The organism is Marinobacterium sp. BA1, assembly GCF_041155135.1.
Lineage (GTDB): Bacteria > Pseudomonadota > Gammaproteobacteria > Pseudomonadales > Balneatricaceae > Marinobacterium > Marinobacterium iners.
The window spans coordinates 1,262,755-1,376,505 of the sequence record NZ_BAAFHC010000001.1 but is presented as its reverse complement, the minus strand read 5'-3'; the positions used below and the strand labels follow the sequence as shown (position 1 = coordinate 1,376,505).

Here is a 113,751-nt window from a genome sequence, read left to right as displayed (position 1 = left end):
CCGGGTACAGGGTGTATGGTTCCGTCATTTTACCCGCGAACAGGCGGAGGCAAACGGTCTGACCGGTTGGGTCCGAAATCTGCCGGACGGGTGTGTTGAGGCACTGCTGTGCGGTGAGGAAAAGGCAGTACGCCACGTAGAGGCCTGGCTCAACACTGGGCCGGAATTGGCCAATGTGGCGGATGTCAGCTCTGATGATCAGTTTTTCGATGACAGCCTGCAGGCGTTCGAGATTATCGACTGAGCGCTTTCTTGAGCCATTGTGCCAGCTGGAGAGCCCGTGGCGATGCGGTCTCTCCGGGCAGCCAGAGGCTGAGTCTGGCATCGGTCTCAATAAAGCCCCATGGGGCTGCCAGCCGGCCGGTTCGCAGATCCTCTTCCACCAGATATTCAGGTGCAATCGCAACGCCCAACCCCACCAATGCGGCCTCTAGCATGTAGTTGAGATGCTCGAATGATTGCCCAATGGTCAATTCAGATACGGCCAGATTTTGCGCATGGCACCACAGCGGCCACGCCTGTGGCCGCGACAGGGTTTGCAGCAGTGGCAGCTGCAGCAGGGCAGCTGGGTCCGGCTGTGAGGTTGATGGTACCAGTTTGGGGTGCATCACCGGACCGATTCGTTCCGGAGCCAGATCAATCACCAACTGATCGGATGGCCAGGGCGGGCTGGCAAATCTCAGCGCTGCATCTATCCCGGGCCTCAGAGTCTGCTCTTCTTCACTGGCGGTCAGATGCAGCTCAAGCTCAGGGCAGTCCTGTTTGAGCTGATCAAGGCGTGGGATGAACCAGCGGGCGAGAAAACTGCCGCTGCAGCTGAGTACCAGTGGAGCGCCGGCGGCCTCACGTTGCAGCGCATTGCAGGCGCGTTCAAGCTGTGAGAATGACTCCTGCGTTGTACGGTAGAGGCGGTGTCCGCTGTCGGTCAGTTCAATGCCGCGGCCAACGCGCCGAAACAGCTGTACACCGAGTTGCTCTTCAAGTTGCCGGATTTGACGGCTGACCGCACCATGGGTGACGTGCAGACACTCAGCGGCGCGTGTGATACTCAACTCGCGTGCAGCCGCATCGAAGGCACGCAAGGCGTTGAGCGAAGGCAGGGAATGCAGGGATCGTGTCATTTTATCTGTTACTTTTTCTCACAAATATGTGTGATCTTATCGTTTTTTAATCGTCATTGCATGTACTAGACTTGCCGTCAAATCCAGGCTTTTTGGAGTAACACACATGAGCACAGACAACACTCTCAGGCAGGGTCCCGACGCCAGCGGCTTTTTTGGCCGTTTTGGTGGTCGTTTTGTAGCCGAAACCCTGATGCCGCTGATACTCGAATTGCAGGCGGAGTATGAGCGTGCCAAGCAGGACCCGGCCTTTCACGCCGAGCTGGAAAATTTGCAGAAGGATTATGTCGGTCGCGAAAGCCCGCTTTACCTTGCCGAGCGCCTGACCGAGGAGTTGGGCGGCGCCAAAATCTATCTCAAGCGTGAAGACCTGAACCATACCGGTGCACACAAGATCAACAACTGCCTGGGGCAGATTCTGCTCGCCCGCCGCATGGGCAAAAAACGCATCATTGCCGAGACCGGTGCAGGCATGCACGGTGTGGCCACCGCAACCGTTGCGGCGCGTTTCGGCATGGAGTGCGTCATCTACATGGGCAGCACCGACATTCATCGTCAGCAGCCCAATGTGCAGCGAATGAAACTGTTGGGTGCCAAGGTCATTCCCGTGACCAGTGGCACCGGTACGTTGAAAGATGCGATGAACGAAGCCCTGCGTGACTGGGTGACCAATGTCGACAGCACTTTTTATATCATCGGCACGGTAGCGGGTCCGCACCCCTATCCGGCTATGGTACGCGATTTCCAGGCTGTCATCGGTGAGGAAACCCGGCGCCAGATCATGGATAAGGAAGGTCGCCTGCCGGATACCTTGATCGCCTGTATCGGTGGCGGTTCCAACGCCATGGGACTGTTTCACCCGTTCCTTGATGACAAGTCGGTCAAAATGATTGGCGTGGAAGCCGGAGGCGAAGGGCTCGACAAGCGTCATGCGGCCAGCCTCAAGGGCGGTGAGCCGGGTGTGCTGCACGGCAACCGTACCTTCCTCTTGCAGTCCGAAGACGGCCAGATTCAGGATGCACACTCGATCTCGGCCGGTCTGGATTATCCGGGCATCGGTCCCGAGCACGCCTGGTTGCATGACATCAAGCGTGTTGAATATGTGGCCATCACCGACCAGGAAGCGCTGGAAGGGTTCAAGGCACTGTGCAAGTACGAGGGCATCATCCCGGCGCTGGAGTCATCCCATGCCATCGCCTATGTCACCAAACTGGCACCGACGCTGCCGAAGGACCATATCATCGTTATCAATCTCAGTGGACGTGGTGACAAGGACATGGCAACCGTAACCGAACATCTGGCAGCCGAGCTGGCACAGTAAGGGGTACAGAATGACAGCAAATAACATCGCCAGTCGCATGGAGCGCCGCTTTGCCGCGCTGCAACAGGAAAACCGTGCTGCACTGGTCACCTTTGTTACCGGTGGTGACCCGGACTATGGCAATAGCCTCAAAACGCTGCTCGGACTGCCGGGCGCCGGTGCGGACATTATTGAGCTGGGCATGCCGTTTACCGATCCAATGGCAGACGGTGCGGCCATTCAGTTGGGCAGCCAGCGTGCGCTGGCCGGTGGCCAGAACATGGTCAAGACCCTGCAGATGGTACGCGAACTGCGCAAGCAGGATCAGGATACGCCGGTGGTGTTGATGGGGTATTACAACCCGGTCTACCGCTACGGCGTTGAAAAATTCCTGCAGGAGGCGGCTGAAGCCGGTGTGGATGGACTGATTGTGGTCGATTTGCCGCCGGAGCATGATGATGAGCTTTGTATTCCTGCCCGTGAAGTGGGTATCCACTTCATTCGTCTGGCAACACCGACCACCGATGCCAAGCGCCTGCCGGGTGTGCTGAACAATACCTCCGGCTTCCTGTATTACGTTTCCAGTACCGGTGTAACCGGTGCCGCCGCTCCTACACCCGAGAAGGTGCAGAAAGAGGTGGAAGCAATCAAGGCACATACCGAAATTCCTGTGGCTGTGGGGTTCGGTATCCGTACACCGGAGCAGGCTGCGCGGATCGCGGGTTTCGCTGATGGTGTAGTGGTGGGCTCGGCACTGGTTGACTGCATCGCGCAGGCCGAAACGCCGGAAGCGGGTACTCAGGCCGTGCTTGCGCTGACACGTGAGCTGTCTACCGCCGTGCGCACAGCTCGACAGTAAAACGGTTTAACGGATCTTCAATCCCGGATCTGCAGTCAAGAGCTGCCGGTCCGGGATTTTTGTGTTTGGCTCACGCCATATTCAACACCTTCTGCCCCGAGGAGCGCTGACGCATCCGTTCCAGATATTCCTTTACTGCTCCGCTCCCGATCAGTTCGTCACCCAGCGGCAGCCTGGCGACATAGTCCAGAATCGGTGTCAGCAGTGCATCAGCCATGCTGTAGTCCCGGCCGCAGATAAACGGGTTGTCTGCCAGCAGCTCGCGCACACGTTTAAGCACGGAGCGGGCAGCCGGCAACCTTTCCTGTACCTTGTCCAGACGAACCTGGCCGTTTGCCCCCTTGGGAAATGCAAATTCCAGCACGATATCGCGTAACAGCGCCTGGTCAATATAAAGTGCAATTTCGGCACTGTGTTCATCTACACGTGCGCGCTCAAGAGGATCGGCAGGCTGCAGGGCAGGGCCATCAAAGCGTGCATCCAGGTATCGACAGATGGTACTGGTTTCTATCAGTATCTGACCGTCATGCAGCAAAGCCGGCAGCTTGCCGTAGGGATGGATTGCGAAATGCTCGGGGCTTTTGGAATGGATCTCCGTGCCGGCGGGAGCCATGCCGCAGGTATAGTGGATACCTTTTTCCTCGCAGCAAAGCATGACCGAACGGGCAAAGCTGCTGAATGTTGGGGCAAAGATGTAGACGCTGCTTTCCATTGGGTGTCTCCTTCGTGTTGTGAAAGACTGCAGTCTGGTACGAACTCAAAATATGTTAAAGAACATATTGTTGTCCTGTGGCATGCTGTATCGGAGTCCAGCAGGAGAATTGACATGCCATGGCCTAGCACGCGCCGTGCCGAGAGTCGTGATCGGATATTATTCAGTGCCGAAAGGTTGTTCACCAAGTCTGGCTTTGACCAAGTCAGCATCGACCAGGTGATGCAGGATGCAGGTATGACCCGAGGTGCCTTTTATGCCCACTTTCGTTCCAAACAGGAGCTGTATTCCGAAGCGATTCTATCGGCTGCATGGCGTATGGGCGCTCAGCATCCGACCGATGTCGAGACGCTGATTCGGGCTTATCTGAGCCCCGAGCACCTTGGGCAGAAGAAAGGAAGCTGTCCGCTGGCGTTTCTGGTATCGGATATTGGTCAGCGCGATCAGCCGGTACGGGACAGCTACACAAAAGTATTCAGTGCATTGGCTACCAAGGTTTCTGGCGTACCTGATGCGGAGCCCGATGCAGCTGCGTTGAGGGCTTTGGTGCTGATGGTGGGTGGTGTGGCGGTTGCGCGGGCGCTGAATGATCCGATACTGGTGGAGAGGGTGCTGGCAGCCTGTCGTGAGGGTGCCTTGTCGGAGACGGCGTCCGTGCCGCTCTAAAATGGTGTCCCCGGCTGGCTCCCGAAGGGCTCCGACCCGGGCGAATGTGGGGTCAGTCTACTGCGTGGGCACAGTTCCGGCAGTAGTTGACCTCGATAATGGGGTGGTACAGGTCTTCAATCGCGCACAAGTCGGCACGGTATTCTTCCGGCGTCGTATTGCCATGGGTCACCACGGCGGCAACCAGTGTCCATGCTCCCTGTCCGACCGACCAGACATGCAAGTCGACGATGGTGGTATCGTCGTGTTTGCGCAGTTGTTCGAGTGCTGCATGGCGGATCGTATCGGGACCTTCCCGATCCAGCAACACGCCGGAAGTCTGGCGCAGCAGCCCCCATGACCAACGCAGAATAATCAACGACGCGACCAGTGCAATTGCCGGGTCCAGCCAGGTCCACCCCCATAGCCAGGCAGCGGCCAAGCCCGCAATGGCGGCAACGGAGGTGAGGACATCGGCCATGATGTGTACCAGAGCCGCACGCAGATTCGAGTCCTCATGGTGTTCGTGTGCATGTTCACTGTGGCTGTGATGGTGCTCGTGCTGGCCGGACAGCAGCCAGATAGAGAGCAGGTTTACTGCCAGACCAATAATCGCCACGATCATCGCTTCCTGGGGCATGAGTTCGGTTGGTGTCAGCAGTCGATGAATCGACTCGTAAATCAGCCAGAGTGTTGAGACACCCAGTAGCAAAGCACTGGTATAGGCGGCCAGGTCGGCAATCTTGCCGCTGCCCAGACTCAGACGGCGATCGTGAGCGTGGCGGCGCGATAGATAGTAGGCGAGTGCAGCCAGGCCTAATGCCATTGCATGCCCAGCCATGTGAATACCGTCAGCAAGCAGTGCCATGGAGCCGGTAACAAGACCGGCGATCACTTCTGCCAGCATGGTGACCAGTGTTAGCAGAGTGACCAGAGTGGCGCGCTGTTCGGCCTTGCGCTTGTGTCCTTGACCGAAGTCGTGCGGATACTGAAGTTGATCTGCCGTCTGACATTCCAGGGAGGAGGGGGGCTGTTTGGACATGACAACTCCGAAAGTCAATTACACAGGTGAAGCTCACGAGTGTATCAAGGATTCGGGTAAAGCGAGAGGCGGTAGCAGGAGGGGAAATCGGATGCCCGAACGCAATTCGGGCACCCAAGGAATCAGCTCATGCGGCTGAGCAGGAATTCCAGCGCGGTATCGGCCGCAATATCCTGAGACTCGGCATCACGGCGACCCTTGTATTCCAGTGTGCCGTTTTTCAGGCCACGATCGGAGATTACCAGTCGGTGAGGCAGTCCCATCAGCTCCATATCGGCAAACTTGACGCCTGGGCGCTCCTTGCGGTCATCCAGTAGTACATCAACACCCGCCTTGCGCAGCGCATCGTAGAGCTCATCCGACTTGGCGCGCACCTCTTCCGACTTGTCGTAGTTCAGCGGAACCAGTGCCACACTAAAGGGCGCTAATGCCTCTGGCCAGATAATGCCGTTATCGTCATGATTCTGCTCGATAGCAGCAGCCACCACGCGCGTTACGCCGATGCCGTAGCAGCCCATGCTCATCACCGTGGCCTTGCCGTTTTCATCCAGCACGGTTGCGCTCATCGCTTCGGAGTATTTGCGCCCCAGCTGGAAAATGTGTCCAACTTCGATACCGCGACGGATCTGGATGCGGCCCTGGCCACATGGGCTTGGGTCACCTTCGACCACGTTACGGATGTCAGCCACCTGCGGGGTGGGCAGGTCACGTTCCCAGTTGATGCCGAAGTAATGTTTGTCGTCAACATTGGCGCCGGCGCCAAAGTCAGACAGTGTTTCAACGCTGCGGTCGATGATGCAGGGAATCGGCAGGTTGACCGGTCCAAGTGAGCCGGGCCCGGCACCAATGACGCCACAAATCTCGTCATCTGTGGCGAAACGCAGGGGAGCCTCAACGCCGTGCAGTTTTTCGGCTTTCACTTCGTTCAGCTCGTGATCGCCTCGCACCAGAAGTGCGACAAAGTCATCATCAATCTCATCGCTTGCCGCCACGATCAGTGTCTTGACCGTCTTCTCAATCGGCAGGTTGAACTGCTCTACCAGCTGAGCAATGGTTTTGGCGTTGGGTGTATCGACCAGCTGCATCTCTTGCGTCGGGGCCTGACGCTGGCCCAGTGCCAGTGCTTCAGCCATTTCGATGTTGGCGGCATAATCACTGCTGTCGGAGAAGGCAATGTCGTCTTCTCCGGATTGAGCCAGAACATGGAATTCGTGTGACGAATCACCGCCAATAGAGCCGTTGTCGGCCAACACGGGGCGGAAGTCCAGACCCAGGCGGGTGAAAATGTTGGTGTACGCCTGATGCATGATTTTGTAGGTATCGACCAATGAATCCATATCGGCGTGGAAGGAGTAGGCATCCTTCATGATGAACTCACGCGAGCGCATGACACCGAAGCGAGGACGGATTTCATCACGGAATTTGGTCTGGATCTGATAGAAGTTCGCCGGCAGCTGTTTGTAGCTTTTGATTTCGCGGCGAATCAGGTCGGTAATCACCTCTTCGTGTGTCGGGCCGACACAGAACTCGCGGTCATGACGGTCACGCAGACGCAGTAGTTCGGGGCCATACTGTTCCCAACGGCCTGACTCCTGCCATAGCTCAGCAGGTTGAATGGCGGGCATCAGCACTTCCTGAGCACCGGCAGCGTCCATCTCTTCACGCACAATGCGCTCCACCTTGCGCAGGGTGCGCAGGCCCAGCGGCAGCCAGCTGTAAAGGCCGGAGGCGACTTTGCGAATCAGCCCGGCACGCAGCATCAGCTGGTGGCTGATCACCTCGGCGTCAGAGGGAGTCTCTTTCAGGGTTGCAATCAGGTATTGGCTAGCTCGCATCGATATGCAGTCCGTTTCAGAATGAAAATGGCCCCCATTTTAGGGGGCCGGACGCAGGCTAACAAGTGTTCTGGTGTCAGGCGGCCTGACAGTGTTGTTCGACAAACTGGATAAGAGCGTCAAGCTGGTGTTCGTTAAACACCGGCAAGCCGTTGCGAATCAGCTCATCGGCCGCCACACCGGGGGCGTTTGTGAGCGTGCCCGTGAAGCTGCCATCGTAAATTTCCTGGTTGCCGCAGGAAGGGCTGCGGGCTTTCATCAAGGCGCAGCAACAGTCATGTTTGTGTGCAAGTTCAAGCGTTTTCTCGGCCCCGCTGAGAAACTCGGGAGTTACATCGTCCCCGGTGCTGGTTGTGATCAGGATGGGAAAGCGGGTCTGGGTCTCAGCCGGGGGTCGGGGAGTTGGCAGGCCACCAAGGGTTTCTGGGCAGACGGTTACCAGTTTTCCCTGCTGTTGCCAGCGCTTGAGGATCGGGTGGTCAAGCAGATTGTCGCGGCCGTCATAGCGCACCTTGGCCCCGAGCAGGCAGGCGCTGATCAAAACTTTACTCATAAATACTCTGCACAATCGTGTTTATTGTTATTTTAGCGCGCGTATTTTACCGCTCTGTTGCAGTCAGGGCCAATACCACCAAAGTCAGGACTGCATGATGCAGTCCACCAGGTAGCGCTGTCGCTCCGCAAGTCTGACCGCATCGTTGTTCAGTTTCAGTGTTAGCGCGGCGTCAGCCACCGTACGCTGAGCGCCTTCACTGATAAGCTCGATCTGTTGGCTAACCTCACGCACGACACTGCTTTGCTCTTCGCTGGCACCGGCAATGCGAGTGGCCATGTCACTGATCAGCTCTATCGCCCCAAGAATTTTTGCCAATACAGCACCGGTCCCCTCGATCTGTTCAACACTCTGTTCCGATAGGGTGCGCTTTGCATCCATGGCGGAGACAATGGCGCCTGTTTGTTGTTGCAAAGCGCCTATCATTTTTTGAATTTCCCCGGTTGCCTGCTGGGTACGCTGTGCCAGCTGGCGAACTTCATCGGCTACAACGGCAAAACCACGGCCGTTCTCACCAGCGCGTGCGGCTTCAATCGCGGCATTCAGGGCCAGAAGGTTGGTCTGTTCGGCAATATCACGAATCACATTGATGATGGAGCCGATCCCTTGGCTCTGCTGCTGCAGGTCCGCTACAGAATGGGTTGTGTCCGCAATCGAGTCAGCCAGGCTGCGGATGCCGGAGACCGCTGCATCTACGACCTGTTGCCCCTGGCGGGCGCTGGACTGTGCAGCCTGGGTCTGATCGGCGGTGTTGGCGGTGCTGGTGGTCATCTCCTGAATCGTGGAGCTGATCTGATTCATGGCGGTTGCCAGTTGAATAAGTGAAGATTGCTGCTCCTCGATTTCATTGCAGGTGCGGCTCATCACATCGATGCTTTGATGCGCCCCACTGAGGACTTCTCCCGAAGCGTTTTGCATCCGCATCAAAACCGAATCCAGCTGAGACTGCAGCATCTGCAGGCTCAGACCCAGCTGACCAATATCGTCATGGGTGCCGGTATAGATCATCTGCTTGATGGGGTGGTTGACCAGTGTGCGACTCTGTTGCACCAGGGAGCGCAGCGGCTTGCATAGCCAGGTTGTGCTGATAAAGAGCAGCAGCAGGGTAGTGGCGACTGCAGCCCAGTAGAGAGGCTCGGACATATACTGCCAAAGCCCAAGCAGTAACATGGGCAACAGGCAGAGACTTTGTGCCATCCAAAGCCGTGCGCGCAGATCCGGCAGGGGCCAGCGCAGTGCAAGCGGCATTTTGCCCTGGCGGCGCAGGCGATAGATGGTGGCAGCCCGTTCGGTCGCGATTCTGGGTGGAATACGGAAAATGCATTGGCACTCGATAATGCGCCCCTGCTCTATGACCGGGATGACATAGGCGTCGAGCCAGAGAGGGGAGCCATCACGGCGGGCCAGTTGCAGCATTCCCATCCAGGGCTTGCCTTTGCCAACGGTACTCCAAAGGTCCTTGATCGGTCCTTCGGGCATTTCATTGTGGCGCAGGGATTGGAGCATCTGCCCTGTTAATGACGGGCGCTCATGGCCACTGTATTCGATAAAGGCGTGGCTGGCTTCACGAATTTCACCCTCGGGGCCGGTGACGAGAATCAGGTTGCTGTCCTGGTGCTGGGTCTTATTATTCTGTTCCATATTGATCCGCTGTTGGCTGGTCGATTGGGATACGGACCCTGCAAATTACAGGCCATCCTGAAGTTCGATTTTGACCCTTGATTGCAACGAAAAATAGCCATTCAGTGCAGCATTTGGTCACTTCATGCAGTTGCATAGTGATGATTTGATCAATTTGGTCAGGAAGGTTTACGTCAACGACAAGCAGTTATATATTCGGGATATCCCTTAAGGGAAACTGCTGCTTCCCGGCTCCGATAATAAAGATAAAAAGAGGGGAATACCCATGAGTAACCAGGCTTACAAGCCATTCTATGACCAGTTTGATGCCCAACAGCTGGCCGCCCGGATTCTTCAGGGCGACCTGACCCAGGGGATCAATGTCTGTGTCGAAATCTGCGACAAATGGGCGTCTGATCCCGACCGAATTGCGCTGAACTACCAGGGTGTAGAGCGCTCCCCCGAAAGCTGGAGCTTTGCCAGGCTGAAGGCTGAATCGGCCCGTTTTGCCAACCTGTTGTCGCAACAGGGTGTTGGCAAGGGAGACCGAGTGGCCGCGCTGTTACCGCGTACGCCGGAGCTGCTGGTGGTGATTCTGGGCACGCTCAAGGCAGGAGCGGTATATCAGCCGTTGTTTACAGCCTTTGGCCCCGGTGCCATCGAATACCGTCTGGACAAGGCCTCAACCCGTCTGGTCGTAACCGATGACCAGAACCGTTTCAAGCTTGATGACGTTAAAAACTGCCCGCCCATTGTGCGCGTAACAGCTACCGGGCCAGACAGTCATCAGGATATTGACTATCATGGCAGCCTGGCGGCCCAGTCGGAGCAGTTTGAGCCTGTGCTGGTGGGCGCCGACGATCCGATGCTGCAGATGTTTACCTCCGGTACGGTTGGCAAGTCCAAGGGGGTTGCTGTGCCGGCGCGTGCGCTGCTTTCATTTCATGTCTATATGACCTGGGCGATTGATCTGAAACCTGAGGATCAGTACTGGAATGTTGCTGACCCGGGTTGGGCCTATGGGCTCTATTACGCGGTAATCGGCCCACTACTGTTGGGCGCGACCACGCACTTCAATGAGAATGGTTTCACCCCCGAGACCACCTATCGCATGATCCGTGAGTACGGCATCACCAATCTCGCGGCCGCTCCAACGGCCTATCGTATGTTAATGGCGAACGATCATGTCCTGGCCAAAGATGAGCAGCTGGGACTCAGGGTAGCCAGCAGTGCAGGCGAGCCACTTAACCCCGAAGTGATTAGTTGGGTGGGGCGCCGTCTGGGTTGCCCGGTAATGGATCATTATGGCCAGACTGAAACCGGGATGACCTGTTGTAACCATCATGCCTTGGAGCACCCGGTACGCGTAGGGTCCATGGGCTATTCATTGGCAGGCCATCGCGTGGTTGCACTCAACGGTGAGTATGAAGAGGTGGGGCAGGATGAAACCGGTCAGCTGGCCGTTGATGTTGAGCACTCCCCGCTGTTTTTCTTCCAGGGCTACACCTGGGGCGAGAAGGATCCTTTCCATGGTCGTTACTATCTGACCGGTGATGTGGTGATCAGCCACGGCGATGGCAGTTACTCCTTTACCGGGCGTGACGATGACATCATCACTACGGCTGGCTACCGTGTGGGGCCGGCGGATGTGGAGAGTACCTTGCTGGAACACCCAGCGGTGGCGGAGTCCGGCGTGGTAGGCAAGCCAGACAGTTCTCGCGGGTCCGTGATCAAGGCCTATGTGGTGATTAAGCCGCAGTACGACCCCGATGAGACACTGGCCGATGAGCTCAAGGAGCTGGTACGAAATCGGCTGTCGACCCATGCCTTCCCGCGTGAAATAGAGTTTGTGCAGGAGCTGCCGAAAACGCCCAGTGGCAAAATACAGCGCTTTATTCTGCGTAACCAGGCGCGGGAAGAGGCTGATCAATAAGAATATGATAAGGAGTGACCCGATGCAGGTCATGGATTTTGATGAGATGCAGCTGTTCCTGCGTGACCATTTTCCGCAGGGGGAGCAGTATGGTCGGTTGGATTCTCTGGGCGATGGTTGGGCCGAAATGAGACTGGCAGTGGGTGATGATCATTTGCGACCCGGTGGTACGGTTTCAGGCCCGACCATGATGGGATTGGCGGATGTGGCGTTGTATGCGGCACTGCTCAGCCGAATTGGCCCGGTCGCCCTGGCTGTGACCATCAATCTCAATATCAATTTTCTGCGCAAGCCCAAAGCCAATGTGGATCTGTTGGCCCGTGCCGAAATGCTGAAGGTGGGCAAGCGGCTGGGGGTGGGTGAAGTTTATATCCGCTCCGCCGGTGAAGATGACCCGGTGGCCCACGCGACCATTACCTACTCGATTCCGGAGGGGGCATGAGTTCAATTCAATGGCACGATGAGCAGGTCGAGCTGAGTGAAGGTGTGAAGCTGCAGCTGCGTTGGGGACGCCAGCCATCCGGTAAAGGAAGGCCTGTACTTGTGCTGCTGCATGAGGCGCTGGGTTGTATCGACATGTGGAAACGGTTTCCACAGCAGTTGGCTGAAGCGACGGGGCTGGATCTGCTGGTGTTTGAGCGTCGGGGGTATGGCCGCTCAACACCCATTACGTTGCCGCGCCCGGATGATTATCTGCTGCAGGAAGGACAAATATGGCTGCCGCAACTATTGGACCGGCTTGGGCTTGATCAGGTGATTCTGTTTGGTCACAGTGATGGCGGCTCCATTGCCATGATTGGTGCTGCCAGCTGTCCCGAACAGGTAAAGGCAGTAGTTACGCTGGCGGCTCATATCTATGTGGATCACCTGACGCTGGCCGGAATAAAAGAAGCGGTGAAACGTTACCATGGCACCGATCTGCCGGAGCGCCTGGCGCGCTATCATGGTGATCGGACAGATCTTATTTTCCGCGCATGGTGCGAAACCTGGCAGCGCCCGTCCTGTTATCAGGCCTTGAATCTGCGACCGCAGCTGGCCGAGATCCGCTGCCCGTCACTGATCATGCAGGGCGATCGGGATGAGTATGGTGTCCCAGAGCAGGTGACTGACAGCTGTGCGGCCATTGGCCCGCAGGCCGAAGCTGCGTTCATAGCTGACTGCGGCCATGTGCCCCACCTGGAGCACCCTCAGGCGGTGATCGATCGCACGCGCGTCTTTCTGGCTGAAGCTGGATTGGTCTGAGCCCTAGAGCGCCAGTCGGCTGTGCATCTGCACCAGCTGTGCCAGACTTTCTGCCCTCATCTTGCTCATTACACGGGAGCGGTGAACTTCCACCGTTTTCGGGCTGATTCCGAGGGTTTCGGCAATCTCACGGTTGGAGTTACCGGTCACCACCAGCTCCATCACCTCACGCTCGCGCCGGCTCAGCGTTTCATACAGCTCCTGCAGCTCTCGCTGTTCGTTCTGTTCGCTGAAACGCTTGCCGGCTTCGGCCATCGCCTTGTCGACCAGGCGTAGCAGCACCTCGTCATCGAATGGTTTCTCAAGAAAGTCGAGAGCGCCGTTTTTCATGGCGTTGACGGCCATGGGTACATCACCGTGGCCGGTAATGATGATGACCGGCAGACGAATGTCACGCTCCAGCATCAGTTGCTGCAATGCCAGACCGTTGATTTCCGGCATGCGAACATCCAGCAGCATGCAGCCGGAGCGGCCGTCGTACTGGTCAAGAAAGAGTTGCGCCGACGCGAAGCTCTCGACGTTGTATGGGGTGGACTCCAGCAGCCACTGCATGGAATCTCTGAAGTCCGCATCGTCATCGATGATAAAAACGGTAGCCTGTGAGTTGGTCATGCCTGCCCCTTGAGCGGGAGTTGAAAGTGAAACCGGGTGCCACTTTGACCATCGCTCTCAACCCAGAGCCGGCCACAGTGGCTTTCGATAATGGTATGTGAAATGGACAGCCCCATGCCAAGCCCGTTTTCCTTCGAGGTGATAAACGGCTCAAACAGGTTGTCCAACTGGGCCGGGTCGATGCCTGGCCCCTGGTCGATGACGCTGACCGTAATACGTTTGCCTTCGACTCGGGTCCGAATGGTAACCGGCTTGGGGCTGATGTCAGAGTCGCTGTAGGCTTCGATCGCGTTGCGAACCAGATTGAGCAAAACCTGCTCGATCTGAAGGCGGTCGGCTTCAAGTATGGGGTTGTCGGGGTCGAGGTCGAAGTCGAAGCGGATGCTGTTGTCGAGCGCTTCCTGATTGAGGAATCGAGTTACCTCGATGCAGGTCTCATTGACTGGGAAGCTGACACGCTGGAACTCGGTGCGACGAACAAATCGACGCATGCGCTTGATGATTTCGGAAGCGCGCCTGGCTTGGGCCGATATCAGTTCCATGGAGCGAGTAACCTGAGTCAGCTCTGTGATCTGGCCTTCTTCGAGCCTGCGGAAGGTGCCGTTGCAGTAATTGATAATGGTCGCCAGCGGCTGGTTGATCTCGTGAGCCAGCTCGGTGGCCATTTCACCGACCGACAGCAGGCGTGACATGTGAGCCATTTCCAGCTGCTGGCGCTTTGCCTTTTCTTCCGCCTTGCGCTTGAGCGTAATGTCGCGGGCAATGATGGAATAGTACTCCACCTGCATGTTTTCGGCACGGTTGCGGTGGGCAATGATTTCACGAATTTCAGCGATGCGACCGGGGTTGCCGGCCGGGTAAAGCGGGATGCTACCGTACCAGGTCCCGTACAGGGCAGCATGTTGCAGCGCAGGCTCTACCAGTGTGTGCAGCACATCCTGCGGGAACAGCTGGTTAAGGTAGAACACCGCCAGATTTTCGCGTTCGGCACCGAAGGTGCGGTAGGCCGTTTCATTCATGTAGGTAAGCTGCAGCGTGCGGTGGTTGCAGAACAGGATCATGTCCGAGGATGCTTCCACGACTCGCGCCAGTCGTCGGGTCGCTTGCTGTGCCAACTCACGCTCGGTGACATCGCGGGATACGCAGATAATCTCGACAGGGTGTCCAAGCTCATCACGAATGGTGCGACTGGTGGTTTCCAGCCAGATGTAGTGGCCGTCCCGGTGCTGAAAGCGGTATACATTGGTATACATGCCGCGGCGATAGCGAACTGAATCGGCTCGTTTCTTCAGGTTGTCGGCATCGTCCGGGTGAAACAGGTCATAACCCGAGGTGCCGATGATTTCGTCCGCACGATAGCCCAGCATGCGTTCGATGGCAGGATTAACATCGATGAAGGTCCACTCGGGCGTGGGTGTATGGCGCGAAATCATGTCGGTGGACTGTTCGGCCAGCAGACGATAACGGTCCGCTTCCTGCAGACAACGCTGCAGTTCCTGCTCAAGTGGTTGCATGCATTTTCCTTATCATTTTGCGCATCTTGGCCGGCACAATCTTATGATTTTAGGTCCTATTGTGTAATAAGGGAAAATACGTATCATGAGATGACTGGATGGAATCAAATCAACCGAGGATGGCTCCCCAAAGCACTGGTGGAGAGGAACCTATAATGACAATGAATAACCATAATCCTTACGCGCTGGGACTGGATCAAAACCCGGCCAACTACGCCACACTCAGCCCGCTGAGCTTCATTGCTCGCACTGCTGCAGTTTATCCAAACCGAACCGCTGTGGTGCATCATAAAGTGCGCCGCAACTGGGCTGAGACTTACAGCCGCTGTCGCCGTCTCGCCAGCGCACTGAGCCAGCGCGGCATCAGCAAGGGTGATACGGTTGCCGTCATGGCACCCAATCTCCCGGAGGTGTTTGAAGCTCACTTCGGAGTGCCCATGTGTGGCGCAGTGCTGAACGCACTGAATGTTCGTCTTGATGCTGAAGCGATCGCGTTCATTTTGCAGCACGGTGAAGCCAAGGTGATCATCGTGGACCGTGAGTTCTCGGACGTCATTGCCAAAGCCATCAAAATCGCACGCATCAATCCGATCCTGATCGATATCGATGATCCTTCCTACGAGGGTGGCGAGTTGATCGGCGAATGCGATTATGAGGCTTTCATTGGCACAGGTGACGCCGAGTATGAATGGCAATTGCCCGCCGATGAGTGGGATGCCATCACGCTGAACTATACCTCTGGCACCACCGGCGATCCCAAGGGCGTGGTCTATCACCACCGTGGCGCCTACCTCAATGCGATCAGCAACGTGGTGTCATGGAACATGGGCGACCAGCCCATCTATCTCTGGACCCTGCCGATGTTTCACTGCAATGGCTGGTGTTTCCCCTGGTCCATTGCCGCGGCTGCCGGTGTCAGTGTCTGCCTGCGTCATGTACGGGCAGATGATATCTACCACCTTCTCAAGACAGAAAAGGTGGACCACTTCTGCGGCGCCCCCATCATATTGAACATGCTGAACAATGCCTCTGATGAGCTCAAATCCGGTATTGAGCATCAGGTGAAAGTGATGACGGCAGGTGCAGCGCCGCCTGCCTCGGTTATCGAAGGTATGGAAAACATGGGTTTCAGTGTGACTCATGTGTACGGTTTGACCGAAACCTATGGCCCCTGTGTGGTATGTGCCTGGCATGATGAGTGGAATGAAAAAACGGTTAACGAACGTGCCCGATTGAAATCCCGTCAGGGCGTGAAGGCACCGATGCTTGAAGGGTTAATGGTCGCCAACCCCGATACCCTTGAGCCTGTGCCGCAGGATGGTGAAACCATCGGCGAAATTTTCATGCGCGGCAACCTGGTGATGAAGGGCTATCTGAAAAATCCGACAACCACTGATAAGGCGTTCGAAGGTGGCTGGTTCCACTCCGGGGACCTGGCTGTCTGGCATGCCGACGGCTATGTCGAGATCAAGGACCGCTCCAAGGACATTATCATTTCGGGCGGGGAAAACATCTCCAGCATTGAGATCGAGGATGTACTCTACCGTCATCCTGCAGTGATGGAGGCGGCTGTCGTGGCGCAGCAAGACGAGAAATGGGGTGAAATTCCCTGTGCCTTCGTCACTCTTAAAGCAAATGCTGGTGAGCTTTCTGAAGCAGAACTCATTCAGTTCTGCCGTGACAATATGGCGCACTTCAAGGCACCCAAACGCGTGGTGTTCTGCGAACTGCCAAAAACCTCAACCGGCAAGATCCAGAAATTTGTTTTGCGTTCACAAGCAAATCAAAAATAATGAGCAGGATCAAAAAGCTGTAGCAGATTGAAGCCGCCTTTTGGCGGCTTTTCTGATAATGTTGGCCCTTCCCTGAACCCGCCGTGCTCGGTAAGGTCCAATATGGCGATTAGAAAAGGGATTTTGGGAGTGCCAGATGAAGGAAAGAACCCGAGCTAAGGTTGCGGCAACCGTTGCCGCCGCCACTCTCAATACCCAAGTACTCAAGGTGACTGACTTGGATGAGGGGACTGTTTATCGCATTCGTGCCCTGATGCGCCACGGGCGTGTTGATGGGTTTGATTGCCACTCGGAGCACCATTTCAAGGGCATGAGCAGCCATTCGATGAATTTTTATGACTATGAAACGAAGGCTCATGTGCATTTGAAATTGGTCGGAAGCAAGATACTCGGTTATGACCTCGCAACCGAAACCGCATTTAATGGCCAAGTGCACGGCCGTCTGATCAATCTGTATGACTATGAAACCGAGCAAACCTACCGTTTCACTGTTTAGTAAGGGCGCCTGACTCTGATCAAGCGCCCTCATGTTTTCAGCTTTCCCTGCGATCGACCATGAAGGTGCCTTCGCCCGTGGCAACCAGTGTTTCGCCTACATGCACGTCAGTTCTGCACTTGACACGACGACGACGTTCATCAATTTCGGTTACAGTCAGGCTCGCACGTGCCGTGTCACCGATATGGACCGGCGCCTTAAACTTCAACTGTTGATCCACGTAGATCGCTCCTGGCCCTGGCAGTCGTGTGCCTGCTACGGTGGAGATCAGTGCTGCACTGAACATGCCGTGTACGATACGCTGCTTGAACGGTGTGGTTTTAGCGTATTCATCATTGATGTGAATCGGGTTGTTATCACCGGAAATACCGGCAAACAAAATCACATCCGCATCGGTGATGGTCTTGGCATAGGAGGCGCTCATACCCACTTCGAGGTCTTCCAGATAGTAACCGTGCAATTCCTGCATCTCATGATTCTCTTGTTGGCTTTTGGAGTGAGGCTGATTGTAAACCCGGGTTGACAGTATAAAAGGACCATATGAAAGTTTTCCTGCTTATCAAACCCGTGCTACATGCTAGAATAAGTGTATTCCCTTATAGGGACCGGTGCCACTGCCTGTGAGGCACAAACCGGTATGGCTGCTTCAAACGATTAACGAGAAGGTATCCAATGGCTGATTACAACGCACCACTGAAAGATATGAAGCTGACGCTTGACCATGTTGCGCGTATGCCTGAGCTGGCGCAGAAACCGGGCTTTGAAGATGCATCGGCCGATATGGTCGATGCAATTCTGGATGAGGCTGCTCGTGTGGCACGGGATGTTGTGGCTCCGAGTAACTGGGAAGGAGACCAACAGGGTGTGCAGCTGAAGGATGGAAGTGTCGTCTGCCCGGAATCGTTCAAGGAGGCCTATCAGCAATATGCCGAGGGGGGCTGGGGATCACTCCAGTTTGACCCGGAATACGGCGGTCAGGGCTTGCCGTTTCTTCTGTCTATTCCGGTGATGGAAATGTGGCACTCTGCCAACATGGCGTGGGGCCTGTGTCCGATGCTGAGTCAGGGGGCGGTTGAGTGTCTGGACCTGAACGGCAGTGATGAACTCAAGGAAAAGTACCTGCCCAAACTGGTTAGCGGTGAATGGACAGGTACCATGAACCTGACCGAGTCCAATGCGGGCTCAGACCTGTCAGTTGTTCGTGCCAAGGCGGAACCCGAGGGTGATCACTATCGCGTCAGCGGGGAGAAGATTTTCATCACTTGGGGCGACCACCAGATGGCTGAAAACATCATCCACCTGGTGCTGGCGCGATTGCCTGATGCTCCCGCTGGCGTGCGCGGTATTTCGCTGTTTTTGGTGCCCAAGTATCTGGTCAATGAAGATGGCTCCCTCGGGGAATTGAATACGGCTGGCCCTCTGTCTCTCGAGCACAAGTTGGGCATTCATGCCTCGCCGACTTGTGTCATGGGTTTTGATAATGCCGTTGGCTATCTGGTTGGTGAGCCGAACCGAGGTCTGGCCTGCATGTTTACCATGATGAACAACGCGCGTTTGAGCGTGGGGTTGCAGGGTGTTTCCATCTCGGAGCGCGCCTACCAACAGGCATTGCAGTATGCATTTGAGCGCATACAGGGACCGGCCGTCGGGACGAAAGAACCTGGCCCGATCATTCGGCATGCTGATGTGCGACGCATGCTCCTGACCATGAAGACCCTGACCGAAGCGGGTCGAGCCATTGCCTACGATGCCTGCGGCAGTCTTGATTTCGCGCTCAAGGCGGATACCGAAGAGCAGAAGGTGCTTGAAAAGGCTCGTGCCGCTCTGCTCACGCCCATCGTCAAAGGCTGGTGTACCGAAGTGGCTCAGGAGGTGACCTCGCTGGGTGTACAGGTACATGGTGGGATGGGATATGTGGAAGAAACCGGCGCCGCACAGCACTTCCGCGATGCCCGTATCCTGCCGATCTATGAGGGAACCAACGGTATCCAGGCACTGGACTTGGTGGGTCGAAAAACCTTGATGGACAAGGGCGAGGCACTGTCAGCACTGGTACAGGAGATGCGCAGTAGCGTGGCCGCATGCGACCCGTCTCTGACACCTCAGGCAAAACAGCTTGAAGAAGCGATCGCGGGGCTTGATCGTGCCCGTGAACAACTGCTCAAGGGTTCGGTGGATGACGAGCAGTGGGCCGGTGCCGTGGCGTACAACTTCATGATGCTGGCAGGCTACGTCTGCGGTGGTTGGCAGCTTCTGCGTCAAGGGAACGCTGTGGTTCGCCTGATGGCTGAAGGTGAAGATGACCCCTATCTGCAGGCAAAACTGGAGAGTGTCCGTTTCTACATGGCACAGGTGTTGCCACGCTGGAAAGGGCATGCCGACATGGTGGCTGACGGCAGTCGTTCCATCATGGCACTGTCTGAGGAGCTGTTCGCCAGCGCCTGGGAATAAATTTCATCCTGCAGGCAGATCCGGCTGGATCTGCCTCTTGCTGCAGGGCACAATCTGACACTTGTGGATATAACGATAAGGAACCACGATGTCGCATCAGGCCCAACGTCTGAAGGTTCTGTTTGCCGGAATTTTCAGTCAGATCCTCTGTATCGGGATTGCCCGATTCTCCTATACCCCACTGTTGCCCGTGATGCAGGAGCAGACCTGGATCGGCGATGCCGAAGGTGGCTGGATGGCTGCCATCAACTACGCCGGCTACATGTGCGGTGCCTTGATTGCGGCTTCATTGAGCGACCTTCAGCTCAAGGACAGACTTTACCGCATTGGCCTTGTCATGGCCGTTGTGACTACGGCAGCCATGGCATTGACAGAAAACATGCTGCTCTGGTCCTTGCTGCGTTTTCTTTCCGGTCTCAGCAGTGCCGGCTCCATGCTGATCGCATCCGGCCTGATTCTGAACTGGCTGATTCGCAATAACCATCGCAGCGAGCTGGGTATTCACTTTGCCGGTATTGGTCTGGGTATCATGTTCGCTGCCATAGTAGTGGAGATCATGCTCAGGCTGTCTCTGGGATGGGATGAACAGTGGCTCTGGTTTGCAGTGCTTGGGGTAGTGCTGGCTGCTCCGGCCTGGCACTGGATGCCAAGACCTGAACCCCTTGGCCTGGGCGGCAGTGGCCCATCAATGCTGGATCAGCCGCCGGGTAAACGCTTCATGTGGCTGATGATGATGGCCTACTTCTGTGCCGGTTACGGTTATGTGATCAGTGCGACCTTTATCGTCACCATTGTTGAGCGAGAGCCCGCACTGGCCGGCATGGGGCAGCTGGTATTTCTGGTGGTGGGACTGGCTGCGGCCCCTGCCGTAATGGTGTGGGACCTGATTGCGCGCCGAATGGGCTATCTGGGGGCGCTGTTGCTGGCCTACCTGATTCAGGTTGTGGGCATTGTCATACCGGCTCTGAGTGAGAGTCTGGCTGCTATTTTGCTGAGCGCAGTGCTTTATGGAGGAACCTTCATCGGTTGTGTCAGCCTGGTATTGACCATGGCGGGCCGGTTATACCCATCGAAGCCGGCCAAGTTAATGGGCAAAATGACCCTGTCCTACGGCGCAGCCCAGATTATCGCTCCGGCGCTGACCGGTATGCTGGCCGCGCAGAGCGGGGATTACAACACCGGCCTTTGGTTGGCCGGTGGGTTCGTAACACTGGGTGCTGTGCTGATACTGCTGTTGCGTTTCACCGACCGTACTGCCGCTGAGCTGGATCAGAGCAACCGCTTGGTCCGTGGCTGATTCAGGCGCTTGTGCTGTCGCAGGCTGACTGCCGCGGCAGCAGCCAGCGGCCGAGCACAAAGCCGCTGACGGCGCCGGCAAACATGATGGACACCATGGGCAGGGGAGTGCCGTCCCCCAGCAACCCGGTCAGAATCCCGCCAACCGCGCCGGTCGCGAAACCGCAGGCCCCGATCAGAGCCGTAGCGGTTGCAGCCGTGTGGGGGAAAAACTCACTGGTACCCGCCATCGCATTCGACATCACAAATCCCTGCATGCCGATAAAGAGCATCACCAGGACCAACACCATCCAGACGGGGGCGGGTGTCAACAGATACCCCAGCAACAGAGCGGTCGCTGCCAACAGTTGAACCTTTTGTGCACCTTGCAGCAACTGTTGAGGGCTAAAGCGGTGCAGCAAGCGAATATTGATGCGATTGCACAGCAGCAGAGTGACGATATTCGCTCCAAACAGAATTGGATACACGCTGGGTGATATGCCGTAGTAGCCGATATACATCCCGGGTGAGGCCGTGATAAAGGCAAACATGCCAGCGTAACTGGCCGCAACCGAACACAGGTAGCCCAGTGCATTTCGGTTTTGCAGCACACTCAGATAGTTGCGCAACGGGTTTGACAATGGGCCTTCGCGGGGTGCCAATGTTTCAGGCAGGCGCATGAACAGTGCCACGGAGAGAATCAGTCCATAACCAAACAAAAACATGAAAATACTGCGCCAGTCGCTGATCTTGAGAATCAGCGCCCCTATCACGGGCGCCAGCAATGGTGCCGCCATGATGATGCTGGCCATGCGGCTCATCGCCTGAGCGCTTTCGCGGCCGGAATGGCGATCCCGAATGATTGCCATTGAGTTGACCACGCTGATGCCGCCGCCAAAGCCCTGAAGAACCCTGGCCAGCCAGAGTGCATGCGCGGAATCTGCCAGCATGGCCCAGAAGGCGCCCAGCATAAAAATACTCAGGCCGGTAAAGACCGCTGTGCGTCTGCCGAAACGGTCAGAGTAGGGGCCGCCGAAGAGCTGACCAACGGCAAATCCTGCCAGGAAAAGACCGACGGTCAGTTCGATATCATGAACAATGACGCCAAGATCACTTGCAATCGCAGGAATGGCGGGCAGATAGGCATCCGTTGACAGCGGGGCGAGCGCAGTCAGTCCAGCAAGCATCAATATCAAACCCGGAATATGGGTGGTCTTGGGTGTCATTGAAGATCCTCATAACTGCAATAGCGGCGTGTTTGCACATGGGTCTTAGTGAGATGTGAAACCGTGCAAGGGAAGCAATCCGTGTGTACTCGGAAAGTGTAGTGTAATATACATTACATAATATTGACCTGTCCATTGCGTTCGGTCGTGCTGACAGGGCAGCAGGCCTGATATAATGGCCCCACATTCAGACGCAGAATTTGCCATGAACAAAATGCAGCAGGATGAAAAAACAACGGCGTGCGGGCTGACCCCAAAAGGGCTGGAGCGACAGAAGCGCATTCTCGACGCCGCTCGGGAAGTGTTTCTGGAGCAGGGATACGACAATGCCAGCATCAACGACATCATGTGTCGGGCCGGTGGTTCGTTGAGTACGCTCTACAGGCTGTTTGGCAGCAAACTGGGGTTGTTTGAAGCGATGATGGAACAGACTTCAAACCAGGTGTTTGCTGCCTTTCAGGCATTTGAATGCTCAATCAAACGGCAGGAAACTCCCGAGCAGGCACTCAAGCGTTATGCGCGACTGCTGCTGGAGCGTGTTCTCTCACCTGAGGCTGTCGGCCTATACCGTCTGATCACCACCGACTGCAGTAGCGAGCGAGAGCAGATACAGCAGCTTTTCTATGCCCAGGGCCCCAAGCGTATCAACGAGAAGCTCGCCGGCTACCTGCGTGTTCAGGTTGAGCAGGGTGTGCTGCAGATTAATAATCCGGAACTGGCGGCCTTTCAGTTTGTAGACATGGTGAAGGGCCAGTTCCAGTTGAGAGCGATGCTGGGCATGACGATAACCGATGGCGAACTCGATGCAGCTGTAGAGCAGGCAGTGGATATATTTCTGCGCGGAACTACTCCGCGCTGATCCTTTCGCACAGGCCCGCCCTGATGCTGTTGCCAAAACCTCGAATAGGGTATCTTAGGCGCAATTTGTACCCGAACACAGATGGACACTGAATCCGCATATGATTATCAAACCGAAAATCCGTGGCTTTATCTGCACTACTACCCATCCTGTCGGCTGTGAAGCCAATGTACGTGAACAGATCGCATACACTCAGGCACAGGGCAAGATTGAGAGCGGCCCCAAGCGTGCGCTGATCATCGGCTCTTCCAGTGGCTACGGCCTGTCATCTCGCATCGCAGCGGCCTTTGGCAGTGACGCCGCGACCATCGGGGTGTTTTTTGAAAAGCCGGGCAGCGAACGCAAGACTGGCACGGCCGGCTGGTATAACGCAGCCGCTTTCGACAAGCTGGCCAAGGAAGCCGGACTCTATGCCAAGAGCCTCAACGGTGATGCCTTCTCACACGAAGCCAAACAGAAAGTGATCGACCTGATTAAACAGGATCTGGGTCAGATTGATCTGGTGGTGTACTCGCTGGCGTCACCGGTGCGTAAATTGCCGGATACCGGTGAGGTGATTCGCTCTGCGCTGAAGCCGATCGGTGAGCCTTACCGCTCGACCGCCATCGATACCAACAAGGACGTGATTACCGAAGCCGAGATTGAGCCGGCTACCCAGGAAGAAGTCGATAACACCGTTAAGGTGATGGGCGGCGAAGACTGGGAACTCTGGATCAAAGCTCTGGAAGAGGCCGGTGTGTTGGCCGAAGGCTGCAAGACCGTTGCCTACAGTTACATCGGCACCGATATTACCTGGCCGATTTACTGGCACGGCGCCCTTGGCAAAGCCAAGCAGGATCTGGACCGCGCCGCTACCGAACTGAACAGCCAGCTTTCTTCGGCGCATCAGGGGCAGGCCAACGTGGCTGTGTTGAAGTCGGTGGTTACTCAGGCCAGTTCTGCAATCCCGGTCATGCCGCTTTATCTGTCCATGGTGTTCAAAGTGATGCGTGAGCAGGGTGTGCATGAAGGCTGCATGGAGCAGGTGCATCGCCTGTTCAATACCGGCTTGTACGGTGACACTGCCCAGATTGATGAAGGCAACCGTTTCCGCATGGATGATTGGGAGCTGCGTGAAGACGTGCAGCAGGCGTGCCGTGATCTTTGGCCGCAGGTCACCTCCGAGAACCTGTTTGATGTGACCGACTATCAGCTGTACAAGGATGAATTCCTGAAGCTGTTTGGTTTTGGCATTGATGGCATAGACTACGATGCTGATGTGAACCCGGATGTACAGTTCGACGTGGACGATATCTAGCCTGTACAGGTATATGCGAGAAGACATCGACCCCCGTTACGCGTGATCGTAACGGGGGTACTTCACCATAACATCCCCCTGATCTTGGGCGAATGAAAGTCCGGGATGTGAAACGGGGCGAAGTTGGTACAGTGCCTTGATAGAGGCCTTTTTAGGTATAGTCCTCGTCGTCAAGGAGCATATCTTCGTAAAAGGCACCGAAACGCTGCTGCGGATCTCGTAGATGTATTTCCAAAATCCAACGCATCGCCGATGGAGTGATTTCTAGATCGGCTAATGATCCTGAATATTTTGTGGCATGCGGAAAATCCGAAATCCTATGCCCGGGCAGCTCAAAATTGAGCTCCCACCCCATTTTTTTCGCAGTTAATTCTGCATACTCATAAAGTGCTTGTCCGGTTAAGTGCTGAGTACTCCAGATTTTACGGACATCGTGAAAAAGGCTCTCCGCATCCTTTGTGCAACGAAGATAATCGGCGTTTTCACCAACTACGAAACTTGCCCCCCCGTCGCCTTCCCAAGTATTTACACGAGGCGCAATATCAATGAAAAATATATCATTGTTCTGAAGGATAACTCCGGGTTCTGATTTGATTTTCATCGGTTTGATCGTGTTTCGGCCAAAACGGACGCGTGTCGGATGCCAGCTTAGCGCCATGCCCGCATCGATTTGCACTTGTTTTGCCATCGCGACAGCGTCTTCCTCCAACATTCCAGGCGTAATCCGATTTGCGATGTTTGTAATGGCTTGCCGAGTTTTCTGACGTGCCAATAGCATGCCATCTACTGAGAAAGTGGGTCCTACACATTCTGCAGCGTGTGTGGTGGATGAGCTCATAGAAGTCTCCTTGTTGGTACAGTAGGTGAGCATTCATTATTCGCGTTTGGCCTAGATACGCCTAGCGATGCATGGGCGTGATTCAGGACAATGTGCGCGTGATCTGCGCCAAGATCTTCGGATTTCGCCGGATAAGGTAGGATTCGCTCTATCCTAGAGAAAGAAGAACCCATATCGTTGAGACGGGACTGTTAACCATGATTCAGCACGTAGGCATCGTCGTTCCACCGAGCGCACAAGCGCTGGACATATTTGGGCCGCTTGATGTTTTTGCTGAGGCAAACAGATTTCTTCCGCCGAGCTCGCATTACCAATCGACGGTTATTGGTATTGAGCCGTCATCCATTCGCTGCTCCAATGGCGCGCTGTTGCAACCTCATAGGCATTACTCCGAAGCAAACGAGGTGTTTGATCTTCTGTTGGTAGCGGGTGGGCCCTTGGTTCCGAATCAGGAATTGTCGGCGGACTTTAATAACTGGTTACGCCAAGCGTCGAGTCGGGCTACACGATTTGGGTCCATTTGCAACGGAACATTTATTCTTGCTAGAGCAGGTTTGCTGGCTGGAAAAACGGTGACCACTCATTGGAATGATGCTCAGGCGCTTGCAGAGCTGTGCCCGGATGTGAATGTTCAGCCGGATCGCCTCTATGTGTGTGATAAGAAACTGTACACCAGTGCTGGAATCACTGCGGGCATTGACCTTGCGCTCTTCCTGGTAGCCATTGACCAGGGGCAGGATATCTCCCTCAATACAGCAAAAAGACTGATTGTTTTTACCCAAAGAGCTGGAGGGCAGTCACAGTTCAGTCCTTATCTAATGCCATTTCTCGATACAAACTCACCTATGGGAGCAGTTCAGCAACATGTTTTAGCCAATCTTAACGGAGATCTTAGAGTCCAGACTCTCGCACGGGTGGCTAGTATGAGCCCACGGAACTTTACTCGCGTATTTTCACGGGAAACTAGGGTAACGCCTGCGGAGTTCGTCGAGCTCGCCAGAGTGGATGCTGCACGTAGACTCTTGGAACAAAAAAGCAAACCCATTAAGACCATTGCCGTTGACTGCGGATTTCGCGATGGGCAGCACATGCGCGACGTATTTCGGCGTTGTCTAGGTGTATCACCTCAGCAATACAGAGCGAGCTTCAGAGTGGTGGATGCAACTCATGCGGATATCGTGCGTTGATTTACCTTAGGTTTTAAATACAAAGGTTACTATAGGTGTCGGCTATTGAAAGCATAAAGATAATTAACCTTACAGGCTGGGCAGGTACTGCTAAATTTTAAGAACAGATCCAACAGGCAGCAACACTCAACATCAAATCCAAAGGGAAGACTGATATGAGCCAGAATAATAATTCCACCGGCAAATGTCCGGTGATGCATGGTGCCAACACGGGAGCGTCTGACAGCGTCATGGAGTGGTGGCCCAAATCACTGAATCTCGACATCCTGCACCAGCATGACCGCAAGACCAACCCTCTTGGTGAAGAATTCAATTACCGCGAAGAATTCAAAAAGCTGGACCTGGAAGCGGTTAAAAACGATCTCAAGGTTTTGATGACTGACAGTCAGGACTGGTGGCCGGCTGACTGGGGCCACTACGGCGGCTTGATGATCCGTATGGCCTGGCATTCGGCCGGTACTTACCGTATCGCCGATGGCCGTGGTGGTGCAGGTACCGGCAACCAGCGTTTTGCACCGATCAACTCCTGGCCGGACAACGGCAACCTGGACAAGGCGCGTCGTCTGCTTTGGCCAATCAAGAAAAAATACGGCAACAAGCTCTCCTGGGCCGACCTGATGATCCTGGCCGGTAACATGGCCTACGAGTCCATGGGATTCAAGACCTTCGGTTTTGCCGGTGGTCGTGAGGATATCTGGCATCCTGAGAAGGACACCTACTGGGGCTCTGAGAAAGAGTGGCTGGCACCCTCCGGCAGTGAGGGCAGCCGTTACTCCGGTCAGCGTGATCTGGAAAACCCGCTGGCAGCGGTCATGATGGGTCTGATCTACGTTAACCCGGAAGGCGTTGATGGCAAGCCTGATCCGCTGAAAACTGCACATGACGTACGGGTTACCTTCGAGCGCATGGCGATGAACGACGAGGAAACCGTTGCCCTGACCGCCGGTGGTCACACCGTGGGCAAGGCACACGGTAACGGCGATGCGGCCAACCTGGGTCCCGAGCCAGAAGCAGCCGGCATCGAGGAACAGGGTTTTGGCTGGATGAACCACAAGACCCGCGGTGTTGGACGTGATTCAGTCACCAGCGGCATCGAGGGCGCCTGGACCAGTGAGCCGACCAAGTGGGATTACGGCTACTTCGACATGCTGCTTAACCATGAGTGGGAACTGACCAAGAGCCCGGCGGGTGCCTGGCAGTGGAAGCCGGTGGACATCAAGGAAGAGGACATGCCGGTGGATGTAGAAGATTCTTCCATCCGCTGCATGCCGATGATGACCGATGCCGATATGGCGATGAAGATGGACCCGGAATACCGCAAGATCTCCGAGCGATTCCAGAAGGACCCGGAATACTTCGACGAGGTTTTTGCTCGTGCCTGGTTCAAGCTGACCCATCGTGATCTGGGGCCGAAGAGCCGTTACCTGGGGCCGGATGTACCGGCCGAGGATTTGATCTGGCAGGACCCGGTCCCAAGCGTGGATTACACCCTGGACGATGCCGAAGTTGCCGATCTGAAAGCGAAAATTCTGGCCAGCGGCCTGAGTGTATCCGAACTGGTTGCCACCGCATGGGACAGCGCTCGTACCTTCCGTGGTTCCGACTACCGCGGCGGTGCCAACGGTGCACGCATTCGTCTGGCACCGCAAAAGGACTGGGAGGGCAATGAGCCGGAGCGGCTGCAGAAGGTGCTCAAGGTGCTGGAGGGCATTCAGTCAGATCTTGGCAAGCCGGTCAGCATGGCTGACCTGATTGTTCTTGGCGGTACCGCAGCGGTTGAAAAGGCAGCCCGGGATGCCGGTGTAAATGTAACAGTGCCGTTCGCGCCGGGCCGTGGTGACGCCACGCCGGAGATGACTGACGGGGATGCGTTTGACGTGCTTGAGCCCCTGCATGATGCCTATCGCAACTGGCTGAAGAAGGATTATGTGGTTTCTCCCGAGGAGATGATGCTGGATCGTACCCAGTTGATGGGGCTCACAGCTCCTGAGATGACCGTACTGGTCGGTGGCATGCGTGTACTGGGTACCAACCACGGTGGCAGCAAGCATGGCGTGTTCACGGATCGTGAGGGTGTACTGACGAACGATTTCTTCGTCAACCTGACCGACATGAGCAACAGTTGGAAACCGACCGGCAAGAACAGTTATGACATCGTTGACCGCAACACCGGTCAGACGAAATGGACAGCGACCCGAGTGGATCTGGTGTTCGGTTCAAACTCCATTTTGCGCGCCTACGCCGAGGTGTACGCTCAGGATGACAACAAGGAGAAGTTCGTCAAGGACTTCGTCAATGCCTGGACCAAAGTGATGAACGCGGATCGCTTTGATCTGAAATAATTGTCTGGCCCGCCAGGGCCGGATCAAGTGCCAAAGCCACGGCCAGTCATACTGCCCGTGGTTTTTTTGTGGCGGCACTCAACTGCGCGCCGCAACCAGCTCAATCACCCGAATGGCACCCGCTTCAAGATTCAATACCAGGTTTTTGCCCATATCTGCGAACCGTGAACCCAATATCAATGCAGGCGAAAGCGCCGCTCGGCCCACATGCCCCGCATCCTCTTTTTGCAACTGACGTTGTCGCCATGCCAACGCTTCATCGCTCCAGTCATCAAGCTGGATATTGGCAAAACCAGCCTGCTGCAGTTGCTGCTGCAGTGTCTGTGCAGTCACCAGATGTGAATGTACCGCATCCTCGGCCCAGGGGACCGGGTAGCGCATCTGCTCGGGCTGTGGGCCGCAGACCACTTCGTGCATCAGCAGTGTCCCGCCGGGCTTCAATACACGCCAACATTCGCTCAGAACCCTGGAGTTGTCCGGCATGTTGAGAAAGCTGTGCTGAAACAGAATTAGATCCAGACTTTGGTCGGCAAAAGGCAGGTGGTGAGCATCCCCGGTGATAATCGGATTGCTGACCGGAACGGAGAAACAGTCATTCAGGCCAAGATTCAGTTGGTTGAAGCGGTGGGTGATATCCAGCCCGATCATGCTGAAACCCATGGCAGACGCCTGACGCATCAGCCCACCGGCGCCGGAACCGATATCAAGAATGTGATGGTGTCTGGCCAGGTCAAGATGACGCAGCAGGCGTTCTGAGGCCTTGATGCCACCGATGTGCAATTGATCCAGTGGTGCCAGTTGAAACAGATCCGCTCCCGCGGGGTACGCTGAATGAACCTGCCCCAGTATCCATGAAGGATCAAGTGACTGATCGTAGTGCTTGTCGATACTCATAACTGAAAACGCCGGCCAGTGGCCGGCGTTGGGTCTCCTTCAGGTAGCTGAATCAGTCATCCAGACCCAGCTCGGCAATGGACATTTCGCGCATTTTGAACTTCTGTATCTTGCCGGTGACCGTCATCGGGAAGGCATCGACAAACTTGAAGTAACGCGGAATCTTGAAGTGAGTGATTTTGCCTTTGCAGAACTCACGCAGCTCCTCGGCTGTGACGTCATCGGCATGCGGGTGAAGCTTGACCCATGCGATCAGCTCCTCACCGTACTTCTTATCCGGTACGCCCGTAACCTGGACTTCCGACACGGCCGGGTGGGTGTAGAGGAACTCTTCGATCTCTTTCGGATAAACGTTCTCACCGCCGCGAATCACCATATCCTTGATACGGCCAACGATTTGAATATAGCCCTCGTCATCCATGGTGGCCAGGTCACCGGTGTGCATCCAGCCGGCTTCATCAATGGCTTCGGCAGTGGCCTTTTCGTTGTTCCAGTATTTCAGCATGACGCTGTAGCCACGGGTGCAAAGCTCACCGATTTCGCCGCGAGGTACGATCTGTCCGTTACCCGGGTCTACAATCTTGCTCTCCAGATGCGGCTGAGTCCGCCCTACAGTTGATACGCGCTTTTCAATGCTATCTTTGGCACCGGTCTGGGTTGATACCGGGCTGGTTTCGGTCATGCCGTAGGCGATCTGAACTTCCTTCATGTTCATTTTGCTGATCACCTGCTTCATCACCTCGGTGGGACAGATGGAACCCGCCATGATGCCGGTACGCAGTGTCGACAGGTCAAAGCTGTCGAATTCGGGGTGATCCAGCTCGGCAATGAACATGGTTGGCACGCCGTAAAGAGCGGTGGCCTTTTGTGAGTGGACTGCCTTGAGCACCGAAGTCGGATCGAACCCTTCGTCTGGATAGATCATGGTCGCACCGTGGGTGATGCAACCCAGGTTACCCATCACCATGCCAAAACAGTGGTACAGCGGCACGGGAATCACCAGTCGGTCTTCGCTGGTGAAGCCCATGCTCTCGGCAACGAAAAAGCCATTGTTCAGAATATTGTGGTGAGACAGGGTGGCACCCTTGGGGAAACCGGTAGTGCCTGATGTGTACTGAATGTTGATCGGATCATCAAACTGCAGTGTGGCCTGAAGGTCGGCCAGCTCGTCTTCACTGACATGATCCGCCAGTTCCAGCATGTCGGCCCAGCGCCACATGCCAGGGTGTTTCTCGTCTGACAGGTTGATGATGCACTCCAGATCAGGCAGTTTCTGTGACTTCAGTTTGCCATCGGCACAGGCTTTAAGCTCAGGTGCCAGCTCGTACAGCATGCCGCGATAGTCAGAAGTTTTGAAGCTGTCAGCGGTGATCAGGAAGCGAGCGCCTGACTGGTTGAGGGCATATTCCAGCTCATGGGTACGGTAGGCCGGGTTGACGTTGACGAGGATCGCACCGATTTTGGCCGTGGCGATCTGGCTGACCGTCCACTCGGAGCAGTTCGGCGACCAGACGCCGACTCGATCCCCCTTGCGGACTCCCATGGACAGGAGTGCACGGGCGCACTGATTGGCGCGCTGCTGCAACTCGCGGTAGCTCCAGTGCACATTTTGGTGCAGCACAATCAGCGCGTCGTTATCCGGGTAAGTATTGGCAATCTCATCGAACTTGTCACCGATGGTCATGCCGATCAGCGGTTTTTCAGCGGTGCTGCTGGTATAGCTTGGTAGTGGTTTGCTCATCGCTATGACTCCGATTTTTGTTGTTATCCGGACAGATGAATAGGTGTAACCGCTTAGCGGAATCGTCCGTGGTATTCAGGGTTTGGCTGCATGTCCACCGCGCTCGCAACGCGGTTGGTCATGTTGTAGAAACCGGCAATATTGGCAATATCCCAAATGCCACGCTCGCTGAAACCCACATCACGCAGTGCTTGCCGATCCGATTCCAGGATCTCGGCAGGGGTTACGGTCAGTTTATGGGCAAAGTCGAGCATGGCACGCTGACGTGGCTCAAGGTCGGCAACGCGATAGTTCATCACCATCAATTCACCCAGGGTCGGGTTACCTGAGTATTCACGTACTGCGGCACCGTGGGCTGTCATGCAGTAAAAGCAGCCATTATGTGATGAGACGACGACGGCGATCATTTCTCGTTCCAGTGGGCTGAGCTCACTTTCACCAAACATCAACTCGTTATAAAAGCGAGTGAAAACATCAAACTGAGCCATGTTTTGGCTGTAGGCCTGTAAAACATTAGGTATCAATCCCAGTTTTTCATCACACTTGCCAAAGTATTTCTGTACGTCTTCCGGCAGTTGGTGTCGCTCGGGGATCGGCAGTTCGAGCGCGGTAATATGATCGGGCTGAGACATCCTGTTTATCCTCTTGTTATTGTGATGCGGCTGACCTTGGGGTGCAGTCGCCCATCGCTTGTGCAACCTTGGAACCGTTGTGACGTCCCAACTGCTGTGTAATCCAATGACCAGTATTGACCACAGCCTGAAGGTCTACGCCGGTATCAATGCCCAACCCCTGCAGCAGATAGAGCACATCTTCGGTTGCCACATTGCCGGATGCGCCTCTGGCGTAGGGGCATCCTCCGAGGCCTGCAGTGGAGCTGTCGATCACGGCGATGCCTTCTTCCAGCACCGCATACAGATTGGCCAGTGCCTGACCGTAGGTATCGTGGAAATGCGCGGCCAACTGGCTGATCGGGACAACTTTTGTGACCGCTTCCAGCATCCGCTTGGCCTTGAGTGGCGTGCCTGTACCGATGGTGTCACCCAGCGAAATCTCGTAGCAGCCCATGTCGATCAGGTCACGGCTGACCCGGGCCACCTGGACCGGGTCAATATCGCCCTGATAGGGGCAGCCCAGTACGGTTGAAACATAGCCACGCACGCGAATTCCTTCGCTCCGCGCCTGTTCAATCAACGGGGCAAAGCGCTCAAGACTTTCGGCGATGGAGCAGTTGATGTTCTTCTGCGTAAAGGCCTCGGAGGCTGCGCTGAATACCGCAACCTCCTCAACGCCGGCAGCGATGGCGCCTTCCAGCCCCTTCAGGTTGGGGGCCAGGGCCGAATAGGTGACACCGGGCTTGCGCTGAATGCCCGCCATGACCGCGCTGGCATCACCCATCTGCGGTACCCACTTGGGAGAGACAAAACTGGCGGCTTCGATATGGATCAGGCCGGTGGCACTGAGCCGGTTGATCAATTCAACCTTGATCTCGGTGGCGATCACCGGTCCCGGCTCATTCTGCAGGCCGTCCCGTGGTGCCATCTCGACGATGCGGACCTGTTGCGGGAATGCCATCAGGCAGCCTCCTCTGAGTCGAGTTCAAGTGCGATCAGCTCTGCACCTTCCGAAACCAGATCACCCTCGGCAAAGAACACCTCACTGACGCTGCCATCAGCCGGCGCCTTGATTGCGTGTTCCATCTTCATTGCCTCCATGATCACCAGTGTCTGGCCCGATTTGACGCGATCACCGGCCTTCACCATCACCGCAACCACCGAGCCGTTCATGGGTGCCTGAAGTCCGCCTTCACTGGCCTGATCTTCGAGACCGAACTGCTCACGGTGCAACGCACAGTGGAAGGTTTCACCTTCATGGAACAGCACCAGCTGATCCTGATGCAGATCGCCACAGATGCTGAAGCGATGACCGTTTACGGTCGCCTGCAGGCGATCATCGTCAAGGCTGGCGCGGACGTCGTAGCAGCTGTCACCAATGCGGATTTCGTAATGATCGTCCTGTTCCAGAATGCTCAGACTGTGCTGAACATCATCGCTGAGCAGGGTCATTGGTCGTGCATAGCGTGAATTCAAACGCCAGCTGTTCTGACGCGCAAAGGGTGAGAAGGGGTCCGCGGGCAGGGTCTGTTCGGCCTTGTTGCGCAACAGGAAGAAGCAGGCACTTAGTACCAGTCCCAGGTTCTCGTCCAGACGTGCAGGCGGGAACAGCAGGGCTTCATGCTTGCCGATAAAGCCGGTATCCAGCTCTTCGTTGCGGAAGGGCGCCGAGTCAGCCAGTGCATGCAGGAAGCGGATGTTGGTCTTGACGCCGCCGATCCGATACTCCTCCAGCGCCTGCACCATACGGTTGATGGCGCGTTCGCGACTGTCATCCCATACGATCAGTTTGGCAATCATCGGGTCGTAGTGGATGCTGACCTCGTCACCCTCGACCACACCGGTATCCACACGCACGTGGGCATTTTCATCCGGAGTGCGCAAGTAACGCAGGGTGCCGGTGGCCGGCAGGAAGTCATGGTCCGGGTCTTCGGCGTAGATACGGGCTTCCAGGGCATGACCCCGCAGCTTTATCTGATCCTGCTGCAACGGCAGCGGCTCGCCATTGGCAACACGCAGCTGCCATTCCACCAGGTCCTGAGCGGTTATCATCTCGGTGACAGGATGTTCGACCTGCAGACGCGTATTCATCTCCATAAAGTAGAAGGAGCCATCCACGTCATACAGGAACTCGACAGTACCGGCACCCACGTAATCGATGGCCTGAGCGGCGCGTACGGCTGCCTCACCCATTGCCTTGCGGGTCTCGGGGCTGAGTCCCGGAGCGGGTGCCTCTTCCAGTACCTTCTGGTGACGGCGCTGAACAGAGCAGTCACGTTCGGCAAGGTACACACCGTTGCCTTTACTGTCACAGAAAACCTGAATCTCGACGTGGCGGGGCTGGGTCAGGTATTTCTCGATCAACATGTCCGGGTTGCCAAACGCGTTTTTCGCTTCGCGCTGGGCAGCGGCCAAGGCATCGTCGAATTCGCTCATTGCCTCAACCACGCGCATGCCTTTGCCGCCACCACCGGCGACCGCTTTCAACAGCAGCGGGAAGCCGCATTTCTCGGCTTCGACACGCAGAAGCTCCGGAGACTGGTCGTCGCCGTGGTAACCCGGTACCAGAGGAACACCGGCATCCTGCATTATCGCCTTGGCGGCAGACTTGGAGCCCATGGCAGCGATGGCAGAGGCGGGCGGACCGATAAAGACGATATCATTGGCTTCACAGGCCTTGGCGAAGTCGGTGTTCTCGGACAGAAAACCGTAACCCGGATGAATGGCCTGAGCACCGCTGGATTTGGCGATCTCGATGATTTTGTCGGCACGCAGATAGCTTTCACTGCTCGCGGCCGGGCCCAGGAGGAAGGCTTCGTCCGCCATGGCAACATGGCGCGCATGACGGTCCGCTTCCGAATAGACGGCAACACAACGGATGCCGAGGCGGTGGGCGGTCTGAATCACTCGGCAGGCGATCTCGCCGCGATTGGCAATCAGAATCTTGTTAAACATGGCAAATTAATCCTCGATCCAGTTCGGTGTGCGTTTGTCGAGGAAGGCGCTAAGCCCCTCCTGACCCTCTGCGCTGACACGGATATCGGCAATGCGGCAGGCCGTGTCATCGATGACCGACTGGTCAATGGTTTTCTGGCTGACGGCAAAAATCAGTTCTTTTGCGGCATGCATCGCCTGAGGGCTGTTGCGGCGCAGCTGGGCAATGAAGCGGCTGCAGGCTTCATCGAGCAGATCGGCGTGGGGCACAACCTGATGCACCAGTCCGGCGTCAGCCGCGATTTTGGCGCTGAAGGGTTCAGCGGTGAGGAAGTAGCGGCGTGACAGCCGCTCGCCCAAAGCCCGCACCACATAGGGGCTAATCACGGCCGGGATCAGGCCGATCTTGACTTCGCTGAGGCAAAACGAGCTCTGCTCAGTGGCGATGACGATATCGCAGCAGGCGGCAAGCCCAACGGCACCGCCGTAAGCGGCGCCCTGAACCAGCCCGATGGTGGGTTTACTGTGATTATTCAGCACTTCCATCAGTCGGGCCAGCTGGCCAGCATCCTCAAGATTTTCCTGATGGCTGTTCTGCGCCATCCGTTTCATCCAGCCCAGATCAGCTCCAGCAGAAAAATTGCGGCCATTGGATCGCAGTACCAGTACCCGTACCTCGGGACTCCGGTCAGTGGATTCCAGTGCCTCGATCAGGGCCGCAATGATGCTGTCGTCAAAGGCGTTGTGTACCTCTGGCCGGTTCAGCGTCAGGGTTGCAACCCCCTGGTCTGAGATCTGCAGCAATACGGCGTTATTGTTATTGTCCATAGCGCTTTCCTTATTATGTCTCGACCGGTTACATGCGGAAGACGCCGAAACGGGTGTCGTCAATCGGCTTGTTCAATGCTGCTGAAAGTCCCATGCCGATCACGTCACGCGTCTGGGCCGGATCGATGACGCCGTCATCCCAGAGGCGGGCACTGGCGTAATAGGGATGGCCCTGGTGCTCGTAGGTGTCGATGATCGGTTTCTTGAATGCCTTCTCTTCATCCGCTGACCAGGTTTCGCCGCTGCGTTCCATGCCGTCACGCTTAACGGTTGCCAGCACACCGGCGGCCTGCTCGCCGCCCATGACCGAGATACGGGCGTTGGGCCACATCCAGAGGAAGTTAGGGCTGTAGGCGCGTCCGCACATGCCGTAGTTGCCGGCACCGAAACTACCACCGATCAGTACGGTGAGCTTGGGCACGTTGGCACAGGCAACGGCTGTTACCATCTTGGCACCGTGTTTGGCGATACCTTCGGACTCAGCCTTCTGCCCTACCATGAAGCCGGTAATGTTCTGCAGGAACAGCAGAGGAATTTTGCGCTGGCAGCAGAGCTCGATGAAGTGGGCGCCTTTCTGCGCTGAGTCACCGAACAGAATGCCGTTGTTGGCGACGATGCCGACCGGGTAGCCATGGATATGAGCAAAACCGGTCACCAGCGTGGTGCCATAGTATTTCTTGAACTCATCAAATTCGGAGCCGTCCACGATGCGGGCAATGACTTCACGCACATCGTAGGGTTTGCGCAGGTCGGTGCCGACAACGCCATAGAGCTCGTCTGCGGAGTAGAGTGGGGCGACGGGCTTGCGCAGGCTGAGATCACTCAGCTGCTTGCGGTGGTTGAGGTTTTTTACACAATCGCGGGCGATCTGCAGCGCGTGTTGATCATTTTCAGCGTAATGGTCGGCAACACCGGAGACCTTGCAGTGCACATCAGCGCCACCCAGGTCCTCGGCACTGACCACCTCACCGGTTGCGGCTTTCACCAGAGGAGGGCCGGCCAGAAAGATGGTGCCCTGGTTGCGCACGATGATCGATTCATCCGCCATGGCAGGAACGTAGGCGCCACCGGCGGTACACAGGCCCATTACTACCGCGATTTGCGGAATGCCCTTGGAGGACATGCGGGCCTGATTGAAGAAGATGCGACCGAAGTGATCACGATCCGGAAACACGTCATCCTGACGGGGCAGGTTGGCACCACCGGAGTCAACCAGATAGATGCAGGGCAGGTGGTTCTGTTCGGCGATTTCCTGAGCGCGCAGGTGTTTTTTCACCGTGACCGGGTAATAGGTGCCGCCCTTTACCGTGGCGTCGTTGGCGATGATCATGCATTCCACACCGCTGACGCGACCGATACCGGTAATGATACCGGCGGCCGGTACCTCTTCCTCATACACGTTGTAACCGGCCAGCTGAGACAGCTCAAGGAAGGGTGAGCCTTCGTCGATCAGGGTGTTGATACGCTCGCGGGGCAGCAGCTTGCCGCGTGACAGGTGGCGTTCCTGGTTTTTAGGGCCGCCTCCCTGTTCAATCATGGATACCTTGTCGCGCAGGTCGGTGACGGCTGCCGCCATGGAGTCGTGATTGGCACGGAACTCGTCCGAGCGTGGGTTAACTTTACTGTGCAATTGGGTCATCAGGTCGCTCCCCGTTCTGCCGGGCAGACGGGCTGCCCGGACGGTGTCGATTATTCTTGTTGGTTGAGGAAAGCTTATTTGTTGAGGAACAGCTCACGGCCAATCAGCATGCGGCGAATCTCGGAGGTGCCGGCACCAATCTCGTACAGCTTGGCATCGCGCAGCAGACGACCAGTCGGGAATTCATTGATGTAGCCGTTGCCGCCCAGCAGCTGGATGGCATCCAGTGCCACCTTGGTAGCCATTTCGGCTGAGTAGAGAATGGCTCCGGCGGCATCCTTGCGGGTGGTTTCGCCGCGGTCGGCAGACTGGGCCACCATATAAACGTAGGATTTGGCTGCGTTCATTTGGGTGTACATGTCGGCCACTTTGCCCTGTACCAGCTCGAACTCGCCGATAGCCTGGCCGAACTGCTTGCGATCGCGGATGTAAGGTACCACGATGTCCATCGCTGCCTGCATGATGCCCAGCGGGCCACCAGAAAGTACCAGCCGCTCGTAGTCCAGCCCGCTCATCAGCACCTTAACACCGCCGTTGAGTTCGCCGAGGATATTTTCCTTCGGTACCTTGGCATCCTGGAATACCAGCTCACAGGTGTTGGAGCCGCGCATGCCCAGCTTGTCCAGCTTCTGTGCCTGGGTGAAACCTTCGGTATCACGCTCAACAATAAAGGCGGTGATACCCTTGGGGCCGGCAGCCGGGTCGGTCTTGGCGTAGATCACATAGACGTTGGCATCGGGGCCGTTGGTGATCCACATTTTGTTGCCGTTAAGCACATAATGGTCACCGGCATCGCGCGCGGTGAGTTTCATCGACACCACATCGGAACCCGCGTTGGGCTCGGACATCGCCAGGGCGCCGATATGTTCACCGCTGATGAGTTTGGGCAGATATTTGGCGCGCTGCTCATCGTTACCGTTGCGGTGAATCTGGTTGACGCACAGGTTGGAATGAGCACCGTAAGACAGGCCAACGGAGGCGGAGGCACGGCTGATCTCTTCCATGGCAATAACATGGGCCAGGTAGCCCATCTCAACGCCACCCCATTCTTCCTTTACCGTAATCCCAAGCAGACCCATGTCGCCAAACTTGCGCCAGAGATCGTTCGGGAACAGGTTTTCGTGGTCAATCGCTTCGGCACGGGGAGCAATTTCCTGAGCGGCGAAACTGTTGATCTGTTCGCGCAGCATGTCGATGGTTTCGCCCAGTCCAAAGTTCAGTTCAGAATATGCAGAGATCATTATGTCCACCTTTGATTATGATGCCGTGATCCAGTCACTCGGTCGTCATCTTTTTTTGTTGTAGTTCGGTTAGTGCTTCTCGGCAGCGGGTTTCTGCGCTGTCCAGTTCAAGCTGTACCATTGCAATGTCATTCAGCTGTTGCTCCAGTTCCGCACGTTTGGTCGTGATGGTCCTGAGCATCAAGTTGAGCTGTTTCTCGCTGCCGCTGAGTGTTTCATCCCACAGATCAAACAGCTCCCTGGTCTCGGCAAGAGAGAACCCAAGGCGCTTGCCGCGCAGAATCAGTTTCAGTCTTACCCGATCCTTACTGCTGTAAATGCGCGTCTGTCCACGACGTGTTGGGTGCAGCAATCCCTGGTCTTCATAGAAGCGGATGCTGCGAGTTGTTACATCAAACTCGCTGGCCAGTTCGCTGATGGAGTAGGTTCTACTCATGTGGCTCTGAATCCTGTTGCTTATCGTGTATATGCAGGCTAAATGAAGTTTACGTTAACGTAAAGTGTCGAGAAATTAATTTTGTTGCGCAATGCGCACGGAGTTTTCGAATTAACCTGTTGAAAATATTGAGATATATTGTGTTTTTATCTGTATTTGGACTGCTTGTTTAGACTAAAGTAGTAATTGTATTCCCCTAAGGTAAATTGCTAGTTTGCGTCCATACCTTACGTTCAGGTAAGAATCCGACGCCTAGTGCGAAAGCCAGCATAAAAACAACAAAGAGGCTTGGTTTACACATGAGTGCAGACTACGTTCTCGAAACTCGTAACCTTGTAAAAGAGTTTAAGGGTTTCACCGCGGTAGATGACGTCAACCTTCAGGTGACACGCGGAAACATACACGCCCTTATCGGCCCCAACGGAGCCGGTAAGACCACAGTTTTCAACCTGCTGACCAAGTTTTTGATTCCCACAACGGGTCAGATTCTATTCAATGGCCGTGACATCACGCCCATGAAACCAGCTGCCATTGCTCGTGCGGGTGTGGTGCGCTCATTTCAGATATCCGCGGTGTTTCCACACCTTACGGTACTGGAGAATGTGCGTATTGCGCTGCAGCGCAAGGAAGGCAATAGCTTTCACTTCTGGCGCCCCCAAAACGTGCTGAACAAACTCAATGATCGAGCAGTTGAGCTGCTTGATTCTGTCGGGTTGGCGGAGTTTGCGGACGCACAAACGGTTGATCTTTCCTATGGTCGCAAGCGCGCCCTGGAAATTGCTACCACGCTGGCGCTTGAGCCTGAGTTGATGCTGCTTGATGAGCCGACTCAGGGTATGGGCCATGAAGATGTGGGGCTGGTCGCCGACCTCATCAAGAAAGTATCTGAAGGTCGAACCATTCTGATGGTTGAGCATAACCTTCATGTTGTCTCCAAACTTGCGGACAGAATCACGGTGCTTCAGCGCGGTGCCATTCTTACGGAAGGTGATTACGCGACTGTTTCGGCTGATCCGCGTGTTCGAGAGGCCTATATGGGTACGGCTGCCAGTGAGGAACAGGATCGAGCCAACGAACAGGCAGCCAGAGATGCAGCAGCGGCAGAGGAGACTCAGGCATGAGCACTTATGGCGAGAAATTGCGCATCGATGACCTGCACGCCTTTTATGGTGAGTCCCATATCCTGCATGGCATCGACATGAATATCATGCAGGGCGAGTTGGTTACGCTGCTGGGCCGAAACGGTGCCGGACGCAGTACCACCTTGCGCGCCATCATGAATATGGTGGGACGCCGTACCGGTTCGATCAATATCAATGGCAATGAAACCATCAATATGCCCGCGCACAAGATCGCTCACCTTGGGCTGGGTTATTGCCCTGAAGAGCGAGGCATCTTTTCCAGCCTTAACGTGGAAGAGAATCTTTTGCTGCCGCCGGCAGTGCGCTCCGATGGCATGAGTGTTGAAGAGTTGTACGAAATGTTCCCCAATCTGTACGAACGTCGATACAGTCAGGGGACCCGCCTTTCTGGCGGGGAGCAGCAGATGCTGGCCCTGGCGCGTATTTTGCGCTCGGGTGCCAATATTCTGTTGCTGGATGAGATTACCGAAGGCCTTGCCCCGGTAATCGTGCAGAAGCTGGGTGAGGTACTGGTCAAGCTTAAGGAGCGAGGCTTGACCATCCTGCTGGTGGAGCAAAACTTCCGTTTTGCTGCCCCCATCGCCGACCGTCACTACGTTATGGAACACGGTCATATCGTTGAGGAAATTCAAGCCAATGAGCTTGAAGCCAAAACAGAGCTCCTGAACACCTATCTTGGGGTTTGATCCCTTAACTGAGAAATAAAAATAACAATGCTCGACAGGAGAGTAACGATGAAAATGATGAAAAAGACCCTTCTCGCTGCGTCCGTTGCCGCTTTTGCGTCCTCAGCTGCCATGGCCAATGTCTCTGATGGCAAGGTCAAGATCGGTGTGCTGGCTGACATGGGCGGTGTGTATGCGGATATCTGTGGTAAAGGCTGTGTAACCGCGATTGAAATGGCGGTTGAAGACTTCGGTGGTACTGTTCTGGGTGCGCCGATCGAAATCGTCAGTGCTGACGATCAGCTCAAGCCGGACGTTGGTTCTGCCATCGTGCGCAAGTGGGTGGAAAACGAGCAGGTTGACGCGGTAGGCGGCCTGGTATCATCGGCTGTGGTGGGTGCTGCGACCAAGGTAACCACCGAGGCCAAGAAGATCGCTCTGATCTCGACAGCCGCTTCCAACGCGTTCACCACCAAGCAGTGTTCACCCTATAACGTTCACTGGACTTACAACGTAGTGGCACTGGCCAACGGCACCGTGAAGCCGATGGTCGATGCCGGCAAGAAAAAATGGTTCTTCATTACCGCTGACTATGCGTTTGGTCACGCCCTTGAAGGTGTTGCCACCAAGGTTATTCAGGAGAACGGTGGTGAGGTCGTGGGTGCAGCGCGTGCGCCGCTGGGAACTACTGACTTTTCGTCCTACATCCTGCAGGCGCAGTCTTCAGGTGCCGACGTAGTGGCCTTGGCCAACGCCGGTGGTGATACCGTCAACTCGCTCAAGGCGGCTTCAGAGTTTGGTCTGACTCAGATGATGGACGTGGCCGGTCTGCTGGTGTTCACTCCGAATGCCCAGGCAATGGATGCCAATACCGCGGGTGGAATGCGTACCACAACAGGTTTCTACTGGGATTATGATGATCAGACTCGTGCGTGGAGCAAGCGCTTCATGGAACGTCACGGCGCCATCCCGGCGATGGGACATGCCGGTGCCTACTCCATGACCATGCACTACCTGAAGGCGATTGAAGCTGCCGGTACGGATGAATCCGATGCCGTTATCAAGAAAATGAAAGAGATGAAGCCAGATGACTTCTTCTCCCGCAATGCAACGCTGCGCAGCGATGGCCGCATGGTTCACGACATGTACTATGTCGAAATCAAGAAGCCTGAGGAACGCCGTGATAACAATGACATCTTCAAGGTCGTCAGTGTGATCCCGGGTGATCAGGCTTTTGCTCCGGTACTGCCTGAGTGCGACTTCAAATAACAATAAGAGTTAAACCCTGCAACAACTCTGTCCTGCTGCCCTGAATCGGGCGGCAGGGCAGCCTGACGGCTGCTTCTGGCCGCAGGATCAGGCAGGTGAGAACGGGACAAGGCTATGGCGACATTTCTCGGTATCAATCTCTTTGGTCTTTTCGGCCAGCTGCTGGTCGGTCTGATCAACGGGTCATTCTATGCTCTGCTCAGCCTGGGGCTGGCAATCATCTTTGGTCTGCTCAAGATCATCAACTTTGCTCAGGGTGCCATGTACATGCTGGGTGCCTTTGCTGCCTGGATGGCGCTGAACTACTTCGGCATCAACTATTGGGCTGCACTGGTGATAGTGCCGCTGGTGGTTGGCTTTGTCGGTATCCTGATGGAGCGGTTTTTGATCCGTCCCATTGCCAATGAGGATCATCTTTACAGTCTGCTGCTGACCTTCGGGGTTGCGCTGATTCTGCAGGGGCTGTTTACCCATCTGTATGGCTCTTCAGGTATGTCATACACCATTCCTGATGCATTGCGTGGCGGTACCAAGCTGCCGTTCATGTATTTGCCGGACTATCGTCTCTGGATCATCTGTGCCTCGGTCGTGGTCTGTGGCCTGACCTGGTGGATGATTGAGAAAACCAAACTGGGCGCCTATCTGCGTGCCGGTACCGAGAACCCGCAGTTGATGCAGGCATTTGGTATTAACGTTCCCTTGATTGTGACACTGACCTTTGGCTTCGGTGTGGGTCTGGCCGGCCTTGCCGGTGTCATGGCAGCCCCGATCTACTCCGTGTCACCGGATATGGGTTCCAACATTCTGATTGTGGTTTTCGCCATTGTGGTGATCGGAGGTATGGGCTCCATTGGTGGCGCAATACTGACGGGTCTCGGCATGGGCGTCATCGAAGGCTTGACCAAGTATTTTTACCCGGAAGCGTCCAATACCGTCATCTTTCTGGTCATGGTGATTGTATTGCTGGTGAAACCGGCCGGTCTGTTCGGTAAGGAAGCCTGAGGGGGTTATGATGAAAGTAAACAAACTCTATGTAGCACTTCTGGTGCTGGCGGTAGTGGCTCCCTTTTTCCTCTACCCGGTATTTCTGGCCAAGCTGCTCTGTTTTGCGCTCTTTGCCTGTGCGTTCAACCTGATGCTGGGGTATGTAGGGCTGCTGTCATTCGGTCATGCTGCCTTTCTGGGTACGGGTGGTTATATCACCGGCTGGCTGATGATGAACTCCGGTATGACGCCCGAGCTGGCGATCATCCTGGGAACTGTTGCGGCAGGTGCCTTGGGGGCGGTATTCGGCAAATTGTCGGTGAAGCGTGAGGGGATCTACTTCGCCATGGTGACACTGGCATTGGCACAGCTGGTCTTCTTTATCTACCTCCAGGCGCCGTTCACCGGTGGCGAGGATGGCATGCAGGGGGTACCGCGTGGAAATCTGTTCGGATTCATTGATCTGTCCGACAACATGAACATGTACTATTTCGTACTGGCCGTGTTTCTGATTGGTTTCTGGGTGATTCATCGTACTATCCATTCGCCTTTTGGCCAGGTGCTGAAAGCGATTCGTGAGAATGAAGCGCGTGCTGTTTCCCTGGGCTACAACGTCAATGACTACAAATGGGTTGCCTTTACCATTTCAGCCGCACTGGCCGGTCTGGCCGGTTCGACCAAGACTCTGGTATTCCAGCTGGCGTCACTGACCGATGTGCACTGGCACATGTCCGGTGAGGTGGTGCTGATGACGCTGGTAGGTGGTGTCGGCACCATTCTGGGTCCGGTTGTCGGTGCCGGTGTGATCGTGACCATGCAGAACTACCTGTCCGGTGGTGAGTTGGGCAACTATGTACATATCATCATGGGCTTCATTTTCGTGATCTGTGTGCTGGCGTTCCGCAGCGGTATCGTTGGCGAGTTGCAGAAAATGTGGAAACGCAATTTCGGCTAAGTCGAGAGTGTCGAGCGATTCGCCCGTCGGAGATGCCCCCGGCGGGCGTTTTTTGTTGCCACTCTTCAGCGGTGATCCACTTGGCGTGAGGCAACGTATCGACTAGGATCACGTGACATCAAGTCTCGTCTATTTGCCCTGATCGCAAAGTATCAGGGCTTTTGTTATTCAGGGAGCTGTAATGGGCTATCGCGGAGTAAAGGGCTTCAGTCACGACCAGAAAGAATTGACCGGGGTGCTGGTCACCAACCTGGGGACACCGGATGAGCCTGCGCCCAAGGCCCTGAGGCGATATCTGAAAGAGTTTCTCTGGGACCCGCGTGTGGTTGAAGTGCCGCGACCGATCTGGTGGTGTATTCTCAATGGCGTCATTCTGAACATTAGACCGCGTCGTTCGGCCGCAGCCTATAAAGAGGTCTGGACCGATCAAGGGTCTCCGCTGCTGCTGCATACACAGGCACAGACGGCAGCACTGCAGGAGCGACTGCACCATCGTTTTGGCGAAAATATTATGATTGAATTCGCGATGCGGTATGGAAATCCTTCCATTACCAGCGTGATAGAGCGCATGCAACAGGCCGGTGTGAGGCGTCTGCTGGTGTTACCTCTGTACCCGCAGTACTCCGGTGCCACTACAGCTTCAACCTTTGATGCTGTTGCCGAGGATTTTCGTACCCGTCGATGGTTACCGGAATTGAGGATGGTGAATCACTATCATGATGAACCAGACTATATTGATGCGTTGGCGGCTTCGGTTGAGGCACACTGGAAGCGTCATGGTCGGGCTGACCGTCTGTTAATGTCTTACCACGGTATACCCAAGCGCTATCTTCTGCAGGGCGATCCCTATTTTTGCGAGTGCCACAAGACCAGTCGTTTGCTTGCCGAGCGGCTTGGGCTGGAGCCCGGCAGTTGGATGACCACGTTTCAGTCACGTTTTGGTCGAGAAGAGTGGCTCAAACCCTATACGGATGAAACGTTGAAGGGCTTTCCACAACAGGGCGTCAAATCGGTACAGGTGATCTGTCCTGGCTTCTCGGCCGATTGTCTGGAAACCATCGAAGAGATCGGACAGGAGAACCGGGAGTACTTCATGGAGTCTGGTGGCGAGCGCTATGAATACATCCCTGCGTTGAATGCAGAACCGACTCACATCGATGCATTGGAAAAACTGATCCTGAAGCATCTGCAGGGCTGGGATTTGTCACCTGCCGATGAAGGCAAAAAGTGTCAGAAACTTGCGCAGGATCAGGGGGCGGAGCGATAGGCACAGGCAATGCTTCACAACAGGAATGGTCTCAATATTATGGATTGATTGACCGCTCCGGTATGACAGGATGACCCGGAGCCAGGAGCCTTTTATGGATTTGGCACAACTGTACGAACACCTTCCCGACGCCGTCTATATTGTCGATTCCGAAACCTCGGAGATCATCGGCTGCAACCGTGCGGCCTGTACTGATCTGGGTTATAGCCGGGAGCAGGTGCTGGGCCATTCGGTACTGACCCTGCAGCGAGATGTGACAGGTATGGATCACTGGCACAAGATTGTTGCAAGTGCACGGGAGCATGGCTCGTTTGTGTTTATAGGCCATCATATCTGTTCTGATGGCTATGAATTGCCGGTTGAAATTCGTGTTTCGATTGATCAGGTCGATGGACGTGAAGTGTTTATTTCTGTTGCGCGCGATATCAGCAAGCGGATGCAACAGTTCTGTCTGGTACAACAGGCGCCGCAAAATGTGTGGCAGGGCCTGCATGATGTGGCAGATGGCGTGTGGGACTGGCAGGTGGACAGTGGGCAGCTGTATTTCAGCCCCAACCTGAAGCGTTTGCTGGGCTATGGCCCGGATGAGATGCAGCCGCGGCTGGAAAGCTGGAAAAGTAACATCCACCCGGAAGATGCCCCCCTTGTGCTGAGCATTCTTGAAGAACACCTGCAGGGACGGCGTCATCTGTTTGAGGCGGAATACAGGCTCAAGAACCGCAACGGACACTACTTGTGGGTGCGAGACTGTGGCCAGGTACGCGAGCGTGACGAGCAGGGCAAACCTGTCCGTGTGATCGGAATGGTGTTCAACCTGACCGATCTCAAAATGCAGGAACTGGAGCTGCAGAAGCAGGCCGACTACGATGTCTTGACGGGGCTGTTCAATCGGCGTCGTGGTGAAGGTTTGGCCGAGCAGCAGATAGCACTAATGCGGCGTCAGCGTCGGCCACTGGGATTGGCACTGGTCGATCTGGATGACTTCAAACAGATCAATGATCTGCATGGGCATTTGGCCGGTGATCAAGTGCTCCAGCATGTTGCTGCCTATATCGATGAGTTTACCCGACGCTCGGATGTTCTGTTCCGCTGGGGCGGGGAGGAATTTGTGCTGGTGTGTCCTGATACTGATGCCGATGGCATGAAAAGCCTGATGCAGAAGCTTTGTCACGGCATTGCTCGCGTAAGTTTGCCCGACGCGCTGAAAACACTGGATCTGACAGCCAGTATTGGTGTCTCCCTCTATCCGCGAGATGCGACCAGTCTTGTGGACCTGGTCGCTCGTGCTGACTCGGCCCTCTACGCGGCAAAGCATGGAGGCAAGAATCAGGTTGTGCTTTATGACGACCCCCGATGCTGTGAAGGCTGTTCAGCCAACGTACGATGAACGCCCCAGTCGTATCGCACGGTACTGACTGGGAGAAATCCCCATCATTTTTCTGAAAATGCGTGAGAAATAATAGGCATCTTCATACCCTACCGCCCATGCAATCTCTTTGATGCCCTTGTTGGTTACATCCAGCAAGTGGCAGGCTCGTTCAATCTTGAGCTGAATGAAATGGTTAATCGGAGTCGTACCGGTCAATGCCTTGTACTTCTTGATGAAGTGATATTTGGACAAGCTGACGGCGGCTGCCAGGGTATCTACATCGATCTGTTCATGCAGCCGCGCCTGCATCAAGCTGTGAATTTTCTCCAGATCAAGCGACTCCTCCTGCTGTTGCCGCGCCAGAGGGCGTAACAGCGCAATATGTGTCATTAGCTGACGCATTTGATTGGCGCTGTGCAGGTAAGACGCCAGATGGTGACGTGCCTGGCGTGTGTCCAGCAAGGCTTCAAAATCCGATACCAATCGTGAATGGATCCCCAGTGGCAGCAAGGGGGAGCCGGGGTCCAGCGCCAGTTGATCAATGAACGCCTGGGAGAGCGCGCCATCGAAATGGATCCAGTAGATACTCCAGGGGTCGCGCTGGTCGGTCCAGTAATGATGAGGCGTGCCACGTGGCAGCACCAGCAGGTCCCCGGCACGAATGATTCGGCGTTTGCGGTCGGTGCCGTACTCGACGCGTCCGCTGCCCTCAAGACAGTAGATCAGCAGAAAGTCATCATGCTGTTCACGGCGCATTTCGTGTCCCCGTGCGAGCTGGTAATAACCGATCCCAAGCGGATACAACTGCTCGCTGAGTGGGTGTGTCGCTAGTTTCGAAACCATCTGCCGGGGCAGGACGAAACGGATGCTTTCCGGGGGCAGGGGCCAGCTGGATGGGGTGCTCATGAAATCCTTAGTCTTTGGTTTTATATGCTTTAGTGAAAACCCTTACTTGGCAACAATATAGTCCATCATGTGAGCAACATTATCAATCCTGAGGACCTTCGGGCTGTGTTACAAAATGGACAAGGAATTAACGTTAACGTAAACAGAAGGTGGTTTGGCTGCTTTCTGAACAGATAACAACAATAAATCTGACAGTGAAGGTGAAACGAATGACTCAGCATGTACCACTCCTGATCGGTGGCGAATTTGTCCAGAGTGAAACCAGCCAGTGGCTGCCGGTCACCAATCCCGCGACTCAGGAAGTGCTGGCGCAGGTTCCCTGTGCGACTCCCGAAGAGGTTGAGCGCGCCATCGAAGCCGCCAAGACTGCATTCGAGACCTGGAAGGAAACCTCCGTTGGTGACCGTGCCCGTCTTATGCTGCGCTACCAGCATCTGCTGAAAGAGCATCACGATGAGCTGGCTGAACTGCTGGCTCAAGAAACCGGCAAGACCTTTGAAGACGCCAAAGGTGATGTGTGGCGCGGTATCGAGGTAGTTGAGCACGCGTGCAACATCGCGTCTCTGAGCATGGGTGAGACTGTCGAAAACGTTGCTCGCAAGATCGATTGCTACAGCATCACCCAGCCGCTGGGCGTATGTGTCGGCATTACGCCGTTCAACTTCCCGGCGATGATTCCGCTGTGGATGTTCCCGATGGCAATCGCCTGCGGCAACACGTTCGTGCTCAAACCTTCCGAGCAAGACCCGCTGACTCCGATGCGCCTTGCTGAGTTGTTCCAACAGGCGGGTGCCCCTGAAGGCCTGCTGCAGATCGTACACGGTACCAAGGATGTGGTGAATCAACTTCTCACCCACAAGGATACCCCGGCGATCTCCTTTGTTGGCTCCGTGACCGTGGGTGAGCACATCTACCGCACCGGTACCGACCACATGAAGCGTGTACAGGCCTTCGCCGGTGCCAAGAACCACATGGTAGTAATGCCCGACGCCTCCAAGAACCAGGTGATCAATAACATCGCGGGCGCGTCAGTCGGTGCCGGTGGTCAGCGTTGCATGGCCATCTCCGTAGCGGTATTCGTGGGTGAAGCTCGTGAATGGATTCCGGAAGTGCGTGATGCGCTGGCAAAAGTGCGCCCGGGTGCCTGGAATGATCCCGAAGCCGGTTATGGCCCATTGATCAATCCGCAGGCGCGTGAGCGTGTGTTGCGACTGATTCAGGAAGGCAAGGATGCTGGCGCGGACTGCATTCTGGATGGCAGCGAGTGTGTGGTGGAAGGCTATCCTGATGGCAACTGGGTTGGCCCGACCATGTTCCGCAACGTGAGCCGTGACATGTCGATCTACCAGGAAGAGATCTTTGGTCCGGTACTGATCGCCCTGGAAGTGGATACGATTGAAGAGGCGATCGCACTGATCAACGAAAACCCGTACGGCAACGGCACCTCTATCTTTACGTCGTCCGGCGCGGCGGCTCGCAAGTACCAGCACGAGATCAAGGTGGGTCAGGTGGGCATCAACGTACCGGTACCCGTGCCTCTGCCGATGTTCTCCTTCACCGGCTGGCGTAAGTCGTTCTACGGTGATCAGCATGCTTACGGCAAGCAGGCAGTGAAGTTCTACACCGAAACCAAGACAGTGACCGCTCGCTGGTTCGAGGATGACATCGCGTCAGGCCCGAACATGACGATCCAGTTGAAATAATGCGAGGCTAACAGAACACGCTGTTGCAATAACCGAGTCATGGCGGCGCAGGCTTCATTGATCCGGTCGCCGTGACCATAACAATAAACAGAGTGCGTCCGAGGTATGGAATGGATTTTGAACTGAACGAAGACCAGATCGCCTTTGCCGACATGGCGCGGGCGTTCGCACAGAATGAACTGGAACCCAACGCAGCCGAGTGGGATCAGGAGGCGATTTTTCCGATCGAGGTGCTGCAAAAGGCTGGCGAGTTGGGTTTCTGCTCTCTCTATACCCCCGAAGAGGTGGGTGGCCTGGGCCTTAGCCGGCTGGATGCCAGTATCATTTTCGAACAGCTGGCCATGGGGTGCACCTCCACCACCGCTTACATCACGATCCATAACATGGTGAGCTGGATGGTCGCCAGTTTCGGTAGTCCTGCCGTGATCGAACAGTGGGGCGAGGGGCTGGCGACTGGCCAGATGTTGGGTTCCTATTGTTTGACCGAACCCAATGCCGGCTCCGATGCGGCGTCCCTGAAAACCACGGCCCGCCTTGACGGCGATCACTATGTACTCAATGGCAGCAAAATTTTCATCTCCGGTGCCGGCAGCACGGATGTGCTGGTGGTGATGGCGCGTACCGGAGGCGAGGGTGCCTCCGGCATTTCCGCTTTCGCGGTTGATGCCAAAAGCGACGGCATCAGCTACGGCCGCAAGGAAGACAAGATGGGCTGGAATTGCCAGCCAACCCGCATGATCACCTTCGAAGACGTGCGTGTTCCGGCCGAGAACCTGCTCAGCAAGGAAGGTGACGGCTTCAAGATCGCCATGAAGGGACTGGACGGTGGTCGTATCAACATCGCGACCTGCTCCGTCGGTACCGCTCAGCAGGCGCTGAACAAGGCCACCGAATACATGCTGGAGCGCAAGCAGTTTGGCAAGCGTTTGGCTGACTTTCAAGCGCTGCAGTTCCGCATTGCCGATATGCAGACCGAGCTGATCGCCGCACGTCAAATGGTACGTCTGGCGGCCAGTAAGCTGGATAAGGGGCATCCTGATGCTACGACCTATTGTGCCATGGCCAAGCGTTTCGCCACGGATGTGTGTTACAACATCTGTGATGAAGCGCTGCAGTTGTATGGCGGCAACGGTTACATCAAGGAGTATCCGCTGGAGCGTTATCTGCGTGATACCCGTGTGCACCGTATCCTGGAAGGTACTAACGAAGTGATGCGTCTGATCATCTCCCGCCGCGTACTGGCGGAAGGTGCTGCCGAGCTCTAAGCCCTACTGACAAGTCCAGCATAAGGAGAACAGGGTAATGTCTGAACTGATTCGAGTTGAAAAGCGTGGCCATGTTGCGCTGCTGACCATGAACAATCCGCCGGCCAATACCTGGACCGCCGATAGTCTGCAGGCGCTGGTGCGCATTGTTGGCGAGCTGAATGAAGACCGTGATATCTGGAGTCTGGTGTTGACCGGAGAGGGTGAAAAATTCTTCTCAGCTGGCGCCGATCTTAAGCTGTTCGCCGATGGCGATCGCAGCGTGGCTCGTGATATGGCGCGACTGTTTGGTGAGGCCTTTGAAACCCTGAGCCGTTTCCGTGGCGTATCTATCGCAGCGATCAACGGCTTTGCCATGGGCGGTGGTCTGGAAGTGGCGCTGGCCTGTGATATTCGCATTGCCGAAACTCAAGCCCAGATGGCTCTTCCCGAAGCAAAAGTCGGTCTGCTGCCCTGTGCTGGCGGTACCCAAAACCTGACCTGGCTGGTGGGTGAAGGCTGGGCCAAGCGCATGATCCTCTGCGGCGAGCGACTGAAGGCTGACAAGGCGCTTGAGATCGGACTGGTCGAAGAGGTGGTCGAGCAGGGGCAGGCACTGGAGCGTGCCTTGCATCTGGCCGAGCAGGTAGGCGAGCAGAGCCCATCCGCAGTAGCGGCCTGTAAGACGCTGATTCAGTCCGGTCGCAGTCGTCCGCTGGATCAGGGCTACATCATCGAGCGTGAACTCTTCGTGGACCTGTTCCATACCGAAGATCAACGTGAAGGGGTCAACGCGTTTCTTGAAAAACGCAAGGCCGAATGGAAAAACCGCTGAGTCGGTGCCAAGGGAGCCCAAGTATGAGCTGTGTACTCTTTACTGAACACGCGACAAAAGATGGCCAGATCATCGGAGAGATTCGCCTCAATGCGGAGAAATCACTGAACGCACTGACGCTGGACATGATCGATCTGATCCAGCCGAAACTTGACGAGTGGCGTGATGATGCCAATGTGGTCGCGGTGCTGCTGGACAGTGCTGGCGACAAGGCGTTCTGTGCCGGCGGTGATATCGTCAATCTCTACAAGGCAATGGTGGCCGAGGATACCGACTTCCCGGAGCAGTTCTTTACCCGTGAGTATCGCCTTGACTATACCCTGCACACTTACCCGAAGCCTGTGATTTGCTGGGGCAGCGGCATTGTCATGGGGGGGGGCATGGGCCTGATGAACGGCTGCAGTCACCGCGTCGTGACCGAAACCTCACACCTGGCAATGCCGGAAGTGACCATCGGTCTCTATCCGGATGTCGGTGGCAGCTGGTTTCTCAACCGCATGCCCGGGAGGACTGGCCTCTTCCTCGGCCTCACTGGCAACCCGATCAACGCGGCCGATGCGCTGTTTCTGGGATTGGCCGACCGTGCCCTGAGTGCAGATATGCGTGACGGCATGCTTGAGCGGTTGCAGAGCGAGCACTGGGGTGAAGATGCCGGAGGCGTTGTCAGCCGAGTGCTGCGTGAACTGGAAGAGGAATGCAGTGAAATCTTTGAAGCGATGCCAGCGCCGATACGTGCCCATGAAGGCCTGATCCGTGAAGTGACCGACCATGACTCCGTTGAGGAGATGGTTGAATCACTGCTGGCGCTTGAGTCCGACGACAAGTGGATCAAGCGGGCACAGAAGGCGATCAGTCACGGCAGTCCACTGTCCATCAAGATGATCCACGAGCAGCTGCACCGCTGTCGCCACCTGTCACTCAAGGAAGTGTTCCAGCATGAGCTGATCCTGTCAGTACAGTGCTGCCGTCATCGTGAGCTGCAGGAGGGCGTGCGTGCGCTACTGATCGACAAGGACGGACAGCCGAACTGGACTTTTGCCTCCATTGAAGAGGTTGAGTCACGGTTTCTGGAGGGTATGTTTCAGTCGCCCTGGCAGCAGCATCCACTGGCAGACCTGTAATTACCGATCATCCACATCTTTGACTTTTTAGAATAAAAACAAGGAATAGCATTATGGCAACAATCGCATTTATTGGTCTGGGTAACATGGGCGGCCCAATGGCTGCCAATCTCGCCAAGGCGGGTCACAGCGTCAAGGCGTTTGACCTGTCCACTCAGGCACTGGCACAGGCTGCGGAAGCGGGCTGTCAGACTGCCGGGTCTGCTCAGGACGCAGTAAAAGGCGTGGATTTTGTCGTTTCCATGCTGCCTGCCGGCAAGCATGTTGAAGGGCTTTTTGTAACAGGCGACCAACCTCTGTTTGATCTGATCGACAGCAATACGCTGGTGATCGATAGCTCAACCATCGATGCCGATACGGCACGTCGTGTGGCCGCGGCCGGTGCCGCCAAGGGTATTGGCTTTATCGATGCACCGGTTTCCGGTGGGGTGGGCGGTGCCCAGGCCGGTACGCTGACCTTTATCGTTGGTGGGTCCGAAGCCCAGTTTGCACAGGCAAAACCGGTGCTTGAGTGCATGGGCAAAAACATCTTCCATGCCGGCGATCATGGCGCAGGCCAGGTGGCCAAGGTATGTAACAACATGCTGTTGGGCATTCTGATGGCCGGCACGTGTGAAGCCTTGAACATGGGCATGAAAAACGGCCTGGATCCGAAGGTGCTGTCTGACATCATGAAACAGAGCTCCGGCAACAACTGGGCGCTTCAGGTGTACAACCCGGTTCCGGGTGTGATGGATGGCGTGCCTGCTTCGCGTGATTACCAGGGTGGCTTTATGGTGGACCTGATGTTCAAGGACCTGGGGCTTGCCATGGAAGTGAGTCAGCAGAGCGCTTCCGCCACCCCAATGGGCTCCGCGGCCCGTGCACTGTTTAACCTTCACAAGTCAGCCGGTAACGGTGCGCTGGATTTCTCCAGCCTGATTCGACTGTATCAGGACGCCGAATAAGCCGGACCAGTTCCGGTCTGCGGCGCGGCTCTTGACTCGGTTCTGAAGTTAAGGGCCGCGCACGATAACAAGAATAAAATGAGGTGGAGCATGGATTACAACGAACAATACCGCGCGTCTATCGCCAACCCCGAGGCCTACTGGGCAGAGCAGGCCAAAAATATTGCCTGGTACAAGGCACCGCAAACCACTTTGACCACCACCGACTGGGGTACGCACAGCTGGTACGCCGATGGCGAGCTGAACACCTGCTATCTGGCGGTTGACCATCAAGTGGAGCAGGGGCGTGGGGATCAGGTGGCGCTTTACTACGACTCTCCTGTCACCGATACCAAGGAAGCGATCACCTTCAACGACCTGAAGGGACGTGTCAGTCGTTTTGCTGGCACCCTGCGAAACTTGGGTGTTGAAAAGGGTGATACCGTCGTCATCTACATGCCGATGATCCCTGAAGCCGCTGTTGCCATGCTGGCATGTGCTCGTCTGGGAGCGGTTCACTCAGTGGTGTTTGGCGGCTTTGCGCCGCATGAACTGGCAATTCGCATTGACGATGCCAAACCCAAGGTGATTCTGACCGCCTCCTGCGGTGTTGAATTCGATAAAAAAATCGCATACAAGCCGTTAGTCGATAAGGCAATTGAACTGGCCAGCCATAGGCCTCCGCACACGCTGGTCTGCCAGCGTCCAATGCTGAAGGCCGAGATGGATCCCAGTCGTGATCTGGACTGGTATCAGGCGCAGGAAGGTGTAGAACCGGCCGAATGCGTTCCGGTCAAGGGTTCCGATCCGCTCTATATTCTCTATACATCCGGTACTACCGGTCAGCCCAAGGGGATCGTTCGCGACAATGGTGGCTATGCCGTTGCATTGCGCTACGCGTTGAACAACGTCTATGGCATGGAAGCCGGTGATGTCTGGTGGGGTGCTTCGGACATTGGCTGGGTGGTGGGACACTCGTTCATCGTCTACGGCCCGCTGATGGGTGGCTGCAGTGCGATTTTCTATGAAGGCAAGCCGATCAAGACACCGGATGCCGGTGCCTTTTGGCGCATCATTGAAGAGTACAAGGTCAACTCCATGTTTTGTGCGCCAACGGCTTTCCGTGCGGTGCGCAAGGAAGATGCGCAAGGTGATCTGGCCAAAAAATACGATCTGAGCAGTCTGCGCTGGATCTTTGTGGCCGGCGAAAAACTGGACTCCTCAACCTACTACTGGCTGGATGATCTGTTAAAAGTGCCGGTCGTTGACCACTGGTGGCAGACTGAAACCGGTTGGCCGGTGACCGCGCCAATGATGGGTTGGGATTCCCCCTCAGAGCCCCGTCTAGGATCTACCAACAAACCGATTCCCGGCTACGATATTCAGGTACTGGATGGCGACGGTGAGCCGGTCGGAGCGATGGAAGCCGGTAACATCTGCATTAAGCTGCCGCTGCCGCCGGGCGTTGCCTGGAGCATCTGGAACAACAATGATCGATTTGTCAGCTCGTACCTGACTGCATTTCCGGGTTACTACCATACCGGTGATGGTGGCTATAAGGATGAAGATAACTACGTTTATATCACCGGCCGGACAGATGATGTGATCAACGTGTCAGGTCATCGCCTGTCAACCGGTGAGATGGAAGAGGTGGTCTCCGCTCATGCCGCGGTTGCTGAGTGTGCCGTTATTGGCATGGCGGATGAACTCAAAGGGCAGGTTCCAGTGGGGCTGATTGTGCTCAAGGCTGGCGTCGAAATCGATGAAGACCAGCTAGAAAGTGAGTTGGTTGCGATGGTGCGCGAACAGGTGGGTGCACTGGCCTGTTTCCGCCGTGCGGTCGTGGTGCAGCGACTGCCGAAAACACGCTCAGGCAAGATCCTGCGTGCCATTTTGCGCAAGATTGCGGCCAGCGAAGAGTACAAAATGCCATCGACGATCGATGACGAAAGCATCCTGCCGGAGATCGAAGAAAAGATCAAAGCGGTAGGTATTGCCTGACCTCCGGGCCCCCGTCGTGGGGCCCATCACTCTGTTTCTCCGACCCCATGCTTGCATACCCAAGCCATGGATGGTCTCTCGGGCTTGAGGGAAGTGATTCCCTCTTTTTTGTTGCCTGTTCAATTTCGGGATTGCCTGATTCCGCCTGATTCACTTGCCATGTTGTGTGCCGATTCGTTGAATGGTACGACTTTAGTCGTATTCGTTTCGCTTCGCAGACCAACTTGAGGGAGTCATCATGCGCAGACCTGTCCGAATAGCCGTTACCGGCGCTGCCGGTGCTATCAGTAACAACTTGTTATTCAAAATCGCCAGCGGCGAGATGTTCGGTAAGGACCAGCCGGTGATTCTCCAGCTGATTGAAATGCCTGATCGTATGGAAGCCTTGCGTGGTCTTGCCATGGAGCTGGAGGACTGTGCCTACCCGTTGCTGCATACCATCACTCTGCATGACAACGTGGAAGACGGTTTCGATAATGTGCACTACGCACTGCTGATCGGCGCCCGTCCAAGGGGACCAGGCATGGAGCGCAGTGACTTGCTGGAGTCCAATGCAGAAATTTTCACGCGGCAGGGTCAGGCGTTGAATAATCATGCCAACCGCGACGTCAAGGTCCTGGTTGTGGGCAATCCGGCCAATACCAATGCATTGATCGCCAGTCGCAATGCGCCCAAGCTGAGTCCATCCCAGTTCACGGCGCTGACGCGACTGGACCACAATCGTGCCAAGGGAATACTGGCCAACCATACCGGTGCCAACCCGCGCAACATCAGCCGTGTAGTGATCTGGGGCAACCATTCCACCACCCAGTTTCCCGATCTGCATCAGGCTACAGTACTGGATGAGCCGGTGATGGAGCAGATTGACGAGCGGTGGTATCGCGAAGTGTTCATCCCCAAGATCCAGACACGGGGTGGCGAGATTATTGCGGCCCGTGGCGTGTCCAGTGCCGCCTCTGCTGCTCAGGCGGTGGTGGATCACATGCATGACTGGATGCTGGGAACACAACCGGGTGAAATCGTCAGTATGGGGATTCTGAGCGATGGCAGTTACGGCATCGAAAAGGGCATTTTCTACTCTTTCCCGGTGCGTTGTGACTACGGGCGGTATCAGATTGTACGTGGTCTGGACATATCAGACTGGAGCCGCGAGATGATGAAGGTTACGGAAGCAGAGCTGCTTGAAGAGAAGGCTGCAGTCAACCATCTGTTGCCGCCTGAAACCGATGCATCACATCAAAACCTGTCGATCTGCCTGCGCTCGGGCGTTACCCTCTATGCCGATGGTACAGGACCGGACGCTGCTTCCAAGTACCTGACCACCAATCGGGTGATGTAGCCTGAGACTTGGCCCGCAAGGTTTTTAGCGCCCTGCGGGCTGGTTCTGATGCGCCTTGACGGGCACAATAGGCGTGCAGAGCACTTGATCTCTGCCCCAACAGCGCGGAGGAGCATCCCATGAGTCAGAACACTCCACACCCCAAATTCATTGAAGCCATGAAGCAGCTCTCGGCCATGAGCGAGGAAGAGCGCCTTTCGGAAGAGAACAAGGAGCTGTTTGAGCAGGCGATGAACTATGCGCCTCTGGATATTCAGCCTGCTTTAATGGCGATCCGTAAAAAATACGAGGAACCTCTGCACTGATAACCTTCCACCTCAGGAGACCCGGGCCAAACGATGTGAGTTTGGCCTCAATCTGAACAATGTCGATATCTCTGCCTCCCTCCAGTTCCGACGCACGTTTTCCCGTTTTGGTTGGCCCCATTCTGCGCCGAATCACGCCTGATGAACTGACAATCTGGTGCCTGACCACTGAGGTGCTGGACTTTTCCCTGCGGCTGAAAACCACTCAGGGGGGAGTGCTTGACAGGGTTCTTACGAAAGACGAGTGCTGGTCACTTCAAGTTGGCGAGCATGCCTGGATCTGCCTGCTGAATCTGCAGCCGGAAAATCCACTGCCTACCGGGGAGCGCATTGATTACGATCTGCTGATTCGTGCTCAGGGCGATACTCGTTGGTGCTCCATACAGGAGTGGGGTCCGGACCTTCTCTATCCAGGTGAGCTTTTGCCCGGGTTTGTGATCCAGCCTCAGCTGCGCTCAATGCTGCATGGCTCTTGCCGCAAGCCGCATTATCCATCAAGGGATGGGCTGGCGCGTGCCGACGCCTGGCTGGAGCAGCATCTTGCTGCACCGGCTGACTGGCCGGCCGTGTTGATGCTCAGTGGTGACCAGCTCTACGCGGATGATGTGGCAGGGCCAATGCTAAGGGCGGCTCATCAGCTCAGTGATCGTCTGGGGCTGTGGGATGAAACACTCGAGGGAGGGGGGGCTGACAGTGGCATTGAGCTGAGGCAAAGCCCGTATTGCTACTATCAACGTGAACAGCTTTTGCCCAAGGATCAGCTGAGTGAAAATGTTCGGGAACGTTTTTTTGCCGGGGTACGCAAGCCCATTTTCACCAGTGACTCCGCACATAATCACCTGATTACCTTTGCTGAGGTGATCGCCAGCTATTGTCTGATCTGGTCGCCAAAGGCCTGGCAAGGGATTGATCTGAACCCGCCAGCGCTTTCCCCCCGTCATGCCGAGCTGTATGACCACGAATTGGATGCCATTCTTGGGTTTCGTGCACAGTTGCCTCAGGTTCGCCGGGTGATGGCACATTTACCCACGTACATGATCTTTGATGACCATGATGTTACGGATGACTGGAATTTGTCGGCTGCATGGGAGTTGTCCGCCTATGGTCATCCCTTCTCACGACAGATCATTGGTAATGCGATGATCGGTTATCTGCTTTGTCAGGGCAGTGGCAACGCGCCACGCAAGATCCGCAAACATTTGAGTGAGCATGTGGAGCGTTGGCTTAAAACACACGATGAAGAAGATCACCACAGCCTGATCGATGAGCTGATAGCGTTTCAGCGCTGGGACTACCTTATCCCCATTGATCCCGGTGTGCTGGTGCTGGATACGCGTACCCGCCGCTGGCGCGCCGAGCGCAACCTGAACAGCCCTTCAGGGTTGATGGACTGGGAGGCACTCACCGAGTTACAGCAGCACCTGCTGGACCGAAAAGCCGTAATTCTGGTCTCCCCGGCCCCTGTGTTTGGTGTCAAACTGATCGAAGCGGTACAAAAGATTTTCACCACTTTCGGCCAGCCCTTGATGGTGGATGCAGAAAACTGGATGGCACATCCAGGTGCCGCCAACGTGATCCTGAACATTTTCCGCCATACGCGTACACCTGAGCATTTTGTCGTGCTCTCGGGGGACGTGCATTACTCATTTGTATACGACATCGAGATCCGTTTCCGCAAGGGTGGACCAAAGATCTGGCAGATCACCAGCAGCGGTCTGAAAAACGAGTTCCCGCCTCGTTTGCTGACTTTATTCGACCGGCTCAATCGTTGGCTCTACGCCCCTTCATCGCCGTTAAACTGGTTTACGCGACGTCGCCTGATGAAAGTATCCCCCCGGCGCCCGGAAGGTGCAGCAGAGGGCTGTCGGTTGGTCAATAAGGCAGGTATAGGGCTGGTTCGCTTTGCCGAGGATGGTGCTCCGGAAGAGGTCTGGCAGCTGGGGGCTGATGGCCGAGATGTACGTTTTGATCTGACCGACGAAGAGGAGCATTGGGGCTGAGGGGGCGCTAACGTATAATCCGCGCGCCTAACTACCATTTTGCTGCGGAGAGTACGTCGCATGAGGATTTACTGGACTCGACTTCAGGACAGGCTTGAGCGGCTGCGTGCCAATAAGCTGTTCGAGACCTTTGTCATTCTGGTCATTGTTACCTCGGCGCTGCTGATCGGCGCCAAAACTTACGAAGAAGCGTCAAGGTTTGACCAGCTGATCAACTGGCTTGATCTGGGGGTGACGCTGTTTTTCCTGTTTGAAATCATCGTCAGGATGGCGGCGGAAAAGCGGTTCTTCGACTTTTTCAAGAAAGGCTGGAACATCTTTGATTTCGTGATTGTTGTGGCCAGTCTAGTACCGATCAATGACTCCGAAATGGTCCTGATTGCACGTCTGCTCAGGGTCTTCCGTGTTCTGCGACTGGTCTCCATGATCCCTGAATTGCGTATGCTGCTGGCGGCGCTGGTGAAATCCATTCCGCGCATGGGTTATGTGGCTTTGCTGATGTTCATTATATTCTACATATATGCGGCCATTGGCAGTTTTCTGTTTGGAAACATCGACCCCTTCCTGTGGGGTAATATCACCATTTCGATGCTGACGCTGTTCCGTGTGGCGACCTTCGAGGACTGGACCGATGTCATGTACGCCACCATGGAAGAGTATCCGCTGAGTTGGATCTTCTATCTAAGCTTCATTTTCCTCACGGCGTTCATATTCCTGAACATGATGATTGGTATTGTGCTGGATGTGATGCAGAAGGAGAGCGCCGCGGAGCAGTTGGAGTCCGGGGAGGGGGAGGCCGCCGAAATTCACTGGATGCGTGAGCATATGGTTGCCATGAGCGAGCAACTACAGCGCATTGAGACAGCACTTGAACAGGAGCGGACGCGTAACCGGTGAGTTAACTGTAGTCACTGCTTTGCTGCTGGATCGTGCTTGTCAAAGCTGCTGACCATATTCTGATTCTGAAGTAACAAGGCCGGCTTAAAGCCGGCCTTGTTACTTCACCTACATATTGGGATAGTTCGGCCCGCCGGCACCTTCAGGTACCACCCAGTTGATGTTTTGGGCTGGATCCTTGATATCACAGGTCTTGCAGTGGACGCAGTTCTGCGCATTGATCTGGAACTGCGGACCACTATCGCCTTCCACCACTTCATACACACCGGCAGGGCAGTATCGCTGAGCCGGTTCGGCATATTTGGGCAGGTTCTGGTTGATGGGGATGCTCGGGTCTTTCAGCTGCAGATGGCAGGGCTGATCCTCTTCGTGGTTGGTGTTGGAAAGAAACACGGATGAGAGTTTGTCGAACGACAGGACGCCATCCGGTTTCGGGTACTGAATTTCCGTACTCTCACTGGCCAGCTTAAGCTGCTCATGATCCTTATGCAGGTCATGCAGGGTCACCGGGATTTTGCCGCCGAACCAGTTCTGGTCGATATAGTTGAACGCACCGCCCAGATAAGGGCCGAATTTGTGCATCGCCGGGCCGAAGTTGCGTCCACGATACAACTCGTCATACAGCCATGAGGCCTGGTAAGCATCGGTAAAGCTGGTCAGGTCCTTGCCGCCTGCATCGCCATTAACCAGTGCCGCTGCAATCGACTCTGCCGCCAGCATGCCGGATTTCATGGCGGTATGAATGCCTTTAATCTTGGAAAAGTTCAGCGTGCCGGCATCACAGCCGATCAGCAGGGCACCTGGCATGGTCATCTTCGGCAGGGTGTTGAAGCCTCCCTTGGTGATGGCTCGGGCGCCGTAGGCCACGCGCTTGCCACCTTCGAGATACTGCTTGATCTCGGGGTGATGTTTCATGCGCTGGAACTCGTCGAACGGGCTTAGATATGGGTTGGAATAGTTCAGGTCGATAATCAGACCCACAACGACCTGGTTGTCTTCGGCATGGTAGAGGAAAAAACCGCCACTGGCGCCGTCGCTCAGCGGCCAGCCGGAGCCGTGTACGACCAGGCCGGGCTTGTGTTTGGCAGGGTCAATATCCCACAGCTCCTTGATACCGATGCCGTAGTGTTGAGGGTCAGCATCCTTGTCGAGCGCGTACTTCTCGATCAATTGTTTGCCCAAGTGGCCACGACAGCCCTCGGAGAAAATCGTGTATTTGGCATGCAGTTCCATGCCGGGCATGTAGTTGGGGCCCTGTTCACCGCTGGCGGTCACACCCATATCACCGGTTGCGATCCCTTTAACACTGCCGTCCTCGTTGTACAGTACTTCGGCGGCGGCAAAGCCCGGGAACACTTCTACACCCAGCTGTTCTGCCTGTTCACCCAGCCAGCGGGTGACATTGGCGAGGCTGACAACATAGTTGCCGTCGTTGTGCATGGTCTTGGGCACAAAGGCGTTGGGCAGTTTGATGGCACCGGTTTCATTCTTGAGCAGAAACACCTGATCTTCTGTCACAGGCGTTTTCAGCGGGGCACCATTCTCTTTCCAGTCGGGGAAGAGCTCATCCAGTGCGCGGGTTTCCATCACGGCACCGGAAAGAATATGGGCGCCGACCTCAGATCCTTTTTCAACTACACAAACGGTCAGTTCCTGCTCGGCTGACTTGGCCTGTTGCATCAGACGGCACGCTGCCGAGAGCCCGGCAGGCCCGGCGCCTACGATTACTACATCAAATTCCATCGATTCGCGATTCACGGTTGCTCCTCCATCGGTGCAGATGGTTTATTCTTCTATTTATTGTAAGTCATTATGACTGACTCTATTGTATGTAAATTAGTATAAGTGAAAACCCTTATTTCTGAAATTATCGATATTGATCCGGTCTGGCGAGGCTTTTGGATAGGGGTTATTGCTTATTCTGTGTGGCTGGTTATCATGCGTGACAATGCCCAAAAGAGGTGAAGTCGCCTCCGGTGACCCATAACAACAAGCAAAGGATATGACAATGAAGGTGCTGGTAACGGTTAAGCGAGTTATCGACTACAACGTCAAGGTCCGGGTTAAATCCGACCAGTCCGACGTTGATCTGAATAATGTAAAAATGGCAATTAACCCCTTCTGCGAAATCGCAGTCGAGGAGGCAGTTCGCCTGAAAGAGTCCGGTCAAGCCAGCGAGGTAGTCGTGGTCTCTTTGGGGCCTCAGGCCGCTCAGGAACAGCTGCGCACGGCGCTGGCTCTTGGTGCCGATCGGGCCATTCTGGTTCAGAGCGATGATCCGCTGGAGTCTCTCTCGGTGGCAAAACTGCTGGCCAAGGTAGTCGAAAATGAGAAGCCTGATCTGATATTGATGGGCAAGCAGGCAATCGACTCCGACAATAATCAGACCGGTCAGATGCTGGCGGCACTGACGGGTATGGGACAGGGAACCTTTGCGTCCGAAGTAAAAATTGATGGCAACAAGGTCACTGTCACACGCGAAGTGGATGGTGGTCTGCAGACCGTTGCAGTTAATACACCTGCAGTGGTGACGGTAGACCTACGGTTGAATGAACCGCGTTATGCTTCGTTGCCAAACATCATGAAAGCCAAGCGCAAGCCGCTGGAAACGCTTACGCCAGCAGATCTGGGGGTCACGATCAAGGCTCACACGAAACTGCTTAAGGTAGAGCCGCCAGCTGAACGTTCAGCCGGTATCAAAGTGGCTGATGTGGCCGAGCTGATCGATAAACTCAAGAACGAGGCGAAGGTGATCTGATGAGTATTCTGGTAATTGCTGAACATGACAATCAGGTGCTGAAGCCTTCCACTTTAAGCACTTTGGCTGCTGCCGCACAGATTGGTGGTGACGTTACCCTGCTGGTCGCTGGCAACGGTTGTAGCGCTGCCGCTGATGCCGCAGCCCAGGCATCAGGCGTCAGTAAGGTGCTGCTGGCGGACAATCCGGCGTATGACCATGAAATTGCTGAAAACATGGCAGCCCTGATCGTATCCATGGCTGAAGGATTCACGCATATTCTGGCACCGGCGACTGCCAACGGTAAAAACTTTATGCCGCGGGTTGCGGCATTGCTGGATGTGGGTCAGATCTCGGATATCATCAAGGTGGAGTCCGCCGATACTTTTGCCCGTCCAATTTATGCCGGTAACGCCATTGCAACCGTTCAGTCATTGGATGCGGTCAAGGTGATCACCGTTCGTGGTACCGCATTTGACGCGGTGGCGGCAGAAGGTGGCAGTGCAGCCGTTGAAACTCTGAGCCAGGTTGAAGATACCGGACTTAGCCAGTTTATCGGTGATGAAATGGCGAAGTCTGATCGTCCTGAACTGACGTCGGCGCGTGTCGTTATTGCCGGGGGACGCGGCATGGCAGACAGCGAGCATTTCCACCTGCTGGAAAAGGTTGCCGACAAGTTGGGTGCCGCTGTTGGCGCTTCTCGTGCGGCTGTCGATGCTGGCTTTGCACCCAACGATATGCAGGTAGGGCAGACTGGCAAGATCGTTGCGCCAGAGCTCTACATAGCTGTAGGTATCTCCGGCGCAATCCAGCACCTTGCAGGCATGAAAGATTCCAAAGTAATTGTCGCTATTAACAAGGATGAAGAGGCACCGATTTTCCAGGTAGCTGATTATGGTCTGGTGGCTGATCTGTTCACCGCGTTACCTGAATTGGACAGTGCACTTTAATCCACGAAAAGCGTAGTCCAGAATGCCCAAACCGGAGCCCAGCTGCTAAGCTGGCTCCGGTTTTCTGCTTTCAGGGGGTCGATTTTGTCGCCCGTTACGCTACACCTCAAACGACTTTCAAATGAACTGATTCAGCCGTTCGATCTTTCGATCGGGCCCGGAGAAATATGTTGTATCAGTGGGCAGTCCGGCAGCGGCAAAAGCCGCCTGCTGCGTGCCGTTGCTGATTTGGAGCCACACTCAGGCGAGGTGTCGCTGGATGGCTTGGAACAGCAGCAGCTGCCGGCACATCTGTGGCGGCAACGGGTACGCCTCGTCCCGGCCGAAAGCCAGTGGTGGAGTGAGCGCGTGGGGGACCACTTTCCTGCAGAGTTCAATGGCGAGGGTCTTGAAACCTTGGGCCTGCCGGTTGAAGCCCAGGAATGGGATGTAATGCGACTATAATCCGGTGAGAAACAGCGATTGGGCTTGCTGCGCGCACTGGCTTTTCCCTTGCAGGTACTATTGTTGGATGAGCCCTGCGCCAACTTGGATCCTGAAACCACCCTGCGAGTGGAGGCAATGCTGCTGGATCGCATTCAAACCGAGGGCTGGCCAGTACTTTGGGTCGCACACGATGCCGCCCAGATGCAACGCGTGGCGGATTACCGGTTCCAAATCAGGCATGAGCAGTTGGTTGAGGTAACTGATGAGCGTGATTGATATCAGCTGGTGGCAACTGTCACTGGCCGCAGGGCTGGTACTGGTGCTGGCATTACTGGCCTGGCAGGCCCGCTTGGGGATCAGTCGCAGTTTGCTGGTCGCAAGCGCACGTACTGTAGCGCAACTGTTTTTGATAGGCCTTGTGCTGGAGTTGCTTTTTTCTGTTGGGACACTGTTGTGGGTGAGTTTGATGGCGTTGGTGATGCTGTTGTTGGCCGGGCGCGAAGTAATGGCGAGGCAGCAGCGCCGCTTCAGCGGCGGCTGGGCTTATTGCATCGGCACCGCGTCAATGTTTGTATCATCCTTCAGTGTTGCGGTGATCACACTTCTGGTGCTGGTGGGGCCAGATCCCTGGTATCGGCCACAATATGCCATCCCGCTGCTGGGTATGCTGCTGGGCAATACCATGACCGGTGTGGCGCTCAGTCTGGATCGGCTCACTGAAACAGCGTGGCAGCAACGTGCGCAGATTGAAAACCGCCTGATGCTGGGGCAAAACTGGAAGCAGGCCTTGGGTCCCATTCAGCGTGATGCAATGCGTGCAGGCATGATGCCCAGCATCAATGCGATGGCGGCAGCGGGCGTCATAAGCTTGCCGGGCATGATGACGGGGCAGATTCTCGCAGGTACGGCACCGGCACTGGCGGTCAAATACCAGATTTTGATCATGCTGATTATAACGCTGGGCAGTGGCTTCGGGGTGATGTTGGCCGTGGTGGCAGGCAGCTGGCGCCTGTTTGATCAGCGCCAGCGCTTGCGAATGGATCGACTGGTGAAGCGGGCCGAGTAACCCTTCGTGGGTAAGTGGCCCTGCACAGCAGGAAATACTTAGGCTCTGGCATCACCTGATCAGGAAGCCAGCATCTGCTCTTGTGCCTTTTTTACCGGGTGACTGGCGATGAAGTGACGCAAAGCGCCCGCCAGAAGTGCCTGCTTTTGGTGGTCACCACAGCGGCGTGCACGTTCAATATCATCCAGAATGAAACTCTGAATACGCTTTTCGCCATCATGTGTTACGAGATAATGCCCAAGGGCAACAGCTATCATCGGGTCCATATGTTCATGTTCGGCGATGGCGGCGATTTCGTCAGCCGAGAGGTCACTCATCTCCAGGCATTCTTCGTACGTCAGCATACCAATCCTCCTCGCATTTGAGGTTTTATGAAGGGGTCACCCGATAGCGGGAGTTTCAGTTTAGGCTTTTGGCACAGGTTTACGAGGGTGTCTGGCTGCAAGATTTTCATCCTTCAAGCCAATTTCTGCACTGTTGTTCATGTTGCACCTGCGCATCAAAATGGGTGCCAATGGCGCTGAATGGTATGCTGTGGCCCTTTAACGGCTTGAGCAGGAGCAATAATGATCATCGAAGCAAATCAGGTGAGTTCGACCGAGATCTATCACACCTTGACCCAAGTCATTATTCCGCGCCCTATCGCCTGGGTGCTGAGCCCTAATGATGAGGCAGGCAGCAGTCATAATCTTGCGCCGTTTTCGTTTTTCAATGTGGTGTGCAGTGATCCACCCATCCTGATGCTTTCCATCGGCAGCAAAAGTGACGGCAGCATGAAAGATACCTGTCATAACCTGTTGGAATACAAACGTTGTGTGATTCATATCGCAGCCAATCATCAGGCGCAGATGGTCAGCGACAGCGCGGCTGAACTGGCCCGGGGTGAGTCGGAATTGACGTTGACGGGGCAGACGCTAATGCCTTTCGATGACACCGGATTGATGCGATTGCCGGATGCGCCGGTTGCACTTGCCTGTCGGCTGCATCAACACATTGAGGTGGGCAATAGACCCCAGAGTCTGTTGCTGGTGGAAGTGGAGCGAATCTGGATCGATGACGCGGTATGCGGACGGGATGCGAAAGGACGGATGAGGTTTGAGGCAGACAGAATCAAGCCGCTGGCACGATTGGGCGGTTCCGAGTACGCAACACTGGGTGAGCTGTTCAGCATCCGCCGCAGCTGAGGTTTGACATCAATCCGTCACTGCTGCAGAGTGCGCGCTTTTTTCGTCTACCTTGAGCAGTAAACGCTGCAGGAGAAACTGACTGATGAATGCCGTAGTGGCCGCAGTGCTGGTGATGCTGGTGCTGAGTCTGGTGCGTACACCCGTGGTGGTGGCGCTGATTCTGGGGGCTCTGAGTGCGGGCCTGTTGGCGGGGATGGGGCTGGAGCAGACACTGGCAGCGTTCAGCGGAGGTATTGGTGGTGGCGCCGAAGTGGCCCTGAGCTATGCCATGCTGGGTGGTTTTGCCGTTGCCATTGCCCAGTCGGGCTTGCCTCATGCCATGGCTGATCTGGTGCAGAGCAAACTGGGGCAGGGTAATGGCAATACGCGTGTTATAAAATATGCACTGGTACTGGTGATTCTGGCGATTGCCATCTCCTCTCAGAACCTGATACCGATTCATATCGCATTTATTCCCCTGTTGATTCCACCGTTGTTGCTGGTGATGAGCAAAATGCAGCTGGACCGCCGTCTGATTGCCTGCGTGCTGACTTTCGGCCTTGTGACACCTTACATGTTCCTGCCGGTGGGGTTTGGCGGCATTTTTCTCAACAATATTCTGCTGAAAAACATTGCCGATAATGGCCTCACAATGGAAGGCATCAATGTGATGTCCGCCATGTGGATCCCGGCAGCCGGTATGGTAGCGGGGCTGCTGCTGGCGATGGTCAGTTATGGTCGCAAGCGTCATTATGACCTGGCACCACTGGAGCAGGTGGAGCGAGTAAAGGTTGAATACAGTTCCACTCGCTTGGTAGCGGTCATTGTCGCGATGCTGGCGGCATTCGGTATTCAACTTTGGACAGGCTCAATGGTATTGGGCGCGCTGGCCGGCTATATGATCTGTACCGTCACCGGTATCGTGCGCTGGAAACAAGCCGATGGAGTACTGATCGACGGCATGAAAATGATGGCGATGATCGGCTTTATCATGATCACGGCGGCGGGTTTTGCCGAAGTACTGCGCCAAACCGGTGAAATTACCACGCTGGTGAGCAGCAGCGCCGAGCTGATTGGCCAGAATAAAGCGCTGGCTGCGCTGTTGATGCTGGTGGTGGGGCTGCTGATCACGCTGGGCATTGGTTCGTCTTTTTCGACCATTCCGATCATTGCGGCGATCTATGTGCCGCTGGCGTTGTCGTTGGGTTTCAGTCCGCTTGCCATTGTGGCGCTGGTCGGTACTGCTGCGGCATTGGGTGATGCAGGTTCACCGGCTTCAGACTCCACGCTGGGACCTACTGCGGGGCTGAATGTGGACGGTCAGCATCACCATATCTGGGATACGGTGGTGCCCACCTTCTTGCATTACAACCTTCCGCTGCTGGCGGCGGGCTGGGCCGCAGCAATGATTCTCTGAGCCTTACTGAGCTTGCACGTCAGGCTGTTTGAATGGCAGCCAGCCGTGCAATGCCTCCATCTGTTCCTGCATGGCGGGAGACTCCTGCTGCAGGAAGTCACGAATCGCCGCTTCAAACCCCGGGTGTGCGATCCAGTGCAATGACCCGGTCGCAATCGGCTCAAAGCCGCGCTGGATTTTGTGCTCCCCCTGGGCGCCCGGGTCAAAGCGAGCAAGGCCCTGCTCAATGCAAAATTCGATACCCTGATAGTAGCAGGCCTCGAAATGCAGGCAGTCATATTCCTCCATGCAGCCCCAGTAACGGCCATAAAGCGTATCTTCACCAATGAAGCAGAGTGCAGCGGCGATGGCATTGCCTTCAAGCTCGGCCAGTATCAACAGCAGTTGTTCGGGCATGCTCTGATGCAAGCGGTGAAAAAAGTCCGGTGCCAGATACCCCTGTCGACCACGCTTGAGGTAGGTCATCTGATAAAAGCGGTAAAACAGATCCAGTTGCTCGCGAGTGATCGCCTTGCCCCGGATTCGCCGCAGACTGATGCCCTGTTGTTCGACTTTCTTGCGTTCACGTCGAACCGCCTTGCGCTTGCGTGAGCTGAAACGATCGAGAAAATCATCAAAATTACGATAATCCCGGTTGAACCAGTGGTACTGCACACCCAGACGGTGAAGTAATGGTTGCGGTGCGCACCGCAGCTCCGGTTGTGGCAAGAACAGGCCATGCCATGAAGAGGCGTGTGTCTGGCTGCACACCGACTGTACCAGCGCAGGTAATTGCTGCATTACTTCAGCGGGGCTGAGGTGGGTGCCAAAACGTGGTCCGGTGGCGGGCGTGAAGGGTACTGCAGTCAGCAGCTTCGGGTAGTAGTTGAGTCCGTGGTGTTCATAGGCGTCGGCCCATGCCCAATCGAACACATATTCGCCCCAGGAGTGGGTTTTCAGATACAGCGGCATCAGCATCAGCGGATTACCATCGTCATCGAGTAGTTCTGCATGCATGGGCTGCCAGCCGGTAGCTGTGCTGACGCTGCCGGAGGCTTCCAGTGCATGCAGGAACTCGTAACGCAGAAACGGATATTGGATGCCGCAGAGTGCATTCCAGCGCGGCTGACCGATCGACTCTATACTTTGATGCAGATTGACTTTAGCCATGTCGACCTATACTAATCAGTGTAACTGTTGGATTAAAAAGCATATTTAACGATTCAAGGAGCAGGGCAATGGATGAACTGGAGCTGGAGTTTGAGCTTGATCCCCGTCTGATCACCGATACGATTGCCATTGGTGACTATCCTCTCTGTCGCTTGCTGCTGATGAATGACAGCCAGTACCCCTGGTTCATTCTGGTGCCCCGCCGGGCCGGTGTCACGGAACTGTACCATCTGCCGGCCAATGAGCAGCAACAGCTCATGCATGAGGCCAGCGACCTGGCTGAAACACTGGCGGATATGTTTCAGGCACGCAAGATGAATGTCGCCTGCCTGGGCAATATGGTGCCACAGCTGCACATGCATGTGATTGTCCGAAAGGAGAGCGATGCAGCCTGGCCCGGCCCCGTCTGGGGTAAGGTCCCTGCTGTTGCCTATACGCAGGAACAGCTTGACCGGGTCCGAGGCAAGCTGGAAGCTTTGCTTGACGGAGAAATGGCATTCGAACCACATAACTGAGCTTTTACCGGTCTTATCCCTGCCGCCGGGCCTGTCAGGCCCGGCTAAATCGGTTATAATTCCCGCCTTTCATTTTCCTTGATGCACCCGGATACAGGAACAGGACAGTATGCGTAGCCATTATTGCGGCGATCTCAGATCAGAACATATCGGTGAAGATGTCACACTCTGCGGCTGGGTACACCGTCGCCGTGACCATGGTGGAGTGATTTTTCTCGACCTGCGTGACCGTGAAGGCATCACTCAGGTGGTGTTTGACCCGGATCGTGAAGAAAGCTTCAATCTGGCTGACAGCGTCCGCAACGAATACGTGGTTGAAGTGCGCGGTACCGTGCGTGGGCGTCCGGAAGGCACCATCAACAAGGAGATGGGCACCGGCGAAATCGAAGTGCTGGGCAAGGAACTGGTCATTCTGAACAAGTCTGAAACCCCGCCGTTCCAGCTGGACGAACACCAGCAAGTGGGTGAGGATGTGCGCCTGCGTCACCGCTATATCGACCTGCGTCGTCCGGAAATTCAGCGCAAGCTGCGGTTTCGCTCCAAAATCACGCATAACATCCGCAACTATCTGGAAGACAACGGTTTTCTCGATATCGAGACCCCGATTCTGACCCGCGCAACCCCTGAAGGTGCGCGTGACTATCTGGTGCCAAGCCGTACTCACGAAGGCAGCTTTTTTGCCCTGCCGCAGTCGCCTCAGTTGTTCAAGCAGCTGTTGATGGTGTCCGGTTTCGATCGCTACTATCAGATCGCCAAGTGCTTCCGTGATGAAGACCTGCGTGCTGACCGTCAGCCTGAATTCACCCAGATCGATATCGAAACCTCGTTCATGGACGAGGAAGGGATCATGGGCCTGACCGAAGGCATGATCCGCAGGCTGTTTATCGAACTGCTGGACGTGGATCTGGGCGACTTTCCGCGCATGCCATACTCAGAAGCGATGCACCGCTACGGCTCCGACAAGCCGGATCTGCGTATTCCGCTGGAGCTGGTGGACGTTGCTGACCTGCTTCAGGATATTGAATTCAAGGTATTTGCCGGTCCTGCCAAGGACCCGAAAGGTCGCGTAGCGGCACTGAAGGTACCGGGTGGTGCCGAACTGACCCGCAAGATCATCGACGAGTACACCAGTTTTGTCGGTATCTACGGTGCCAAGGGCCTGGCCTGGATCAAGGTCAACGAGCTGGAGAAGGGTGCCGAAGGCCTGCAATCTCCGATTGTGAAATTCCTGGGTGAAGACGTGGCCATGAAGGTCATGGAGCGCCTGGAAGCCAAAAACGGCGACATCGTGTTCTTCGGTGCCGACAAGGCGACGGTTGTCAACGAAGCCCTGGGTGCGCTGCGCATCAAGGTCGGCGAAGATATGAACCTGATCGAACGCGAGTGGGCGCCGCTGTGGGTGGTCGACTTCCCGATGTTCGAAGAGAACAGCGATGGCTCCATGACCGCGCTGCATCACCCGTTCACTTCGCCGAGCTGCAGCCCGGAAGAACTGATCGCCGAGCCCGAAGGCAAGCTTTCCCGTGCCTACGACATGGTACTGAACGGCACCGAATTGGGTGGCGGTTCCATCCGTATCCATGATCAGACCATGCAGAAAGCCGTATTCAAGGTGCTGGGTATCTCCGATGAGGAAGCGGACGAGAAATTCGGCTTCCTGTTGAATGCACTCAAGCACGGCGCACCGCCTCATGGTGGTCTAGCGTTTGGTCTTGATCGTCTGGTGATGCTGATGACCGGTTCCACTTCAATTCGTGAAGTGATCGCCTTCCCGAAAACCCAGAGTGCTGCCTGTCTGCTGACCGATGCACCGGGTGAGGTGAGTGCCGCGCAGCTGCGCGAACTGAATATCAAGCTGCGCAAAACTCCCTGATTGCGCACCCGGGGCGACCATCAGTGTCGCCCCATTTGTTTACACGACCGATATTTGAGGATGTTGTATGGCAGGTCATTCCAAGTGGGCTAACATCAAGCACCGCAAGGCGGCTCAGGACGCCAAGCGCGGCAAGATCTTCACCAAGCTGATTCGTGAGTTGACCGTCGCCGCCAAAGAGGGTGGTGGCACTCCGGAAGACAACCCGCGTCTGCGTGCGGCAATGGACAAGGCGCTGGGCGCCAACATGAAGAAGGACACCATCGAAAAGGCGATTCAGCGTGGCGCAGGCGGTGGCGAGGGTGACAACTACGATGAGCTGACCTACGAAGGCTACGGCCCCAACGGCGTGGCCATTCTGGTCGAGTGCATGACCGACAACGTCAACCGTACCGTGTCTCAGGTGCGGGCTGCCTTCAACAAGGCGGGTGGCAACCTGGGTACCAACGGTTCGGTTGCCTATCTGTTTGAGAAAAAAGGTCAGATCAGCTTCGGTGAAGGCGCTGATGAAGACGCGATCATGGAAGCGGCGCTGGAAGCGGGGGCTGATGACGTCATCACCAACGAAGACGGCTCCATCGACGTGTTTGCGCCTTGGCAGGAGTTCATGGACGTGAAACAGTCGCTGGTAGATGCTGGGTTCGAGCCGGTTTATGCCGAGGTTGGCATGATTCCGTCCACTACGGTTGAGCTGGATGTGGAAAGCGGTCAGAAAGCGCTGAAGTTGATCGACGCGCTGGAGGATCTCGATGATACCCAGAATGTGTATCACAATGCCGAAATCCCCGAAGAAGCGATGGAATAAACGCGCAGCATGATGGCTGATGGAAACCGGGGGCAACCCCGGTTTTTTTTGAGCAAAACGCCTTGATTTAGTGTATAAATATACAGATATAGTCCGCTTAAACATTTACTGGAGTTTCGAGACAGGTCCATGCTGATATTGGGGATCGATCCCGGCTCAAGAATTACCGGCTATGGTGTCATTCGCGTGGCGGGTCCTCGTACCGAGTACGTTGCCAGTGGCTGCATCCGCATCAGTGGTGACGTTCTTGCAGATCGACTGCAGCAGGTGTATGCCGGCGTGACTGAAGTCATTGAGCGCTATCAGCCTCAGGAAATGGCCATTGAGCAGGTGTTCATGTCGCGCAATGCGGATTCGGCGCTTAAGCTGGGCCAGGCGAGGGGGGTGGCGATCGTGGCCGGTGCCAACCGCCTGCTGCCGGTATCCGAGTATGCGGCCCGTCGCGTCAAACAATCGGTGGTAGGCAATGGTGGTGCCGACAAGGCGCAGGTGCAGCACATGGTGATGCATCTGCTGAAGTTGCCGGGGCTGCCCCAGGCGGATGCGGCAGATGCGCTGGCCATCGCGCTCTGCCATGCTCATACCTGTGCGGGGCAAATTCAGCAAGCGCGCGGCAAAACGGCCGGGCGCTGGCGTTACTGATTTATCTTGGAGATGCAAAGCGCGTGATCGGACACCTCAGAGGTCGAATTCTGGAAAAGCAGCCGCCCTGGATGCTGCTGGATGTTAACGGTGTGGGCTACGAGGTCGAAGCCTCGATGAACACCTTTTACAAATTGCCGGAAGTGGGAGCCGAAGTGTCACTGCACACCCACTTTGTGGTGCGCGAAGACGCCCAGCTGTTGTACGGCTTTGCCGATCAGCAGGAGAAACTTCTGTTCCGCTCATTAATCAAGGTGAACGGTGTCGGCCCCAAACTGGCTCTTTCTATACTGTCCGGCATCAGTGCCAATGACTTTATCCGCAGTGTGCACAACGAAGACACAACGGCGCTGGTGCGGGTGCCGGGAGTGGGCAAAAAGACGGCGGAACGTTTGATTGTTGAAATGAAAGACCGCCTCAGTCAGCTGCAGCTACCGACCTTGACCGAGCTGGAACTGAGCAGTGGCAGCCAGTCCGAGACGGTTTTGGTTCCGGAAGCGGACCACCGTGCGGAAGCCGAAAGCGCGCTGATCGCACTGGGTTACAAGCCGCAGCAAGCCACGCGCGCGATTGAACAGGCAGTACAGGCACTGGGAGAAGATGCGGTCACCGAAACGCTGATACGCCATGCCCTGCGTACCATGGTGGGTTGAGACAAATGCTATGAGAATTGAAGCCGACCGTTTTATTACGCCCATGGCGGCGCCTGCCGAAGAGGTTCAGGATCGTGCCATACGCCCCAAGCTGCTCAAGGATTATGAAGGGCAGCCTGTGGTACGTGAACAGATGGAGATCTTTATCCATGCGGCACGCAACCGAAACGAAGCGCTGGATCATACGCTGATTTTCGGCCCGCCCGGGCTTGGTAAAACTACACTGGCCAATATCATCGCTCATGAGATGGGCGCGCAGATCCGCACCACTTCCGGTCCGGTGCTGGAGAAGGCCGGTGATCTGGCAGCCTTGTTGACCAACCTTGAAGCTGGTGACGTGCTGTTTATTGACGAAATACACCGACTAAGCCCCAATGTTGAAGAAGTACTCTATCCGGCGATGGAAGACTACCAACTGGATATCATGATCGGTGAAGGGCCGGCGGCGCGTTCAATCAAGCTGGATCTGCCGCCTTTCACCCTAGTGGGTGCCACCACTCGGGCGGGTTTGCTCACTTCTCCCTTGCGGGACCGTTTTGGGATAGTACAACGGCTTGAGTACTACTCGATTCAGGATCTGACCGGTATCGTAATGCGCTCGGGGCAGTTGTCGGGGACCCATATCGATGAAGACGGAGCTCGAGAGGTGGCAAGACGATCACGCGGCACGCCGCGTATCGCCAACCGACTGTTGCGCCGGGCACGCGACTTTGCCGAGGTGAAGGGTGATGGCCGCATTACCAAGGATATTGCCGATCTGGCGCTGAACATGCTGAATGTGGATGAGCGTGGCTTTGACCATATGGACCGTCGTCTTTTACTGGCGATGATCGAAAAATTCGGTGGTGGTCCGGTGGGGATCGACAGTCTTGCAGCCGCAATCAGTGAAGAACGCGATACTATCGAGGATGTGCTGGAGCCCTATCTGATCCAGCAGGGGTTCATGATGCGCACCCCGCGTGGGCGCGTAGTCACTGACCATGCCTATGTCCACTTCGGGATTGAAAGGCCTGACTGATATCAATAGTTTATTGATGTGTTAGGTCTCTCAAACAACTGACTGATAAAGATCAAGTCGGCAATGTGCCTGTCCGTCTACGATGATGACAGTCCACTAGCGGAGATCATCATCATGTCGGCCGTACTGAATCATCATGAGCTGGAAAGCTTCTCTGAGGAGTTGCATGATATCGAGCATGTGCGTCAGCTTCTTAGATCGATCCCTCCCGGGCAGACCGAGCTGCAGGCTACACTTGAAGTCGCCAGGCGATTGGACTTGGAGCATCTGCGCCATCATCTCGATGTCATTGGGCGCTGCAACGAAGCACTGGAGCGTATCAATCGAGGTCGCTACGGCAGCTGCTGTCGCTGTGGCGAAACAATCGAGCTGAACCGTCTCAGGGCTGATCCACTCACGGAGTGCTGCCTGACTTGTCAGGAGTAGCGCCTCCCCCCTTGTATTAAAATCTGCGGCTGCTATTGTTGTGTGCCATCTGCAACCTGATCAGGTCGACGGCATGCCGTTTCAGTGGCCGCTACGTGTCTACATCGAAGATACCGATCTCGGTGGTATTGTCTACTACGTTAATTACCTGAAGTTCATGGAGCGTGCGCGCACTGAGCTGCTGCGGCAATGTGGTGGCTCTCAGCAGGCGCTGATGGCTGACGATATCATTTTTGTCGTAACACGAACCGAGTGCCGTTACTTGGCCCCTGCACGTCTGGATGATGAACTTCTGGTCGAAGTGAGTATCGAACGGGCGAGCAGGGTGAGGGTATCCTTTCAGCAGCGTATTGTCTGCCAGGCGGATAATCGTCTGCTGTGTGAGGCTGATGTGGATGTTGCCTGTGTGCGCGCTTCAGACATGAAGCCGACACGATGGCCTGATAACCTGCTTCAATCCATGAAAACTGTTACCAAGTCACTGCCTGCTGTCGAGGAGAAATAATGGAAGGCAAACTGCCAATCTGGAGTCTCGTTGAAAATGCGAGCCTCACCGTTCAATTCATTATGGTGCTGCTGTTCCTGGCCTCGTTTATTTCATGGGTGATGATTTTTCAGCGCCACCAGGTACTGCGCAAGGCACGCCGTTCCATGCGTCAGTTTGAGGATCGCTTCTGGTCGGGAGTGGATCTGGCTCAGCTGTTCCGTGATGTGAACCAGTCTCCCAATACGATCTGTGGGGCGGAGAATATCTTTCGTGCGGGGCTGCAGGAGTTTACTCGGCTGACTCAGAAGGCCAACCGTGAGCCGGATGTAGTGATGAACGGTGTTCAGCGCGCCATGCGTGTTGCCATGGCGCGTGAAGAAGAAAAGCTGGAGCGTCATTTGCCGTTTTTGGCCACCGTGGGTTCAACCGCTCCGTATATGGGGCTGTTCGGTACCGTTTGGGGGGTTATGAACGCCTTCCGTGGACTGGCAACCGTTCAACATGCCGCCATCTCGGTAGTGGCGCCGGGTATTGCTGAGGCTCTTATCACTACTGCGATCGGTCTGTTTGCCGCAATACCGGCGGTGGTGGCCTATAACCGTTTTGCCTCCCAAGCCGAGTCTCTGTTGAGTAACTATGAAACCTTTGCCGATGAGTTTTCCAGCATTCTCTACCGGCGTGTGCACTCCGTCTGAGGTTTTAATCTATGGATTGGCGTCCACGCAAGCAACGCAAAATCAACGCGGAAATCAATGTTGTCCCTTATATTGAGGTGATGACCGTACTACTGGTCATTTTCATGCTGACTTCGCCAATGTTGACTCAAGGGGTAGATGTGAATCTGCCTCAGGCCGGTGCCGAGCCAGTGGAAACGGAAGACGAAGAGCCTCTGGTGCTGACGGTTGATCGTGAAGGACAGTATTACATCAATGTGGGAGGTGATGACCGGGTCCCAATTAGCCGTGAGGAGGTGGCCAGCCGTGTCGGAAAAGTGCTGGCCAGCGCACCACGAAAACTGTTGCTGGTAAGAGGTGATCGGGACGCAAGCTATGATCAGGTAGTGCAACTGATGGTATTGCTGCAGCAGGAAGGTGCAACCAGTGTTGGCCTGGTGACGGAATAGCGCGGTGGAGATGCGAAGCTATATTTTGCCCTTTATGCTGGCTTTTGTTGTGCATGCGGCAGCATTTTCACTGATCAGCATGAACTGGGATCGGCCGGCTGAGTCGGTACGTTCAGCTCCCCGTCATATCCAGGCGGAGATGATAAACCTCAAGGCTCTGGCTCAGCAGCAGGCGGCACAGGAGCAGATTGCTCGCCAGCAGGCTGAGCAAAAGCGCAAGGCGGAAGAGGCCCGTCAGCGTCGCGAACGTGAAGCGGTTGAACAGCGCCAGCAAGAACTTGCACGTAAGCAGGCAGAAGCCGACGCACGTAAGCGTGCGGAGCAGCAGGCCGAACAGAAACGACAGCAAGAGCAGGCGCGACAAAAAGCGGAAGAACAAAAGCGTCAGGCTGAGCTGGCTGCTCGCAAGAAAGCGGAGGCAGAAGCGGCGAAACGCAAGGCGCAGGAACAGGCTAAGCGTGAAGCCGAAGAGGCCAAGCGCAAGGCCGAAGCAACTGCCAGAGCTGAAGCAGAGCGCCGCAAGCAGCAGCAACAGGCGGAGGCAGATCTGCAGCGCAAGCTGGCAGCCGAGCGCGCGGAAGCACAGGCTCGCGCTGAGCAGGCTTCTCAGGCAGTAATTGGAGATATACAGTCCTACATTCAGGCTGTATTGCAGGACAGCTGGCGTATTCCGTCAACCGCTCGCAACGGAATGGAAGCAGTAGTGGCGATACACTTTCTGCCAAGCGGTGAGGTGGATCAGGCCTATATTCATACCAGCAGTGGCAATGCACAGTTCGACAGCTCTGCGGTGCAGGCCGTGCTGAGAGCACACAGCTTTCCGAGGGTTGCGGATGTCGATCCACTGCTGTTTGAGCGTCGATTACGTAAACTTTTAGTCAAATTCAGGCCGGAGGGGCTGAGGTGGTAAGGATCAAGCAACTGTTTGCAGCGTTTACATTGCTGCTCGTCGCGCAGCTGGTGCAGGCTGAGCTCATGGTAGAGGTAACTCAGGGGGTTGAGGCGCCGACCTCCATTGCTGTTGTGCCGTTTGGGAATAATACTGGCTCAGCGCTGGCGGAAGATGTGGCACAAGTGGTCGGTCAAAATCTGGAGCGCAGTGGCTTCTTCAGTGCCATGCCGCGTGACAATATGCTGAGCTTTCCGACTCGCCGTGATGATGTGTACTTCAGAGATTGGCGCGTGTCCAAAATGGATTATGTGGTGATTGGGCGTATTGACTCAGTGGGTGACCAGCTCAGCTTGCGTTTTGAGTTGTACGATGTGCTGCGTGAGCGGCAGGTGCTGGCTGAACAGGTCAGTGCAACCGCCTCAAGCTTGCGGGATGCCGCCCACTATATGGCAGACAGGATTTTTGAGCAGCTTACAGGCCTTAAAGGCGCCTTTGCGACTAAGGTGGTGTACGTCACGGCGGAGCAGTTGGGTGATCAGAAGCAGCGTTATCGCCTGCAGCTGGCGGACTGGGATGGCGCTCGAGCGCAAACCATACTGGAGTCTGCCCAGCCAATCATGTCACCGGCATGGTCAATGGATGGCAGCAAGCTGGCATATGTGTCCTTTGAAACAGGGCGTCCTGCCATTTACGTACAATATCTTGCAACCGGCAAACGCGAGCGCATTCAGTCCTTCCCGGGTCTGAATGGTGCACCCGCCTGGTCGCCGGATGGCAACCGTTTGGCGCTGGTGTTGTCGCGTGATGGCAACCCGGAAATCTATCTTCTGGATCTGCGCAGTCGCCAGCTGCAGCGTCTGACTCAGCATTACGGTATTGATACCGAACCGGCATGGTCACCAGATGGGCGCTCGTTGATTTTCACCTCTGATCGGGGCGGTCAGCCACAGATCTACCGCCTGGGGCTTGAGGATCGCAAGCTGGAAAGACTCACATTTGACGGTAACTACAATGCCAGGGGGCGCCTGACTCAGGATGGGCGATTCCTGACCATGGTTCATCGCAGCAGTGGCGGTGGCAATGGCTTTAATATAGCGGTACAGGATTTGAAAACGGGGCGACTGGATATACTCACTCGCTCCGGCATGGCCGAATCACCCAGTATCGCGCCGAACGGCAGTGTGGTCATTTATGCCACACAGGAAGGTACGCGCGGAGTGCTGGCGGCCGCATCACTGGATGGTCGGGTTCAGTTCAGAATGCCGGTTGACAGGGGTGATGTACGAGAACCTGCCTGGTCACCCTACTTGCAGTAGGTCGGCGCGGCAGCAAACTGCAACACAATGGCAATACACTCATTTAAACAGTCAAATCGAGGATTTATCATGCGGGTAGTCAATCTGAGCAAAGCGGTTGCCCTGACGGCAGCCATGGTGTGGGCTGCAGGCTGTAGCACCACCAGTACTTCTACTGACGCGGGTGGTGCGGCAGGTGATGGTACTTCTGCTTCTGGTGCCAATACTTATGGCACCTCAGGTAGTCGTGTCAGCGGTGCCATTGTGACAGCCGAAGATCTGCAGCAGCTGCGCACCGTGTTCTATTTCGACTTCGACCAGGCCGTAGTGCGTCAGGAAGGATTCTCTGATCTTGAAGCTCATGCCCGCTATCTGTCCCAGAACCCTTCGGCATCCGTACGCCTGGAAGGTCATGCTGATGAGCGCGGTACCCGTGAATACAACATGGCATTGGGTGAGCGTCGTGCGAAGGCCGTTGAGCGTCTGCTGGTTGTGAATGGTGCAGGCAATTCACAGGTAGAAAGCATCAGCTTTGGTGAAGAAAAACCGGCTGTTGTCGGTCACTCCGCTGACGCTTGGGGCAAAAACCGTCGTGTTGAACTGATTTACCAGAGCAAGTGATGAAAAGTGCCGCAACAGCCAAGGCTACCGTCCTGCTGGTGCTGGCGTCATCCTGGTCGTATGCGGCCCCGGTGCCGGTGATAGAAATCACCGAGACACCGGTGGTTCCACGTACAGGAGGAACGCAGCCATTACAGGTGCAGAGTGCGGCTGGCTATTCGGTCCAGAATGAGCTGCTGTTCAGTCTGCAGCAACTTCAGGATGAAGTCAGGATGCTGCGCGGAGCGCTGGAAGAGCAGCAGCATAAGGTCGAACGGCTTGAGCAGCAGCAGCGTGAGCGTTACAGAGATATGGATCGTCGTATCAGCTTGCTGATGTCAGCGGTGTCGGATGACGCGCTGTTGGCAGCCCAAGGTAATCCAGAACAGCCTAAACAGACAGCGGGTCTGCCCAATGTGACTGATAATGCTGAATTGAATGCCTCTGTAGAAGGTGTTGCTGCTGGTGATGCGGCAGCCTACGACAAGGCCTACAGTCATGTGCGTCAGCGTGAGTTTGATCAGGCGGAAAAGTCGTTTGAGCTGTTTTTGAACGACTATCCGAACAGTTCGCTTGTGCCCAATGCCTGGTACTGGCTCGGCGAAGTAAAGCTGGCTCAGGGTAAGGTTGAAGCGGCAACGAGCGCCTTCAATCAGGTGGTTACGGGCTATCCGGGTCACGCCAAGGCTGCCGATGCGCTCTATAAGCTGGGTGTGTTGTCTGAGCGTGGTGGTGATGGTGCTGCGGCCAGAGCGTTGATGAAGCGGGTGCAGGATGAGTATCCGCAAACGTCTGCGGCTGGTCTGGCTCGAAGTTTCCTCTCCAATCAACAGTGACTGGCTCAATCGAAATGAAACAAAGTGAAAAACGTGCAGTAGTACTGCTTTCGGGTGGTCTTGATTCGGCAACTGCATTGGCGATGGCCATGGAACAGGGCTATAGCTGTCATGTGCTCAGCTTCGACTATGGTCAGCGTTCGGTGACCGAGTTGAATGCGGCACGCGCGATTGCAGCCCAGGCTGGTGTCAGTGAACACAGAGTGTTGCGATTGCATCTGGAGGATTTTGGCGGCTCGGCACTGACCGATACCAGTATCGATGTACCCGAAGATCAGGCTGAAGGCGTTCCGGTTACTTATGTGCCTGCACGCAACACGGTTTTTTTGTCTCTGGCGCTTGGGTGGGCAGAGGTGCTGGATGCCGATGCCATCTTTATCGGTGTAAATGCAGTCGACTATTCCGGCTACCCTGATTGTCGCCCGGAGTTTATAGAAGCGTTTGAGCGCATGGCCAACCTGGCGACGCGACGTGGCATCAATGGCGACCCCGTACATATCGAAACACCACTGATGCATCTCACCAAGGCGGACATTATCCGCCGCGGCACTGCGTTGGGTATTGATTATGCGCTCACAGTTTCATGCTATCAGGCCGATATGGAAGGGCGTGCCTGTGGTCGGTGTGATAGCTGCCGTCTGCGTGCCAAGGGGTTTGAGGATGCAGGTGTTGTGGATCCGACCCGTTATGTTTGAATAAAATTCCGCTCAAGGGTTGCCTTTCACGCCTCGGCAGGTAAAATGCGCAGCCCATCGGGAGGGTCGTTAGCTCAGTTGGTAGAGCAGTTGGCTTTTAACCAATTGGTCATAGGTTCGAGTCCTATACGACCCACCATCCCTTCTTCACTGTATGCTTTTGGGCATCAGTCTTTGGGTCGTTAGCTCAGTTGGTAGAGCAGTTGGCTTTTAACCAATTGGTCATAGGTTCGAGTCCTATACGACCCACCATTTTATCCGGCCTTTTTCATTTGATACAGCTGATACTCAAGTCTGATGCTTTTGTGCCTAGTCGTTGTGTCAGTGCTTCACTTACTGCAGTGCAACTATGGTATAATCGGCGCCCCAAGATTTTGCCGTCCAAGGCATCCAACCAGCGTGATGATAAGAATCTGACTATGTTGAGCAAGCAGGACATCGACGATCGCATTCTGGTGCAGGAGCATTTTGCTCAGGAGCACCTGCCGCAGCAGATGGGATCTGCCGAGATTGAGCAGTACAAGAGCAGGATCCGTCAGCTCCTGAAAGAAAAGGATGCCTGTCTGGTGGCACATTATTATACCGATGACCTGATTCAGCAGCTTGCAGATGAAACCGGTGGCTGTGTTTCCGACTCTCTGGAGATGGCGCGCTTCGGCTCACGCCACCCGGCCTCAACTCTGATTGTGGCTGGTGTGCGCTTCATGGGTGAAACGGCCAAAATCCTGAACCCGGAAAAACGCATTTTGATGCCGACGCTTGAAGCAACCTGCTCTCTGGATATAGGCTGTCCTGCCGATGAGTTTTCGGCGTTCTGTGATCAGTATCCCGATCATGAAGTGGTCGTCTATGCCAACACCTCTGCAGCCGTTAAGGCGCGCGCTGACTGGGTGGTGACCTCGAGTATTGCGCTTAAGGTAGTGGAATATCTGGCCGATCAGGGCAAGAAAATCATTTGGGCGCCGGATAAGCATCTGGGTGGATACGTCCGTAAGGAAACCGGTGCCGAGATGATTCTTTGGGATGGCAGCTGCATTGTCCATGAAGAGTTCAAGGCAAAGGGGATTCTGGATCTGAAGCGGGTCTACCCGGATGCGGCGGTGCTGGTTCATCCCGAGTCACCGGACACTGTGGTCCAGATTGCTGATGCCGTTGGCTCTACCAGTCAGTTGATCAAGGCGGCGCACGACCTGCCAAATGAAACTTTCATCGTTGCAACTGATCGAGGCATTTTCTACAAGATGCAACAGGCTGCTCCCGGCAAGCGCTTCCTTGAAGCTCCTACAGGTGGCTCAGGCGCAACCTGCCGCAGCTGTGCGCACTGCCCCTGGATGGCGATGAACGGACTGGATAATATCGTTGCCGCTCTGGAGCATGGTGTCGATGAAATCCACGTTGATGCGGAGCTCGCGCGCCGAGCGCTAAAGCCGCTGCAGCGGATGCTGGATTTTTCAGCCAGCTGATATCACGTTTCAGGAGGCGCTGCTTATCAAATGAGCAGCGCCTCCTGATCTCAAGTCTGCTTTTAAAACTGTTCCTTCATTTCCTGCCGCAGCGCTTTTGCTTCCTGCTCGCGTTGCTCCAATCTGGCCCTGTCTGAGTCGGTCAGATCCTTTTCCCGAGCGGCGTACTCAAGCTGTTTCAGTGCCAGATCAAACTGTGCCGTCAGCAGGAAATACTCTATTCGTGCTTCATGTACGGCAAGAATATTACCGGCAAGCCCTTCCGCTTCAGCCAGTTCAAACCAGATCAGCGTGTCGGTTGGGTAGTCACGAGTCAGTTGCTTGTAGATGCGTATGGCCTGCTGTAATTGGCCTGTCTCACGAAGTGCTCGTGCATGCAGGGTACGTACCGGGCGGCTGTCGGGGTAAAGTGCAATCAACTCCCTGGAAATCTCCAACGCACTGGCTGAATCGGCCGCTGCCAAAAAACGCTCAACTCGACTCAACAGCAGCCATGGGTGTCGACGTGCAGAGGCGTCCAGTGTGTTCCAGGTTTTATCGGCAAGAGCAAAGTCGGCAGCCGCAATGGCGGCCAACATCAGACCATAACGATTATGCAGCTGGTCAGAATCTTGAGTTGCAGCGCGGAAAGTGGCAAGTGCCTTCTGCGGGGATTCGCTGTGATGAACCTGCATGCGGGCACGAATTAAATTGAAGTCGCTGTTGTCGGCATGTGACTGTACTTCCGGTAACTGGCTTGCACGGTTGAGCGAGTCGGCTATGCGTGACTCAGTCACGGGGTGTGTCAGCAAAAATTCGGGCGGACGCTGCCCATAGAAGCGATAGTTGCGCTGCAGGCGCGAAAACATCTGTGGCATGGTGTGTGGGTCGATGCCGGCCTCGACCAGTGTCTGCATGCCAACACGGTCCGCTTCCTGCTCATTGCGACGACTGAATGCCAACTGCCCCTGTGCATTGGCGCCCATGGTTGAAGACAGGACGGCCATGCCGCCTTGGGTATCGGCTGCCGCTACCAGAATACTGGCAAGCAGGCCTGCCAGCATCAGCGGGCGGTTGCGTCGCTCCTCCTCAAGCCTCTGAGCATAATGGCGCTGACTCAGGTGGGCCAACTCGTGTGCAATCACCGAAGCCAGTTCGCCTTCGGTTTCAGCAGCCAGCAGCAGTCCGCTGTGGATGCCAATGATGCCGCCGGGAACGGCAAAGGCGTTAAAGGTTGGGTTATCAAGCAAAAACAGTTCAAGCCGGCGATCCTGCACCTGACTTTTCGGTAGCAAGCGCCACAACAGGTCTTCAAGGTACTGATAGCTGATCGGGTCGTCCAGCAGTGGAGCCTGAGCACGAAGAATGCGCGCCCAGTTGCGGCCCAAGCGGTATTCGGCGTCCAGGCTGACGGTTGCGGAGCTGGCATCATTCAATACCGGCAAATCGGTACTGGCAGTGCCGGTAGCGGGCAGGAGGGCGGTGGAAAAGCAGGTTGCTGCCACCAATAGTGTTTGCATCAGTCTTCGCATCATTCTACCGCTGTCAGAATTATCTTGCCGGGTATTATGGTATATAGTGCTTGCCACCCAAGGCCAGTGATTTACGGGAGTTTTCTGCATGTCATCGCCGCCATTTGATCACGAACTGGATACCAGTGGCCTCAGTTGCCCCATGCCGCTGCTCAAGGCCAAGCTTGCCTTGCATCAGCTTGAGCCGGGGCAGGTTTTGAAAGTGATTGCCACTGATGCTGGTTCGCTGCGGGATTTTCCTGCCTATGCTCGGGTTTCTGACCATGAGTTACTGCAGACGTTCAGCGATGAGCAGTGTTATATCTATTGGATCCGGCGTGGAGCCGGCACCTGAGGAGTATCAATGCGCAAGATTTTCAGTAAATGGATAGATCGATACTTTTCCGATGAAGAGGCTTTGTTCCTGTTCCTGCTTCTCGCAGGCGGGCTGCTTGTTATTTTGTTTCTGGGACAGCCACTGGCCCCGGTGATTGCGAGTGTTATCCTGGCGTTTCTGATGCAGGGGGTGGTTGACTGGCTGCAACGGCGTGGAGTTGCTCACCTGCTTGCCGTCAGCGCGGTATTTGTGCTGTTTATCGGGTTTCTCAGTGCTTTTCTGGTTTTCGTGCTGCCGATCATCTGGCAGCAGATGGTTAACCTGTTCAATGAAGCCCCACGTATGGTCAGCGAGGTGCAGAACCTGCTTCTGGTCTTGCCAGAACGCTATCCAGAACTGATTTCCGAAACCCAGGTCAGGGAAATTATTTCGGCTGCCGCCACTGAGCTGAGCCGGCTGGGCCAATGGGTACTGACCTTTTCGCTTAATTCGATCACCAGTATCATAACCCTTTTGATCTATCTGATTCTGGTGCCGATACTGGTATTTTTCTTTTTGAAGGATGGTCGAAAGTTGATTTCTGGCTGGACCGCTTTTCTGCCTGAAAAGCGTCAAATGATGACCAGTGTATGGCATGAGATGGATGTGCAGATTGCCAATTATGTGCGGGGCAAATCGATCGAGATATTGATTGTGGGTGGGGTGAGCTACATTACCTTTGCGCTGTTCGGCCTCAACTACGCGGCTCTTCTGGCTCTGCTGGTCGGCTTCTCGGTTGTGATTCCCTATATAGGGGCAACGCTGGCAACGCTGCCGGTATTTCTGATTGGCCTTTTCCAGTGGGGCTGGGGCAATGATTTGATGTATCTGATGATTGCCTATGCCGTCATTCAGGCGTTGGATGGCAATGTGTTGGTGCCGTTGCTTTTCTCGGAGGCGGTTAACCTGCATCCCATCTCGATTATTGTGGCGGTGCTGATTTTTGGCAGCCTGTGGGGGTTTTGGGGTATTTTCTTTGCTATCCCGTTGGCAACGCTGGTCAAGGCGATTGTAAACGCTTGGCCAAGAGTGGCAGAAGAGCTTGATGCCCCTGCCGAAGAGGGCAGAGGCTGAGTCGATTCAGAGTGCCTGCACAGCCTGCATTACTTCTGCTGCATGCCCTTTGACCTTAACCTTGCGCCATTCCTGGCGCAGTATCCCTTCCTTGTCGATCAGAAAGGTGCTGCGTTCAACCCCCAGTGATTCACGGCCATACATTTTCTTCAGCTTTATGACATCAAACAACTGACACAGGGTTTCGTCCTTGTCGCTGATCAGCTCGAAGGGGAAGGACTGCTTAGCCTTGAAATTCTCGTGGCTTTTAATGCCATCACGGGATACGCCAAAGATTTCTGTATCCAGCGCCTGAAACGCTTCATACAGGTCACGAAAATCCTGACCTTCAGTGGTGCAACCCGGTGTACTGTCTTTTGGATAGAAATAGAGTACGACGTTTTTACCGCGCAGTGTGCTCAGTTTGACTTCGGTGTCACTGGTTGCGTTGGCGGTAAAATCGGGTACGGCTTGGTCGATAACCGGTGTTGTCATGTTGTTCTGTCCTCGAAAATGAAAAAGTCACCCTCACTACTACGCTAGCCGGGCATAATTCGTTTAGAATGATCGGTCTATTACGATAGCAAAAAAGTGCTGGCTGGTTGAGGCTGTTTGTCTGGACCGGTAGCATGAAGCGGCAACCTGAGAGTTCTCAAATTCAAGATGGAGACAGAGATGATTCGCGGCAGTATTGTAGCGCTCGTGACCCCTATGACAGCCAATGGTGATATCGACTGGCCAGCGCTGGACAAAATCGTGGATTTTCATCTCGACAAGGGTACCGATGCCATCGTGGCAGTCGGTACCACAGGCGAGTCTCCTACGCTGGACTACGATGAGCACCTGGATGTGATCCGTGCGATCATCAATCGGGTCGGAGGCCGTATTCCGGTCATCGCTGGCACTGGTGCCAACTCCACTCAGGAAGCGATTGAGTTGACCGAGCGAGCTGCCAAAGCGGGTGCTGACGCCTGCTTGCTGGTAACCCCTTACTATAACAAGCCAACCCAGGAAGGCCTGTACCAGCACTTCAAGGCGATAGCCGAGGCCGTTGATATTCCCCAGATCCTTTATAATGTTCCGGGCCGCACAGCCTGCGACATGCTGCCGGATACCGTGCTGCGGTTGAGCCAGATCGATAATATCGTGGGTATAAAGGAAGCAACCGGTGATCTGGATCGCGCACGTGAATTGATCAACAAGGTGCCGACCGACTTTGCTGTCTACTCCGGTGACGATGCGACTGCAATCGAGCTGATCCTGATGGGTGGTCAGGGCAATATCTCCGTTACAGCCAACGTGGCGCCTACCGAAATGGCAGAGTTGTGTCGTTTCGGTCTGCAGGGTGATACGAAAGCGGCTCGTGAGCTGCAGGCGAAATTGATGCCGCTGCACAAGAATCTGTTCGTTGAGGCCAACCCGATTCCCGTCAAATGGGCCATGACTGAAATGAAACTGATCGACTCCGGTATCCGTTTGCCTTTGACGATTCTGTCTGAGCAGTATCACGAACTGGTCCGCAATTCCCTGCGTGAATCCGGCATCATTTGACAGGAATCGTCATGCATAATTTCCGAACCATTTGTTTTCCGGCAGGCCTGATTGCGCTGTTAGCGCTCTCAGGCTGCGGCATGGTCAAGAACAACCCTGTATATGGTGAAAACGGTGTGATCCGTGACCGCAGCCAGGATTACGAACTTGCCAGTGGCAATGAGCGTTTGCAGTTGCCGCCTCACCTGCGCGCCAAACAGTTGCAGGAACAACTGGTAGTGCCGGACGTGGGTGTAACCGCAACCCGCAGTGACAGCGACTTCAGGGTGCCGCGCCCGGAATTCTTTTACGCGGAATCCGGCAGCGATTCGGTCAACTTCCGACGAGAAGACGGTGAGAAGTTGATTGTTGTGGATGAGCCGATTGCGGATGTATGGTTAAAGGCGCAGGACTTCTGGGCGTTCAACAACATTGACATCAGTCGTGCCGATCCTCGCCAGGGGGTAATGGAGACCGACTGGATTCGCTTGGATGGTCGCGAATACAACTTTGTTGACCGTTGGGTCAAACGGCTAACGTTGCAGAATATTGAAGGCCCAACCCAGAATAAGCTGCGCATGAGTCTGCGCCCCGATCCGGATGATTACGGTCGTACGGCTGTGCGGCTGAAGCATGTACAGTATCCGGATGGAGCCGATGTTGCCAATATCAACTGGGAACAGCAGGCACGTGATGTAGAGTACAAGTCGGACATGATGTTCGAGCTTCTGCGTTACCTGAGCAAGTCTACTGGACAGCAGACAGCCAACACCTACACGGCAATGCAACAGCAGCGTGCGCAGCGACCACTGCTCGGACGTGATTCCCGTGGCAACCCCGTATTGCGGATCAACTCTGACATTGACCAGGCATGGCAGCAAGTCAGTGATGCCCTGGATGAGGCCGAAGTGGATGTGGGTACTCGTGATCAGTCTGCAGGTCTGTTCTATCTTACCTACACCACGACTACCCCCTTTGATGATACCGAGAAGATGGGCTTTTTCGAATGGTTGCACTCTGACCGAGGCGATATCAAGCTAGACACCAGTGCGATCAGTGCAGCTTTGGGGGGCAGTGAGGAAGAAGGTGAGGACGGTATCAGTTACAGTTCGACGGGTGCGAGCCCCAGCAGTGATTCTGAAGACGAAGCACCTATGGACAATGACCTCTCCGATCCGAACAACCCCGCTAACCAGCAAGGTTATAAAATCTGGTTTGCCGGTAAGGTTGTCTATGTGTTCGGTAACGGTGACAGTGGAAACTACAATGCTGAAACCGGCAACTACGAGCATACCGGACGTTACCAGTTGCGACTCAACCGTACCCGGACCGGTGTATTCTTGTCGGTACTGAACGACCAGGGCCTGGAAGCTGCTCCGGTTGTGGCTGAAGAGATTCTCTGGACAGTGAAGGATCAGCTGCCACAGAACTGAGTAAGGTATGATTGCGGAAACAAAAATGGAGGCTTGTGCCTCCATTTTTTTTGTAATCAGAATGGGCAGTCAGAGTCGAATTCGAGCCAGTTCCCGCTTGCGGGATGGTTCAAGGCCAGATGCTCGGCATGCAGTAGCAGGCGAGGTGAGAGCATAACAATCTCATCAGGCGCATAAAATTCATCACCTAGGATAGGGTGACCCAAAGCCAGCATATGTACCCGCAGTTGGTGCGAGCGACCGGTATGTGGGAACAGCAGTACCCGGCTGCGATCACCGCAGCGTTCAATACACCGCCAGAGAGTGAGGGCGGCCTTGCCTTCAATCATGTCGACCATCTGCTTCGGGCGTCGCTCCCAGTCACAGCGCAGAGGCAGTTCAACCGTGCCTTCATTTTGCACGGGCTCGCCTGCGATTATCGCCTGATAACGCTTCTTCGGTATGCGTTCCTGAAACTGGATGCTCAGCGCTCTGTGGCTGTCTGCTGTCAGGGCCAGTACCATCAAACCTGATGTGGCCTGGTCCAGGCGGTGTACGATGCGCGCAGTCGGATGTTTCTGTTGTACACGATACCAAACGCAGTCTTGCTTGTCGGGACCGCGGCCCGGCACGGAAAGAATCCCTGCCGGCTTGCTCACAACCACCATCTGTTGATCCTGATAGAGGTATTCGATCACGGTGTACGCTCAAGCAGCAGCATGGATTCGACATGAGAGGTTTGGGGGAATATATCCATAATTCCAAACCGGGCGACACGGTATCCTGCCTGCAGCAGCAGGGGCAGGTCTGCGACCAGTGCCGATGGGTTGCAGGAGATATAGAGCACTTTGCGGGCACCATAGCCAGCCAGCTGCTGCACCGCCTCACGCGCTCCTGTGCGAGGTGGATCAAGCAGGATCAGGTCAAAGCCGCTGCGGTACCAGGGGGCGTGGACAAAGCTTTCACTCAGATTGGCGCGGTAGAATTGAGCGTTATCGAGTCCGGCGCTGGCGGCATTACGCTGAGCCTGAGCAACCATGTCGGAAGATCCTTCAATACCAACCACCTGGGCGGCTTTCTGTGCCAGAGGCAGGGTGAAGTTGCCGAGCCCGCAGAACAGGTCCAATACACGCTCTTCGGGGCCGGGATCCATCCAGTCAACAGCCTGCCGGACCATCAGCCGGTTCAGGTCGGCATTAACCTGAATGAAGTCGCTGCTGCCAAACGCAAGTTCAAGCTCGAACTCCGGCAAACTGTAATGGCAGGGGGCTGGGTCAGCTGGAATCGTGGCATCATTGAGCGCGACGATAAGCTGCAGTTGTAATGCATCAGCAATAGCCTGCAGGCGCTGCATCAATTCTGCCGAAGGTGAGCGAGTGGCACGAAAGCAAATGAATCCGCTTCGATCACCATGGCTGAGATCAATATGAGTCAGCTGACGAACATCAGTGGCGTCTGAAAGATGTTGTCGCACCACATCGAACACGGGTTGCAGGCGAGGCTCAAGTATCGGGCACTGGTCGATATTCAGCAGCTTGTTGCTGCCGCGGCGGCGAAACCCAACCAAAAGTTCACCATCACGCTGGCGTTGGTTCAGGCCTATGCGGGCCGTTCGGCGATAGCCAAGCGGAGCAGCTGTAAGGGTCGGGAACAGCTGTTCTGGCTGTATATCTACACCGGCATAACGTTTGAGCTGGTCCAGTACCTGCTGCTGTTTGTGAAGTCGTTGCGCATCAATATTAAGATGCTGCAGATCACAACCACCACACTGATTGAAATGGGCGCAGGCGGGTTCACGGCGATCAAGGCTCGGGTGTGTAACCTGGAGCAATTCTGCCTCGTCGTAGCGTTTGTGTACCTGTGTCAGACGAACCTGGACCCGCTCTCCAGGCAGTACCCCTGCTATGAAAGTGGTCTTGCCGTTGTGGCTGGCAATGCCGCGACCTTCATGGCTCAACCGATCCACAGTCAGTTCAAGTGGCGTATCACTCACGACGGCTTTTTTACTGCGCCGGGGAGCGCCAAACTGAATTTGTTTCCGACTCATGTCATAATTTCCGCTTTGTAAGGCAGACATTCTAGCAATTGCAGGCAACAGCTGGAATGCACAGGCTCATCGGGGTAGAGGGCTCATGCAACAGGAACATCCATTTGCAGTCTATGTGCGCATACTCGGCAAGGGTAAAAAAGGCAGCCGTTCGTTAACCATGGAGGAAGCCCGGGATGCAATGGGCATGATCCTGGATGGGCAGGTCAGGCCGGAACAGCTGGGTGCCTTTCTCATGCTGATCCGGATGAAAGAAGAAACCCCTGAAGAATTGCAGGGGTTCGCCCAGGCTGTACGACTGCGCCTGAACCGGCCTCAGTCGCTGGTAGCTGATCTTGATTGGCCCACATATGCCGGCAAGAAACGCAGGCTGCCATGGTTTTTTTTGGCGGCTTTGGTGTTGGCCGGGCAGGGGGTGAGTGTATTCATGCACGGCGCAAGGGGGCATACTCCCGGGCGTATTTACACTGAAGATCTGCTGAGCATGTTCGGTATGAAAGCTGCCGAAAGCTGGCCTGAGGTACATGCATCATTGGAGCGGAGCAGGCTGGCCTTTTACTCTATCGATCAAATGGTGCCTGTACTGGGTGAGTTGATTCAGCTGCGACCGATACTGGGGCTTCGTTCCCCGGTCCACACGTTGTGTAGGCTGCTTAACCCGCTGGATACCTCCTGCAGTGTGGATGGGGTTTTTCATCCGCCCTATGCACCAATGCACCAGCAAACGGCACAGCTGCTGGACACCCTTCACAGCCTGACTATCCGTGGTGATGGTGGTGAGGCCGAGGTGAAGCCTGATTCGGATACCGAGCTTCACTGGGTTACGGCCGGCGAGTTGCACCAGGAAACATGGCCCCGTATCGAGTCGCAGCGGCTGGTTCGTGACGAGCAGCTCGATCCTGAAGATCTGTTGCGGCTTTGGCGTGGTGAAATCAGTCATGCCTATGGTGAAGGGGCCGTTATCAGCACCTTGGCTGTGATCCTGCGGTTGCTTTCACAGGGCGTGATGCAATCGCAGGCGCACTGGCTTGAAATGGCACGTTCAGCTTGGCAACAGCGTGACCGTTCGGCTTATTGATTAATATCCGATCAATTTACTCGGGTTTAATTTGAGTGTATCCTCAAGGTATTCGAAACATCAGATCCACAAGGTTTAGCCATGACTATTACGGTAACTGAATCTGCCGAGCGTTATCTGGCAGAGCTGCTCGAAAAGCAGAATGTTGAAGGTATTGCGGTACGTCTTTTCGTGACCCAGCCGGGTACTGCCTATGCAGAAACCTGCCTAGCCTACTGCCGTCCGGATGAGGTCAATCCGGAAGATGAAATCATCGACTATGAACTGCTGCGCTTTTACCTGGAGCGTAACAGTCTGCCGTATCTGGAAGAAGCCTACATTGACTTCGCCACCGATCGCATGGGTGGTCAGCTGACTATTAAGGCGCCTAACGCCAAGGTGCCCAAGGTGTCGCCCGACAGTCCAATGAATGAGCAGATCAATTATATTCTGTATTCGGAGATCAACCCCGGACTCGCGTCTCACGGTGGCGAAGTCAAACTGGAAGACTTGATCGAAGATGAGGGCGGTACCATTGCCGTACTGCGTTTTGGCGGTGGCTGCCAAGGCTGCAGTGCCGTTGACATGACCCTCAAGGATGGGGTTGAGAAGACACTGATAGAGCGGGTTCCGGGGCTTATCGGTGTGCGTGATGCCACTGACCATACTGTGCGTGAAAACGCCTATTTCAAGTAATATCTCCTCTGCAGGCGGTCATATCCGACCGCCTCGCCCTTGGTTGAATCGCTGTCTTCTGTGCAGTTGCGAAAAAAGCCACCGCTCCGGTTGTAATTGCTGGAACGAGCCCCATTGAAAGACTAACCTGACACTTATCCGAAGATGCGCCGGCCCTAATGCACAGGCGCCCTGTAAAGAGGCACTCCATCATGGATCAATTTGAAGCAAAAGATGACGCTGTGACCGTCGAGCTTCCGGTACTGCCACTGCGTGATGTGGTGGTTTATCCCAACATGGTGATCCCGCTGTTTGTCGGGCGTGAAAAATCCATCCATGCCCTTGAACTGGCAATGGCCAGTGATAAGCAGATTCTGTTGGATGAGATCGACAAGATGGGCATGGACCATCGTGGTGATCCTTCATCGGCATTGCTGGAGGTGCTTGATCCCGAACAGAACAGCAGTTTCAACGATCATTACCTCGAAGTGGATTACGATCTGTCTGACGTGATGTTCGTGTGCACATCGAACTCGATGAACATCCCGGGGCCTTTGCTGGACCGTATGGAGATCATTCGGATTCCGGGGTATACCGAGGACGAAAAACTTAATATTGCGCGCAAGTACTTGTTGCCGAAACAGCTTAAAAACAACGGAATCAAGGTCAAAGAGCTGGAGATCACCGACGATGCCGTACTGGGTCTGATTCGATATTACACCCGTGAGGCAGGCGTACGTGGCCTTGAACGCGAGATCGCCAAGATTGCACGCAAGGTTGTGCGTGAGCTTGCCCTTGAGCGCAAGGGAGACGTGGTCAAGGTTACGGCTGAAGAGCTGGAGCAGTATAACGGCGTCAAGAAATACAAGTTTGGCATGGCTGAAGAGCAGGATCAGGTCGGGCAGGTAACGGGTCTGGCCTGGACTTCAGTTGGGGGCGATATTCTCACCATTGAGTCAGCTGTCGTGCCCGGCAAGGGGCGTCAGATCCACACCGGATCGTTGGGTGATGTAATGAAAGAATCGATCCAGGCAGCCATGACCGTGGTGCGCAACCGGGCTCGATCACTGGGAATTAAGGCTGACTTCCACGAGAAAAACGATATTCATATCCATGTTCCTGAAGGTGCAACCCCGAAAGATGGCCCCAGTGCCGGCATTGGTATGTGCACGGCGATGGTGTCTGCCTTGACCGGAATTCCGGTGCGCTCAGAGGTCGCCATGACGGGCGAAATTACCCTGCGTGGACAGGTTCTGGCCATTGGTGGGCTGAAGGAAAAGCTGCTTGCAGCGCACCGTGGCGGGATTCGGACGGTGATCATTCCGGAGGAAAATACCCGCGATTTGAAGGAAATACCCGACAATATCAAGGCAGATCTCGATATTCGGCCAGTGAAGTGGATTGATGAAGTGCTGGACGTTGCCTTGGCATACCACCCGACACCTTTGCCGGAAGAGGTTGAAGAACCTGCTGCTGCCGAGGCCAAAAAGGGACATGCTGAGCCGGGTCAACTGAGCACACATTAACTGGAGGCCGCGGCAGAAAAGGGCTGCGGCCAGTTGACACCGGTTTCAGGCAGTTGGTATAAAGTTGCAGACTATGCGCTGGGCAACGACAACAACGGATAGAACACGATAACGATTCGATAAGGGGAACAATGTGAACAAGTCTGAACTGATTGACGCTATTGCTGCATCTGCTGATATTCCGAAAGCAGCTGCAGGCCGTGCACTGGATGCTACCCTGGATGCGGTCACTGAAGCTCTGCAGCGCGGTGAATCCGTTGCTCTGGTAGGTTTTGGTACTTTCTCCACCAAAGAGCGTGCCGCACGTACCGGCCGCAACCCGCAGACTGGCAACCCGATTGAAATTGCTGCTGCAACCCTGCCGACTTTCAAGCCGGGCAAAGCGCTGAAAGACGCGGTCAACAAGTAAACGGGATCTGAAGTCCTGATACTGGAGCGGTAGTTCAGTTGGTTAGAATACCTGCCTGTCACGCAGGGGGTCGCGGGTTCGAGTCCCGTCCGTTCCGCCAGATTCGGGCACGTTCACTGGAAGCAGAGAACTGTCTTCGTAGTCCAAGAAAGCGCATTCAGGGCTGAATGCGCTTTTTTTATAAAAGAGTCAGAGTGAACCCAAACCATGCTGCAATCCATTAGGGAAAATTCCAAAGGGATCATCGCCAAGGTCATCGTTGGCCTGATCATCGTCACCTTTGCTCTGTTCGGCGTTGAGTCGCTTGTCGGGCTTGCCAACAGTGAAAAGGCGCCGGCTGAAGTGAATGGTGAAGAGATCAGTAACCAGGATTTGCAGCGTGGTATCGAGCTGCAGCGGCGCCAGTTGCTGGCCCAGATGGGTGCAAACGGCAATCCTGCGGATATCGATGAAAATCAGCTGCGCCGTATGGTGTTGCAGGCCCTGATTGATCAGGAGGTGCGTCTACAGTCTGCCGAGTCGCAGGGTCTGTATCTGTCCGAAGCGATGATTGATCAGATGATCGTAGGCACACCGGATTTCCAGGTTGATGGTCGTTTTGACCGCAACCAGTTTGAAGCGGTACTGCGTGGTGCCGGTTTTACCCCGCTTATGTATCGTGACTTATTGCGCAAGGAGCAGTTGATTGCGCAGGAACGCAACGCTTTCCAGCTGTCTGCCTTCGCGACTGAGCAGCAGGTTGAGCGCTTGCTGAGGCTGGATCGACAAACCCGTGATATTGCCTGGGCAGAGCTGTCACTTGACCAGTTCATGCAGACTGCTGAAGTAACTGATGCAGAACTTGAGTCGCGTTATCAGGAGCAGCTGGAACGCTTCATGACCCAGCCGAAGGTCGTGCTTGACTATGTGGAACTGAATCAGGCTGATTTTGTTAAGCTCGACGCAGTCACCGATGCTGAGCTGGAAAGTGCGTATCAGCAGGAATTGGCAAGGTTCCAGGCGTCTGAAGAGCGTGCGGCAGCTCACATTCTGTTTGAAGAGGATGCACAGGAACAGGCTGAGGCTGTTCGTCAGCGCATTCTGGATGGTGAGCTGAGCTTTGCCGAAGCGGCACAGGAGTTTTCGGCAGACGCCGGATCTGCCGAGCAGGGCGGTGATCTGGGTTACAATAGCCGTGGTGTACTAACGGGCCCGTTTGAAGATACGCTGTTCGCCATGCAGCCGGGTGAAATATCAGAGCCTGTTCGCACCGAGTTTGGCTATCATCTGATACAGCTGAACGATGTGCGCAACACTGAGCCGCCGGCGTTTGACGAGATGGCTGCTGAATTGCGGCGTGAATTGGCCCAGTCCCGTGCTGAGGCTGAATATGTGGCTGCGCTTGAACGCTTGGCTGACTTGAGCTTTTCGGCGGGTGATCTTGATGTCCCGGCAGAGGAACTGGGGCTGGAAATTCATCAGACCGAGCCTTTTGGGCAGGCTGGCAGTGAGAGCGGGTTGGCCTCCAATCCTCGCGTAGTCAAGGCTGCGTTCAGTGAAGAGTTGACACGTGAAGGTCTTAACAGTGACCCAATCGAGCTGGATCGTGAAACAACAGTAGTTGTACGGGTTAAAGAGCAGATTCCAGAACGCCAGCTGTCGCTGGATGAAGTGCGTGATGAGCTTGAAGGCGAGTTGCGACGTGAACAGGCGGAAGCGGCATTGGAGGCTCGCCTGAAACAGTTGCTGGCGGACTTCGAGTCTGGCAATTCCCTGAACACTGATGCTTCTGAGCTGAGCTGGAGTGAAGTGGCTTCTGCAGAGCGTGAGCAGGCAGACATGCCGTCTGCTGTCAATCGCAAGGCATTTGAGCTGCCTCGTCCGGCGGAAGATGCGGCATCATTTGGAACTGTACGTTTGCCGAACGGAGACCGCGCACTGGTTCGAGTCAATGCAGTTCAGGAGCCAGACCTTGCTGATGTTGACGCTGACCTGAAGCGCCAGATGGCTGCCTTCCTGGCCAGCCGTAATGGCCAGCTGGACTATCAGCTGCATGTAGAGGCATTGACCGAGGCTGCCGAAATTGAGCGCAACTAGGTTGCAGATCTGCTGATGGAAACTGAAAAGGGCCGCATATGCGGCCCTTTTCAGTTTTGCCGGGTTTTAAACTCAGTCAGATGGCACGGCCGCGGCTTCAAGCAGGCGTTGAGTGTAGGGGTGCTCCGGGCGTCTGAAGAGCCGTTCTGTTGAGGCCTGCTCAACGACTTTGCCTGCCTGCATCACCATGACCCGATGGCTCATGGCCCTGACCACGGCCAGATCGTGACTGATGAAGAGATAGCTGAGCTGATACTGCCGTTGCAGATCACGCAGCAGCTGAATGATCTGCTTCTGTACGGTGCGATCCAGTGCGGACGTGGGTTCGTCGAGAATGATCAGCCTGGGGCGCAGCACCAGTGCCCGTGCGATGGCGATGCGCTGCCTCTGTCCGCCCGAGAACTCATGCGGATATCGGTGTCGTACTTCGGGGTCCAACCCAACATCGCGCAGGGCGAGGCATACTTGCTCATCCTGCTGACTACGCTTGGTGATACCTTGAACCTCCAGACCTTCAGCAATGATTTCGGCAATACTCATGCGTGGGCTCAGGCTGCCGAAGGGGTCCTGAAACACCACTTGCAACTGCTTGCGCAAGGATCTGAGCTGTTTCTGTTTCAGGTTTGAAAGCTCTGCACCATTGAATACCACTTCGCCCTTGCTGCTGATCAGTCGCAATATGGCCAGCGCCAGCGTGGTTTTGCCCGAGCCGGACTCGCCGACAACGCCCAGTGTTTCACCGCGAGCGAGTTGCAGATCTATTTCGTCCACCGCTTTGTGATGGCGGCTGACTCGTTGCAGTATTCCCTTGCGCTCGGCAAACCAGACTTTCAACGCACGGGTCTGAAGGATAATATCATCAGGATCGGCAATTGCAGCTGGCTGGCCTTCCGGTTCGGCAGCCAGGAGATTACGTGTGTACGCATGGCGGGGAGCGCGAAACAGCTCGGCACAGGGCTGTTGCTCAAGCAGTTCTCCCTTATGCATGACACACACCGAGTCCGCTACCCTGCGTACAATATTCAAGTCATGAGAGATCAGTACAATCGCCATGCCAAGCTGTTTCTGAACACGTCTGAGCAGTTCGAGGATCTGGTGTTGTATGGTGACATCGAGAGCGGTTGTCGGCTCGTCGGCAATCAGCAGTTCAGGTTCATTGGCCAGGGCCATTGCGATCATGACGCGCTGACGTTGCCCGCCTGAAAGCTGGTGCGGGTACTGACTCAGCCGCTCCTGAGGGTGATCAATCCCTACCAGGTCGAGCAGTTCAAGCGCACGAGTGCGACATGAGGGCAGGCTCAGGCCGCGATGCAGATGCAGAGTTTCACCGATCTGCTTCTCCAGTGTGTGCAGTGGGTTGAGCGAGGTCATCGGCTCCTGAAAAATCATGCCCACTCTGTTGCCACGCAGTTGCAGCAACCGCTTCTCGGGTGCCTGAAGCAGGTTCTCATCCTGATACAGCACTACACCTTCCGTCTGTGCCTGGGGCAAAAGTCGCAGCAGTGAAAGAGCCGTAACCGATTTGCCAGAGCCCGACTCCCCAACGATGGCAAGCGTTTTGCCCGGCTCGATATCAAAACTGATATTGCGCACAACCGCCTCGCGTGAAGAGCCGAAACGGACACTGAGATTCTGGACAGAGATCAGCGGTGTACTCACTCAGACTTTCCTCGGATCGAAGGCGTCACGGACTGCTTCACCGATGAAGATCAGCAGCGTCAGCATGACCGACAGCGAGATGAATGCGGTCAGGCCCAGCCAGGGAGCGTGAAGGTTTTCCTTGCCCTGTGCGACCAGCTCGCCCAGGGATGGCGAACCCGGGGGTAGACCAAAGCCCAGAAAATCGAGGGCGGTCAGTGTAACGATGGCGCTGTTAAACACAAAGGGCATGAACGTCAGGGTCGCGATCATGGCGTTGGGCAGTACATGGCGGTACATGATGCGGGTATCACTAAGGCCTAGCGCGCGTGCGGCACGCACATATTCAAGGTTGCGTCCGCGAAGGAACTCGGCCCGGACGACATCGACCAGGCTCATCCATGAAAACAGCAGCATGATGCCGAGCAGCCACCAGAATCCGGGCTGTACCAGTGAAGCCAGTATTATCAGCAGGAAGAGTACGGGCAAGCCAGACCAGATTTCGATAAAACGCTGAAAAAACAGATCGATGCGGCCGCCGTAGTAACCCTGAACAGCACCGGCGCAGACGCCGATAACCGAGCTTGCCAGTGTCAGCGCCAGTGCAAACAGAACCGAAATACGGAAACCGTAAATGACACGTGCCAGTACATCCCGGCCCTGATCATCCGTCCCCAACCAATTGGTTGCCGTTGGTGGCGAAGGAGCAGGTTGTTCAAGATCGTAATTGATGGTGCTGTAGCTGAAGCGGATCAGTGGCCAAACGGTCCAACCCCCGGATTCTGTAATCAACTCTTGAATGAAGGGGTCTCGGTAGTCCACGGGCAGGGCAAAGTCGCCACCAAAGTCAGCCTCGGTGTATTCCTGGACCAGTGGCCAGTAGAGCTGCTGCCCGTGACTGATCAGCAGTGGTTTGTCGTTGGCAATCAGTTCGGCAACCAGGCTCAGTCCAAACAGGATTAGAAAGATCCAGAGTGACCAATAGCCTCGGCGGTTGCGCTTGAAGCTGTCAATACGACGACGTTGCAAAGGGGAGAGCTGCACCGGCCTATACCTCCCTGCTGGCAAAGTCGATACGGGGGTCTACCAGCGTGTAGGTGATATCACTGACCAGTTTCAGCAGCAAACCCACCAGCGTGAAAATGTAGAGTGTACCGAAGATCACTGGGTAGTCTCGATTGATGACAGCTTCGTAGCCCAGCAGTCCGAGCCCATCGAGAGAGAAAATCACTTCGATCAACATCGATCCGGTGAAGAAAATGCCGATGAGGGCGGCGGGCATGCCGGCAATGATCAACAGCATGGCATTGCGGAATACATGACGGTACAGCACCGCGTTTTCATCCAGTCCCTTGGCGCGGGCAGTCAATACATACTGCTTGTGTATTTCATCCAGAAATGAGTTTTTGGTCAGCATGGTCAGTGTGGCAAAACTGGAGACCACCGAAGCCAGTACCGGCAGAGTGATGTGCCAGAAGTAGTCTGCCACTTGTTGCCACCAGGTCATCTGTTCAAAGTCGGGTGAAGTCAGTCCGCGTAGCGGAAACCATTCCAGCCAGGTGCCGCCTGCAAACAGAACGATCAATAAAATGGCAAACAGGAAGTTGGGAATTGCGTACCCCACAATGATGGCGCTGCTGGTCCAGACATCGAACGATGAGCCATCACGTACGGCCTTGCGAATGCCAAGCGGGACCGAGATCAAATAAGTGATGAGTGTGGTCCAAAGGCCCAGAGAGATTGAAACCGGGAGTTTTTCGATGATCAGGTCGATAACGCTTTTGTCGCTGTAGAAGCTCTTGCCAAAATCGAACATTAGATAGTTCTGCAGCATCTGGAAGAAGCGTTCGTGTGCTGGCTTGTCAAAGCCATACATGCGCTCTATTTCAGCTATCAAAGCAGGATCAAGCCCTTGGGCTCCGCGGTAGCCGCTGTTTTCACTGCCAGCAGCGATGTCGGACTGTGCGCCGCTGCCGATGCGGTTGCCAGCATCAATCCCGAGCCCCTCAAGGTTCGCAATAGTCTGTTCAACCGGGCCGCCGGGAGCAAATTGAACCAGTGTGAAGTTGAGCAGCAGTATCCCCAGCAGCGTGGGTATGATCAGCAACAGGCGACGGACAATGTACGCGGCCATCAGGGCTTGGTCCACCAGGTATCAAGGCCGAGGTCATAGGCAGGGCTTACCTCAGGGTGGGCGAACCTGTTCCAGTACGCGATGCGATAGGCACTGATATGGTAGTGGGGAATCACATAATGATTCCACTGCAGCACTCGATCCAGCGCACGGGCACGCAAAACCAGTTGCTCTCGGTCTGGTGCGGCGATCAGCTGTTCAACCAGGTAGTCGACGGCTGGATTCTTAATGCCAATCAGGTTGCGACTTCCGGGCATGTCAGCTGAGCTGGAATGCCAATAGTCACGCTGCTCATTGCCAGGGGAGCTGGACTGACCAAAGCCATACACCACCATGTCAAAGTCGAACTGACGCAACCGGTTTATATATTGGGATACGTCGACGATGCGGATACTGGCGCTGATACCCAGCCTTTCCAGATTGCGAATGAACGGAGAAACCACTCGCTCGAATTCCTTCTGCACCAGCAATATTTCAAATGTAAATGGAGAGCCGTTGCCGTCAACCAGCTTGCCTGACTCAAGTTGCCAGCCAGCCTGTTTGAGAAGCCCCAGAGCTTCACGCAACTGCGCACGGTTGCGACCACTGCCATCTGTGGTTGGGGCTCGGTAAACCTGAGTAAATACTTCAGGTGGTACCTGGTCACGCACGGCTTCGAGAATCTCCAGTTCAGCTGGGGTTGGCAGCTCTTCTGCAGCCATCTCAGAGTTGGAAAAATAACTGTGGCTGCGGGTGTAAGCGCCATAAAACAGGTTACTGTTGGTCCATTCAAAGTCGAATGCAAGCGCAAGTGCCTTGCGCACTTCAGGCTGGCTGAACATGCTCCGGCGGGTGTTCATGATGAAACCTTGCATGCCACGCGGGTTTTCGTGTGCAATCTCTTCCTTGATGATACGACCATCAGCGAAGGGGGCGCCGGTATAACCGGTTGCCCAGGCCTTGGAGGCATGTTCACTGCGGAAATCGTACTCACCGGCCTTGAAGGCCTCCAGTGCTACCGTACTGTCGCGATAATAGTCATACTGGCGTTGATCAAAGTTGTGACGGCCGCGGTTTACTGGCAAGTCGCGTCCCCAGTAGTTGGGGTTGCGTGTGTAAACGATGGTTCTGCCCGGGTCGATCTTTTTAATCAGGTAGGGGCCCGAACCAAGCGGTGGTTCCAGTGATGGTGTTTCGAAATCACGCTCGGCCCAGAAGTGCTGTGGCAGGATCGGAACCTCGCCTATTATCAGTGGGAGTTCTCGGTTGGTGCTGTCACCAAACTCGAAACGTACTGTCTGAGGGCTCAGTGCCGTTACGCTTTGAATCCCTGCATAGTAGCTTTTGAAGAAGGGGCTACCTTTCTCGCGCAGTATGTCGAACGTGAACACGACATCGTCTGCCGATACGCTGTGCCCATCACTGAATCGAGCGTCAGGATGAAGGTCGAACTCAATCCAGCTGCGATCCACGGCAACCCGCAGCTGTTGGGCCAGGAGACCGTATTGGGAAAAGGGCTCATCCAGTGCGCGAGCCATCAAAGAGTCGTACAGTAACCCGGTCCCTGCGGCGGCGGTACCCTTGACTATGAACGGGTTGAGGCTGTCGAAGGTACCAATGGAGGATTCCTTGAAATGCCCGCCTTTGGGAGCGTCCGGGTTAACATAGTCGAAATGGCTGAAATCGGGCGGATATTTGAGGTCGCCATGCATGGCAATGCCGTGCTGGCTGTCCGGGGCCGCATGCAACGGAAGGCCGAAAAGCAGAAGCGAGAAAACGGCAGAAAGATAAAGGCATACTGAACGCAGCTGTACAGGCACTGTTTTCTCCTTGGAAGTATTGTTTTTGTGCGAATTTAACCCGTGCTGTAGTCCTGTGACAACGCCGGGTCAATCCGGTTCGGAGTCGTTGGAACGCTCTCGCTCCTGGTCCCGCTCCATCCAGCCTCGAATCTTGCGAAACAGTACCCACTTGAATAGAACGGCCAGCAACACTGAAACCGCTATGATGAATAGACTCAGGTTATCCATGATCAGCTTGCATCGGCAATATCCACGTTGAGCAGCAGGAGCGTCTGGCCAATCTTGAGCGTATCGCTGGGCGCCATCTGATTCCAGCGTGCCAGATCACGTACGCCGACACCATAGCGGCGTGCAATACTCCAGAAGCTCTCGCCCGAATCGACGCGGTGGTAGTGCTTGCGCTTTGCACGTTGCTCAAGCTGTTGGCGTTCGGCCTGGATACGCTGTTCCAGGCTAAGGCTGTAACTTTCAGACGAGGCACTCGGTTTTGGCACCAGTAATGCCTGGCCTGCACGAATCAGGTGGCTGTTCAGTTTGTTGCCCTGTCTTATCACACTGACCGAGCTGCTAAACCGCTGGGCGATGGTGCTGAGGGTGTCACCGGGACGTACGGTATAGCGGTGCCAATTAACCCGCTTTTCGGGTGGCAGTGTTTGAAGAGCTTGGCGCAGGGGGGCGGCGTTCTCAGTTGGTACCAGCAACAAGTGAGGGCCATCAGGATCGGTGGCCCAGCGATTAAAGCCGGGGTTGAGTTGGTACAGAGTGTCCAGATCAAGACCGGCCATAGAAGCCGCCTGAGCCAGATCGATCTGGCCGCCGGTTTCTACAGCCTCAAAGTAGGGGGTGTTATCGATGTGAGTTAATGTGATTCCAAGGGTGTCAGCATCACGTATTGTCCGGGCCACAGCCAGCAGTTTGGGAACATAGGCCTTGGTTTCGGCAGGCAAGTCCAGAGACCAGAAATCGGTCGGTTTGTTTTGCTCGCGGTTGCGACGCATGGCGCGACTGACGGTTCCACCTCCGGCATTGTAGGCTGCCAGTGCCAACAACCAGTCACCATCAAAACGGCGATGTAACTGTTCCAGGTATGTGAGGGCGGCATCAGTGGATGCAAGAATGTCGCGGCGGCCGTCGTACCACCAGCTGGAGCGAAGGCCAAAGTGCCGTGCCGTGCCGGGAATGAATTGCCAGGGACCAGCCGCACTGCCGTGTGAGTAGGCAAAGGGGTCGTAGGCACTTTCGATGATGGGTAGCAGAGCTATTTCGGCCGGCATGTCGCGCTTGAGCACTTCATGCAGGATGTGATGGTAGTAGGGTTTCGCGCGTTCGGTTACGCGGGGCATATGGCTGGGGTGGCGCAAATACCAGTTGAGCTGGCTTTCAAGCCGAGGGTGCTGATAGTTCAACGGCAGCTGCAGATGCTGGCGGGTAAGTTGCCAAAGGTCGCTCTCCTCGGGTTGGATCGCTCTGGGCGCTGCTGTTTGTACGGGTTTGACCAGGCTGGATGCCTTGAGTGGCTGTTTTTGTACGGTTTGGGTCTGGCAGCCAGTAAGCGCCAGACCCAAGGTGGTTGCCAGAAGCAAAGCAGGCAGTTGTCGCATCAGTCCCTGTTCCCGAAAAATCGCAAAGGCCTGATTTTATGAGGGGAATAGGTTTGCGGTCAATCAGAAACGGTTCTTCCATTCTCGCAGTGCTGCCAGAACCTCTACCTCGGTTTTAAGTGGGTTGCCGCTGTAATGTTCAGCAGAACTGATTACATCGGGCTCAGCTGTACGCATGAAAGGGTTTATCTGTTTTTCCTGTTCAATACTGGAGGGCAGGGTTGGCAGTCCTTCGTGGCGCAGATGGTGGCAGCGTTCATGCACTCGGGTAATCTCGGCGTTGGCGGGTTCTACGCTGGCTGCAAAGGCAAGATTGGACAGTGAATACTCATGGGTGCAGTAGACCTCAGTATTGTCGGGCAGTGAAGCAAAGTAGTGCATGGCGGCCAGCATCTGACGTGCAGTGCCCTCAAACAGCCGACCGCAGCCGGCAAGAAACAGGGTGTCACCGCAGAACAGCTGCGGCTGGTCGCCGCCCACAAAATAACTGATGTGGTCCTTGGTGTGAGCGGGTACGCCCTTGACCTGAAGAGAGTGCTGCATCAGCTTCAGCGTCTCACCATCCTGTAGTGGATGGGTGATACCTTCAAAAGGCGAATTTTGGGGGCCGTAAACCGGTACAGAAGCATGGTTGAGCAGTGTCTCAACCCCGCCGGTGTGATCGGCATGATGATGGGTGATCAGGATTGCTGCAAGGCTGTAATTGTTCGCTTCAAGCCATGCAAGAACCGGAGCGGCATCACCGGGATCGACCACGGCAACCTCGGCCGGCTGCTGAGGGCTGCGAAGCGCCCAAATATAGTTGTCATTGAAGGCAGGGATTGGATGAACGTCAAACATGTTAGGGATTCCTGCTTTTAGTTGTGAAGATACACAATGCCCAATGGGTGCAGGGCACTTAGGGTATAGATGACAACTAGGGTACTGTATACTTGAATGCGATGAAATCTTAGTCCGGCATGGGGCTCCAGCGGTATGAAGTTCAATGAGCAGCTACCCGTCGAGCAGTTAATTCCCCCGCTGTGCCAGTGGTTTGACACCCCGCTGGGGCAAGAGGTGGTTCAGGCAGAGCAGGCCTTGGCAGAATCGGTGTTGCCGACCCTGTTCGGTTATCATCTGCTGCAGGTGGGGTTGGATCATCGGCAAGTGTTATTTGATGCCAGTCCGGTATCGCGCAAGGTGATGCTGATGCCACAGATGCAACTGGGCGCTCAACCGCTCACCATCATTGCCGACCATGATGAGCTGCCGGTGTGCAGCAATGAGCTGGATGTCGTGATTTTGCACCATGCACTGGATTATGCCGCCAACCCGCACCAGGTGCTGCGAGAAGCCGCTCGTGTACTGCGTCCCGGTGGTTTTATGCTCAGCTTCAGTTTTAATCCGGCCAGCTACTGGGGGCTTTGGTCGAGGCTGAAACGACGTAATCTGCCCCCATGGGGTGGCCATCTAATCAGTCATGGTCGCCTGCATGATTGGCTTAGTCTGCTTGAAATGACTGAAGTCAGGGCGCAAACCGCCTGCCACCACCTGCCGTTGGAAAATCGGCTGTGGCGATGTCGCCTCAGCCTGTTCGAGCGCTTGAGTCGGCGTGTACCTGGGTGCAGTGGTGCTGTATTGATGGTGCTGGCGCGCAAGGATGTGGCAGGTATGACTCCGATCCGTCCGGGCTGGAAACGGAGACGTTTGCTCAGTCTGCCCGTAGCTGAACCCAAGCCGACTGCCAGAGGAAAAAGTTTTTGAAAGAAGTAGAAGTATTTACGGATGGTGCCTGCAAGGGCAACCCTGGCCCTGGTGGCTGGGGCGCTCTGCTGCGTTATGGTGAGCAGGAAAAAGAGTTGTTTGGCGGTGCCAGGGATACCACCAACAACAGAATGGAGCTGCAGGCTGCCATCGAAGCGCTGGCAAGCCTTAAACGCCCCTGCAAGGTGGTGCTGACTACTGACTCACAATATGTGCGCCAGGGCATTACCAGCTGGATGGCCGGTTGGAAGCGCAATGGCTGGAAAACGGCGTCGAAACAGCCAGTGAAAAACATTGACCTTTGGCAAGCACTTGATGAGCAGGTGGCGCGTCATGATATTGAATGGCGCTGGGTCAAAGGGCACAGTGGTCATCCTGAAAATGAAAGAGCCGACCGGCTGGCAAATCGTGGTGTAGAGGAGGTTGGCAGGGCGTGAGCGTACGGCAGATCATTCTGGATACCGAAACAACCGGTATCGATCCGGAGGCAGGGCACAACGTTATCGAAATCGGCTGTGTCGAGATGGTGCGACGAAAGCTGACCGGAAATACCTGGCACCAATACATCAAACCTGATCGTGAGGTGGAAGCCGAAGCGATTGAGGTGCATGGCATTACCAATGAATTTCTGGCTGACAAGCCACGGTTTGCCGAGCTTGCGCACGAGTTCCTTGAGTTTGTGCGCGGGGCTGAATTGATCATCCATAATGCAGCCTTTGATATCGGCTTCTTGAATACTGAATTGGCCAGAAACGGTATCAATGAGCGAGTGGATGAGATCTGCACCGTTATCGATACCCTTATGCTGGCGCGCAAGAAACATCCTGGGCAGCGCAACAGTCTGGATGCACTCTGTCGTCGCTATGGCATCGATAACTCCCACCGTGAACTGCACGGGGCGTTGCTTGACTCCGAGATTTTGGCCGATGTCTATCTGGTCCTGACGGGTGGGCAAACCAGCCTGCAACTGGGGCAGGGTGACAGCGAGGACGGTGAGGGTGAAGAGCCAATTCGGCGTATTGATGCCAGTGCCTTGGTGTTACCCATTGTCCGGGCCAACACCGATGAAATTGCACTCCATGAAGCGTTTCTTGATCTGTTGGACAAGAAAAGTGATGGGGCTGTCTGGCGCAATCTGAGCTGAGGGGGGCGTAATGGCAGATTCCATAACCGCCGAGCACTGGTTTCTTGCTCATGAGGGGCGGCTGTTGCAACGCGATGATCAGATTATCTTCACGGCGGCAGACGTGGGTGATACGGACGTTCGTTATGGTGTTGATGATGGCTTCGGGCTTGCTGTTCTGGCTCAGCCTCCAGTGGGCCTGGTGGCGGTTGACGGGTTACGTGGATTGTTGGCGCGGTCGGTTGATGAGGTAGAGTACGCGCGTCTGGCGCGTGCATCCCAGCTGGCTACATGGCACGATCAGCACCGCTTCTGTGGCCGCTGTGGCGGCACTCTTCAAGCACACCCGCAAGATATGGCCCGGCAGTGTCCAGTCTGTAGTCTTGTTCAGTATCCGCGCATCTCGCCCTGTATTATTGTTCTGGTCACCCAGGGAGATCGCTGTCTGCTGGCTCATTCTGCACGTTTCCCTCCCGGTCGCTACAGCACTCTTGCCGGTTTTATTGAGGCCGGTGAAACCGCGGAAGCGGCGCTAAAGCGAGAAGTGTATGAAGAGGTGGGGATCAAGGTACACAATATCCGCTTCTTTGCCAGCCAGTCATGGCCTTTCCCCCATCAGTTGATGCTTGGTTTTTTTGCGGACCATCTAAGTGGTGAGCTGGTGCCGGATGGTGAAGAGATTCTGGAAGCCGACTGGTTTGGGGTAGACGACCTGCCGGACCTGCCACCGCCATTCAGTATCGCGCGCCAGTTGATCGACCATTTCTTCGCTGCCAAACATGACTCATCGACTGAATAATTTGCCCAGTCGAGTGGCGAGCATCACGTTGCCTTCAGCCCTCAATTGCCCTTTCATGTATGCGCCCATGCCATCCTGTTCGCCGCTGATGATGCGGATCAAGGTTGCCTCGTCGAGATGCAGTACCAGGCTGGGGTCATCATGCAGACCATATTCGCTGGTGCACTCACCGTCACGGATATCAATATAAAAAGGCGCGGCATCAGTCAGTCGGAACTGAAATATGGCATTGAGGCTTGCCGCCTGATCGGGATTAAACTTCTGAGGCAACTTGTTGACAATACGTTCAAGCGTGAGTGGCTGAGTCATGTTTCGGGTTGTCCTTGGCGGTGATACGGGCATGATAAAAGCTTTGTTTATGGTACAGTAGCCTCGGCTTTGAAGTGAACCCGTTAGCCCTGACCGGAGAGATAGATTGACAGCGTTTTTAGCCGAGTATGGCCTGTTTCTGGCCAAAACCCTGACCCTGATTATCGGGCTTCTGTTGTTTCTGGGCGGCCTTGCCGCATTGGTTGAGCGAAGAAAGGAACAGCGTGAGGGTCATATCGAGATCAAAAGCCTGAATGATCATCTCGAAGACATGAAAACCGATATCGAAGCGGCAGTGGTAGACGAAGCCTTGGCGCGCCAGCATGAGAAAGCGCGCCGCAAACAGGAAAAGGCTGAAGCCAAGGCGCTGAAGAAAGCCCTGAAGAAGGGTGAAGAACCGGAAAAACCGCGTAACCGTGTGTTTGTGCTCGATTTTGATGGTGACATGCATGCCTCTGATGTTGATCGTTTGAGGGAAGAGGTGACGGCCGTCCTGACAATCGCCGATGCTGATGACGAAGTGGTCGTCCGGCTTGAGAGTCCGGGCGGGCTTGTACATGCCTATGGTTTGGCCAGCTCACAGTTGGAGCGGTTCCGGGCTGGCAATATTCGGCTGACGGTATGTGTTGACCGTGTGGCGGCCAGCGGTGGCTACATGATGGCCTGTATTGCCGACCATCTTGTGGCTGCACCTTTTGCGGTTATTGGCTCAATTGGGGTGGTTGCGCAGCTGCCCAACTTCCATCGCCTGTTGAAAAAACATGAAGTGGACTATGAAGTACTGACCGCGGGTGAGTACAAGCGGACACTCACTGTTTTCGGCGAAAACACCGAAAAAGGTCGGGAAAAATTCATCGAGGAGCTGGAAGACACCCACTCTCTGTTCAAGTCATTTGTTCGTGAATACCGTCCGCAGCTGGATCTGGACAAGGTTGCGACGGGTGAAGTGTGGTTTGGTCGCAGGGCGCTGGATGAAAAGCTCGTTGACGCAATCAGCACAAGCGACGACTATCTGTTTAAACTGTGTCAGGATTGCGACGTATATGAGTTGCGCTATGAGATTAGGCGTGGTTTACAGGAGCGGTTAGGGCAACTGGCGGTATCGACATCTGACAGCCTGTTGCTGCGCTGGTGGCAACGCCTGAATAACAGCCGCCTGCTGTCACGCTGACAGAATCGATTTTTGAATACTTGATGTTGTATGGGATCGTGAGTTGAGATGAGATGGAGATCGTTAATGGATCGGCCGGAGGATCTGCAAATGTATGACACCTCTGATACGGCTGGGCGGATCATTCAGGCCGCAGAAAAACTGTTCTCCGAACAGGGCTTCAAGGAAACCACCATGCGTCAGATTACGGGGCTTGCTGAAGTCAATCTTGCAGCGGTCAATTATCACTTTGGCTCCAAGTTCGGACTGATTCGCTCTGTTGCCGAACGCTCGCTGTCACCATTGTGCGAACAAGTCGATAAAGGGCTGGTGCAGCTTAATGTGGCAGATGCCACCCCAGGTCTTGATCAGTTGCTTCAGTTGATGGCTCAGGCTCTGGTGCATGTGCATGGTCAAAACCAGAATGCCCTTTCGGTACTGATGCGATTGCTGGATCAGGCCTATCTGCCCAGTCAACATGATCTTCAGGCTTTCCTGCGTGAGCGCTACGGGGCGCGTTTTGATCGTTATCTGCAGTATTTCAGGGCGGACGCAGCGCCGCTGGACGAGCGTGAATTCTTCTGGCGTCTCCATTTTCTGCTTGGTTCGGTGATTTTTACCCTGTCCAACATGCACACACTGAGTGCGCTTGAGCAGCAGGAGGAAGCCACTGAAGTGAAGCTGGAGCAGATTCTGGCTCGAATGATTCCGGTAATTTCAGCCGGAATGAAGGCGCCTGTCCGCAACGGAACACACTGATGCAGGTTAGGCTGCGGGTTTCACTGAAGCGGCAGCAGCTGTTTGTGCTTACCGAAAAGGGTGAGTACAGCTACCCGGTGTCAACGGCGAAAGCCGGAGCCGGTGAGCGCAACGGCAGTGGCTGTACGCCGCGTGGCAGGCACTTTATTCGTGCTTGCATCGGCTCTGACCAACCCCTGGGGGCTGTATTTGTCGGTCGCCGACCAACGGGCGAGATCTATTCTGACAATCTGGCAGCTTCTCATCCCGAACGCGATTGGATATTGACCCGAATTCTTTGGCTTTGTGGCCGTGAGCCCGGCTTTAACAGAGGGGGAGAGGTCGATACCCAGCGGCGGTATATCTATATTCATGGCACCCCGGATACGGAACCCATGGGCACGCCCTTGTCTCATGGTTGTATACGGATGCGAAACACGGACCTGCTGGAGCTGTTTGAACAGGTCTCTCCCGGCACTGATATTCTGATAGAAGAGTAGATCATGACCACTGGCGTTCTGATGCTTGATATTGAGGGGACTGCGCTGAATGCAGTTGAAACCGAACAGATCAAGAGTCCCCAGGTAGGCGGACTGATTCTGTTCAGCCGCAACTATGACAATCCCGACCAGCTCAAATCACTGATGACATCCATTCGTGCCTTGCGGGCAGACTTGCTGGTGGCGGTTGATCAGGAGGGGGGGCGTGTCCAGCGTTTCCGTGAAGGCTTTACTCGTTTGCCGCCCATGGCTGCCTTGGGCCGTCGCTGGCTACAGAACCCGCATCATGCGATCGCCTGTGCCCATGAACTTGGCTGGTTGATGGCGACAGAGCTTCGCCGGTTTGATATCGATATCAGCTTTGCCCCGGTGCTGGATCTGGACTGGGGTCAGAGCAGTGTTATTGGAGACCGCGCCTTCGGTGCTGATCCTGAGGTGGTTATCCAGCTGGCCGGTGGTGTTATGGCCGGTATGCATGAAGCCGGGATGGCCGCGACCGGCAAGCATTTCCCGGGCCATGGCTGGGTACAGGCCGACTCGCACCTTGAGCTGCCGATTGATGAACGCAGCATGGCCGAAATCGAAGAGCAGGATCTGCGGCCATTTGACGCATTGATCCGACGCGGGCTTGATGGCGTAATGCCGGCACACGTTGTGTACAGTCAGGTTTGCTCGGCTCCGGCGGGCTTTTCCAGTTATTGGCTGCAGCAGGTTCTGCGCCAGCGGTTGCACTTTGATGGTGTGATTTTCAGTGACGATCTTAGTATGGAGGGGGCCAGCCAAGCCGGCAGCTATGCAGAACGCTGTGATCGTGCACTGGCAGCCGGTTGTGACATGGTACTGGTCTGTAATCATCCTGACGGTGCAGGACAGGTTCTGGAACATCTGCAGTCTGGTTCGGTTGCTGCATCACATCGCCTGGCCAGGATGCGCGCACGTCCTGCGCGGATTCCGGATTCTGATCGGCTGAATGAAAGCCGCCAGCTGGCGGCAGAGTTACTCAAGGAGATCTGATGCTTGAACAGCTGCTGAAACCGCTGCTGGCTCCTCTGTTTAAACAGTGGCCCGTACTGGAGGACTACGGCTGGCAGGTGGCTGCTGCAACAGTTGTGGTTCTGGTCTGGCTGTTAACCATCGTATTCAACTGGGTGATGGGGCGCTTGATTCACCACTTGAGTCAGAAAGCCCCTGCCTGGGACGATTTGCTCTTGAAGTCGATCAGAACACCGCTGCGTATTCTGATTTGGGTCACTGGTGTATCCCTGTTGCTGGAGATTTTCAGCCGAAACGGTCTGCCGGTCAGCACCGAAGTAGGCGGTGACCTGCGTCGACTTGGGGTCATCATCCTCTTGGCTTGGGGAGTGATTCGTTTTATCAAGGCAGGGGAAACGTACCTGACAACGCCCGTCGCCGGCCGTAAACAGGTGGATCGCACAACCGCCGATGCTGTTGCCAAACTGCTGCGACTGGTTGTATTCATTCTTGCTGGGCTAACGGTACTGCAATCTTCAGGTGTCAGTATTTCCGGCATCCTGGCATTTGGCGGTATCGGCGGTATCGCGGTAGGCTTCGCTGCCAAGGATCTACTGGCCAACTTTTTCGGTGGCCTGATGATTTATATGGATCGCCCGTTTCGAGTAGGTGACTGGGTGCGCTCCCCCGATAAGGAGATAGAGGGGACCGTCGAGTACATCGGCTGGCGCCTGACTCGCATCCGGACCTTTGATCAAAGGCCCCTGTACGTCCCCAATGCAACCTTTACCAGCATCTCGGTAGAAAACCCCTCGCGGATGCGCAACAGACGTATTTTTGAGCATGTCGGGGTCCGCTATGATGATGCAGACAAGGTCAGGGCAATCATTGATGACGTACGCGAGATGATTCGCAATCATCCGGAAATCGATACGCGTCAGACGATCATTGTTCAGTTGAACCGCTTTGGGCCATCCTCTCTCGACTTTATGGTGTATACCTTCACCAAAACCACACAGTGGGTTAAGTATCACGAAATCAAACAGGATGTGATGTTGAAAATAGCGGATATTATTTTCAGTCACGGAGCTGAGTTTGCCTTCCCGACTCAGACCATCCATCTCGCGGCAGGCGAGCCGGAGTTGCCGGAACCTGTATCTCAACGGCCGACCGAAGCGGGGCAGCAGGCATGAGCCGCTTGCAGGAGCGGGAGCAAAAGCGCTGGCTACAGCAGCTTGGCAAACAGGAAAAACGCTGGGTCTGGCTGAGTGTGGCAGCAGGGATTGGTATCGGTCTGATGCTGGTTGTTCAGGCCCACCTGCTGGCCAGAGTTGTCGATGGCACCCTGTTCAGCGGGCAGTCCCTTGCACAGCACACGCCATTGCTGTTGATGTTGCTGGCGGCACTGTTGCTCAGAGCTCTGCTGGGTGTTGTAAAGGAGTGGGCTGGACAGCAGGCATCGATTCGGATCAGGCGAAGCCTGAGAGGATTGCTGCTTAATCATATCAATCGGCTGGGACCCGCCTATACGGGTGATCAGCGCAGCGGTGAACTGAGCAGCATTCTTCTTGAGCAGGTTGAAGCGCTGGATGGTTTTTTTGCCCGCTATTTGCCACAAATGGCGTTGGCGGCAATGTTGCCGCTGGTCATACTCGCCTTTATATTCCCGGTAAACTGGGCGGCAGGGCTGATTTTCCTGATTACGGCACCCCTGGTGCCGCTCTTCATGGCGCTGGTCGGTACCCGTGCAGCTGAAGCCAACCGACGTAACTTCGCCGCGCTGTCGCAACTGGGGTCCCACTTTCTTGATGTCGTACAGGGTATCGTTACGCTGAAACTGTTTGATCGCAGTCGAGCCCAGGTGGAGGTGATTGAGGCCGGGGCTGATGAGTTTCGTCAACGCACGATGCAGGTGCTTCGATTGGCATTCTTGTCGTCGGCGGTGCTTGAATTCTTCGCCTCCATATCCATTGCCGTAGTCGCGGTTTATTTGGGTTTCAGCTTTCTTGGTCACCTGGACTTTGGTTACTGGGACGCGCCGGTCAACCTTTACCAGGGATTGTTTATACTGCTGCTGGCGCCGGAGTTTTACCTTCCTTTGCGAGAATTGGGTACGCATTACCACGCGCGACAGGAGGCGGTGGCTGCCGCCGACAAGCTGCGTGAACTGCTGGAAGCTACCCCCAAAGCGATAGCCGGAGAGGGAGCGGGGTTGGATGCAACTGTCCATCAGATTAGCCTTGAGGGTGCGGGACTGACTTACCCCGGGCGCCAGACGCCAGTATTTACGGGCGTGAATCTGACGCTTCAGCGAGGCCGAATTGTTGCACTGGTGGGCCCGAGTGGTGCGGGCAAGTCATCCCTGCTGCAAGTACTTCTGGGATTTCGCCAACTCAGCGAAGGTCAGGTTAAGGTTAATCAGACACCGCTGGATATGGTAGGCAGTTATGCTTGGCTGGAACAGGTTGCCTGGGTCAGTCAGCATACAACACTGTTTCCGGGCAGTCTGCGCGATAACCTGCTGTTGGCAGCACCCGATGCCAGCGAGCATGCTCTGTATTTGGCACTGGAGCAAGCCAATGCACTGGAATTTGTACAGCGCCTTCCTGACGGTCTCGATACTATTGTGGGAGAGCTGGGAAGTGGTTTTTCCGGCGGACAAATTCAGCGCCTGGCGCTGGCACGAGCCTTTCTTAAGGATGCGCCGGTATTGTTGCTGGATGAGCCTACTGCAAACCTTGACCGAGACAGTGAGCAGCTGGTGCTGGAGTCTCTGCAGACGCTGTGTGCAGGCAGGCTGGTGCTGATGCTGACACATCGGAGCTCCTCGATGCTGCGGGCGGATGAGGTATGGCAGCTTGAGAACGGGCAGCTGAGTCTCTTGAATACAGACGCACCCGAAGTCGGAGGCGCGACATGAAAGAATTGCGTCCATTCGTTGGGCTGATGCGACCACACTTGAACTGGGTCCTGCTTGGCACTTTGCTGGGCCTGGTCACGCTGCTGGCCAGTATCGGCCTGATGACCCTGTCAGGCTGGTTCATTTCGGCAGCGGCTCTGGCTGGCATCAGTGCGGTCACAGCCCAGCAGTTCAACTACTTTACGCCGGGGGCTGGCGTGCGAGGTTTTGCCATCGCCAGAACAGTTGGGCGCTATTTTGAGCGGGTCACAACCCACGAAGCAACCTTCCGTCTGCTGGCCGATCTGCGCAGCTGGTTCTATCGTTGCCTTGAGCTACTTGGCCCTGCTCGGTTGCAGCAGTTTCGCTCCGCTGACCTTTTGAACCGCCTTATCGCTGATGTAAATGCGCTGGATAACCTGTATCTGCGTGTACTGGCTCCCAGCGTACTTGCGTTACTGGTGTCGGCACT

Annotated in this window: 111 protein-coding genes, 3 tRNA genes and 1 pseudogene (2 of these 115 cut by a window edge); 79 read left to right on the top strand and 36 right to left on the bottom strand. The window is 55.3% G+C overall.

Annotated features, from left to right (window positions below; all coding sequences use genetic code 11):
- Positions 1-244: the 3' portion of an acylphosphatase gene (locus ACAM29_RS06775; protein ID WP_369623630.1), read on the top strand. 35 nt of this gene lie to the left of the window's left edge; the window shows 244 of its 279 coding nt (coding positions 36-279); the start codon falls outside the window, past its left edge; it ends in the stop codon at positions 242-244.
- Here ACAM29_RS06775 and ACAM29_RS06770 read toward each other — a convergent pair.
- A complete protein-coding gene (locus tag ACAM29_RS06770; RefSeq protein ID WP_206841211.1) occupies positions 234-1,121 on the bottom strand; it encodes a LysR family transcriptional regulator in 888 nt (295 codons plus the stop codon). The two genes, ACAM29_RS06775 and ACAM29_RS06770, sit on opposite strands and share 11 nt — an antisense overlap.
- Positions 1,122-1,227: 106 nt before the next feature.
- On the opposite strand from ACAM29_RS06770, the gene trpB reads away from it, so the two are divergent.
- Together trpB and trpA are read left to right on the top strand one after the other, a co-directional pair.
- Complete coding sequence (trpB, locus tag ACAM29_RS06765; protein WP_369623629.1) at positions 1,228-2,442, top strand: tryptophan synthase subunit beta; 1,215 nt, start codon at positions 1,228-1,230, stop codon at positions 2,440-2,442.
- A 10-nt stretch (positions 2,443-2,452) separates the two neighbouring features.
- Positions 2,453-3,280, top strand: coding sequence for a tryptophan synthase subunit alpha (gene trpA, locus ACAM29_RS06760; RefSeq protein ID WP_369623628.1), 828 nt, complete (start codon positions 2,453-2,455; stop codon positions 3,278-3,280).
- A 70-nt stretch (positions 3,281-3,350) separates the two neighbouring features.
- On the opposite strand, the gene ACAM29_RS06755 is transcribed toward trpA, so the two are convergent.
- A complete protein-coding gene (locus ACAM29_RS06755) occupies positions 3,351-3,992 on the bottom strand; it encodes a glutathione S-transferase family protein (RefSeq protein ID WP_369623627.1) in 642 nt (213 codons plus the stop codon).
- 114 nt (positions 3,993-4,106) lie between these two features.
- On the opposite strand from ACAM29_RS06755, the gene ACAM29_RS06750 reads away from it, so the two are divergent.
- A complete protein-coding gene (locus ACAM29_RS06750) occupies positions 4,107-4,658 on the top strand; it encodes a TetR/AcrR family transcriptional regulator (protein WP_206841222.1) in 552 nt (183 codons plus the stop codon).
- 52 nt (positions 4,659-4,710) lie between these two features.
- Here ACAM29_RS06750 and dmeF read toward each other — a convergent pair whose 3' ends face one another.
- From dmeF to ACAM29_RS06730, 4 genes are all read right to left on the bottom strand, one after another.
- Entirely contained in the window at positions 4,711-5,679 is a 969-nt protein-coding gene (dmeF, locus tag ACAM29_RS06745; protein WP_369623626.1) for a CDF family Co(II)/Ni(II) efflux transporter DmeF, read from the bottom strand.
- 122 nt (positions 5,680-5,801) lie between these two features.
- Entirely contained in the window at positions 5,802-7,514 is a 1,713-nt protein-coding gene (locus tag ACAM29_RS06740) for a proline--tRNA ligase (protein WP_369623625.1), read from the bottom strand.
- Positions 7,515-7,590: 76 nt separating this feature from the next.
- Positions 7,591-8,067 carry a DUF523 domain-containing protein gene (locus ACAM29_RS06735; protein WP_091826977.1) on the bottom strand — a complete coding sequence of 159 codons (477 nt, stop codon included), beginning with the start codon at positions 8,065-8,067 and terminating at the stop codon, positions 7,591-7,593.
- Between the two features lie 84 nt (positions 8,068-8,151).
- Positions 8,152-9,708, bottom strand: coding sequence for a methyl-accepting chemotaxis protein (locus ACAM29_RS06730; RefSeq protein WP_369623624.1), 1,557 nt, complete (start codon positions 9,706-9,708; stop codon positions 8,152-8,154).
- Positions 9,709-9,973: 265 nt separating this feature from the next.
- Here ACAM29_RS06730 and ACAM29_RS06725 point away from each other — a divergent pair, with 265 nt between their 5' ends.
- Genes ACAM29_RS06725 through ACAM29_RS06715 form a run of 3 tightly spaced genes read left to right on the top strand, consistent with a single transcriptional unit; the run spans position 9,974 to position 12,862 of the window.
- The gene (locus tag ACAM29_RS06725; RefSeq protein ID WP_369623623.1) at positions 9,974-11,620 is read left to right on the top strand and encodes an AMP-binding protein; all 1,647 of its coding nucleotides are present in this window, start codon (positions 9,974-9,976) and stop codon (positions 11,618-11,620) included.
- A gap of 22 nt (positions 11,621-11,642) precedes the next feature.
- Positions 11,643-12,062, top strand: a complete 420-nt coding sequence (locus ACAM29_RS06720) for a PaaI family thioesterase (RefSeq protein ID WP_091826981.1) — start codon at positions 11,643-11,645, stop codon at positions 12,060-12,062.
- Positions 12,059-12,862: an alpha/beta fold hydrolase gene (locus ACAM29_RS06715; protein WP_369623622.1), complete on the top strand. Its 804-nt coding sequence runs from the start codon at positions 12,059-12,061 to the stop codon at positions 12,860-12,862. The genes ACAM29_RS06720 and ACAM29_RS06715 overlap by 4 nt, the downstream gene beginning before the upstream one ends.
- 3 nt (positions 12,863-12,865) lie before the next feature.
- Here the strand turns inward: ACAM29_RS06715 and ACAM29_RS06710 are convergent, their stop codons facing one another.
- The gene (locus ACAM29_RS06710) at positions 12,866-13,474 is read right to left on the bottom strand and encodes a response regulator transcription factor (protein WP_206841245.1); all 609 of its coding nucleotides are present in this window, start codon (positions 13,472-13,474) and stop codon (positions 12,866-12,868) included.
- Complete coding sequence (locus ACAM29_RS06705) at positions 13,471-14,988, bottom strand: PAS domain S-box protein (protein WP_369623621.1); 1,518 nt, start codon at positions 14,986-14,988, stop codon at positions 13,471-13,473. Before ACAM29_RS06705 ends, ACAM29_RS06710 begins: the two co-directional genes overlap by 4 nt.
- Positions 14,989-15,143: 155 nt before the next feature.
- On the opposite strand from ACAM29_RS06705, the gene ACAM29_RS06700 reads away from it, so the two are divergent.
- Positions 15,144-16,781 (top strand): acyl-CoA synthetase, encoded by a 1,638-nt coding sequence (locus ACAM29_RS06700; protein ID WP_354406337.1) that lies wholly within the window; start codon positions 15,144-15,146, stop codon positions 16,779-16,781.
- Between the two features lie 136 nt (positions 16,782-16,917).
- Complete coding sequence (locus ACAM29_RS06695; RefSeq protein ID WP_369623620.1) at positions 16,918-17,277, top strand: hypothetical protein; 360 nt, start codon at positions 16,918-16,920, stop codon at positions 17,275-17,277.
- A gap of 37 nt (positions 17,278-17,314) precedes the next feature.
- Here ACAM29_RS06695 and ACAM29_RS06690 read toward each other — a convergent pair whose 3' ends face one another.
- Entirely contained in the window at positions 17,315-17,746 is a 432-nt protein-coding gene (locus ACAM29_RS06690; protein ID WP_091826986.1) for a MaoC family dehydratase, read from the bottom strand.
- Positions 17,747-17,949: 203 nt separating this feature from the next.
- Here ACAM29_RS06690 and ACAM29_RS06685 point away from each other — a divergent pair, with 203 nt between their 5' ends.
- Entirely contained in the window at positions 17,950-19,728 is a 1,779-nt protein-coding gene (locus ACAM29_RS06685) for an acyl-CoA dehydrogenase C-terminal domain-containing protein (RefSeq protein ID WP_206841252.1), read from the top strand.
- An 88-nt stretch (positions 19,729-19,816) separates the two neighbouring features.
- On the top strand, positions 19,817-21,025 hold the full coding sequence (locus tag ACAM29_RS06680) for a YbfB/YjiJ family MFS transporter (RefSeq protein ID WP_206841254.1): 1,209 nt from the start codon (positions 19,817-19,819) through the stop codon (positions 21,023-21,025).
- Between the two features lies 1 nt (position 21,026).
- Here ACAM29_RS06680 and ACAM29_RS06675 read toward each other — a convergent pair whose 3' ends face one another.
- Positions 21,027-22,229, bottom strand: a complete 1,203-nt coding sequence (locus tag ACAM29_RS06675; protein ID WP_354406334.1) for a multidrug effflux MFS transporter — start codon at positions 22,227-22,229, stop codon at positions 21,027-21,029.
- Between the two features lie 175 nt (positions 22,230-22,404).
- On the opposite strand from ACAM29_RS06675, the gene ACAM29_RS06670 reads away from it, so the two are divergent.
- Positions 22,405-23,088, top strand: coding sequence for a TetR/AcrR family transcriptional regulator (locus tag ACAM29_RS06670; protein ID WP_091826990.1), 684 nt, complete (start codon positions 22,405-22,407; stop codon positions 23,086-23,088).
- Between the two features lie 100 nt (positions 23,089-23,188).
- A complete protein-coding gene (fabV, locus tag ACAM29_RS06665; protein WP_206841257.1) occupies positions 23,189-24,385 on the top strand; it encodes an enoyl-ACP reductase FabV in 1,197 nt (398 codons plus the stop codon).
- A gap of 151 nt (positions 24,386-24,536) precedes the next feature.
- On the opposite strand, the gene ACAM29_RS06660 is transcribed toward fabV, so the two are convergent.
- Positions 24,537-25,223, bottom strand: coding sequence for a M24 family metallopeptidase (locus tag ACAM29_RS06660; protein WP_369623619.1), 687 nt, complete (start codon positions 25,221-25,223; stop codon positions 24,537-24,539).
- Positions 25,224-25,420: 197 nt separating this feature from the next.
- Between ACAM29_RS06660 and ACAM29_RS06655 the strand changes: the two genes are divergently transcribed.
- The gene (locus tag ACAM29_RS06655; RefSeq protein ID WP_369623618.1) at positions 25,421-26,410 is read left to right on the top strand and encodes a GlxA family transcriptional regulator; all 990 of its coding nucleotides are present in this window, start codon (positions 25,421-25,423) and stop codon (positions 26,408-26,410) included.
- A 155-nt stretch (positions 26,411-26,565) separates the two neighbouring features.
- The gene (katG, locus tag ACAM29_RS06650) at positions 26,566-28,752 is read left to right on the top strand and encodes a catalase/peroxidase HPI (RefSeq protein WP_369623617.1); all 2,187 of its coding nucleotides are present in this window, start codon (positions 26,566-26,568) and stop codon (positions 28,750-28,752) included.
- Between the two features lie 78 nt (positions 28,753-28,830).
- Here the strand turns inward: katG and ACAM29_RS06645 are convergent, their stop codons facing one another.
- From ACAM29_RS06645 to ACAM29_RS06605, 9 genes are all read right to left on the bottom strand, one after another.
- Positions 28,831-29,646 carry a class I SAM-dependent methyltransferase gene (locus ACAM29_RS06645; protein ID WP_369623616.1) on the bottom strand — a complete coding sequence of 272 codons (816 nt, stop codon included), beginning with the start codon at positions 29,644-29,646 and terminating at the stop codon, positions 28,831-28,833.
- Between the two features lie 52 nt (positions 29,647-29,698).
- Positions 29,699-31,387, bottom strand: coding sequence for an AMP-binding protein (locus tag ACAM29_RS06640; RefSeq protein WP_206841263.1), 1,689 nt, complete (start codon positions 31,385-31,387; stop codon positions 29,699-29,701).
- 53 nt (positions 31,388-31,440) lie between these two features.
- Positions 31,441-32,019 carry a peroxidase-related enzyme gene (locus tag ACAM29_RS06635; RefSeq protein WP_354406327.1) on the bottom strand — a complete coding sequence of 193 codons (579 nt, stop codon included), beginning with the start codon at positions 32,017-32,019 and terminating at the stop codon, positions 31,441-31,443.
- Between the two features lie 16 nt (positions 32,020-32,035).
- Complete coding sequence (locus ACAM29_RS06630; protein WP_091827006.1) at positions 32,036-32,962, bottom strand: hydroxymethylglutaryl-CoA lyase; 927 nt, start codon at positions 32,960-32,962, stop codon at positions 32,036-32,038.
- Positions 32,962-34,956: an acetyl/propionyl/methylcrotonyl-CoA carboxylase subunit alpha gene (locus ACAM29_RS06625; RefSeq protein WP_091827007.1), complete on the bottom strand. Its 1,995-nt coding sequence runs from the start codon at positions 34,954-34,956 to the stop codon at positions 32,962-32,964. The genes ACAM29_RS06630 and ACAM29_RS06625 overlap by 1 nt, the downstream gene beginning before the upstream one ends.
- A 6-nt stretch (positions 34,957-34,962) precedes the next feature.
- A complete protein-coding gene (locus ACAM29_RS06620; RefSeq protein WP_091827008.1) occupies positions 34,963-35,763 on the bottom strand; it encodes an enoyl-CoA hydratase/isomerase family protein in 801 nt (266 codons plus the stop codon).
- Positions 35,764-35,791: 28 nt separating this feature from the next.
- Positions 35,792-37,402, bottom strand: coding sequence for a carboxyl transferase domain-containing protein (locus ACAM29_RS06615; protein ID WP_369623615.1), 1,611 nt, complete (start codon positions 37,400-37,402; stop codon positions 35,792-35,794).
- A 74-nt stretch (positions 37,403-37,476) separates the two neighbouring features.
- The gene (locus tag ACAM29_RS06610; protein ID WP_091827010.1) at positions 37,477-38,643 is read right to left on the bottom strand and encodes an isovaleryl-CoA dehydrogenase; all 1,167 of its coding nucleotides are present in this window, start codon (positions 38,641-38,643) and stop codon (positions 37,477-37,479) included.
- Between the two features lie 34 nt (positions 38,644-38,677).
- Positions 38,678-39,079: a MerR family DNA-binding transcriptional regulator gene (locus tag ACAM29_RS06605; RefSeq protein WP_091827011.1), complete on the bottom strand. Its 402-nt coding sequence runs from the start codon at positions 39,077-39,079 to the stop codon at positions 38,678-38,680.
- A gap of 299 nt (positions 39,080-39,378) precedes the next feature.
- On the opposite strand from ACAM29_RS06605, the gene ACAM29_RS06600 reads away from it, so the two are divergent.
- The 7 genes from ACAM29_RS06600 (at position 39,379) to ACAM29_RS06570 (ending at position 46,748) form a co-directional block, all read left to right on the top strand.
- A complete protein-coding gene (locus ACAM29_RS06600) occupies positions 39,379-40,200 on the top strand; it encodes an ABC transporter ATP-binding protein (RefSeq protein WP_091827012.1) in 822 nt (273 codons plus the stop codon).
- The gene (locus ACAM29_RS06595; protein WP_369623614.1) at positions 40,197-40,907 is read left to right on the top strand and encodes an ABC transporter ATP-binding protein; all 711 of its coding nucleotides are present in this window, start codon (positions 40,197-40,199) and stop codon (positions 40,905-40,907) included. The genes ACAM29_RS06600 and ACAM29_RS06595 overlap by 4 nt, the downstream gene beginning before the upstream one ends.
- A gap of 48 nt (positions 40,908-40,955) precedes the next feature.
- Positions 40,956-42,155, top strand: a complete 1,200-nt coding sequence (locus ACAM29_RS06590) for an ABC transporter substrate-binding protein (protein ID WP_369623613.1) — start codon at positions 40,956-40,958, stop codon at positions 42,153-42,155.
- Positions 42,156-42,269: 114 nt separating this feature from the next.
- Complete coding sequence (locus ACAM29_RS06585; RefSeq protein ID WP_091827015.1) at positions 42,270-43,157, top strand: branched-chain amino acid ABC transporter permease; 888 nt, start codon at positions 42,270-42,272, stop codon at positions 43,155-43,157.
- A gap of 10 nt (positions 43,158-43,167) precedes the next feature.
- Entirely contained in the window at positions 43,168-44,094 is a 927-nt protein-coding gene (locus ACAM29_RS06580; protein ID WP_091827039.1) for a branched-chain amino acid ABC transporter permease, read from the top strand.
- A 181-nt stretch (positions 44,095-44,275) separates the two neighbouring features.
- Positions 44,276-45,361 (top strand): ferrochelatase, encoded by a 1,086-nt coding sequence (hemH, locus tag ACAM29_RS06575; protein WP_369623612.1) that lies wholly within the window; start codon positions 44,276-44,278, stop codon positions 45,359-45,361.
- A gap of 94 nt (positions 45,362-45,455) precedes the next feature.
- On the top strand, positions 45,456-46,748 hold the full coding sequence (locus ACAM29_RS06570; protein WP_091827017.1) for a diguanylate cyclase: 1,293 nt from the start codon (positions 45,456-45,458) through the stop codon (positions 46,746-46,748).
- Here ACAM29_RS06570 and ACAM29_RS06565 read toward each other — a convergent pair.
- Positions 46,731-47,636 (bottom strand): helix-turn-helix domain-containing protein, encoded by a 906-nt coding sequence (locus ACAM29_RS06565; protein ID WP_206841295.1) that lies wholly within the window; start codon positions 47,634-47,636, stop codon positions 46,731-46,733. The genes ACAM29_RS06570 and ACAM29_RS06565 overlap by 18 nt on opposite strands.
- A 209-nt stretch (positions 47,637-47,845) precedes the next feature.
- Here ACAM29_RS06565 and ACAM29_RS06560 point away from each other — a divergent pair, with 209 nt between their 5' ends.
- From ACAM29_RS06560 to ACAM29_RS06515, 10 genes are all read left to right on the top strand, one after another.
- On the top strand, positions 47,846-49,339 hold the full coding sequence (locus ACAM29_RS06560) for a CoA-acylating methylmalonate-semialdehyde dehydrogenase (RefSeq protein ID WP_206841299.1): 1,494 nt from the start codon (positions 47,846-47,848) through the stop codon (positions 49,337-49,339).
- A 110-nt stretch (positions 49,340-49,449) separates the two neighbouring features.
- Positions 49,450-50,604 carry an acyl-CoA dehydrogenase family protein gene (locus ACAM29_RS06555; RefSeq protein WP_369623611.1) on the top strand — a complete coding sequence of 385 codons (1,155 nt, stop codon included), beginning with the start codon at positions 49,450-49,452 and terminating at the stop codon, positions 50,602-50,604.
- Between the two features lie 37 nt (positions 50,605-50,641).
- The gene (locus tag ACAM29_RS06550; protein ID WP_091827021.1) at positions 50,642-51,418 is read left to right on the top strand and encodes an enoyl-CoA hydratase; all 777 of its coding nucleotides are present in this window, start codon (positions 50,642-50,644) and stop codon (positions 51,416-51,418) included.
- 23 nt (positions 51,419-51,441) lie between these two features.
- Positions 51,442-52,539, top strand: coding sequence for an enoyl-CoA hydratase/isomerase family protein (locus ACAM29_RS06545; RefSeq protein WP_369623610.1), 1,098 nt, complete (start codon positions 51,442-51,444; stop codon positions 52,537-52,539).
- 53 nt (positions 52,540-52,592) lie between these two features.
- Positions 52,593-53,486 (top strand): 3-hydroxyisobutyrate dehydrogenase, encoded by an 894-nt coding sequence (gene mmsB, locus ACAM29_RS06540; RefSeq protein ID WP_369623609.1) that lies wholly within the window; start codon positions 52,593-52,595, stop codon positions 53,484-53,486.
- A 90-nt stretch (positions 53,487-53,576) separates the two neighbouring features.
- A complete protein-coding gene (locus ACAM29_RS06535; RefSeq protein ID WP_354406305.1) occupies positions 53,577-55,466 on the top strand; it encodes a propionyl-CoA synthetase in 1,890 nt (629 codons plus the stop codon).
- 238 nt (positions 55,467-55,704) lie between these two features.
- Positions 55,705-56,805, top strand: a complete 1,101-nt coding sequence (locus ACAM29_RS06530; RefSeq protein WP_369623608.1) for a malate dehydrogenase — start codon at positions 55,705-55,707, stop codon at positions 56,803-56,805.
- Between the two features lie 119 nt (positions 56,806-56,924).
- Positions 56,925-57,110 carry a hypothetical protein gene (locus tag ACAM29_RS06525; RefSeq protein WP_091827026.1) on the top strand — a complete coding sequence of 62 codons (186 nt, stop codon included), beginning with the start codon at positions 56,925-56,927 and terminating at the stop codon, positions 57,108-57,110.
- Positions 57,111-57,169: 59 nt separating this feature from the next.
- A complete protein-coding gene (locus tag ACAM29_RS06520; RefSeq protein WP_369623607.1) occupies positions 57,170-59,110 on the top strand; it encodes an alkaline phosphatase D family protein in 1,941 nt (646 codons plus the stop codon).
- 60 nt (positions 59,111-59,170) lie between these two features.
- Complete coding sequence (locus tag ACAM29_RS06515; RefSeq protein WP_369623606.1) at positions 59,171-60,007, top strand: ion transporter; 837 nt, start codon at positions 59,171-59,173, stop codon at positions 60,005-60,007.
- 108 nt (positions 60,008-60,115) lie between these two features.
- Here ACAM29_RS06515 and ACAM29_RS06510 read toward each other — a convergent pair whose 3' ends face one another.
- Positions 60,116-61,750, bottom strand: a complete 1,635-nt coding sequence (locus tag ACAM29_RS06510) for an electron transfer flavoprotein-ubiquinone oxidoreductase (RefSeq protein WP_369625124.1) — start codon at positions 61,748-61,750, stop codon at positions 60,116-60,118.
- A gap of 265 nt (positions 61,751-62,015) precedes the next feature.
- Between ACAM29_RS06510 and ACAM29_RS06505 the strand changes: the two genes are divergently transcribed.
- The 5 genes from ACAM29_RS06505 (at position 62,016) to fetB (ending at position 65,186) form a co-directional block, all read left to right on the top strand.
- Complete coding sequence (locus tag ACAM29_RS06505; protein WP_369623605.1) at positions 62,016-62,765, top strand: electron transfer flavoprotein subunit beta/FixA family protein; 750 nt, start codon at positions 62,016-62,018, stop codon at positions 62,763-62,765.
- Positions 62,765-63,694: an electron transfer flavoprotein subunit alpha/FixB family protein gene (locus ACAM29_RS06500; protein ID WP_369623604.1), complete on the top strand. Its 930-nt coding sequence runs from the start codon at positions 62,765-62,767 to the stop codon at positions 63,692-63,694. Before ACAM29_RS06505 ends, ACAM29_RS06500 begins: the two co-directional genes overlap by 1 nt.
- Before the next feature lie 84 nt (positions 63,695-63,778).
- Positions 63,779-64,138 carry an ATP-binding cassette domain-containing protein gene (locus ACAM29_RS06495; protein WP_369623603.1) on the top strand — a complete coding sequence of 120 codons (360 nt, stop codon included), beginning with the start codon at positions 63,779-63,781 and terminating at the stop codon, positions 64,136-64,138.
- An 18-nt stretch (positions 64,139-64,156) separates the two neighbouring features.
- Positions 64,157-64,396, top strand: a complete 240-nt coding sequence (locus ACAM29_RS06490) for a hypothetical protein (protein ID WP_369623602.1) — start codon at positions 64,157-64,159, stop codon at positions 64,394-64,396.
- The gene (fetB, locus tag ACAM29_RS06485) at positions 64,383-65,186 is read left to right on the top strand and encodes an iron export ABC transporter permease subunit FetB (protein WP_206841323.1); all 804 of its coding nucleotides are present in this window, start codon (positions 64,383-64,385) and stop codon (positions 65,184-65,186) included. Before ACAM29_RS06490 ends, fetB begins: the two co-directional genes overlap by 14 nt.
- 59 nt (positions 65,187-65,245) lie before the next feature.
- Here fetB and ACAM29_RS06480 read toward each other — a convergent pair whose 3' ends face one another.
- Positions 65,246-65,530, bottom strand: a complete 285-nt coding sequence (locus ACAM29_RS06480) for a hypothetical protein (protein ID WP_091824514.1) — start codon at positions 65,528-65,530, stop codon at positions 65,246-65,248.
- A 222-nt stretch (positions 65,531-65,752) separates the two neighbouring features.
- On the opposite strand from ACAM29_RS06480, the gene ACAM29_RS06475 reads away from it, so the two are divergent.
- Positions 65,753-66,370, top strand: a complete 618-nt coding sequence (locus ACAM29_RS06475; protein WP_369623601.1) for a flavin reductase family protein — start codon at positions 65,753-65,755, stop codon at positions 66,368-66,370.
- Between the two features lie 85 nt (positions 66,371-66,455).
- Positions 66,456-67,769: a Na+/H+ antiporter family protein gene (locus ACAM29_RS06470; protein ID WP_369623600.1), complete on the top strand. Its 1,314-nt coding sequence runs from the start codon at positions 66,456-66,458 to the stop codon at positions 67,767-67,769.
- 3 nt (positions 67,770-67,772) lie between these two features.
- Here the strand turns inward: ACAM29_RS06470 and ACAM29_RS06465 are convergent, their stop codons facing one another.
- Entirely contained in the window at positions 67,773-68,918 is a 1,146-nt protein-coding gene (locus tag ACAM29_RS06465; protein ID WP_369623599.1) for a GNAT family N-acetyltransferase, read from the bottom strand.
- 68 nt (positions 68,919-68,986) lie between these two features.
- Between ACAM29_RS06465 and ACAM29_RS06460 the strand changes: the two genes are divergently transcribed.
- The 18 genes from ACAM29_RS06460 to nadA all read left to right on the top strand — a co-directional run bounded on the left by ACAM29_RS06460 (position 68,987) and on the right by nadA (position 82,241).
- The gene (locus ACAM29_RS06460) at positions 68,987-69,433 is read left to right on the top strand and encodes an HIT domain-containing protein (protein ID WP_206841337.1); all 447 of its coding nucleotides are present in this window, start codon (positions 68,987-68,989) and stop codon (positions 69,431-69,433) included.
- Between the two features lie 109 nt (positions 69,434-69,542).
- Positions 69,543-71,306: an aspartate--tRNA ligase gene (gene aspS / locus ACAM29_RS06455; RefSeq protein ID WP_369623598.1), complete on the top strand. Its 1,764-nt coding sequence runs from the start codon at positions 69,543-69,545 to the stop codon at positions 71,304-71,306.
- A gap of 67 nt (positions 71,307-71,373) precedes the next feature.
- Complete coding sequence (locus ACAM29_RS06450; RefSeq protein WP_369623597.1) at positions 71,374-72,111, top strand: YebC/PmpR family DNA-binding transcriptional regulator; 738 nt, start codon at positions 71,374-71,376, stop codon at positions 72,109-72,111.
- Positions 72,112-72,240: 129 nt separating this feature from the next.
- Positions 72,241-72,753: a crossover junction endodeoxyribonuclease RuvC gene (ruvC, locus tag ACAM29_RS06445; protein ID WP_091824495.1), complete on the top strand. Its 513-nt coding sequence runs from the start codon at positions 72,241-72,243 to the stop codon at positions 72,751-72,753.
- A gap of 23 nt (positions 72,754-72,776) precedes the next feature.
- The gene (gene ruvA, locus ACAM29_RS06440) at positions 72,777-73,406 is read left to right on the top strand and encodes a Holliday junction branch migration protein RuvA (protein ID WP_369623596.1); all 630 of its coding nucleotides are present in this window, start codon (positions 72,777-72,779) and stop codon (positions 73,404-73,406) included.
- A 10-nt stretch (positions 73,407-73,416) separates the two neighbouring features.
- A complete protein-coding gene (gene ruvB / locus ACAM29_RS06435) occupies positions 73,417-74,424 on the top strand; it encodes a Holliday junction branch migration DNA helicase RuvB (RefSeq protein WP_206841346.1) in 1,008 nt (335 codons plus the stop codon).
- A gap of 114 nt (positions 74,425-74,538) precedes the next feature.
- Positions 74,539-74,850, top strand: a complete 312-nt coding sequence (locus tag ACAM29_RS06430) for a TraR/DksA family transcriptional regulator (RefSeq protein WP_369623595.1) — start codon at positions 74,539-74,541, stop codon at positions 74,848-74,850.
- Between the two features lie 73 nt (positions 74,851-74,923).
- Positions 74,924-75,355: a tol-pal system-associated acyl-CoA thioesterase gene (gene ybgC, locus ACAM29_RS06425; RefSeq protein ID WP_206842053.1), complete on the top strand. Its 432-nt coding sequence runs from the start codon at positions 74,924-74,926 to the stop codon at positions 75,353-75,355.
- Positions 75,355-76,032 (top strand): protein TolQ, encoded by a 678-nt coding sequence (gene tolQ / locus ACAM29_RS06420; protein WP_091824481.1) that lies wholly within the window; start codon positions 75,355-75,357, stop codon positions 76,030-76,032. Before ybgC ends, tolQ begins: the two co-directional genes overlap by 1 nt.
- Before the next feature lie 11 nt (positions 76,033-76,043).
- Entirely contained in the window at positions 76,044-76,460 is a 417-nt protein-coding gene (gene tolR, locus ACAM29_RS06415; protein WP_091824478.1) for a protein TolR, read from the top strand.
- Between the two features lie 10 nt (positions 76,461-76,470).
- A complete protein-coding gene (gene tolA, locus ACAM29_RS06410) occupies positions 76,471-77,370 on the top strand; it encodes a cell envelope integrity protein TolA (protein WP_369623594.1) in 900 nt (299 codons plus the stop codon).
- The gene (tolB, locus tag ACAM29_RS06405; protein ID WP_369623593.1) at positions 77,364-78,668 is read left to right on the top strand and encodes a Tol-Pal system beta propeller repeat protein TolB; all 1,305 of its coding nucleotides are present in this window, start codon (positions 77,364-77,366) and stop codon (positions 78,666-78,668) included. Before tolA ends, tolB begins: the two co-directional genes overlap by 7 nt.
- Positions 78,669-78,737: 69 nt before the next feature.
- Positions 78,738-79,268, top strand: coding sequence for a peptidoglycan-associated lipoprotein Pal (gene pal / locus ACAM29_RS06400; RefSeq protein ID WP_091824473.1), 531 nt, complete (start codon positions 78,738-78,740; stop codon positions 79,266-79,268).
- Positions 79,268-80,083 carry a tol-pal system protein YbgF gene (gene ybgF / locus ACAM29_RS06395; RefSeq protein ID WP_369623592.1) on the top strand — a complete coding sequence of 272 codons (816 nt, stop codon included), beginning with the start codon at positions 79,268-79,270 and terminating at the stop codon, positions 80,081-80,083. The genes pal and ybgF overlap by 1 nt, the downstream gene beginning before the upstream one ends.
- Positions 80,084-80,097: 14 nt before the next feature.
- The gene (queC, locus tag ACAM29_RS06390; protein WP_091824467.1) at positions 80,098-80,778 is read left to right on the top strand and encodes a 7-cyano-7-deazaguanine synthase QueC; all 681 of its coding nucleotides are present in this window, start codon (positions 80,098-80,100) and stop codon (positions 80,776-80,778) included.
- 63 nt (positions 80,779-80,841) lie between these two features.
- Positions 80,842-80,917: transfer RNA gene (locus tag ACAM29_RS06385), tRNA-Lys, on the top strand.
- A 37-nt stretch (positions 80,918-80,954) separates the two neighbouring features.
- Positions 80,955-81,030: transfer RNA gene (locus ACAM29_RS06380), tRNA-Lys, on the top strand.
- A gap of 167 nt (positions 81,031-81,197) precedes the next feature.
- A complete protein-coding gene (gene nadA / locus ACAM29_RS06375; protein ID WP_369623591.1) occupies positions 81,198-82,241 on the top strand; it encodes a quinolinate synthase NadA in 1,044 nt (347 codons plus the stop codon).
- A 62-nt stretch (positions 82,242-82,303) separates the two neighbouring features.
- Here nadA and ACAM29_RS06370 read toward each other — a convergent pair whose 3' ends face one another.
- Positions 82,304-83,740 (bottom strand): M48 family metalloprotease, encoded by a 1,437-nt coding sequence (locus tag ACAM29_RS06370; RefSeq protein WP_091824462.1) that lies wholly within the window; start codon positions 83,738-83,740, stop codon positions 82,304-82,306.
- 100 nt (positions 83,741-83,840) lie between these two features.
- Here ACAM29_RS06370 and ACAM29_RS06365 point away from each other — a divergent pair, with 100 nt between their 5' ends.
- Together ACAM29_RS06365 and ACAM29_RS06360 are read left to right on the top strand one after the other, a co-directional pair.
- Complete coding sequence (locus ACAM29_RS06365; protein WP_091824460.1) at positions 83,841-84,086, top strand: sulfurtransferase TusA family protein; 246 nt, start codon at positions 83,841-83,843, stop codon at positions 84,084-84,086.
- A 9-nt stretch (positions 84,087-84,095) separates the two neighbouring features.
- Positions 84,096-85,181: an AI-2E family transporter gene (locus tag ACAM29_RS06360; protein ID WP_369623590.1), complete on the top strand. Its 1,086-nt coding sequence runs from the start codon at positions 84,096-84,098 to the stop codon at positions 85,179-85,181.
- A 6-nt stretch (positions 85,182-85,187) separates the two neighbouring features.
- On the opposite strand, the gene ACAM29_RS06355 is transcribed toward ACAM29_RS06360, so the two are convergent.
- Positions 85,188-85,655 carry a peroxiredoxin gene (locus ACAM29_RS06355; RefSeq protein WP_091824455.1) on the bottom strand — a complete coding sequence of 156 codons (468 nt, stop codon included), beginning with the start codon at positions 85,653-85,655 and terminating at the stop codon, positions 85,188-85,190.
- Positions 85,656-85,835: 180 nt separating this feature from the next.
- Here ACAM29_RS06355 and dapA point away from each other — a divergent pair, with 180 nt between their 5' ends.
- On the top strand, positions 85,836-86,711 hold the full coding sequence (gene dapA, locus ACAM29_RS06350) for a 4-hydroxy-tetrahydrodipicolinate synthase (protein ID WP_091824453.1): 876 nt from the start codon (positions 85,836-85,838) through the stop codon (positions 86,709-86,711).
- An 11-nt stretch (positions 86,712-86,722) separates the two neighbouring features.
- Complete coding sequence (gene bamC / locus ACAM29_RS06345) at positions 86,723-88,123, top strand: outer membrane protein assembly factor BamC (protein WP_369623589.1); 1,401 nt, start codon at positions 86,723-86,725, stop codon at positions 88,121-88,123.
- Positions 88,124-88,179: 56 nt separating this feature from the next.
- On the opposite strand, the gene ACAM29_RS06340 is transcribed toward bamC, so the two are convergent.
- Positions 88,180-88,800, bottom strand: coding sequence for a pseudouridine synthase (locus tag ACAM29_RS06340; protein WP_354406264.1), 621 nt, complete (start codon positions 88,798-88,800; stop codon positions 88,180-88,182).
- Complete coding sequence (gene rlmD, locus ACAM29_RS06335) at positions 88,797-90,149, bottom strand: 23S rRNA (uracil(1939)-C(5))-methyltransferase RlmD (protein WP_369623588.1); 1,353 nt, start codon at positions 90,147-90,149, stop codon at positions 88,797-88,799. Before rlmD ends, ACAM29_RS06340 begins: the two co-directional genes overlap by 4 nt.
- A gap of 85 nt (positions 90,150-90,234) precedes the next feature.
- Here rlmD and ACAM29_RS06330 point away from each other — a divergent pair, with 85 nt between their 5' ends.
- The 7 genes and pseudogenes from ACAM29_RS06330 (at position 90,235) to ACAM29_RS06300 (ending at position 95,892) form a co-directional block, all read left to right on the top strand.
- A complete protein-coding gene (locus ACAM29_RS06330; protein ID WP_369623587.1) occupies positions 90,235-91,227 on the top strand; it encodes a glycosyl transferase family protein in 993 nt (330 codons plus the stop codon).
- 81 nt (positions 91,228-91,308) lie between these two features.
- Positions 91,309-91,902, top strand: coding sequence for a Fe-S biogenesis protein NfuA (gene nfuA / locus ACAM29_RS06325; protein WP_369623586.1), 594 nt, complete (start codon positions 91,309-91,311; stop codon positions 91,900-91,902).
- Between the two features lie 158 nt (positions 91,903-92,060).
- Positions 92,061-92,249, top strand: a pseudogene (locus ACAM29_RS06320) (LON peptidase substrate-binding domain-containing protein); the annotation flags it as partial.
- A complete protein-coding gene (locus tag ACAM29_RS06315; protein WP_369625123.1) occupies positions 92,229-93,407 on the top strand; it encodes a S16 family serine protease in 1,179 nt (392 codons plus the stop codon). The pseudogene ACAM29_RS06320 and the gene ACAM29_RS06315, both read left to right, overlap by 21 nt.
- A gap of 133 nt (positions 93,408-93,540) precedes the next feature.
- A complete protein-coding gene (locus ACAM29_RS06310) occupies positions 93,541-93,816 on the top strand; it encodes an HU family DNA-binding protein (RefSeq protein WP_091824437.1) in 276 nt (91 codons plus the stop codon).
- 23 nt (positions 93,817-93,839) lie between these two features.
- A tRNA-Asp gene (locus ACAM29_RS06305) sits at positions 93,840-93,916 on the top strand.
- A gap of 107 nt (positions 93,917-94,023) precedes the next feature.
- Positions 94,024-95,892 (top strand): SurA N-terminal domain-containing protein, encoded by a 1,869-nt coding sequence (locus tag ACAM29_RS06300; RefSeq protein ID WP_369623585.1) that lies wholly within the window; start codon positions 94,024-94,026, stop codon positions 95,890-95,892.
- Positions 95,893-95,964: 72 nt separating this feature from the next.
- On the opposite strand, the gene ACAM29_RS06295 is transcribed toward ACAM29_RS06300, so the two are convergent.
- The 7 genes from ACAM29_RS06295 to gloB all read right to left on the bottom strand — a co-directional run bounded on the left by ACAM29_RS06295 (position 95,965) and on the right by gloB (position 103,886).
- Positions 95,965-97,551: an ABC transporter ATP-binding protein gene (locus ACAM29_RS06295; protein ID WP_369623584.1), complete on the bottom strand. Its 1,587-nt coding sequence runs from the start codon at positions 97,549-97,551 to the stop codon at positions 95,965-95,967.
- Entirely contained in the window at positions 97,552-98,574 is a 1,023-nt protein-coding gene (locus tag ACAM29_RS06290) for an ABC transporter permease (RefSeq protein ID WP_354406255.1), read from the bottom strand.
- Positions 98,575-98,578: 4 nt separating this feature from the next.
- Complete coding sequence (locus ACAM29_RS06285) at positions 98,579-99,664, bottom strand: microcin C ABC transporter permease YejB (protein ID WP_369623583.1); 1,086 nt, start codon at positions 99,662-99,664, stop codon at positions 98,579-98,581.
- Positions 99,664-101,463 carry an extracellular solute-binding protein gene (locus ACAM29_RS06280; RefSeq protein ID WP_369623582.1) on the bottom strand — a complete coding sequence of 600 codons (1,800 nt, stop codon included), beginning with the start codon at positions 101,461-101,463 and terminating at the stop codon, positions 99,664-99,666. Before ACAM29_RS06280 ends, ACAM29_RS06285 begins: the two co-directional genes overlap by 1 nt.
- 69 nt (positions 101,464-101,532) lie before the next feature.
- Positions 101,533-101,673 (bottom strand): hypothetical protein, encoded by a 141-nt coding sequence (locus ACAM29_RS06275; protein WP_175527595.1) that lies wholly within the window; start codon positions 101,671-101,673, stop codon positions 101,533-101,535.
- A gap of 2 nt (positions 101,674-101,675) precedes the next feature.
- On the bottom strand, positions 101,676-103,046 hold the full coding sequence (locus ACAM29_RS06270) for a LysM peptidoglycan-binding domain-containing protein (protein WP_369623581.1): 1,371 nt from the start codon (positions 103,044-103,046) through the stop codon (positions 101,676-101,678).
- A gap of 63 nt (positions 103,047-103,109) precedes the next feature.
- The gene (gene gloB / locus ACAM29_RS06265; RefSeq protein WP_369623580.1) at positions 103,110-103,886 is read right to left on the bottom strand and encodes a hydroxyacylglutathione hydrolase; all 777 of its coding nucleotides are present in this window, start codon (positions 103,884-103,886) and stop codon (positions 103,110-103,112) included.
- Positions 103,887-104,021: 135 nt separating this feature from the next.
- Here gloB and ACAM29_RS06260 point away from each other — a divergent pair, with 135 nt between their 5' ends.
- The 4 genes from ACAM29_RS06260 to nudC are packed head-to-tail and all read left to right on the top strand — an operon-like array spanning position 104,022 to position 106,711.
- Complete coding sequence (locus ACAM29_RS06260; protein ID WP_091824419.1) at positions 104,022-104,789, top strand: class I SAM-dependent methyltransferase; 768 nt, start codon at positions 104,022-104,024, stop codon at positions 104,787-104,789.
- Positions 104,786-105,226, top strand: coding sequence for a ribonuclease HI (rnhA, locus tag ACAM29_RS06255; RefSeq protein WP_369623579.1), 441 nt, complete (start codon positions 104,786-104,788; stop codon positions 105,224-105,226). The genes ACAM29_RS06260 and rnhA overlap by 4 nt, the downstream gene beginning before the upstream one ends.
- Complete coding sequence (dnaQ, locus tag ACAM29_RS06250; RefSeq protein WP_091824413.1) at positions 105,223-105,933, top strand: DNA polymerase III subunit epsilon; 711 nt, start codon at positions 105,223-105,225, stop codon at positions 105,931-105,933. The genes rnhA and dnaQ overlap by 4 nt, the downstream gene beginning before the upstream one ends.
- Before the next feature lie 10 nt (positions 105,934-105,943).
- The gene (nudC, locus tag ACAM29_RS06245; RefSeq protein WP_369623578.1) at positions 105,944-106,711 is read left to right on the top strand and encodes an NAD(+) diphosphatase; all 768 of its coding nucleotides are present in this window, start codon (positions 105,944-105,946) and stop codon (positions 106,709-106,711) included.
- On the opposite strand, the gene ACAM29_RS06240 is transcribed toward nudC, so the two are convergent.
- The gene (locus ACAM29_RS06240) at positions 106,697-107,020 is read right to left on the bottom strand and encodes an SCP2 sterol-binding domain-containing protein (RefSeq protein ID WP_369623577.1); all 324 of its coding nucleotides are present in this window, start codon (positions 107,018-107,020) and stop codon (positions 106,697-106,699) included. The genes nudC and ACAM29_RS06240 overlap by 15 nt on opposite strands.
- A 106-nt stretch (positions 107,021-107,126) precedes the next feature.
- Here ACAM29_RS06240 and sohB point away from each other — a divergent pair, with 106 nt between their 5' ends.
- From sohB to cydC, 7 genes are all read left to right on the top strand, one after another.
- Positions 107,127-108,191: a protease SohB gene (sohB, locus tag ACAM29_RS06235; RefSeq protein WP_369623576.1), complete on the top strand. Its 1,065-nt coding sequence runs from the start codon at positions 107,127-107,129 to the stop codon at positions 108,189-108,191.
- Positions 108,192-108,257: 66 nt separating this feature from the next.
- Positions 108,258-108,929 carry a TetR/AcrR family transcriptional regulator gene (locus ACAM29_RS06230; RefSeq protein ID WP_369623575.1) on the top strand — a complete coding sequence of 224 codons (672 nt, stop codon included), beginning with the start codon at positions 108,258-108,260 and terminating at the stop codon, positions 108,927-108,929.
- Positions 108,929-109,408 (top strand): L,D-transpeptidase, encoded by a 480-nt coding sequence (locus ACAM29_RS06225; RefSeq protein ID WP_091824401.1) that lies wholly within the window; start codon positions 108,929-108,931, stop codon positions 109,406-109,408. Before ACAM29_RS06230 ends, ACAM29_RS06225 begins: the two co-directional genes overlap by 1 nt.
- A 3-nt stretch (positions 109,409-109,411) precedes the next feature.
- Entirely contained in the window at positions 109,412-110,422 is a 1,011-nt protein-coding gene (nagZ, locus tag ACAM29_RS06220; RefSeq protein WP_369623574.1) for a beta-N-acetylhexosaminidase, read from the top strand.
- Positions 110,422-111,573, top strand: a complete 1,152-nt coding sequence (locus ACAM29_RS06215; RefSeq protein ID WP_369623573.1) for a mechanosensitive ion channel family protein — start codon at positions 110,422-110,424, stop codon at positions 111,571-111,573. The genes nagZ and ACAM29_RS06215 overlap by 1 nt, the downstream gene beginning before the upstream one ends.
- On the top strand, positions 111,570-113,300 hold the full coding sequence (gene cydD / locus ACAM29_RS06210) for a thiol reductant ABC exporter subunit CydD (protein ID WP_369623572.1): 1,731 nt from the start codon (positions 111,570-111,572) through the stop codon (positions 113,298-113,300). The genes ACAM29_RS06215 and cydD overlap by 4 nt, the downstream gene beginning before the upstream one ends.
- Positions 113,297-113,751, top strand: partial view of a thiol reductant ABC exporter subunit CydC gene (gene cydC, locus ACAM29_RS06205; protein WP_369623571.1) — the 5' portion only. It continues 1,276 nt past the right edge of the window; the window shows 455 of its 1,731 coding nt (coding positions 1-455); its start codon is at positions 113,297-113,299; its stop codon lies off the right edge, out of view. The genes cydD and cydC overlap by 4 nt, the downstream gene beginning before the upstream one ends.

Bases quoted from the DNA above. Each gene is read 5' to 3' on its own strand.
- ACAM29_RS06770 (WP_206841211.1), bottom strand. From the start codon at position 1,121: ATGACACGATCCCTGCATTCCCTGCCTTCGCTCAACGCCTTGCGTGCC.
- trpB (WP_369623629.1), top strand. From the start codon at position 1,228: ATGAGCACAGACAACACTCTCAGGCAGGGTCCCGACGCCAGCGGCTTT.
- trpA (WP_369623628.1), top strand. From the start codon at position 2,453: ATGACAGCAAATAACATCGCCAGTCGCATGGAGCGCCGCTTTGCCGCG.
- ACAM29_RS06755 (WP_369623627.1), bottom strand. From the start codon at position 3,992: ATGGAAAGCAGCGTCTACATCTTTGCCCCAACATTCAGCAGCTTTGCC.
- ACAM29_RS06750 (WP_206841222.1), top strand. From the start codon at position 4,107: ATGCCATGGCCTAGCACGCGCCGTGCCGAGAGTCGTGATCGGATATTA.
- dmeF (WP_369623626.1), bottom strand. From the start codon at position 5,679: ATGTCCAAACAGCCCCCCTCCTCCCTGGAATGTCAGACGGCAGATCAA.
- ACAM29_RS06740 (WP_369623625.1), bottom strand. From the start codon at position 7,514: ATGCGAGCTAGCCAATACCTGATTGCAACCCTGAAAGAGACTCCCTCT.
- ACAM29_RS06735 (WP_091826977.1), bottom strand. From the start codon at position 8,067: ATGAGTAAAGTTTTGATCAGCGCCTGCCTGCTCGGGGCCAAGGTGCGC.
- ACAM29_RS06730 (WP_369623624.1), bottom strand. From the start codon at position 9,708: ATGGAACAGAATAATAAGACCCAGCACCAGGACAGCAACCTGATTCTC.
- ACAM29_RS06725 (WP_369623623.1), top strand. From the start codon at position 9,974: ATGAGTAACCAGGCTTACAAGCCATTCTATGACCAGTTTGATGCCCAA.
- ACAM29_RS06720 (WP_091826981.1), top strand. From the start codon at position 11,643: ATGCAGGTCATGGATTTTGATGAGATGCAGCTGTTCCTGCGTGACCAT.
- ACAM29_RS06715 (WP_369623622.1), top strand. From the start codon at position 12,059: ATGAGTTCAATTCAATGGCACGATGAGCAGGTCGAGCTGAGTGAAGGT.
- ACAM29_RS06710 (WP_206841245.1), bottom strand. From the start codon at position 13,474: ATGACCAACTCACAGGCTACCGTTTTTATCATCGATGACGATGCGGAC.
- ACAM29_RS06705 (WP_369623621.1), bottom strand. From the start codon at position 14,988: ATGCAACCACTTGAGCAGGAACTGCAGCGTTGTCTGCAGGAAGCGGAC.
- ACAM29_RS06700 (WP_354406337.1), top strand. From the start codon at position 15,144: ATGACAATGAATAACCATAATCCTTACGCGCTGGGACTGGATCAAAAC.
- ACAM29_RS06695 (WP_369623620.1), top strand. From the start codon at position 16,918: ATGAAGGAAAGAACCCGAGCTAAGGTTGCGGCAACCGTTGCCGCCGCC.
- ACAM29_RS06690 (WP_091826986.1), bottom strand. From the start codon at position 17,746: ATGCAGGAATTGCACGGTTACTATCTGGAAGACCTCGAAGTGGGTATG.
- ACAM29_RS06685 (WP_206841252.1), top strand. From the start codon at position 17,950: ATGGCTGATTACAACGCACCACTGAAAGATATGAAGCTGACGCTTGAC.
- ACAM29_RS06680 (WP_206841254.1), top strand. From the start codon at position 19,817: ATGTCGCATCAGGCCCAACGTCTGAAGGTTCTGTTTGCCGGAATTTTC.
- ACAM29_RS06675 (WP_354406334.1), bottom strand. From the start codon at position 22,229: ATGACACCCAAGACCACCCATATTCCGGGTTTGATATTGATGCTTGCT.
- ACAM29_RS06670 (WP_091826990.1), top strand. From the start codon at position 22,405: ATGGCCCCACATTCAGACGCAGAATTTGCCATGAACAAAATGCAGCAG.
- fabV (WP_206841257.1), top strand. From the start codon at position 23,189: ATGATTATCAAACCGAAAATCCGTGGCTTTATCTGCACTACTACCCAT.
- ACAM29_RS06660 (WP_369623619.1), bottom strand. From the start codon at position 25,223: ATGAGCTCATCCACCACACACGCTGCAGAATGTGTAGGACCCACTTTC.
- ACAM29_RS06655 (WP_369623618.1), top strand. From the start codon at position 25,421: ATGATTCAGCACGTAGGCATCGTCGTTCCACCGAGCGCACAAGCGCTG.
- katG (WP_369623617.1), top strand. From the start codon at position 26,566: ATGAGCCAGAATAATAATTCCACCGGCAAATGTCCGGTGATGCATGGT.
- ACAM29_RS06645 (WP_369623616.1), bottom strand. From the start codon at position 29,646: ATGAGTATCGACAAGCACTACGATCAGTCACTTGATCCTTCATGGATA.
- ACAM29_RS06640 (WP_206841263.1), bottom strand. From the start codon at position 31,387: ATGAGCAAACCACTACCAAGCTATACCAGCAGCACCGCTGAAAAACCG.
- ACAM29_RS06635 (WP_354406327.1), bottom strand. From the start codon at position 32,019: ATGTCTCAGCCCGATCATATTACCGCGCTCGAACTGCCGATCCCCGAG.
- ACAM29_RS06630 (WP_091827006.1), bottom strand. From the start codon at position 32,962: ATGGCATTCCCGCAACAGGTCCGCATCGTCGAGATGGCACCACGGGAC.
- ACAM29_RS06625 (WP_091827007.1), bottom strand. From the start codon at position 34,956: ATGTTTAACAAGATTCTGATTGCCAATCGCGGCGAGATCGCCTGCCGA.
- ACAM29_RS06620 (WP_091827008.1), bottom strand. From the start codon at position 35,763: ATGGACAATAACAATAACGCCGTATTGCTGCAGATCTCAGACCAGGGG.
- ACAM29_RS06615 (WP_369623615.1), bottom strand. From the start codon at position 37,402: ATGACCCAATTGCACAGTAAAGTTAACCCACGCTCGGACGAGTTCCGT.
- ACAM29_RS06610 (WP_091827010.1), bottom strand. From the start codon at position 38,643: ATGATCTCTGCATATTCTGAACTGAACTTTGGACTGGGCGAAACCATC.
- ACAM29_RS06605 (WP_091827011.1), bottom strand. From the start codon at position 39,079: ATGAGTAGAACCTACTCCATCAGCGAACTGGCCAGCGAGTTTGATGTA.
- ACAM29_RS06600 (WP_091827012.1), top strand. From the start codon at position 39,379: ATGAGTGCAGACTACGTTCTCGAAACTCGTAACCTTGTAAAAGAGTTT.
- ACAM29_RS06595 (WP_369623614.1), top strand. From the start codon at position 40,197: ATGAGCACTTATGGCGAGAAATTGCGCATCGATGACCTGCACGCCTTT.
- ACAM29_RS06590 (WP_369623613.1), top strand. From the start codon at position 40,956: ATGAAAATGATGAAAAAGACCCTTCTCGCTGCGTCCGTTGCCGCTTTT.
- ACAM29_RS06585 (WP_091827015.1), top strand. From the start codon at position 42,270: ATGGCGACATTTCTCGGTATCAATCTCTTTGGTCTTTTCGGCCAGCTG.
- ACAM29_RS06580 (WP_091827039.1), top strand. From the start codon at position 43,168: ATGAAAGTAAACAAACTCTATGTAGCACTTCTGGTGCTGGCGGTAGTG.
- hemH (WP_369623612.1), top strand. From the start codon at position 44,276: ATGGGCTATCGCGGAGTAAAGGGCTTCAGTCACGACCAGAAAGAATTG.
- ACAM29_RS06570 (WP_091827017.1), top strand. From the start codon at position 45,456: ATGGATTTGGCACAACTGTACGAACACCTTCCCGACGCCGTCTATATT.
- ACAM29_RS06565 (WP_206841295.1), bottom strand. From the start codon at position 47,636: ATGAGCACCCCATCCAGCTGGCCCCTGCCCCCGGAAAGCATCCGTTTC.
- ACAM29_RS06560 (WP_206841299.1), top strand. From the start codon at position 47,846: ATGACTCAGCATGTACCACTCCTGATCGGTGGCGAATTTGTCCAGAGT.
- ACAM29_RS06555 (WP_369623611.1), top strand. From the start codon at position 49,450: ATGGATTTTGAACTGAACGAAGACCAGATCGCCTTTGCCGACATGGCG.
- ACAM29_RS06550 (WP_091827021.1), top strand. From the start codon at position 50,642: ATGTCTGAACTGATTCGAGTTGAAAAGCGTGGCCATGTTGCGCTGCTG.
- ACAM29_RS06545 (WP_369623610.1), top strand. From the start codon at position 51,442: ATGAGCTGTGTACTCTTTACTGAACACGCGACAAAAGATGGCCAGATC.
- mmsB (WP_369623609.1), top strand. From the start codon at position 52,593: ATGGCAACAATCGCATTTATTGGTCTGGGTAACATGGGCGGCCCAATG.
- ACAM29_RS06535 (WP_354406305.1), top strand. From the start codon at position 53,577: ATGGATTACAACGAACAATACCGCGCGTCTATCGCCAACCCCGAGGCC.
- ACAM29_RS06530 (WP_369623608.1), top strand. From the start codon at position 55,705: ATGCGCAGACCTGTCCGAATAGCCGTTACCGGCGCTGCCGGTGCTATC.
- ACAM29_RS06525 (WP_091827026.1), top strand. From the start codon at position 56,925: ATGAGTCAGAACACTCCACACCCCAAATTCATTGAAGCCATGAAGCAG.
- ACAM29_RS06520 (WP_369623607.1), top strand. From the start codon at position 57,170: ATGTCGATATCTCTGCCTCCCTCCAGTTCCGACGCACGTTTTCCCGTT.
- ACAM29_RS06515 (WP_369623606.1), top strand. From the start codon at position 59,171: ATGAGGATTTACTGGACTCGACTTCAGGACAGGCTTGAGCGGCTGCGT.
- ACAM29_RS06510 (WP_369625124.1), bottom strand. From the start codon at position 61,750: ATGGAATTTGATGTAGTAATCGTAGGCGCCGGGCCTGCCGGGCTCTCG.
- ACAM29_RS06505 (WP_369623605.1), top strand. From the start codon at position 62,016: ATGAAGGTGCTGGTAACGGTTAAGCGAGTTATCGACTACAACGTCAAG.
- ACAM29_RS06500 (WP_369623604.1), top strand. From the start codon at position 62,765: ATGAGTATTCTGGTAATTGCTGAACATGACAATCAGGTGCTGAAGCCT.
- fetB (WP_206841323.1), top strand. From the start codon at position 64,383: ATGAGCGTGATTGATATCAGCTGGTGGCAACTGTCACTGGCCGCAGGG.
- ACAM29_RS06480 (WP_091824514.1), bottom strand. From the start codon at position 65,530: ATGCTGACGTACGAAGAATGCCTGGAGATGAGTGACCTCTCGGCTGAC.
- ACAM29_RS06475 (WP_369623601.1), top strand. From the start codon at position 65,753: ATGATCATCGAAGCAAATCAGGTGAGTTCGACCGAGATCTATCACACC.
- ACAM29_RS06470 (WP_369623600.1), top strand. From the start codon at position 66,456: ATGAATGCCGTAGTGGCCGCAGTGCTGGTGATGCTGGTGCTGAGTCTG.
- ACAM29_RS06465 (WP_369623599.1), bottom strand. From the start codon at position 68,918: ATGGCTAAAGTCAATCTGCATCAAAGTATAGAGTCGATCGGTCAGCCG.
- ACAM29_RS06460 (WP_206841337.1), top strand. From the start codon at position 68,987: ATGGATGAACTGGAGCTGGAGTTTGAGCTTGATCCCCGTCTGATCACC.
- aspS (WP_369623598.1), top strand. From the start codon at position 69,543: ATGCGTAGCCATTATTGCGGCGATCTCAGATCAGAACATATCGGTGAA.
- ACAM29_RS06450 (WP_369623597.1), top strand. From the start codon at position 71,374: ATGGCAGGTCATTCCAAGTGGGCTAACATCAAGCACCGCAAGGCGGCT.
- ruvC (WP_091824495.1), top strand. From the start codon at position 72,241: ATGCTGATATTGGGGATCGATCCCGGCTCAAGAATTACCGGCTATGGT.
- ruvB (WP_206841346.1), top strand. From the start codon at position 73,417: ATGAGAATTGAAGCCGACCGTTTTATTACGCCCATGGCGGCGCCTGCC.
- ACAM29_RS06430 (WP_369623595.1), top strand. From the start codon at position 74,539: ATGTCGGCCGTACTGAATCATCATGAGCTGGAAAGCTTCTCTGAGGAG.
- ybgC (WP_206842053.1), top strand. From the start codon at position 74,924: ATGCCGTTTCAGTGGCCGCTACGTGTCTACATCGAAGATACCGATCTC.
- tolQ (WP_091824481.1), top strand. From the start codon at position 75,355: ATGGAAGGCAAACTGCCAATCTGGAGTCTCGTTGAAAATGCGAGCCTC.
- tolR (WP_091824478.1), top strand. From the start codon at position 76,044: ATGGATTGGCGTCCACGCAAGCAACGCAAAATCAACGCGGAAATCAAT.
- tolA (WP_369623594.1), top strand. From the start codon at position 76,471: ATGCGAAGCTATATTTTGCCCTTTATGCTGGCTTTTGTTGTGCATGCG.
- pal (WP_091824473.1), top strand. From the start codon at position 78,738: ATGCGGGTAGTCAATCTGAGCAAAGCGGTTGCCCTGACGGCAGCCATG.
- ybgF (WP_369623592.1), top strand. From the start codon at position 79,268: ATGAAAAGTGCCGCAACAGCCAAGGCTACCGTCCTGCTGGTGCTGGCG.
- queC (WP_091824467.1), top strand. From the start codon at position 80,098: ATGAAACAAAGTGAAAAACGTGCAGTAGTACTGCTTTCGGGTGGTCTT.
- nadA (WP_369623591.1), top strand. From the start codon at position 81,198: ATGTTGAGCAAGCAGGACATCGACGATCGCATTCTGGTGCAGGAGCAT.
- ACAM29_RS06370 (WP_091824462.1), bottom strand. From the start codon at position 83,740: ATGCAAACACTATTGGTGGCAGCAACCTGCTTTTCCACCGCCCTCCTG.
- ACAM29_RS06365 (WP_091824460.1), top strand. From the start codon at position 83,841: ATGTCATCGCCGCCATTTGATCACGAACTGGATACCAGTGGCCTCAGT.
- ACAM29_RS06360 (WP_369623590.1), top strand. From the start codon at position 84,096: ATGCGCAAGATTTTCAGTAAATGGATAGATCGATACTTTTCCGATGAA.
- ACAM29_RS06355 (WP_091824455.1), bottom strand. From the start codon at position 85,655: ATGACAACACCGGTTATCGACCAAGCCGTACCCGATTTTACCGCCAAC.
- dapA (WP_091824453.1), top strand. From the start codon at position 85,836: ATGATTCGCGGCAGTATTGTAGCGCTCGTGACCCCTATGACAGCCAAT.
- bamC (WP_369623589.1), top strand. From the start codon at position 86,723: ATGCATAATTTCCGAACCATTTGTTTTCCGGCAGGCCTGATTGCGCTG.
- rlmD (WP_369623588.1), bottom strand. From the start codon at position 90,149: ATGAGTCGGAAACAAATTCAGTTTGGCGCTCCCCGGCGCAGTAAAAAA.
- ACAM29_RS06330 (WP_369623587.1), top strand. From the start codon at position 90,235: ATGCAACAGGAACATCCATTTGCAGTCTATGTGCGCATACTCGGCAAG.
- nfuA (WP_369623586.1), top strand. From the start codon at position 91,309: ATGACTATTACGGTAACTGAATCTGCCGAGCGTTATCTGGCAGAGCTG.
- ACAM29_RS06300 (WP_369623585.1), top strand. From the start codon at position 94,024: ATGCTGCAATCCATTAGGGAAAATTCCAAAGGGATCATCGCCAAGGTC.
- ACAM29_RS06285 (WP_369623583.1), bottom strand. From the start codon at position 99,664: ATGGCCGCGTACATTGTCCGTCGCCTGTTGCTGATCATACCCACGCTG.
- ACAM29_RS06275 (WP_175527595.1), bottom strand. From the start codon at position 101,673: ATGGATAACCTGAGTCTATTCATCATAGCGGTTTCAGTGTTGCTGGCC.
- ACAM29_RS06270 (WP_369623581.1), bottom strand. From the start codon at position 103,046: ATGCGACAACTGCCTGCTTTGCTTCTGGCAACCACCTTGGGTCTGGCG.
- gloB (WP_369623580.1), bottom strand. From the start codon at position 103,886: ATGTTTGACGTTCATCCAATCCCTGCCTTCAATGACAACTATATTTGG.
- ACAM29_RS06260 (WP_091824419.1), top strand. From the start codon at position 104,022: ATGAAGTTCAATGAGCAGCTACCCGTCGAGCAGTTAATTCCCCCGCTG.
- nudC (WP_369623578.1), top strand. From the start codon at position 105,944: ATGGCAGATTCCATAACCGCCGAGCACTGGTTTCTTGCTCATGAGGGG.
- ACAM29_RS06240 (WP_369623577.1), bottom strand. From the start codon at position 107,020: ATGACTCAGCCACTCACGCTTGAACGTATTGTCAACAAGTTGCCTCAG.
- ACAM29_RS06230 (WP_369623575.1), top strand. From the start codon at position 108,258: ATGGATCGGCCGGAGGATCTGCAAATGTATGACACCTCTGATACGGCT.
- ACAM29_RS06225 (WP_091824401.1), top strand. From the start codon at position 108,929: ATGCAGGTTAGGCTGCGGGTTTCACTGAAGCGGCAGCAGCTGTTTGTG.
- nagZ (WP_369623574.1), top strand. From the start codon at position 109,412: ATGACCACTGGCGTTCTGATGCTTGATATTGAGGGGACTGCGCTGAAT.
- ACAM29_RS06215 (WP_369623573.1), top strand. From the start codon at position 110,422: ATGCTTGAACAGCTGCTGAAACCGCTGCTGGCTCCTCTGTTTAAACAG.
- cydD (WP_369623572.1), top strand. From the start codon at position 111,570: ATGAGCCGCTTGCAGGAGCGGGAGCAAAAGCGCTGGCTACAGCAGCTT.